Consider the following 103,793-nt stretch of genomic DNA (forward strand, 5'->3'; position numbering starts at 1 on the left):
GGGCTTGCTCGCGAAAGCGGTACATCAGTCGACATCAGCTTTGACTGACACACCGCTTTCGCGAGCAAGCCCGCTCCCACAGTAGTTTTGCGTGATCTGAAGAGTGGATTACAACCCCACCACATCCTCAGCCTGCAACCCCTTCTGCCCTTCCACCACCGCATATTCAACCTGCTGGCCTTCGGTCAGCGAACGGTGGCCTTCACCGCGAATCGCGCGGTAATGCACGAACACATCCACCCCGTCCTCGCGCTGAATGAAGCCGTAGCCCTTGGCGTCGTTGAACCACTTCACGTTGCCGGTTTCGCGTGTTGCCATTTGTTCATACTCCCTTTTTATTATTGGTCGGGCTTTTCGCAGGAAAGCCTCGGGAACGTCAGCCTGCGCATACCGGTCCCATGAGGGCAACGGCGACAGAGCGCCGAGTATATGACAGACGTTAAAACTCTCAACAGGAGTTTACTTCCACGCTTTTTTGCCGATTTTCGACGAATCCGGCACACTATCGACCGCCCGAGCAAACGCTTGGTTTTTTCCACTCACGCAGAAGCCGTATGACCCGCTCCCCGTTCCGCCGTCTTGTGTTTGGCACCCTGCGCCGACTGTTGTACCTCTGGGTTCGCTCCGAGACGATCAACCAGTCGTCGTTCACCCTTGACCTCGACCGCAGTCGTCCGGTGTTCTACGTCCTGCAAAACCCTTCGCTGACCGACCTTGCCGTGGTCGACACCGAATGCAGCAAGGCCGGTCTGCCGCGTCCGGTGCTGCCGGTTTCGGTGGGCAATCTGCTGGAACCTGCCGCGTTCTTCTACCTGACGCCGGACCCGGACTGGCTCGGCCGCCAGGACAAGCGCGGAGCGCCGCCGACACTGACCCGCCTGGTCAGCGCCCTGAGCCAGAACGCCGCCGAAGATGCGCAGATCATTCCGGTCAGCGTGTTCTGGGGGCAGTCGCCGGACAGCGAAAACAGCCCATGGAAGCTCCTGTTCGCCGACAGCTGGGCCGTTACCGGGCGTCTGCGTCGGTTACTGAGCGTCATCGTCCTGGGACGCAAGACCCGCGTGCAGTTCTCCGCGCCGATCCACCTGCGCGAACTGATCGAGCACGACAAGGGTCACGAGCGCACCGTACGCATGGCCCAGCGCATCCTGCGGGTTCACTTTCGCAACCTGAAGGCTGCGGTGATCGGCCCGGACATTTCCCACCGCCGCAACCTGGTCAAAGGCCTGCTGAACCAGCCACAGGTCAAACAAGCGATCCTCGACGAAGCCGAGCGCGAGAACATCTCGCCAGAGAAAGCCAAAGCTCAAGCGTTACGCTACGGCAACGAAATCGCCTCGGACTACACCTACACTGCGATCCGTTTTATGGAAGTGGTGCTGAGCTGGTTCTGGAACAAGATCTACGACGGCATCAAGGTCAACCACATCGAAGGCGTGCAGAAGGTCGCCCAGGGTCACGAAGTGATCTACGTGCCGTGCCATCGCAGCCACATCGACTATCTTCTGCTGTCCTATCTATTGTTCCGCAACGGCCTGACCCCGCCGCACATTGCCGCGGGCATCAACCTGAACATGCCGGTGATCGGCGGCCTGCTGCGTCGCGGCGGTGCGTTCTTCATGCGCCGCACGTTCAAGGGCAACCCGCTGTACACCTCGGTGTTCAACGAATACCTGCACACCCTGTTCACCAAGGGCTTCCCGGTGGAGTATTTCGTCGAGGGTGGCCGCTCGCGCACCGGGCGCATGCTGCAACCAAAAACCGGAATGCTGGCGATCACCCTGCGCAGCTTCCTGCGTTCGTCGCGCATGCCCATCGTCTTCGTGCCGGTGTACATCGGCTATGAGCGTGTGCTGGAAGGCCGGACCTACCTCGGCGAACTGCGCGGTGCGGCCAAGAAAAAAGAGTCGATCTTCGATATTTTCAAAGTCATTGGCGCACTCAAGCAGCGCTTCGGCCAGGTGGCGGTGAACTTCGGTGAGCCGATCAAACTGGCGGAATTCCTCGACAGCGAACAGCCGGACTGGCGCAAACAGGAACTCGGCCCGCAGTTCAGACCGGCCTGGCTCAACGAAACCACCAACCGCCTCGGCGAGAAAGTCGCACAGCATCTCAACGAAGCGGCGGCGATCAACCCGGTCAACCTGGTGGCGCTGGCGCTGCTGTCGACCACCCGACTGGCGCTGGATGACCGGGCCATGGCGCGTGTGCTGGATCTGTACCTGGCGCTGCTACGCAAGGTCCCCTATTCGCCACACACCACCTTGCCGGAAGGCGATGGCCGGGCGTTGATCGAGCATGTGAAGGACATGGACCTGCTGTCCGAGCAAAGCGATGCCCTGGGCAAGATTCTCTATCTGGACGAACAAAACGCCGTCCTGATGACCTACTACCGCAACAACGTACTGCACATCTTCGCGCTGCCGGCGTTGCTGGCGAGCTTCTTCCAGAGCGCCTCGCGCATGAGTCGCGAACAGATCCTGCGCTATACCCGCGCGTTGTATCCCTACCTGCAAGCGGAGCTGTTCATTCGCTGGTCACTGGACGAACTGGATGCGGTGATCGATCAATGGCTGGAGGCGTTCGTCGAGCAAGGCCTGCTGCGCTTCGAGAACGACGTGTACTTGCGCCCGGCGCCAAGCTCGCGGCATTTCGTGCTGCTGACCTTGCTGTCGAAAAGCATCGCCCAGACCTTGCAGCGCTTCTACATGACCGTATCCCTGCTGCTCAACAGCGGCCAGAACAGCATCAGCGCCGAAGAACTGGAAGACCTGTGCACGGTCATGGCCCAACGCCTGTCGATCCTGCATGGCCTGAACGCCCCGGAATTCTTCGACAAGAGCCTGTTTCGCCACTTCATCCAGACCATGCTCGACCTTGAGGTGCTCAAGCGCGATGAAGCGGGCAAGCTGAGTTATCACGAACTGCTCGGTGAACTGGCTGAAGGCGCGGCCAAGCGGGTGTTGCCGGCGGAGATTCGCTTGTCGATCCGGCAGGTGGCGTTGCATCGCAGTGAAGATGCAGCCGACCTTGTCGAGCGGGTATGACCCATTAATATGTCAGAAGCAAGGACGCTTGCTGACACTTCCCGTCATCAATTCGCTTTCATCTAGCGAACGCCTCCTACATAACGCTCGAATACCCGGGAGATATGCTCAGCGCTCGTCATTTCCGACGAGTCCATTGATAAGGAAATCATCATGCCCCAACATACAATCAATACCTTCCTGCACTTTCCTCCAGACTTTGAACTACCGGAGGCCTGCGAAATAAGCATTCGAGTACAAGACATTACCAACAGGGATGCGCCCAGACTTCACAGCCGGTGGGGGAGCAACCAACTTCCATCGACGCGTCCGCTCAGCTTCCCGGTTATGGTCGATTCTGAGTTGAACAAAATCGGAAGCCGCTTCTCCATCAATGTAAAAATCTCCCATCAAGGGACCGCACTGCTCCTGGATCTGGAGCAGAATTTCTGGTGGGCGGGAGGCGATCACGATACGGACATTCACTTGAGCCCTGTGGGCTACATCGCTGTGGAAAAGTCCTGGATGCCCCGAATTGGTTACCCTGCTGACTCAAAGCTGTTTGTTAAATTGATTGAAATGACTACCGATGACCAGGCTGAGATCACTATTAGTGAGGGTGTAGGCCTGACCGCGCAAATCACCCCCATCTACGTGAAATATGACCCGTCCATGATCAAGCCAGGCCAACTTTACGCACTGACCGGCTCATTCGAGAGCCATGGTCAGCACCGACTGTCGCTGGGTCTTAAACCGGCGAAATTGATACTAATGCCTGAAATTGTTCAGCCCCCGGTTTTCGGTGGCTGAATTCAACGTACAGATCGACGCTTAGCGAAAACGCCGCTTACGTCATCCCACAGGCGCCAGTACTCTACTGGCGCTTTCTACACGGAAATACTTTTGAAAAAATTGACTCTGCTCGCCTCGCTTGCCTTGCTGACAGCCTGCCAAACGCCTTCGCCCGCGCCTGAAATATCACTCGATGGTGAAGTTTTTTACTTGCAACGCATTGCGCTGCCACCCACTGCCACGCTGAGTGTCAGCTTGCAGGATGTATCGGTGGCCGACGCGCCAGCCTTGGTCCTTGACGAACAGAAGGGCCAGATCACAGGACAGGTGCCTCTGCCATTCCATCTGAGTTACGATCCCGCCCAGGTCAAGCCGGGTCATCGCTACTCGGTGAGCGCGCGCATCGAAGTTGACGGCAAGTTGCTGTTCATCACCACCGAACACCACGCCGTACAGCTTGATGGCAGTGATCCACAGCCACTGAAAATCCGCGTCGACGCCGTTCGCTAATTCATTTTTTAACAGGGAAGCTGCCATGTTCCGCCCTAACCTTCGCTTTGCCGGCCTGTGCGCAGGCCTGATGATTTCCGCGAGCGCACTCGCACTGTCTTCAGCGACCTGTCGCAGAAAGACGCCACCGGCGATCTCAAGGACGCCCTGACCCAGGGTGCGCAACTGGCCGTAAAACAACTCGGCACCCCGGGCGGCTTCAGCAACAACCCGGACGTGAAAATCGAACTGCCGGGCAAACTGGGCAAAGTCGCGAGCAAGATGAAACAGTTCGGCATGGGTGATCAGGTCGATGAGCTGGAAGCCAGCATGAACAAGGCGGCGGAAACCGCAGTCACCCAAGCCCAGCCAATCCTCGTCGATGCCGTGAAGAAAATGACCGTGGAAGACGCCAGGGGTATCCTTAGCGGCGGCAACGATTCGGCCACCCAATACCTGAACAAGACCAGTCGCGAACAGATCTGCGCCAAATTCCTGCCCATCGTCAAGCAAGCCACCGACAAGGTTGGCCTGGCCCAGCAGTACAACTCGTTCGCCGGACAAGCGGCGACCATGGGCGTAGTGGATGCGAAAAACGCCAACGTCGAAAACTACGTCACCGAGCAAGCGTTGAATGGCTTGTTCGAGATGATCGGCAAACAGGAAGAAACCATCCGCCAGAACCCGGCGGCTGCGACCAGTTTGGCGAAGAAGATATTTGGGACGTTGTAATTTTTAACTGACGGCAACGCCAGAGCCCCCCCTGAACCTGTGAAGGCCAGCGGCTTTTTTTTGCGTTACATCGCAGTGAAGATGCGGCGGAGTTGGTAACGCCACTATGCCCCTCGAGTATTTGGCAGAAGTAAGAAAGTTCCTCCCAGATCAAACCCACTCTTCGTCCCGGATTGCAGGAATTACCCTACATAAAAATTTTGGTATCGACTCTATGGTTAGCACTCGTCAATACCGACGATTCTTTGAAAAGGAAGTCAATATGAATAGCGAAAAAGAAATTACCGGCAACGTGATTTATCTCGAAAAAGTTGGCCTTCTGCCTGGCTCGACCCTCCATGTCAGCTTAGTGGATGTCACTCAGCCAAATGCTCTAAAAACACTGGCTACAGAGATCTATTCCAATGTGAATCAAAATGGCATGGACTACACATTGAGTTGCGAGCTTGCAAAACTGCAGTACGGGCACACCTACTCCATCAGTGCAAGCATCCTCTATGAAGACCAAGTGGTCTTCACCTCCACGGAACATGCCCCGCTGGATTTGAGCGCGGAGTTTTTGTGGGTCAAAGATGTGGTGGTGAGCATCGTTAGTGTTTCGCCAGGCGCATAACCGGCAGTTTTGCTGAAATTGTCGTTGGCGCCTCCAGGTGCCAACGACACCACGTGTCCAACACGGCCTGAGTTGGACACGCCGGTCATTGGACAATTGATGCGGCGAAAACAGCAATAGCACCTGAAACCTGACATTTTCCTTATAATTGACGGAAAGCATGGCTATTTCCGTTTTATTCACACTACAAACCAATTGCCCAAGAAGATACCGACATCTTCTTGAGTCCCGTGGACTGCATTGCAGTCGAAAAAAACTGGATGCCCGGAATTGGTTAACCCGCCAATTCAAAGTTGTCTGTGACGCTGGCTGAAAAGACTATCGACGAAAACGGCCTGGCAACACCCAACATCCGGACTTGAAGTATCGCTGGATGGTAAAGTTTTTATCTGCAAACTGGCGAATGTCGGCGCCGATCTTTTTTAAACGCCAATGACAAGGATCCGCCTCATGAAAAAACTCTCCCTACTCGGACTTGCTGTCTTGCTAAGCGCCTGTCAATCCATGCAATCTGCTCCGAAGGCCAGCCTCGACGGCGAAGTCTTTTACTTGCAACGCAGCGCCCTGCCCCCCACCGCCATCCTGAGCGTGAGCTTGCAGGACGTGTCCCTGGCCGACGCGCCGGCAGTGGTCATCGACGAACAGAAGTCTCAGGTCAAAGGCCAGGTGCCCCTGCCATTCCATCTGAGTTACGATCCGGCCAGGTCAAACCGGGTCATCGCTACTCCGTCAGCGCGCGCATTGAAGTTGACGGCAAGTTGCTGTTCATCACCACTGAACATCATGCCGTGCAACTCGATGGCAAAGACCCGCAGCTCCTGAAAATCCGCGTCGACGCAGTCCGCTAAATTCATTCTTCGAACAAGGAAGCTCTCATGCTCCGCCCTACCCTTCGCTTTGCCGGCCTGTGCGCAGGCCTGATGATTTCCGCGAGCGCACTCGCGCTGTCCCTCAGCGACCTGTCGCAAAAAGACGCCACCGGCGGTCTCAAGGACGCCCTGACCCAAGGCGCGCAACTGGCCGTAAAACAACTTGGCACCCCAGGCGGGTTCAGCAACAACCCTGACGTAAAAATCGAACTGCCGGGCAAACTGGGCAAGGTCGCCAGCAAAATGAAGCAGTTCGGCATGGGTGATCAGGTCGATGAACTGGAAGCCAGCATGAACAAAGCGGCGGAAACCGCCGTGACCCAGGCCCAGCCGATCCTGGTCGATGCCGTTAAGAAAATGACCGTGGAAGATGCCAAGGGCATCCTCAGCGGCGGCAATGACTCGGCCACCCAATACCTGAACAAGACCAGCCGCGAACAGATCCGCGCCAGGTTCCTGCCCATCGTCAAGCAAGCCACCGACAAGGTTGGCCTGGCCCAGCAGTACAACTCCTTCGCCGGGCAAGCGGCGACCATGGGCGTAGTGGATGCGAAAAACGCCAACGTCGAAAACTACGTCACCGAGCAGGCGCTGAATGGCTTGTTCGAGATGATCGGCAAACAGGAAGAAACCATCCGCCAGAACCCGGCGGCTGCAGCGACCAGTTTGGCGAAGAAAGTGTTTGGCACGCTCTGAGCCGCTACACAAAACCTGTGGGAGCAGTCTTGCTCCCACAAAGGTTCAGGCCGCTGATACGGGTCTTAGAAAGAACACCCACTCGCGCCCCATCTTGCGTTTCTCGAACAACTTCAACGCGACCAGCCCATTTAGCGTGGCTGATGCCGTGTTGTAAGAGCAACCGAGATTTTCCTTCACATTGACCGCCGTGAACTCCTTGGCCATTCCGCTCCTGGCTACCTGAAACAATGCCCGCTGTTTCTCGGTGAGCTGGTCGAGAAAACCACTTTCACGCAACCAGCAATCAAATTGCTCAGCATCGTCCAGACTTTTCCGATAAGTCCCGGTAAAACTGCCCACAGCCCGCAACACCACCGAACACTGGAAATCGATGAAGTACGTCAGATCCAGCTCATCCGCTTCGGTATTCAAATACGACCGCCCGTACTTCAACGGCGCATTGCGCAACAAAACACTGATGGCGATGTAGCGAAACGCCGAGTAGTCATTTTTGAACATGAACCAGTAAAACAACGCACGCGCTACCCGACCGTTGCCGTCGCGAAAAGGATGCTCGTAACCCAAGACAAAATGCAGCGCGATGGCTTTGATCAATGGATGAAGGTAGTCCGCTTGATGAGGGTTGTTGTGGGGTTGATTGATCCACTTCGCCAGCCCCTGCAAACGTGACACGAGCCCTGTTGCAGGTGGTGGCGAATGCACGGTGTTGCCCTCGCCATCCTGGACTACGACGTCATCGTTGGTCCTGAATGCTCCAGGCGAGTACTGCGAATCGTCGATACCCTCGACGCCAACTCGATGCATGGCCGCAATCAGCTCAACGCTCAGTGGCTCGTAACGCTGCTCCCAGGCGAAGTTCATCATCTTGAAGTTACCGATGACCATTCGTTCATCCGGTGTGCGCGGCGAACGATGGCGCTTGAGCATGTCCTTGGCCACCCGCGTCGTGGTGGCCGCACCTTCAAGCTGGCTGCTGCTGATGGCCTCGTCTTCGATCAGATCATTGAGCAAATAGCTGAAATGAGCGCGCTCGCCAATCTGGCCGGTCATGTATTCCAGCACTGCGGTTGTCGCCTGACGATCCACTACGGAAATGGCTTTTTGCGCCTGCGGCGTCAGCATGAACTTCAGCCAGCAGGCCGGTTCACCCAAAGGCAAAAGGCTCGAATACTGTGCAGTCCGCGCTTTCTTGACCAAGGCCCAGCACAGGTTCGAATCCAGCCCGGGCGCCCAGCGGTAGCGCAATGAATCGAACGGCAGGTAACGCCCCTGATCGTCCAGGGGCTTGAGCAAGGCGAGGTACTCCGAAAGGCGTTCCTTGTGGGGCGATCGCAACAGCCGATCAAACACCGGATCGGACCGGCCTCTCAATGTGGGTGGATTTTTCATGGCGCTGTCTCAAACATGCGTGAAACTTGGCTCTGAGTACAACACCTGAGCTTTTTAGCCTCAATATCAGACGGGGCCGAGATCAATGTAGGAACAATGAAGGCCCGCTGGTTGGTACAGGTTCAGCGGGCTTTTTCCTTTGACTATTGCTGCGGATCCAGCTGATCGAGGACGCGATTCACTGATAGCTGCGCCAGGACGATCATCTGCTGAATGCCGAGTGCCAGATTGCAGGTGGGGCCGGTCAGGATGGACGACAGTTCGGTCGCCATCACGTTGGCTGAGGCGAGGGTTTCGTAGGCGTGGACCAGCAGGGTTTCGGAATCGACGTCTGGGCGGATGGTGAAAATTGGGCAGGGGCGACTTGAAGCGCCGATATGTTCTGCGGTTTCTGAAGCCGGGGGGTTTGGGCTGGGTTTGATCATTGTGAAGCTCCTAACGAAAGTTGGAGCAGCCAGCATCACTTGCAGATGATGGGTGGCAGCTGTGTGCAGGTCTGCAAGACCGAGTCGTTAGGCAACCTCGGCAGATCCGAAGATCTCCCGCACACAGCCACCATAAATCGGTGGTCGCTAAAAAAGCGCCACGATTATAGGTGCGCCAGTGGGCGCCTAACAAACTATTGGCGGGCTTGCAGTCCCGGTCGCTGAATTGACAGCGACGAGCAAAGGCTAGAGATCGGGCTTCCGACGAGCAAGCTGAAAGTCTTGTGGGAATGGTCTGAATGAATGGCTTGGGCGATAAACAGCGTTGACTGTAAGTCCGTCATCGCGAACAGGCTGGCTCCTACAGTTGGGCTGGGTGACATCTGCAAGGAATGGGTTGGCTGGTAGGCCGCCTTCGCGAGCAAGCCCGCTCCCACAATTGGGCTGGGTACATCTGTGAGGAATTGGTTGGCTGGCGGGCCGTCTTCGCGAGCAAGCCCGCTCCCACAGTTGGGCTGGGTACATCTGTGAGGAATAGGTTGGCTGGCAGGCCGCCTTCGCGAGCAAGCCCGCTCCCACAGTTGGGCCGGGTACATCTGTGAGGAATTGGTTGGCTGGCGGGCCGTCTTCGCGAGCAAGCCCGCTCCCACAATTGGGCTGGGTACATCTGTGAGGAATTGGTTGGCTGGCGGGCCGTCATCGCGAGCAAGCTCGCTCCTACAGTTGGGCTGGGGACATCTTCAAGGAATTGGTTGGCTGGCAGGCCGCCTTCGCGAGCAAGCCCGCTCCCACAATTTGGTCTGCGCACGGACCAGACAACTAGGCCGGCCGGTAGGCCGCCTCGGTTGCTTTTGATCTGCCCGCCCCCTCGGGAGGCTGAGTGGAGGTGTTCATCCGGGGATTGGCGCGCAGCGCCGTTCGACGCAGTCGAACTCATTGCATGTAGGTCGAAGCGAAGCCGACCGGAGGGCAATGCCCCCGGATGAATACCGGAGCGAAGGAACCCCGAGCCTAAGCGAGGGGCCGTACGTAAGGGGCGAGACCTTTTGGTTCCTTTTGGGGCGTTTGCCAAAAGGGACTCGCCGTAAGGGCGAAACCGCCAGTGGCCGTTACCGAAGAAATGGATATGTACCCGGTCAAACGGACTCCTTCCTGACCCGAAACCAGGCCGCATACAACGCCGGCAAAAACAGCAGCGTCAACGCCGTAGCAACAATCAACCCCCCCATGATCGCCACCGCCATCGGCCCGAAAAACACACTGCGCGACAGAGGAATCATCGCCAACACCGCCGCCAGCGCCGTCAGCACGATCGGCCGGAACCGCCGCACCGTCGCCTCGATGATCGCCTGCCAAGGCTTGAGCCCCGCCGCAATATCCTGCTCGATCTGATCCACCAGAATCACCGAGTTACGCATGATCATCCCGGACAAGGCGATAGTCCCCAACATGGCCACGAAACCAAAGGGCTGGCGGAACACCAACAGAAACAGCGTCACCCCGATCAACCCCAGCGGCGCCGTCAGGAACACCATCGCCGTGCGCGAAAAACTTCGCAGCTGCAGCATCAGCAAGGTCAACACCACCACGATGAACAACGGCACACCGGCCTTCACCGAGTTCTGTCCGCGCGCCGAGTCTTCCACCGTGCCGCCGACATCCAACAAGTACCCGTCGGGCAGTTCAGCGCGAATCGGATCGAGGGTCGGCATGATCTGCTGCACCAGCGTCGCCGGTTGCTCCTTGCCATAGATGTCGGCGCGAACCGTCACGTTGGGCAGGCGGTTGCGGTGCCAGATGATGCCCTCCTCGAAGCCGTATTCCAGGGTCGCGATCTGCGACAGCGCGACGCTGCGACCGTTATCGGTCGGCACCGCCAGGCTCGGCAGCAATGACAACTCGGTGCGCTCATGCACGGTGCCGCGCAACAGGATCTCGATCAACTCGTTGTCTTCACGGTACTGGCTGACACTGGAACCGGTCAGGGAGCTTTGCAGGAACCTCGACAGGTTGGCCGTGCTCACGCCCAGCGCCCGCGCACGGTCCTGATCGATGTTCAGGTACACCACCTTGCTCGGTTCTTCCCAATCCAGGTGGACGTTGACCACATGCGGGTTCTCGCGAACCTTGGCCGCGACCTTGCGCGCCAGCGCCCGCACCTCCTCGATGTGCTCCCCGGTCACGCGGAACTGCACCGGATAGCCAACCGGCGGACCGTTTTCCAGGCGCGTGACCCGCGAACGCAGAGCGGGAAATTGCTCGTTAAGGGTTGAGATCAACCAGGTGCGCAGGGCTTCCCGTTCTTCGATGGTTTTTGCCAGGACGACAAACTGGGCGAAGCTCGCAGCCGGCAGTTGCTGATCCAGCGGCAGGTAGAATCGTGGCGAACCGGTGCCGACGTAGGCCACGTAATTGTCGATCCCGGCCTTGTCCTTGAGCAGCGCTTCAAGGCGTTTGACCTCGTCGGCGGTATTGCTCAGCGAAGCGCCTTCGGCCAGTTTCAGATCGACCATCAACTCCAGGCGCCCCGATGCCGGGAAGAACTGCTGCGGCACAAACTTGAACAGCACGATGGAAGCGATGAACAACAGCACGGTCGCCAGGATCACGGTTTTGCGCCAGCGCACGCACCATTCCACCAGACGCCGGACGCGCTGATAAAACGGCGTGGCATAGGGATCGGGCTGGCCGGCACCGTGTTTGGCGGCATGAATCTTCGCCAGGTCCGGCAGGAGTTTTTCCCCGAGGTACGGCACGAAGACCACCGCGGCCACCCACGACGCCAACAGCGCGATGGTGACCACCTCGAAGATCGAGCGGGTGTATTCGCCAGTGCCCGATTGCGCCGTGGCAATCGGCAGGAAGCCGGCCGCGGTGATCAGCGTACCGGTGAGCATCGGGAACGCGGTACTGGTCCAGGCATAACTCGCCGCTTTGACCCGGTCGAAGCCCTGCTCCATTTTGATCGCCATCATTTCCACGGCAATGATCGCGTCGTCCACCAGCAAACCCAGGGCCAGTACCAGCGCGCCGAGGGAGATCTTGTGCAGGCCGATGCCCAGGTAATACATGCACGCGAACGTCATCGCCAGCACCAGCGGAATCGCCAGCGCCACCACCATGCCAGTGCGCACGCCAAGGGAGAAGAAGCTCACCAGCAACACAATGGCCAGCGCCTCGACCAACACTTGCACGAACTCACCAACACCGGTTTTCACCGCCGCCGGTTGGTCGGAGACTTTGCGCAACTCCATGCCGGCCGGGAGGTTTTTCTGTATGCGGGCGAACTCGATTTCCAGCGCCTTGCCCAGTACCAGGATGTCACCGCCGTTCTTCATTGCCACCGCCAGGCCGATGGCGTCTTGCGCCATGAAGCGCATGCGCGGCGCCGGTGGATCGTTGAAACCACGGCGCACGTCAGCCACGTCGGAGATGCGGAAGGTGCGATCACCGACCCGGATCGGGAAGTTCTTGATCTCGTCGACCGTTTGAAAATTCCCCGTCACCCGTAGCTGCAAGCGCTCGCTGCTGGTTTCGAAGAAACCTGCCGTCGACACCGCGTTCTGTTCTTCAAGGGCTTGCTGGACGACCGCCAGCGGCAAGCCGAGGGTGGCGAGCTTGACGTTGGAGAGTTCGATCCAGATTTTCTCGTCCTGCAACCCCAGCAGCTCGACCTTGCCCACATCCTTGACCCGTTGCAGCTGGATCTGGATGCGGTCGGCGTAATCCTTGAGCACGGCGTAGTCGAAGCCCTCGCCGCTCAGGGCGTAAATATTGCCGAAAGTGGTGCCGAATTCATCGTTGAAAAACGGTCCCTGAATCCCCGGCGGCAGGGTATGACGGATGTCGTTGATCTTCTTGCGCACCTGATACCAGAGCTCCGGGATCTCCACCGAGTGCATGGAGTCGCGCGCAATGAAGGTCACCTGGGATTCGCCGGGGCGGGAGAACGACACGATGCGTTCGTATTCGCCGGTTTCCATCAGTTTCTTTTCGATGCGTTCGGTGACCTGGCGCGAGACTTCCTCGGCGGTCGCCCCCGGCCAGTTGGTGCGAATCACCATGGCCTTGAAGGTGAACGGCGGGTCCTCACTCTGGCCGAGCTTGGTGTAGGAAAGTGCGCCGACGATGGCCAGCAACAGCATCAGGAACAGGACGATCTGGCGATTACGCAGCGCCCATTCGGAAACGTTGAAGCGCATCGGGGCTTACTCCTTGTCCGCCAGATTGACCACGCGATTGGAGCGATCCACCGGGCGCACCTGCTGCCCTTCGAGAAGCACATGAACACCGGCGGCCACCACCCAGTCGCTGGCGCTGAGCCCTTCAAGCACCGGTACGGTTTTCTCGCCGAAGGCACCGACCCGCACCGGGGTCCTTTGCAAGGTGTTATTGGCGCGGACGACCCAGACATAGGTCACGCCGTTTTCCGCCGTCAGCGCAGACAGCGGAACGGACAGTGGAACCACGTCGGCGGCCTGCACGAACACTCGGGCGCTCTGGCCCAGTTCGACAGGCACAGTGCCGGTCTTGAAGGCGATACGCGCCGCGAAGGTACGCGACTTGGGATCGGCTGACGGCGACAATTCACGGATGCGCCCGGCGAGACGCTGGTCGGGCTGGGTCCAGAGTTCCACCGACACCGGTTCACCGACCTTGAAGCGGCCGAAGTTCTGCTCCGGCAGGCTGATCAAGACCTCACGCTCGCCATCGGTTGCCAGTGTGAACACCGTTTGCCCGGCTGCCACGACTTGCCCGACTTCCACCAGGCGCTTGGCCACGACGCCGTCCTGCGGCGCACGCAACACGGCGTAGCTGGCCTGGTTATTGGAAACGTTGAATTCGGCTTTGATTTGCTTGAGGCGCGCTTCACCGGAACGGTAGAGGTTTTCGGCGTTGTCGTATTGCGAACGACTGACCAGTTGGCGCTCCATCAGGGTCTTGTAGCGATCACGCTCGGATCGCACCAGGTTCAGATTGGCTTCGGCGGCTGCGACCTGGGCGCGAGTGGCCTCCAGTTGCAGGCGCACGTCCTGGGGATCGAGCTCCGCCAAGGGTTGATCGGCCTTGACCCGCTGCCCCTCCTCGACCAGTCGTCGGCTGACTTTGCCGCCGATGCGGAACGCCAGATCCGGTTCATACCGCGCGCGAACTTCACCGGGATAGCTTTCCATGGCCTGCGCCGAAGGCTCTGGCTGGACCACCATGGCCGGACGCACGCTGACTTGCGGCGCTTCTTCATGACCACACGCAGACAATAAAAAAGCCAGGGTGACTGGCAACGCGAGGGACAAGGCATAGCGGAACATGGTGAAGGACCTTTCGCTAATGGTGCTTTGAATAATTATACTGAGCAGTATGTTATTAATAGCAAACTCACCAGTCCAGTAATAAAAACGAATATGCCAAACAATCTTTCAGCACCCAATGGCCCAGGCAGACCCAAGGACCTGGTCAAGCGCCAGGCAATTCTCGATGCAGCGAAAGTGCTGTTTCTGAGTAAGGGTTATGCCAATACCAGCATGGATGCCGTCGCGGCCGAGGCCGGCGTGTCGAAGCTGACGGTCTATAGCCACTTCAACGACAAGGAGACGCTGTTCTCCTCCGCCGTGATGGCCAAGTGCGAGGAACAGTTGCCACCGCTGTTCTTCGAACTGCCGGAAGGCGTGGCCGTGGAAACCGTGCTGCTGAACATCGCGCGCGGTTTTCATCAACTGATCAACAGTGATGAATCAGTGAACCTGCACCGGCTGATGATGACCCTGGGCAGCCAGGACCCGAAACTCGCGCAAATTTTCTTTGAGGCCGGCCCAGAGCGCATGCTGCATGGCATGGAGCGCCTGCTGAGCAAGATCGATGAAAGTGGTGTGCTGCGCATCGACAAGCCGCACAACGCGGCCGAGCACTTCTTCTGCCTGCTCAAGGGCGCCGGGAATTTCCGTTTGCTGTATGGCTGCGGCGAGCCACCGGTTGGCGAAGAGGCGGAGAGCCATGTGCGGGAGGTGGTGGGGTTGTTTATGCGGGCTTATCGGCCTGATTGAGGCAGATGAACTTGCAGCGTTTATACTGACGCTTTCGCGAGCAAGCCCGCTCCCACAGGTGACCTGGTTCCGTCAGACAGTACGCGGTCGAATGTGGGAGCGGGCTTGCTCGCGAAAGCAGGCGCTGCGGTCTTAAGGCTTGAGCGCCTTCTTCGGATAGATGTCATACCGACTGGACTTGCCATCCAGCGCATGACTCGGCTTCGGCCCTTCAATGCAAGGCGCCTTGCGCGGGCGCTTGACCACCACCCTGTGGCTGGCCAGGGCCAGCGCGGCTTCGAGCAATGCCGGCGCATCCGGATCATCGCCCACCAGCGGCCGGAACAGGCGCATTTCCTTCTTCACCAGCGCGGTTTTCTCGCGGTGCGGGAACATCGGGTCGAGGTAGATCACCTGGGGCGGTTCGCCCTCCCAGTTGCGCATGACCTCGATCGAATTGCCCTTGAGCAAGCGCATGCGCGCCACGATCGGGGCCACGTCGAAATCTTCCGCGCCACGGGCCAGGCCGTCTTCCAGCAAGGCACCGATCAGCGGCTGACGCTCGATCAGGCTCATCTCGCAACCGAGGCTGGCCAGCACGAACGCATCCTTGCCCAGCCCCGCCGTGGCATCCAGCACCCGTGGGCGCACGCCTTGGGCGACGCCAACAGCCTTGGCGATCATCTGCCCGCTGCCGCCGCCGTACAGTCGGCGATGGGCCGCACCACCCTCGACGAAGTCCACCCGCACCGGCCCCGGCGCATCCGGCCCCAGCTGTTGCAGCTGCAAGCCCATGTCACCCACCTGCAAGGCAAATTCGCCGTCCGCTACTTGCATTGGCAAGCCCAGGCGCTCGGCCCATTGCTCGGCTTGTGGCTCGAAAGCCGCGTCGAGGGCCTGAACATGGATGCGGCAGGCCGCAGGTTGATCAATCATCGGAAAACACGCTCAAAAAATTAATGATCGGCAAAAACTGCCGATAACAAAACTATCGAGCATTTTGCCAGAGCTGAGCGTCTACCGAGAGAAATGTCAGACATTCAACCCACAATCACAGGTTTTATCTCGCCCTACGGCGACTACAACCTGCGAAACACCCAGGCACTGAGCGGCGTCAGCCACATCTGGCAGGATTTCTTTGCCCGAGCGCTGGCCGAACAGTCGGGTGAAGTGCTACCTGAGTCTCTGAATTTTCCACCGGTCGATCTCGAAAGCCCAGTCGAACCCACGGTCGGCAGCGACCTGCTGGCCCACATCGTGTCCCAGCGTGAATGCGACGTGAAGGACAACATAATCCGCCCGCCCGAGCCGCTGTTCCTGCCGATTGCCGAATTCGAAATGGACCTGGCGGACAAGCCGTTCCCACCGTTCCCGGCGGACGAAATCGTCGCCCAGCAAAAACAGCAGGACTTCGAAAGCGGCTGGGTTCGCCCGATCGTATTGAACGCCGGTCAACCGCTGCCAGAAGCTGGCCCTGCCCTGCAACCGCGTCCGCTGCACCTGCCCATCGCCGAGTTCGAACTCGAGCTGCTCGACAAGCCGTTCCCGCCGTTCTCGCCAGAAGAACGGGTGGAGCAGCAGAAACAACTCGATTTCGACAATGGCTGGGCGCGCCCGATCATCCTGCAGAACCTGCGCATCGCCGCCTGATCCTCAGCCGCGCCCTCTTCCCTCAACCTTTGAAAAACTGATTCGCCTTCTGATACGGCATCGACCGGGACGTGAAACCGAACGTGCCTGAGGTCTGGATTTCTTCGGCGGCGCGGAAGAATTCGCCATAGGCCGCCAAGGCCAGCGCCGAACCGACGCTGATACGTTTGACGCCCATTTCACCCAACTGCGCGACCGTCAGCTTCAAGCCGCCCGACATCAACACATTCACCGGTTTTGGTGCCACGGCGCGCACCACCGCCAGCACATCCTCGGCACTGCGCAAGCCCGGTGCGTAGAGCACATCGGCACCGGCCTCGGCGAATGCCTGCAAACGGCGGATGGTGTCGGCCAGATCGGGATTGCCGTGCAGAAAGTTTTCCGCCCGGGCAGTCAACGTAAAGTGGAACGGCAGACTGCGAGCGGCAGCCACAGCAGCTTCGATGCGCGCCACGGCGTGTTCAAAACAGTAGATCGGGCCTTCTTCGCGGCCGGTGGCATCTTCGATCGAACCGCCGACCGCTCCGACCTCTGCCGCGCGCAAGATACTTTTGGCGCAATCAGCCGGGTTGTCGGCAAAACCGTTTTCCAGGTCGACGGCAACCGGCAGGTCGGTGGCGGCGACAATCGCCTGAACGTTCATCAGGGTATCGTCGAGGGTCAATCCGCCATCGGCACGCCCCTGGGAAAAGGCATAACCGGCACTGGTAGTCGCCAGCGCCTCGAAGCCGAGGCTGGCAAGCATTTTTGCCGAACCGGCATCCCACGGATTGGGAATCACAAATGCCCCGAGGCGTTCGTGAAGGGCTTTGAACGCCTGGGCTCGAAGGGTTTGCGCATCCATTGGGCAGGCTCCTGAAGAGGGGAAAGAATCCGCCTCAGAGCAGGCCAAGTTGCTCGGCGACGGGTTCTCTGTATAGCTCAGGCAGCGCTGGCAAGCCAGGCAAACGCAGCATCAGCCGGGCGTGAAAACGCTGCGCCAGTTTCGCGGCCAGCAGGTTGTCGGCCGTGTGCAGGAAGATGTACGGCGTACGACCTTCTTCGATCCATAACGCGATTTTCTCGACCCATGGTTCCAGGAACGTATCGTTGGCCTCAAGCGTCGGATGGCCGATAAAACGCACCTGCGGAAATTGCGTGAATGCCGCCGGCCGCGGTGGCACACGGGGTTTCTTCGACTGGGCGTGGAGCACCGAAGGCTCGGTCGAGGTGCAACTGAACAGCGCACGGGGATCGAGACAGATGCGTTCGACACCGCGATCCAGCAACAGCCGGTTGAGCATTCGTTCGCTGTCACCCTTGGCGAAAAACTCGTCATGCCGCACTTCAACGGCCAGTGGTCGCTGCAGGGCATCGATAAACCCGGCCAGCTCAGGCAAACGTTGGGGCGTGAAGCTTTTCGACAACTGCAACCACAACGGCGACACCCGTTCACCCAGAGGGCCGAGCAATTGCAGAAAGGTTTCGGCGGCGGTCAGTTGCTCGCGCAGATCGCCACCGTGGCTGATCTCACCGGGAAACTTGGCAGTGAAACGAAAATGTTCGGGCATGGTTTCGGCCCAACGCTGCACGGTGCTGGCAGCCGGGCTCGCGTAGAAGGTCGTGTTGCCTTCCACGGCATTGAAAACCTGGCAATAGAGATCAAGAAAGTCGGCGGATTTGGCGTCCGGCGGATACAGGTAGTCGCGCCAGGCGTTTTCGCTCCAGGATGGGCAACCGAGGTAATACGGCAGCACCATCAGATGTACAGGTCGAGACCCAGCACATCCGCTTCCCAATCGACGAAACCGGCGGTGCTCAGGTAGCTGGCCAGGGCTGTCGCTACGCTTTTGCTCATGGCACGGTGGTAAATCATGTCTTGCTGACGGGCGGGAAGATTGCTCAGTTTTTGCGCAGAGGCTTTAGCGGCGCGGGCAGCCAATTGCTCTTCAGTCGGGAATTCCAGCTCGCCTTCGATATCAATGGCGTCGTCTTCCACCACGCGGCCTTTGCGGGGTTTGCGCTTGATGGGGTAGGACTGAGAGGAAACGCCGTCTATACGCATAAGTGCATACTCGGAATCAGTGATGGCAGTTTAGTGGCGCAAAATCCACTTCGCAAACCGCCGAGTGATAACTAGAACACATAAAAGGCAAAAGGTTTAAAAGCTGGGGTTAGAAAATGACGATTGGCAGAACTGGTGCAGAACACTAACCCTGTGGGAGCGGGCTTGCTCGCGAAGACGGTGTGCCAGGCAACAGAAATGTTGAATGTTATACCGCCTTCGCGAGCAAGCCCGCTCCCACAGGTACTGCGTGAATCAACGCGCCTTGGGCGTCGCCACTTTATCGCGCAGATACACCGGCTGCGCCTCATCGGCCACGATCGCCTCGCCGCGCGCCCAGGCAAATCGCGCCAGTGTCAGCAAGTCTTGCGCGTGGGGCAACATGCCCGCGTCCTGCCCGCTCAGGCTGACGGCGATACGCTCGCCATAGCCCCAACCGGTGCCTGCGCCGAACCATTCGCCGCCGACATCGGCCGGCAATGCAGCGGACTCCGGCGGCAGTACCGCTTCCGCCCCCACCAGGCGCATCTCCCCGGCCGTTTCGCGGTAGCAACCCCAATACACTTCATCCATACGCGCATCGATGGCGGCGGCGACCTGAGTGGCGCCGTGTTCGCGCAGCGCACGTTGCGCCAGCACGGCCAGGTTCGACACCGGCAGCACCGGGCGATCCAGGGCAAACGCCAGGCCTTGCACCACGCCGATGGCGATGCGCACACCGGTGAAGGCGCCCGGGCCACGGCCGAAGGCAATGGCATCGACCGCTTGCAGCGTGGTGCCCGCATCGGCCAGCAATTGCTTGATCATCGGCAACAGCTTCTGCGCGTGCAGGCGCGGGATCACCTCGTAATGGCTCGTGACCTTGCCGTCATGCAGCAAGGCAACGGAGCAAGCTTCAGTCGCGGTGTCCAGGGCCAGCAAGGTGCTCATCGATGTATCCACAAGAGAGATCAGAAAAAAGTGCGTCAGTATAAACAACTACGGCCCGCAAGCGGGCCGTGGATGATGCAGCGGGTCAGACTTTTCAGCTCAGGGCTGCAAGCACCTTGGCGGTGATCGCTTCAACCGAGCCAACGCCTTCGATGTGGCTGTACTTCGGCTTGCCATTGGCAGCCGACAGCTTCTGGTAGAAGTCCACCAGCGGCTTGGTCTGGGAGTGGTAGACCGACAGGCGATGACGCACGGTTTCTTCGGTGTCGTCCTTGCGCTGTACCAGCTCTTCACCGGTGACGTCGTCAATACCAGCCACTTTCGGCGGGTTGTAGACGATGTGGTACACGCGGCCGCTGGCCTCGTGAACACGGCGACCGGCGATACGCTGGACGATTTCTTCGTCTTCAACGGCGATTTCAACCACGGCATCGAGCTCGACGCCTGCAGTCACCAGGGCTTCAGCCTGGGGAATGGTGCGCGGGAAGCCATCGAACAGGAAACCGTTGGCGCAGTCGGACTGGGCGATGCGGTCCTTGACCAGTGCGATGATCAGGTCATCGGACACCAGGCCACCGGCATCCATGATGCTCTTGGCCTTGATGCCCAGCTCGGTGCCGGCCTTGACCGCTGCACGCAACATGTCGCCGGTGGAGATTTGTGGAATGCCGAATTTTTCGGTGATGAACTGTGCCTGAGTACCTTTACCGGCCCCGGGAGCTCCCAGCAGAATGACGCGCATCGATGTGCTCCTCAATTTTTTATATGGATAACGTCAGATTCGCCTCGTGGGGCCAATCTCAAAAATAGGGTCGTGACCGCCCAAACGGTCAAAGGCTGATCAAGATACACAGCAGGCTGCGCCCACACAAGACGCCAAAAGTCGGAGAAACCGCTGCCTCCTGCGACCATTGCGCACAGTTTCCCAAGTCGCAACCCCGTCATTAACTGTCGCCTGGCAGCACTTTTGCACCCGTCAAACGGCGGCATCCGGCTCACCTGCCGGATGCCTGACCCCATGGCAAAGACCTTAGCCGGTGTTGCGCAAACCGGCGGCAATCCCCGCCACAGACACCAGCAAGGCCTGTTCTACCGGGCTGCCCTGCGCCACGTCCTGCACTCTTGAACGGGCCAGCAACTCGGCCTGCAATAGATGAAGCGGGTCGAGGTAGGTGTTGCGCAAGCGGATGAACTCAAGGGTCGCTGGGCTATGTGCCAGTAGCTGCGACTGCCCGGTCAGGCCGAGAACGATGGTGCACGCCTGCGACAATAGGTCGCGTAAGTGCGCACCCAATGGCAACAGATTCGGCTCTACCAGACGCTCATCGTAGGACTGTGCAATGTCGGCATCGGCCTTGGCCAGGACCATTTCCAGCATGTCGATGCGGGTGCGGAAGAACGGCCACTGCTCGCGCATTTGCCCCAGCAGTTCGCCTTCGCCACGCTCCAGCGCCTTGCTCAGGGCCGCTTCCCAACCCAGCCAGGCCGGCAGCATCAGGCGCGTCTGGGTCCAGCCGAAAATCCATGGGATCGCCCGCAGGCTTTCGATCCCCCCGGCCCGGCGCTTGGCCGGACGACTGCCCAGCGGCAAACGGCCGAGCTCCTGCTCCGGCGTGGACTGGCGGAAATACTCCACGAACTGCGGGTTTTCCCGCACCACGGCACGGTAGGCGCTGACACCATCCGCAGCCAGTTCGTCCATCAAATGGCGCCACTCGGGCGTAGGTGGCGGCGGAGGCAGCAAGGTCGCCTCAAGCACGGCGGCCAGATACAGATTGAGGTTTTGCTCGGCGATGTCCGGCAGGCCGAATTTGAATCGAATCATTTCGCCCTGCTCGGTGGTGCGGAAACGCCCCGCCACCGAACCCGGCGGCTGCGACAGGATCGCCGCGTGGGCCGGGCCGCCGCCACGCCCCACCGTGCCGCCGCGACCGTGGAACAACAGCAGCTCGACTTGTTGCTCGCGGCAGATATCCACCAGTCGCTCCTGCGCCCGGTACTGCGCCCAGGCCGCCGCGGTGGTGCCGGCGTCCTTGGCCGAGTCGGAGTAGCCGATCATCACTTCCTGCGGCCCTTGCAGGCGCGCGCGATAGCCCGGCAACAGCAGCAGCTTCTCGATCACCGGCCCCGCGTTGTCGAGGTCGGCCAGGGTTTCGAACAGCGGCACCACACGCATCGGCCGCAACACGCCGGACTCTTTGAGCAGCAACTGCACGGCGAGTACATCAGAAGCCGCACCGGCCATGGAGATCACATAGGAACCGAGGGATGCAGGCGGCGCAGCGGCGATTTCCCGGCAGGTCGCCAGCACCTCGGCGGTGTCGGCGCAAGGTTTGAAGTAGTTCGGCAACAAGGGCCGACGATTGCTCAATTCGCGCATCAGGAAGGCGATGCGCTCTTCTTCGCTCCAGTCTTCGTAGCGGCCGAGGCCAAGATAGTCGGTGATTTCAGTCATTGCGGCGGTGTGCCGCGACGAGTCCTGGCGTACATCCAGACGAACCAGGAACAGACCGAATGTCACTGCCCGACGCAGGCAATCGAGCAACGGCCCATCGGCGATCACGCCCATGCCGCACTCGTGCAGGGAGCGGTAGCAAAGCTCCAGTGGATCAAGCAGTTCGCGGTTGTCCTGCAGCACATCGATCGGTGCCGGCGCGGACGTCGACAAGGCGGCATGTGCCCAGTTACGCGTTGCCCGCAGGCGTTCGCGCAGGTGTTTGAGCACTGCCCGGTACGGCTCGGCGCTGTCTCCCGCCCTGGCCTTCAACTCATCGCTGGCCTGCTGCATCGACAGCTCAGCGGCCAGGCGATCGACATCGCGCAGGTACAAATCGGCCGCCATCCAGCGCGCCAACAATAAAACCTCTCGGGTCACCGCCGCCGTCACGTTCGGGTTGCCGTCGCGGTCGCCGCCCATCCACGAGGCAAAGCGAATCGGTGCTGCCTCCAGTGGCAGGCGCAGGCCGGTGGCGGCGTACAGGGCCTGATCGGCCTTGCGCAGATAATTGGGAATGGCTTGCCAAAGCGAATGCTCGATCACCGCGAAACCCCACTTGGCTTCGTCCACCGGCGTCGGGCGCGTGCGGCGGATCTCCTCGGTGTGCCAGGCTTCGGCGATCAGGCGTTGCAAGGTGGTCTTGATCTGCTCGCGCTCGGTACTGGTCAGATCACGGTGATCCTGAGCCGCCAGTTGCGCGGCGATGGCGTCGTACTTCTGGATCAGTGTGCGGCGTGCAACTTCGGTAGGGTGCGCAGTGAGTACCAGCTCGATCTCCAGCCGACCCAGTTGCCGGGCCAACGCGTCGGCGCCATGCCCTTCGGCGCGCAGGCGCGCGAGCAACTCCGGCAGCACCCGGGCTTCGAACGGCGCCTCCCGGGATTCCTCGCGACGGTGAATCAACTGATATTGCTCGGCGATGTTGGCCAGGTTGAGGAACTGGTTGAACGCCCGCGCCACCGGCAGCAACTCGTCTTCGGTCAACTGGTTGAGGCTGGCGCTGAGCTCGGCGTCCATGGAGCCGCGCCGGTCAGCCTTGGCGCCTTTGCGGATCTGCTCGATCTTGTCGAGAAAACCGTCGCCATATTGTTCACGAATGGTGTTGCCCAACAGCTCACCCAACAGGTGAACGTCCTCGCGCAAGCGTGCATCAATATCGGTCATCAGCAGGTCTCCAGCAAAAAATCCGGACGGCTAAGAAACAAGAGAGTGCCGCCCCAGACAGGTTCTTACAAGCAAGACGACGAAGGGCCTTTAAACCTTGCCTGTTGAAGCTAGTCTGAAGATTAACCGTACAACGGCTATCGCCGGCCAATGCCGCACACTCACCCTGCCTGCCACGAGCGGGAGCGCAATGAGGTCAATATGAAAATCCGCGAGCTTGCCCACCACTGGGAAGAAAACGCCAAGGGTCGCCTGACCGACACCGGCTACTCGATTCATCTGGACGTGGAGTCTGCCGCACGCCTGGCCGCGCTCGTCGAGATGTATCCCAAGCGGCATCCTGAAGAACTGCTCGGCGATCTGATCGGCGCCGCGCTGGAAGAGCTGGAAAGAAGCTTCCCGTACGTCAAGGGCACAACCGTGGTCGCCACCGATGAAGAAGGCGATCCACTGTATGAAGACATTGGGCCGACCCCGCGCTTTCTGGCGCTGTCCCGTCGGCATTTGCACGATTTGTCGGTGCCTGAGGACAAACAGAAACACTGATTTTCCACAGAACTTGTGGGAGCGGGCTTGCTCGCGAAAGCGGTTTAACATTCGACATCTACGTTGACTGATAGACCGCTTTCGCGAGCAAGCCCGCTCCCACATCAGCCCGTGTGCCAATTCAAAAAATTGCGCTTGTCCTGCCCTATAGGGCGCTGTCGACTCGATCCAGGTTTTTCGATAGCCGGCTAAATTCTCTGAACTTTCAAAAAAAGCCTCGGGTCAACCCAAGTAACCACGCCTGGGACGAGCGTTTCAAAATACCCCGCAATTGATGGTTTCAGCGCCCTGCCCAGGGTGGACTTCGACGTTTTTCAGGAACTGGCCCAATGGAGTTGAAGACCATGAAAACCCGAATCGGAAGTCCCTCATTCACCTGTTCGCGTAGCCTCAAACTGGCGGCGTTGGCTCTGGGCAGCAGCCTGGTCCTGGCCGGCTGCGCTGGTAACCCGCCGACCGAGCAGTACGCTGTCACCCAATCGGCCGTCAACGACGCCGTGAGCGCCGGCGGCACCGAGTTCGCCGCCGTGGAAATGAAGTCGGCCCAGGACAAGCTCAAGCAAGCCGAAATCGCCATGCACGACAAAAAATACGACCAGGCCCGGATGCTCGCCGAACAGGCCGAGTGGGACGCTCGCGTGGCCGAGCGCAAGGCCCAGGCGATGAAGGCCGAACAATCAGTGAAGGACGCGCAGAAAGGCGTTCAGGAATTGCGTCAGGAAAGCCAGCGCACCGTGCAGTAAGCGGCGCGGCACTACGCATTCCCACTCGACTAAAAGGACGAAATCATGAAATCCAGTCAATTGATGATCCCTGCCCTGCTGGCTGTCACCGTAACCCTGGCAGCCTGCTCCACACCACCGAACGCCAACCTCGAACAGGCCCGCACCAACTACACCGGCCTGCAATCCGATCCGCAAGCGTCCAAGATTGCGGCCCTGGAAACCAAGGAAGCCAGCGACTATCTGGACAAGGCCGATAAGGCCTACAGGGACAAGGAGGACGTGGCCACTGTCGACCAGCTTGCCTATTTGACCAACCAGCGCGTCGAAGTGGCCAAGCAGACCATCGCCCTGCGCACCGCCGAGGCCAGCCTGAAAGATGCCTCGGCGCAACGGGCTCAGGCGCGCCTTGACGCCCGTGATCAGCAGATCAAACAGTTGAAGGACAGCCTCAACGCCAGGCAGACCGATCGCGGGACGCTGGTGACCTTCGGTGATGTGCTGTTCGCCACCGACAAGGCCGAGCTGAAATCCAACGGCCTGGCGAACATCAACAAACTGGCGCAGTACCTACAGGAAAACCCCGAGCGCAAAGTGATTGTCGAGGGCTATACCGACAGCACCGGTACGGCGTCGCACAACCAGTCGCTGTCGGAACGTCGCGCGGGTTCCGTGCGTGCGGCACTGGTGAAGATGGGCGTTGATCCTGCGCGTATCGTCGCCCAGGGTTACGGCAAGGAATATCCGGTGGCGGATAACAGCAGCACTTCGGGCCGGGCGATGAACCGTCGGGTGGAGGTGACCATCTCCAATGACAATCAGCCGGTAATGCCGCGTTCGGCGGTGAGTTCATACACCCAGTAATCCACAACACAAACCAATGTGGGAGCGGGCTTGCTCGCGAAGGCGGTGTATCAGTCAACATTATTGTTGAAAGTTAAACCGCTTTCGCGAGCAAGCCCGCTCCCACATTGGATCTGTGTTGTTAGTTAGAACCGGTTTACGGCTCCAGCTTCTGCGGCGTCTCCTGCCCCATGCAGCGCACGGCTTTTTTCTTGCTGTCGACCAGCACGCCGGTCAGGCCTTTCTGTTCGGTGTCGAACAGCACCAGCACGCCATCGATGCACTGGGCCACTTGGGCCGCCGGCGCCAGGGAAACCTTGTAGTCCTCGCCCGGCACGGTCTTGAGCATGGTGAAGTCGCTGAGCAGCAACGCATCCTCGGGCTTGGCGAAGTGCAGGTAGCCGTACCACCACAGGGCACCGACGGTGCCGAGGATGCTGCAGATACCGGTGATGATCAGCGGGATGGCGTTACGTTCTTCACTCATTGCGGACTCTCTGGTGGTTCATCTTCTGAATTCGGGGGCGCCGGGTAGTTGGGGATTTCACCCAGGCGGCGCAGGCCGTTGAAATGTTGCGGGTCATCGAGATAACGCAGCATGACCTTGCGCCAGACCGGGTCGGCGAACGTCTGCACATGACCGCCACGGGTCAGTTGCAGCACCCGCGGCGGCGGCGCAGCTTGATACAGTCGGATGCCGTTGGAAAGAGGCACGATCGGATCGTCGATGCTGTGGTAGATCAGTTTCGGCACGTCCTTGAGTTGCGTCATGGAGTTGATCGCGCTGTCGCCGTCCGGCACCAGCCACGACAGCGGCACCTGGAACGTCCAGAACACCCATGAATTACTCAGCGCATACCGGCCGACACTGCGATAACTGGCGGGCACGCCGTCGAGGACAACAGCCTTGAGTTGTTTCTGCCGCTCGGGGTGTTGAACGAGGTAGTGGACAGCCATCGAACCGCCAAGGCTTTGGCCGAGCAGGATCAGCGGCTTGCCCTTGACCTCGGGGGCCTGGTCGAGCCATTTGAACGCCGCATCGATGTCCTGATAGATCGCCGGCAGGCTCGGTTTGCCTTCGGACAAGCCATAACCGCGATAGTCCACCAGCAGCACTTGATAGCCCTGTTCCGGCAACCACCAACTCCCGCCCAGATGCATTGGCAGATTGCCGCCGTTACCGTGCAGGTGCAGCACCGTGCCTTTGACCTCGACACCCGGCTTCACCGGCAGCCACCACGCGTTCAGCTTGAGACCATCGGCGGTGTTCAAGGTGACGGTGCGGTATTCGAGCCCGGCCTTTTCCGGCGTGAACAACTGGCCGGGTTCGGGATAAAACAGCAAGGAGCTGCAACCGCTCAGGGCCAGGAGAAGGCAGACGATGCCGAGGATTCTCATCCGTTGAAACCTCGCGAAAATGGGATTGGAATACGACCCAATGTGGGAGCGGGCTTGCTCGCGAATGCGGACTGACATTCACCATCTCTGCTATCTGATACACCGCTTTCGCGAGCAAGCCCGCTCCCACATTGAGTCCGCGTGATCCTTAAAGGATGTTCGAGTAATCCGCCTCGATCCGGTCCAGGCTCAGGTGGTTGAGGAAGTTGGAGAAGCACATCCACGCCGACAGCGCGTTCATGTCGCGGAACTGTTCCGGCAGGTACTTGGGCGGAACCACCAGACCTTCATCCACCAACTGGCGCAAGGTACGCATGTCTTCCAGGGTGGTCTTGCCGCAGAACAACAGCGGTATCTGCTCCAGCTTGCCTTTACGCACGGCCAGTTGAATGTAGTTGTAAATCATGATGAAGCCCTTGAGGTAGGACAAGTCTTTGGTAAATGGCAGACCTGTCGGCACCGAGCCGCGGAAAACGCGACTGGCGTTGCTGTAGCTCTCGGGCATTTCGAAGCCTTGCTCGCGGAAGAACTCGAACACCTGCAGGAAGTCGGCACCCTCCTCCACCATATGAATGGCCCGCGTGCGGTTGGTCAGTTTGCGCAGGCGACTGGGGTACGAGGCGAAGGTGATGATTTCCATCAGGATCGCCAGGCCTTCCTGGGTCACCGTCGACGAGGGCGGCCCCTTGGAGAGGAAGGTGCAAATCGGCTGGTTCAGGCCGTTGAGGGTGGTGCCGACATGCACCAGCCCTTCGTGGACCTCCAGGGCGCGCACATCGCGCTGATTGAACATCGCATCGGAGCGGATCTTGATGTAGTCGGCGCCAGCCGCCGCATCGGCGACGATCCCGTCGGACTCGAACACCCGGATGGTTTCCTCGGCTTCGCCAAATACCTTGTTCAAGCGATGCTGCAACAGGTCGACCGCATCCTTGGCCGTCAGCGTCTTCGGCTCATCCTTGAGGTCGCCGCGGCCGTCGATGTTGTTCAGGTATTCGGACAACATCATACCCAGGTCGGACAGCGTCGGGTCGCCGGCGTGGAACGCGTCGGAGGCAGCACCATACAATTCCTGCGAGATCAGGCCGAAATCCTCGGTGCCGCGCGCTTCGAGCATGCGCACCACCATGCGGTATTCCTTGCACATGCGACGCATGATCTGGCCGACCGGGTTGAACTGGCCGAGCTGGCGGGTGATGTCGCGCTCTATGTTCTGGAACTCCAGCTTCACTTTGCTGGAATCGAACGCCAGCGGCCGGTTGAGGTAGTAGTCGCGGTCCACCGCCGGCATTTCCTTGCCTTTGGCCTTGAGGAAGCCCTTACGAATGTTGTCGTCCCACTTGACCGCATCGAGGACGCGGATCGGCGTCTGCGCCAGCACGATGCGATCGGACAAAATGCGTATCGACTGTTGGTAATCGTCCACCCGAAACTCCTGTAGAAACCTGATTGTGCTGCTTATTTGGCTTTGGCCTGACGCTGGTAGCGCACGGCTTCGACGAACACATCGGAATTGGCCGGGTCGTCGAGGTAGGCGGTGACTTGATCCATGGAGCTGTTGATCAGCACGCCTGCGCCGTCGTCAGTCTGAAACGCTTCTCCGCTCAGGGCGTTTTGCTTCAGCGCCTGGTTGACCTGTTCGGGGTCGAGGTTGTACAGCACCAGTTCACGCTGGTCGGTCAGCTCGAAGCCGCCGATGATGAAATACCCGCCGAACTGCGCCGGCACCTTCGCCGACAAGTACCAACGGTTGCCATGGCGCGACACGGTAAAGGGGTAGGCTTCACGCTCCTTGGGTTTGGCCTTGAAGTAGCTGACGGCCTGGTAGCGATTGTCGGCGATGCGGGTCAACTCCAGATTGACGGGCTCGCCCCAGGCGCTGGTGCTGGTCCACTTGCCGAGCAACCCTTTGGGCGCGGGCTCGCTCGTGGGCAGCGGTTCCTTGAAGGTCACCAGACAGCCACTGAGCAGCAGGAACGACAAGGCGATCACAACGACACGCCAGGCTTTCATTCAATACTCCCTTGAAGATCACACGGCTTCACCCTGTGGGAGCGGGCTTGCTCGCGAAGGCGGTACATCAGTCGACATCAACTTTGACTGACACACCGCTTTCGCGAGCAAGCCCGCTCCCACAGGTCATGCACCAGCCGGACTACACCGACGCCAGCACCAGGTGCATGTAGCGCGTCAGGATGCCGAGCATTTCCTCTTCGGCGGCAGGCTCGTCTACGTTGAGCAGGCCCTGATATTCCATCCGGCCGATAATCGCCGTCAACACTTTGGCATCCTGATGCGGCTCGCGCGAGCCCAATACCTGGAACAGCTGGCAAGAGCCCTGCAGCAGGATTTGCTGATGCGAGCGCACCAGTTCGGCCAGGCGCGGGTTGAGCAACGCCTCCTGACGGAACGCCTGCTCGGCCATCAAATGTTCGCGACGATTGACCAATTGCCGGTGAACGTAATCGGTCATCAGCCGTGCAATGTCGTCCGCCAGTTTCGAGCGTGCCTGCGGGCTGCCGTCGCCACTGGCGATCATGTCGCGCAGCAGGCCCTCGTTGTTCACCCACAGCTTGCCCATGTACGCCGCACTGCGTTCCACGTATTGGGCGAAGGTATCGGTGAGCAGGTCATCGATATCCTTGAAATAGTAAGTGGTCGCCGACAACGGCACTTGCGCCTCGGCGGCCACCGCACGGTGCCGGACGGCACGCACGCCATCGCGCACAACAATGCGCATCGCGGCGTCGAGAATGTCCTGTCGTCGCTGTTCACTGCCCTGTCGGCTGGCCTTGCGACCCTGGTACTGAACGCTTTCAGCGACCGCAGTGGCGATACCCGCTGCACCTTCTTGAGCCATTGCACGAATCACGACAGGTATTTCCTCTCAGATGAAACTAACAAGTTGATACGTTTGTACCAGACAGGCAATAAAAAGCCGCCTCAAAGGCGGCTTTTTATTTGAAACACTTACGCTTGCGGCCGCATGTGCGGGAACAGGATCACGTCGCGGATCGACGGGGAGTTGGTCAGCAGCATCACCAGACGGTCGATACCGATGCCTTCACCCGCCGTTGGCGGCATGCCGTACTCCAGCGCACGAACGAAGTCGGCGTCGTAGTGCATGGCTTCGTCGTCGCCGGCGTCCTTGTCGGCCACCTGAGCCATGAAGCGCTCGGCCTGGTCTTCCGCGTCGTTCAACTCGGAGTAGGCGTTGGCGATTTCACGACCACCGATGAACAGCTCAAAACGGTCGGTGACGTTCGGGTTGTCGTCGTTACGACGGGCCAGCGGCGACACTTCGAACGGGTACTGAGTAATGAAATGCGGCTGCTCCAGCTTGTGCTCGACCAGCTCTTCGAAAATCATCACCTGCAGCTTGCCCAGGCCTTCGAAGCCCAGCACCTTGGCGCCGGCCTTCTTGGCGATGGCGCGAGCCTTGTCGATGTCGTTCAGATCATCGGCGGTCAGCTCAGGGTTGTACTTGAGGATCGAGTCGAACACCGACAGACGCACGAACGGCTCGCCGAAGTGGAACACCTTGTCGCCGTACGGCACGTCGGTGCTGCCCAGAACCAGCTGCGCCAGTTCGCGGAACAGTTCTTCGGTCAGGTCCATGTTGTCTTCGTAGTCGGCGTAGGCCTGGTAGAACTCCAACATGGTGAATTCAGGGTTGTGACGAGTCGAAACGCCTTCGTTACGGAAGTTGCGGTTGATCTCGAACACTTTCTCGAACCCGCCAACAACCAGGCGCTTGAGGTACAGTTCCGGCGCGATACGCAGGAACATGCCCATGTCCAGCGCATTGTGATGGGTTTCGAACGGCTTGGCTGCCGCGCCGCCAGGAATGGTCTGCAGCATCGGCGTTTCCACTTCCAGGAAGTCACGCTTCATCAGGAAGCTGCGGATGTGGGCGATGACTTGCGAACGCACGCGGAACGTCTGGCGCACGTCTTCGTTGACGATCAGGTCGACGTAACGCTGGCGGTAGCGCTGTTCGGTGTCGGTCAGGCCGTGGTGCTTGTCCGGCAGCGGGCGCAGGGATTTGGTCAGCAGGCGCACGCTGGTCATTTCGACGTACAGGTCGCCCTTGCCGGAACGGGCCAGGGTGCCTTCGGCAGCAATGATGTCGCCCATGTCCCAGGTTTTCACCGCGGCCAGGGTTTCTTCGGACAGGGTTTTGCGGTTGACGTAGACCTGGATACGACCGGTCATGTCCTGGATCACCATGAACGAGCCACGGTTGAGCATGATACGACCGGCAACCTTGACCGGGATCGCAGCCTCTGCCAGCTCTTCCTTGGTCTTGTCCGCGTACTGTTTCTGCAGTTGTTCGCAGTAGTTTTCGCGGCGGAAGTCGTTCGGGAAGGCATTGCCCTTGGCGCGCTCGGCAGCAAGCTTTTCCTTGCGCAGGGCGATCAGGGAGTTTTCTTCCTGTTGCAGGGCTTGCGGGTCGAGTTCTAGGTCGCTCATGTCTTTAAATATTCCATCACAGGTTCGTTGCCCCCAGGCCTGCGGCCTGGGGATCGCCAGCAAGCTGGCTCCTACAAGGATCGCGCCGGGTCAGCCGATCCTGTATTGCATTGCTTACAGCCCGGACTTCAGGCTCGCTTCCAGGTATTCGTCGATGTCGCCGTCGAGCACCTTGTCGCAGTCGCTGCGTTCGATGTTGGTGCGCAGATCCTTGATGCGCGAGGCATCGAGCACGTACGAACGGATCTGATGACCCCAGCCGATATCGGACTTGGTGTCTTCCAGCGCCTGGGACGCCGCGTTGCGCTTCTGCATTTCCTGCTCGTACAACTTGGCCCGCAGCATTTTCATGGCGGTGTCCTTGTTGGCGTGCTGGGAACGTTCGTTCTGGCAGCTGACCACGGTGTTGGTCGGTACGTGGGTGATACGTACGGCCGAGTCGGTGGTGTTTACGTGCTGACCACCGGCACCGGAGGAACGATAGGTGTCGATTCGCAGGTCTGCCGGATTGATCTCGATTTCCACCTTGTCATCGATCTCTGGCGAGACGAACACCGCCGAGAAAGAGGTGTGGCGACGGTTGCCGGAGTCGAACGGGCTCTTGCGCACCAGACGGTGCACGCCGATTTCGGTCCGCAACCAGCCAAACGCGTATTCGCCCTTGATGTGCACGGTCGCGCCCTTGATCCCGGCGACTTCACCGGCGGACAGTTCCATGATGGTCGCGTCGAAGCCGCGCTTGTCGGCCCAGCGCAGGTACATGCGCAGCAGGATATTGGCCCAGTCCTGGGCTTCGGTGCCGCCGGAACCGGCCTGGATGTCCAGGTAGGCATTGTTCGGGTCCATTTCGTGGCTGAACATGCGGCGGAATTCCAGCTTGGCCAGACTTTCCTCGAGACGGGCCAGCTCGGCGACGACATCGCCCACTGCGCCTTCGTCGTTCTCTTCGACGGCCATGTCCAGCAGGTCGCGGCAATCGGCCAGACCGGTGTTCAGCTCGTCCAGGGTATCGACGATCTGCGCCAGTGCAGCGCGCTCGCGGCCCAGTTCCTGGGCGTATTCAGGTTTGTTCCAGACACTCGGATCTTCAAGCTCGCGATTGACTTCGGTCAGACGCTCATGCTTTTGATCGTAGTCAAAGATACCCCCGAATAGTTTCGGAGCGCTCGGACAGGTCCTTGATGGTGTTCAGGATCGGGTTGATTTCCATGACGGGCAGCACTCGTTGGCGAACTTTTGAAAGCCGGCGAGTATACCGGGAAACAGCCGAAAACGGCAGTCCGCCTGGCCGAAAAGCCAAGCCCTTGTAGGAGCGAGCTCGCTCGCGAAAAACGCTCAGGCACCGCGTTTATTCAGATAGCCATCGTCATCGTTGACGACCATCGCGAGCAGGCTCGCTCCTACAGGGGGGAGGCTGTTCAGCCGATGCCCACCTGATTACGCCCATTGTTCTTCGCCGAATACAGCCCCTTGTCCGCCGCCAGGATCAGGTCGCGGCAGTTGCTGCCCGCTTTCGGGGTAATAGTCGACAGGCCGATGCTGATGGTCAGGCTCGAACCTTCGGCCGGCGAGTTGTGCGGGATCTTCAGGGCTGCCACGGTCTGGCGCAGCTTCTCGGCCACCAACCGTGCACCGCCCTGGGAGGTGTTGGGCAGCACCAGGGCGAACTCTTCGCCGCCGTAGCGGGCCGGCAGGTCCGAAGGCCGGGCACTGGCGTCCTTGATCGCCGCGGCGACCTTGCGCAGGGCTTCATCGCCTTCCAGGTGGCCGAAGCTGTCGTTGTAGGCCTTGAAGTAGTCGACATCGATCATCAGCAATGACAACTGGCTCTGCTCACGCAGCGAACGGCGCCACTCCAGTTCCAGGTATTCATCGAAGTGCCGACGGTTCGACAACCCCGTCAGGCCATCGGAGTTCATCAGGCGTTGCAGCACCAGGTTGGTGTCGAGCAGTTGCTGCTGGCTGACCCGCAACGCGCGGTACGCCGCATCCCGTTGCAGCAGGGTCATATAGGAGCGCGAGTGGTAGCGGATGCGCGCGACCAGTTCGATATTGTCCGGCAGCTTGACCAGATAATCGTTGGCCCCGGCCGCAAAGGCCGCGCTCTTGATCAGCGGGTCTTCCTTGGTCGACAGAACGATGATCGGAATGTCCTTGGTCGCCGGGTGATTGCGGTATTCGCGCACCAGGCTCAGACCGTCAAGACCGGGCATGACCAGATCCTGCAGGATCACTGTCGGCTTGATGCGCACCGCGTGGGCGATGGCCTGGTGCGGGTCGGAGCAGAAGTGGAAATCAATGTTCTCTTCGTTCGACAGGCCGCGACGCACGGCTTCGCCGATCATGGCCTGATCGTCCACCAGCAACACCATGGCGGCGTTTTCGTCGGTCTTGAAGTCGTCGAGCTGTAATTCAGTCATGTGCGGTCACCTGAGTACTACCTGAGCCAGGAATGAGGAAAAAGGTGCTCATTTGGCGAAAATCTCCAGCAATCGTGGCGCTATCTTGTCCAGCGGGCGAATCTCCACGGCAGCGTCGATGGCTGCGGCCGCCTTCGGCATGCCGTACACCGCACTGCTGTTTTGGTCTTGTGCGATGGTCAGGTAGCCCTGTTGGCGCATGAGTTTAAGCCCTTGGGCGCCATCACGCCCCATGCCGGTGAGCAAAACCCCCACGGCGTCACCGCTCCAGTAACTGGCCACGCTCTCGAAGAACACATCGATGGAGGGCCGGTAGATTTCGTTGACCGGTTCGGCGGTGTAGGCCAGCGTGCCGTTTTTCAACAAGCGAATATGGTGATTGGTGCCGGCCAGCAATACCCTGCCGCTTTGCGGCGGCTCGCCCTCCTGGGCCAGGCGCACATCAAGGCCGCTGGCAGTGCCGAGCCATTCAGCCATGCCGGCGGCAAACACCTGGTCAACGTGTTGCACCAGCACAATGGCCGGAGAGAAATCACGCGGCAGCCCCTTGAGCAAGACTTCCAGCGCTGCCGGCCCACCGGCGGATGAGCCAATGGCGATCAGGCCCTGGCGTGAGCCCGAACTGCGCAAGGGTGCCGGCACCGGGCGTGGGCGGTTACCCTTGTCGCCGATCAGCCAGACGATGTTCAAGATCTTGCGCAACAACGGCGCCGCCGCTTCCTGGGCATTGCCGGCGCCGAGGGCCGGGGTGTCGACCACGTCCAGCGCACCGTAGCCCATGGCCTCGAACACCCGGTGCACGTTCTGCTGGCGATCCACGGTGACGATGACGATGGCACACGGGGTCTCGGCCATGATCCGCCGCGTGGCCTCGACGCCATCCATCACCGGCATGATCAGGTCCATCAGAATCAGGTCCGGTGTGTCCAGCGCGCACTGGCGCACCGCCTCGGCACCATTGCCGGCGACCCAGACCACCTCGTGGGCCGGCTCGAAAGCCAGGGCGCGGCGCAGGGCCTCCACCGCCATGGGCATGTCATTGACGATTGCGATCCTCATGCCCGCGCTCCTCCGATGAGCTCGACCACTGCATCGAGCAAGGCGTCGTCATGAAAACTGGCCTTGGCTAGATAATAGTCGGCCCCGGCATCCAGTCCACGGCGCCGGTCCTCTTCACGATCCTTGTAGGACACCACCATCACCGGCAGCGATTGCAGGCGATTGTCCCGACGCAGCAGCGTGACCAGTTCGATGCCGTCCATGCGCGGCATATCAATGTCGGTGATCAGCAGATCGAAATCCTCCGAACGCAGCGCGTTCCAGCCATCCATGCCGTCCACCGCAACCGCCACGTCATAGCCGCGATTGAGCAACAGCTTGCGCTGCAACTCTCGCACGGTCAGGGAATCATCCACCACCAGAATTCGTTTGCGGGCCGCCTCGACCACCTGATTGCTGTGACGGGCAATGCGCTCCAGACGCCCGGTGTTGAGCAGTTTTTCCACCGAACGCAGCATGTCTTCGACATCCACGATCAGCACCACCGAACCGTCGTCGAGCAGGGCCCCGGCGGAAATGTCCTGCACCTTGCCCAGACGCTCGTCCAGCGGCAGCACCACCAACGTCCGCTCACCGATGAACCGCTCCACGGCCACGCCGTAGATGGCATCGCGCTCGCGAATCACCACGACCTTCAGGGTTTGCCCGCTGTTCTGGCTGGCCGGACGTTGCAGCAACTGACTGGCCGCCACCAGGCCGACATGCCGGCCTTCGTGCCAGAAATGCTGGCGGCCTTCGACCTGCACGATATCCGCCGGCTCCAGGTCGCACATGCGCTCAATGTGCGCCAGCGGGAAGGCATAGGCTTCGTCGCCGACTTCCACCACCAGGCTGCGCACCACCGACAGGGTCAGCGGCACCTCAAGGTGGAAACGACTGCCCTCGCCCGCCGTCTGCTCCAGCACCACCGCGCCGCGCAGCTGCCGGACCATGTGCTGCACCGCATCCAGGCCGACGCCGCGACCGGACACCTCGGTGACCTTGTCGCGCAGACTGAAACCGGGCAGGAACAGGAACGTCAGCAATTCCTCTTCGCTCAACTGAGCGGCGGTTTCCGCGAGGGACAAATTTCGTTCAACGATGCTGCGACGGAGCTTTTCCAGGTCCACGCCGTTGCCGTCGTCGCTCAGTTCAAGCACCAGCAGACCGGCCTGATGGGACGCGCGCAGGCGAATCAAACCTTCAGCCGGCTTGCCGGCCAGCAGGCGCTGCTCCGGGGTTTCGATGCCGTGGTCGACCGCGTTGCGCAACAGGTGAGTCAGCGGCGCTTCGAGCTTTTCCAGCACGTCGCGATCGACCTGGGTTTTTTCGCCTTCAATCTCCAGGCGCACTTGTTTGCCCAGATCGCGCCCCAGATCCCGGACCATCCGCACTTGCCCGGTCAGCACATCGGCAAAGGGCCGCATGCGACAGGCCAGCGCCGTGTCGTACAACACCTGCGCCCGTTGGCTGGCATGCCAGGCGAACTCGTCGAGTTCGGCGTTCTTTTCCATGAGCAGTTGCTGGGATTGCGCGAGCAAGCGCCGCGCATCCTCAAGGGCTTCCTGGGCTTCCAGGCTCAAGGCGTGATCCTTGAGATGCACATTGAGGTTCTCCAGTGCGCGCAGGCTGTTGCTCTGCATGCGCTTGAGTCGCTGCATGGTCGCCAGGTGCGGTTTGAGCCGCAGGGTTTCCACCAGGGATTTGCTCGACAGATCGAGCAGGCTGTTCAGGCGCTCGGCGGTGACACGCAGCACACGTTCGCCGTTTTCGGTGGTGCGTTTGGTCTTGTGTGGAGCTGGCGCCGATGGCGGTTCGACGACAGGCGCCGGCGACTCGACCTTCGGCGCGGGTGCTTCGAGCTGAAGTTCGGCCATCACCGGTGCGGCAGGCGCAACCAGCGGGGCCGCCGGGTCCAGCAACCGCGCCATCAACGCCACATAGGCCTCGATGTCCGAGACTTCCGGGTTGTTGCTCGGTGTGGCGATGCGCATCAGCAGATCGGTGCCTTGCAGCAACGCATCGATATGCTCGGGGCGCAGCAACAGGCGGCCTTCCTGGGCGCTGACCAGACAATCTTCCATCACATGGGAGACGCTGACTCCGGCGTCGACACCGACGATCCGCGCCGCACCCTTGAGCGAGTGCGCGGCACGCATGCACGATTCAAGTTGATCGGCCTGGGTCGGGTCGCGCTCAAGCGCCAGCAGGCCGGCGCTCAAGACTTGGGTCTGGGCTTCGGCCTCCAGACTGAACAGCTCAAGCAACGAAGCGTCGCGCATTTGCTCGGGGGTCATGTGAGGCTCCGGGTCACGGCGCACAACAGCTGCTCTTCATCCAGCCAACGCAGGCTGCGACCTTTGAATTGCAACACGCCACGGGTGTATTTGGCGCTGGCCTGAGCACCTGAGCGCGATGCGGTATCGAGGATGTGCTCGTCGATGGCGTGAATCCCGTCGACTTCGTCCACCGGCACCACCACCGGCCCGCCGTCGGCGGCGATGATCAGCATGCGTGGCATGACCCGTGCACCGGTGGCTACGCTGCTGACGCCGTCGAGCCCGAGCAGTTCCACCAGCGACAGGCAGGCAACCAGCGCTCCGCGTACATTCGCCACGCCGAGCAAGGCCCGGGAACGTTGATGCGGCAACGAGTGAATCGCTTGCAACGGCGCCACCTCTACCAGGCTACGGGTCGCAAGTCCCAGCCACTCTTCACCCAGACGGAACATCAACAGCGAGCGGGTTTTCACCTCGCTCTCGACCGCGACAGACACAGTCCCGCGATCTTCCTGCTGCAATGCATAACGATCGAGCAAGCGTGTGGCGGCCGCCGAATACACCGCACAATTGCGGCAATGAATATGGTCGCTGAGCAGCGGGCAGGACTTGTCACCGTGGATACCAATGCGGTTCCAGCAATCGTCGATGGCCTGGGCATCCCGGGTGACGCTGAAGGTATCGGAGGCGATCATCGTTTACGCTCACTGTCGACGGAACGTGCGCTGCGGGCGGCACGCTCCTGCAATCGTCTGGCTCCCATCGCGTCACCCTGGGCCTGCAGCAAGCCGGCCAGGTGCATCAACGCTTCAGGATGTTGCGGTTCCAGGTACAACGCCTTGCGGTAAAAACCCTGTGCTTCAAGGGTATTGCCAGCCACATCGCTGAGCAGCCCCAACCAATAAAAGACCTGAGCCACCGGTTCATGGCTGCGCAAGTAGCTTTCACACGCCGCTCGCGCCTCGGCGCTTTTGCCTTCATCGGCCAGCACGGCGATATTGGCCAGCAGCGCGGCAGTGTCGGAGCCGGAGGTTGCAGGCGCAGGTGCAGGCCGCAGCGGCGCAACCCGGGCAAACGGACGGCTGCGCACTGGCGCAGGTGGTGGATTGCGCAACGGTTGCGGCACCGGCAATGGCGCAGGAACGAACGTCGGCAAGGGATCAGGGTCCGCAGTTCCCTGTCGACTGAACGCGAAGGACTGCGCGATACCAATCGAGCGCATCCCCAAACGCCCCAGCAGACCGCCTTCGGCCGGGCCGATAAACAGCACGCCGTCAACGTGGGTCAGGCACTTGAGCACTTCGAAGACTAGCTTCTGGGTCGGCTGGTCGAAGTAGATCAGCAGGTTGCGACAAAACACGAAATCGAATGGCGGTTCACCGGCCAGCAAGGCCGGATCCAGCAGATTGCCTACCTGCAGGCGCACTTGCTCGAGCACCCGCTGATCGAGGCGATAGCTCTCGCCTTCGGCGATGAAATGACGGTCGCGAAACGCAATGTCGTCACCCCGAAAGGAATTCTTGCCGTACAACGCCCGACGGGCTTTTTCCACTGACAACGGGCTGACGTCCAGGCCGTCGACCTTGAACTGGTGCGGTTTGAGCCCGGCATCGAGCAACGCCATGGCGATCGAGTACGGTTCTTCGCCCGTGGAGCATGGCAGGCTGAGAATTCGCAGGGCGCGCAGGTTGTTGATTTCGGCCAGACGCTTGCTCGCCAGTTTCGCCAGGGTGACGAAGGACTCCGGATAGCGGAAGAACCAGGTTTCCGGAACGATCACCGCCTCGATCAAGGCCTGCTGCTCGTCCCGCGAGCCCTGCAAGGTGTGCCAATACTCATCGGCCGACACTGCTTGCGAAACGATGCTGCGCTGGCGCACCGCTCGCTCGATGATCGCAGGCCCTACCGAGGTCACGTCGAGTCCGATGGTTTCCTTGAGAAAGTCGAAAAAACGCTGATCGCTGTTCATGGCCGCTCCTGCAGCAGTGCCGGATCCATTGGCGGCGAGGGAAACAACAATGCGCGCACCTGATCGTCCAGCAGATCGCCGACCCGCACCCATTGCAGCAACCCCCGCTCGTCCTTGCGCACCGGCCCGAGGTAAGGCGTCTGGCGATTGTCCAGGCCATAGGGCTGAAAATCCGCCGGATCGCAACGCAAGGTGTCAGTCGCCTGTTCCAGAATCAGCCCGAGCAGTTGTGTCTCGGCGGTTTCATCCGGGCGATAGTTGACCAGCACCAGTCGCGTGCTGGTACGGGCCTGTGCAGGCATGCCAAAGGTCAGTGCGCTCAAGTCGATCACCGGCACCACGGTGCCCCGATAGGCGAACACCCCGGCGACCCAGGCGGGGGCATGGGGAATGGGCTTCAACGGCAGGCACGGCAGCACTTCAGCCACTTCGATAGCCTTCAAGGCATAGCGCTCGTTGCCGATGCGAAACACCAGAAACAAGGCATGCAGCGCCTGCTTCACGGCAGAGCGTTTGGCCGTGATTTCGCTCATCAGACTTTGAATCGCGAAACGCCGCTGCGCAGCCCGACGGCCACCTGGCTCAGTTCATCGATGGCGAAACTGGCCTGGCGCAGAGACTCGACCGTCTGGCTGCTGGCATCACCCAACTGCACCAGCGCATGGTTGATCTGCTCGGCGCCGGTAGCCTGGGCCTGCATGCCTTCGTTGACCATCAGCACCCGCGGCGCCAGCGCCTGGACCTGATGGATGATCTGCGACAACTGCTCGCCGACTTGCTGTACCTCGGACATCCCGCGACGCACCTCTTCGGAAAACTTGTCCATGCCCATGACCCCGGCCGACACCGCTGACTGGATCTCGCGCACCATTTGCTCGATGTCGTAGGTGGCCACGGCCGTCTGGTCCGCCAGGCGCCGCACTTCGGTGGCAACCACGGCAAAGCCGCGCCCGTATTCCCCGGCCTTCTCGGCCTCGATGGCGGCGTTGAGCGACAACAGGTTGGTCTGGTCGGCGACCTTGACGATGGTCACCACCACCTGATTGATGTTGCCGGCCTTCTCGTTGAGGATCGCCAGCTTGGCGTTGACCAGATCGGCCGCGCCCATCACCGAGTGCATGGTTTCTTCCATGCGTGCCAGGCCTTGCTGACCGGAACCGGCAGCCACGGAAGCCTGATCGGCGGCGGTGGAGACCTCGGTCATGGTGCGCACCAGATCCCGGGAAGTGGCGGCGATCTCACGGGAGGTCGCGCCGATTTCCGTGGTGGTGGCGGCGGTTTCGGTGGCGGTGGCTTGTTGCTGCTTGGACGTCGCGGCGATCTCGGTCACCGACGTGGTCACCTGCACCGACGAGCGTTGGGCCTGGGACACCAGAGAAGTGAGCTCGGTCATCATGTCGTTGAACCCGGTCTCTACCGCGCCGAATTCGTCCTTGCGCTCCAGGTTCAGGCGGCTGCTGAGGTCGCCGGTGCGCATGATTTCGAGGATTCTCACGATGCGGTTCATCGGCGCCATGATGGCGCGCATCAGCAACAGACCACAGAGAGCGGCCGCCAGCACCGCGATCACCAGGGAAATACCCATGATGACTTTGGCTGTGAGCACTGCATCGTCAATGGCCGCGATGTCTGTGTCCGCCACAGACTTGTTGTGACGCAGGATTTCATTGACCTTCATTCGACCCGCTGTCCAGGTCGGGGTCAGTTCACCCTTGAACATGTTGACGGCCTCGGCGTTCTGGTTGCGTTTATACAACTCGATCACCGCGGCCAGAATCCGGTGGTAGTCCTCATGAAGCTTTTCGAACGCGGCGAACTCGACTCTGTCTTCTTCGTCGGCAATCGTTCCACGGTAGAGCTCCATCTGCTCTTTCAACCGCTCGGCGTAGCCCTTGAAGCTCGCAGCATCCTCGGCAGTGAAGCTCTGCCCTTCCTCCAGGCCGAGCATGGCCTGAATGCGTACATAACTGTCGGACCACGCGCCACGAACCATCGAGCTGTAATACAACCCTGGCAGAGCGTCCTCACGCACGCTGGCCTCGCTTTTTTCGATCTTCAACAGCCGCGAATACGAGACAACCACCATCAGCAACATGATGGCGATAATTACCGCAAAGCTCGCCAAAATGCGTTGGCGTAACGTCCAGTTCTTCACAGTCATTCCTCGGAGCCGATTCGAAATGCGGGGAGTATAGCCGAGGGCGGTGTTTCATTTATAAGACGGTTGCGCGCTACTTCTCATCCCGTCAAAAAAAGGCGGGATGGGTGCCAGGGGTGATTGGGCAGAAAGGGGCCGTGGAATGACCATTCGGAAGGTGGTGTGGCTGAAAACGCCATCGCGAGCAGGCTCGCTCCCACATTGAGTCTCTGGTGTATGCAGAATCTGTGATCACTGAAGACCTGATGTGGGAGCGAGCCTGCTCGCGAATACAGTCTGAAGGATTACAGGGAAGCCTGGCGAACCTGCTTCTCAAGCTCGGCCTTCAACCCCGGCTCCAGCTTGAGCTGGCGCGCCAGCTCATCGAGATAGGCCTTCTCCATGAAGTTTTCCTCGTCCACCATCATCACGCTGGCGATGTACATCTCGGCGGCGATTTCCGGGGAGCGGGCGGCGCGGGCGACATCGCTCGGATCCAGTGGCTTGTTGAGCTCGGCGTGCAGCCAGTGTTGCAGCTCCTGATCGCTGTCGAGCCGGGTGAATTCGCCTTCGATCAAGGCACGCTCACGCTCATCGACATGACCGTCAGCCTTGGCCGCAGCCACCAGCGCCTTGAGAATCGCCTGACTGTGCAGCTCGACTTGCGCGTCCGGTACGCGGTCCAGGGTTTGCGGTTGCGCACCGGCCGCACCGCCCTGCTGCGCCTGCCAGTTACCGTAGGCTTTATAGGCCAGCACGCCCAACGCGGCGAGACCGCCGTAGACCGCGACCTTGCCCCCGACTTTACGGGCCTTTTTGCTGCCGAGCAGCAAGCCCATGGCGCCTGCCGCCAATGCCCCGCCACTCGCCCCGGAGAGCAAACTGCCGAGGCCTCCGTTGCCACCGCTCGCACCCTTTTGCTGCGGGCTGCCGGCCTTGTTCTGCAACAGGTCCTGACCGGACTTGAGTAGTTGATCGAGCAATCCACGGGTATTCATTTACCGCCTCCACAAGACGTTTAACCTGAAACCAAGACCACCAGCCTAAAACGAAAGTGCCCACGCCCCGTGGGCGAGAGTGCTTCCAGATGTTGCACTCCCTCAATGCGCCACTTGCCGCTTGCGCCGGCCTATCAGAAAAAACGATATACACTCTCGCCAATCGATAAAAACAGCCCACCGGGTACTTCCCCATGATGACCTTGCGTCAGATCCGTCACTTCATCGCCGTGGCCGAGACCGGCTCGATCTCGGCCGCCGCACAAACCGCATTCATTTCCCAGTCGACCCTGACCCTGGCGATCCAGCAACTGGAGGAGGAAATCGGCGTCAGCCTGTTCAGCCGCCATGCCAAGGGTATGACCCTGACCCACCAGGGGCATCAATTCCTGCGTCAGGCGCACTTGATCCTGGCCACGGTGGATAACGCCAAGCGCAGCCTGCAACAGAGCACCGACCAGGTCGCCGGGCAACTGATCGTCGGCGTGACCAGCCTGGTGGCCGGTTATTACCTGGCGGATTTGCTCACCCGTTTCCAGCGCGCCTACCCCAACGTGGAAATCCGCGTGATGGAGGATGAGCGCCCGTACATCGAGCATTTGCTGGTCAGCGGCGAGATCGATGTCGGCGTGTTGATCCTGTCCAACCTCGAAGACCGCCACGCATTGCAGACCGAAGTGCTGACCCGCTCGCCGCACCGGCTATGGCTGCCGGCCCAGCACCCGCTGCTGGAACACGACAGCATCAACCTCGCCGACGTGGCCCGCGAGCCATTGATTCAACTGAACGTCGATGAAATGGACCGCAACGCCCAACGCATGTGGTCGGCAGCCTCCTTGCAACCGCGCATCACCCTGCGCACGGCCTCGACCGAAGCGGTGCGAAGCCTTGTGGCCGCTGGCCTGGGCGTATCGATCCAGCCCGACATGACCTATCGCCCGTGGTCACTGGAGGGCGACATCATCGAAGCGCGGCCGATCGCCGACCTCGGCCAGACCCTGGATGTCGGCCTGGCCTGGCGTCGCGGCACCGCTCGTCCGGCATTGGTGGACCCCTTCCTCACGGTCGCGCGCGAACAACCCCATGGCGGGCGCAAGCCATCTATTTAATCGAACGCTACCTTCAGTATTTAGTATTTGTTGTCCTCGGGTCCGCGAACTAGTCTTGTTGCATCTAATAAGACGGCCGGGCCCCAGTCACAGGGAGCGCTGCCATGTCTACACAACAAGCCACACAAAAAACGAGAACCCGAAAAATGGCTGGTGCGCAGACCCCGTTGTTCACCGCCTTGTTGATCGATGGTGAAATAGTCGCAGGGCAAGGCTTTGCCGAACCCATCATCAATCCGGCCACCGGCGAAATCCTGACGCAAATCGCCGAAGCCAGCACCGAACAAGTCGAAGCAGCCATCCTCGCCGCCCACCGCGCCTTTGCCGGTTGGTCGCGGACCACGCCACAACAGCGCTCAAACCTGCTGTTGGACATTGCCAACGCCATCGAAAAAAACGCCGACCATCTCGCCCGCCTCGAAGCCCTGAATTGCGGCAAGCCGTTGCACCTGGCCCGTCAGGATGACCTCAATGCCACGGTCGACGTGTTCCGCTTCTTCGCCGGTGCCGTGCGTTGCCAGACCGGCCAGCTCAGCGGCGAATACCTGCCGGGCTACACCAGCATGGTCCGGCGCGATCCTATCGGGGTCGTGGCGTCGATTGCGCCGTGGAACTACCCGATCATGATGGCCGCGTGGAAAATCGCCCCGGCCCTCGCCGCTGGCAACACCCTGGTGTTCAAGCCGTCGGAACACACGCCGCTGTCGATCCTGGCCCTGGCGCCAGCGCTGGCCGAGATCCTGCCGCGCGGTGTAATCAACATTATTTGCGGTGGCGGCGAAGGCGTCGGCAGCCACCTGGTGAGCCACCCTAAAGTGCGCATGGTGTCGCTGACCGGCGATATCGTCACCGGCCAAAAGATTCTCCAGGCCGCGTCGAAGACACTCAAACGCACCCACCTCGAACTCGGCGGCAAGGCCCCGGTGATCGTCTGCAACGATGCCGACATTCAGGCCGTGGTCGAAGGCGTACGCACCTACGGCTACTACAACGCCGGCCAGGATTGCACCGCCGCTTGCCGCATTTATGCCCAGGCCGGGATTCATGACCGCCTGGTGGCCGAGCTCGGCGCGGCCGTCGGCAGCCTGCGTTTCGCCGGCAAGCGCGATGCCGACAACGAAATCGGCCCGCTGATCAGCACCCGCCAACGCGACCGCGTGGCCAGTTTCGTCGAACGTGCCTTGGGCCAGCCGCACATCGAGCGGGTAACCGGCGCAGCGGTGCACTCCGGCGCCGGCTTCTATTACCAGCCGACCCTGCTCGCCGGTTGCAAGCAAAGTGACGAGATCGTCCAGCGCGAAGTGTTCGGGCCGGTGGTCACCGTGACCCGCTTCGATGAGCTGGAACAAGCGGTGGACTGGGCCAACGACTCGGAATACGGCCTGGCCTCGTCGGTCTGGACCCAGAACCTCGACAAGGCCATGCAGGTCGCGGCGCGCTTGCAGTACGGCTGCACCTGGATCAACAGCCACTTCATGCTGGTCAGCGAAATGCCCCACGGCGGCTTGAAGCGTTCGGGCTACGGCAAGGACCTGTCCAGCGATTCGCTTCAGGACTACAGCGTGGTGCGGCACATCATGGCCCGCCATGGCGAGCATCTCTGACTAAGCTAATAACAAGCCGCCAACGGCATGCTTCACCACGTTCACAACTGCCCCGACCATAATTTAAAGAAGAGGGAATTCCAATGTTCGTGCACAAGACCGCACTGCTCAGTGCAATCACCACCGCGCTGCTGGCCAGCGCCAGTGTCCAGGCCGCCGAGCCGCTCAAAGCTGTCGGGGCGGGCGAAGGCCAACTGGATATTGTGGCCTGGCCCGGCTACATCGAACGTGGCGAGAGCGACAAGGCCTACGACTGGGTGACCGGGTTCGAGAAGGAAACCGGCTGCAAGGTCAACGTCAAGACCGCCGCCACCTCCGATGAAATGGTCAGCCTGATGGCCAAGGGCGGTTACGATCTGGTGACCGCGTCCGGCGACGCCTCCCTGCGCCTGATCGTCGGCAAGCGTGTGCAGCCGATCAACACCGCGTTGATCCCGAACTGGAAAAACCTCGACCCGCGCCTCAAGGATGCACCCTGGTACGTGGTCAACAAGCAGACCTACGGCACCCCGTACCAATGGGGCCCGAACGTGCTGATGTACAACACCAACGTGTTCAAGACCGCGCCCACCAGCTGGGGCGTGTTGTTCAACGCGGAAAACCTGCCGGACGGCAAGCCGAACAAGGGGCGCGTGCAGGCCTATGACGGCCCGATCTACATCGCCGACGCGGCGCTGTACCTGAAGTCCGCCAAGCCGGAACTGGGTATCCAGAGCCCGTACGAACTGACCGAAGCCCAGTACAAGGCCGTGCTCGATCTGCTGCGCGCCCAGCAGCCGTTGATCCACCGCTACTGGCACGACACCACCGTGCAAATGAGCGACTTCAAGAACGAAGGCGTGGTCGCCTCCGGTGCCTGGCCGTATCAGGTCAACGGCCTGATGAACGAGAAGCAGCCAATCGCCTCGACCATCCCGAAAGAAGGCGCCACCGGGTGGGCCGACACCACCATGCTGCATGCCGAAGCCAAGCACCCCAATTGCGCCTACAAGTGGATGGACTGGTCGCTGCAACCGAAAGTCCAGGGTGACGTAGCGGCCTGGTTCGGTTCGTTGCCAGCAGTGCCGGCAGCGTGCAAGGGCAGTGAATTACTCGGTGCCGAAGGCTGCAAGACCAACGGTTTCGACAATTTCGACAAGATCGCCTTCTGGAAAACCCCGCAGGCTGAAGGCGGCAAGTTCGTGCCGTACAGCCGCTGGACCCAGGATTACATCGCGATCATGGGCGGCAGGTAACACACCGTTTCTGTGGCAAAAACGCTTTTGTGGCGAGGGGGCTTGCCCCCGTTGGAGGGCGAAGCCCTCCCCTAGTCCGTCACTGCGGTCTGGCAGACCGCGTCCACCGTTTTCAGGGCTGCTGCGCAGCCCAACGGGGGCAAGCCCCCTCGCCACAGTCAGTATTCCAGCCACACATGCGCGAACACGATTCAGTTTTTTCAGAAGTCCAGGCAGGGCCGCTGCGACGGCCTTCGCCTTTTTGGAGCACCGCACCATGACGCTTGCAGTCCAGTTCACCAACGTTTCCCGTCAATTCGGCGAAGTGAAAGCCGTAGACCGGGTTTCCATCGACATCCAGGACGGCGAGTTTTTCTCCATGCTGGGGCCGTCCGGCTCGGGCAAGACCACCTGTTTGCGCCTGATTGCCGGTTTTGAACAACCGAGCGCGGGCTCCATCCGTATTCATGGCGAGGAGGCCGCCGGCCTGCCACCGTACCAGCGCGACGTGAACACCGTGTTCCAGGATTACGCGTTGTTCCCGCACATGAACGTTCGCGACAACGTCGCCTACGGCTTGAAAGTCAAAGGCGTCGGCAAGGCCGAACGTCTCAAGCGCGCCGAAGAAGCCCTCGACATGGTCGCCCTCGGTGGCTACGGCGAGCGCAAGCCGGTGCAGCTCTCCGGTGGTCAGCGCCAGCGTGTAGCCCTGGCCCGCGCCCTGGTCAATCGTCCACGGGTGCTGCTGCTCGACGAACCCCTCGGCGCCCTCGACCTGAAGTTGCGCGAGCAAATGCAGGGCGAGCTGAAGAAGCTGCAACGTCAGCTCGGCATCACCTTCATTTTCGTCACCCACGACCAGACCGAAGCCTTGTCGATGTCCGACCGCGTGGCCGTATTCAACAAGGGCCGCATCGAACAAGTCGATAGCCCGCGCAACCTGTACATGAAACCGGCCACCACCTTCGTGGCGGAATTCGTTGGCACATCCAACGTGATTCGCGGCGATCTGGCCAAACAGTTGAGTGGCAATCCGCAACCGTTCTCGATTCGCCCGGAACACGTGCGATTCGCCGAAGGTCCGCTGGCCAGCCACGAGATTGAAGTCAGCGGTTTGCTGCATGACATCCAGTACCAGGGCAGTGCGACTCGCTATGAGCTGAAACTGGAAAACGGCCAGACCCTGAACATCAGCAAGGCCAACAACCAGTGGCTGGACACCAGTGCACAGCACCAGACCGGGCAGCGCATCAGCGCACGCTGGGCGCGCGAGGCAATGATTCCGCTGCACGATACCGTTGCAGGCGGGGTGTGAGATGAACACCGTGGCTATCCCTCAATCTCCGGCCAGCGGCTCGCTGCTGCGCAGGTTTTCCAACCTGCTGTATCGCCGGCCGAATTTTTACCTGTCGCTACTGCTGGTGCCGCCGTTGCTGTGGTTCGGCGCGATCTACCTGGGTTCATTGCTGGTCCTGCTGTGGCAAGGTTTCTACACCTTCGATGACTTCACCATGGCGGTCACTCCCGACCTGACCCTGGCGAACTTTACCGCGCTGTTCCAGCCGTCGAACTTCGACATCATCCTGCGCACCCTGGGCATGGCGATTGCCGTATCGATTGCCAGCGCCATCGTCGCGTTCCCGATTGCCTACTACATGGCGCGCTACACCACCGGCAAGACCAAGGCGTTTTTCTACATCGCGGTGATGATGCCGATGTGGGCCAGTTACATCGTCAAGGCCTACGCCTGGACACTGCTGCTGGCCAAGGGCGGCGTGGCGCAGTGGTTCGTGCAGCACCTGGGGCTGGAGCCGGTCCTGCAGTTCGTACTGGGCATTCCGGGAGTTGGCGGCAGCACCTTGTCGACCTCACACCTGGGGCGCTTCATGGTGTTCGTCTACATCTGGCTGCCGTTCATGATCCTGCCGATCCAGGCCTCGCTGGAACGCCTGCCGCCTTCGCTGCTGCAAGCCTCCGCCGACCTCGGCGCCAAGCCGCGCCAGACCTTCATGCAAGTGATTCTGCCGCTGTCGATCCCGGGCATTGCCGCCGGTTCCATCTTCACCTTCTCGCTGACCCTGGGCGACTTCATCGTGCCGCAACTGGTCGGCCCGCCCGGCTACTTCGTCGGCAGCATGGTGTATGCCCAGCAAGGCGCGATCGGCAACATGCCGATGGCCGCTGCTTTCACCCTGGTGCCTATCGTGCTGATCGCCATTTACCTGTCCATCGTCAAACGACTGGGGGCCTTCGATGCACTCTGACAAAGCTTCCCTGGGCCTGCGCCTCGCCGCCTGGGGCGGGTTGGTGTTCCTGCACTTCCCGATCCTGATCATCTTCCTGTACGCCTTCAATACCGAAGACGCGGCGTTCAGCTTTCCACCCAAGGGTTTCACCTGGAAGTGGATCGGCGTGGCGTTCTCGCGGCCGGACGTGCTCGAGGCCATCAAGCTGTCGTTGCAGATCGCCTCGATTGCCACCCTGATCGCCATGGTCCTTGGCACATTGGCTTCGGCCGCGTTGTACCGCCGGGACTTCTTCGGCAAACAAGGCATCTCGCTGATGCTGATCCTGCCGATTGCCCTGCCGGGGATCATCACCGGGATCGCATTGCTGGCGACTTTCAAGACCCTGGGAATCGAGCCGGGGATGTTCACCATCATCGTCGGCCACGCGACCTTCTGTGTGGTGATTGTCTACAACAACGTCATCGCCCGCTTGCGCCGCACCTCACACAGTTTGATCGAGGCCTCGATGGACCTCGGCGCCGACGGCTGGCAGACCTTCCGCTACATCATCCTGCCGAACCTCGGCTCGGCATTGCTGGCCGGCGGCATGCTGGCGTTCGCCCTGTCGTTTGACGAAATCATCGTCACCACCTTCACCGCCGGCCATGAACGCACCCTGCCGCTGTGGCTGCTCAACCAGCTCAGCCGCCCACGGGACGTGCCGGTGACCAACGTCGTGGCGATGCTGGTGATGCTGGTGACCATGCTGCCGATCCTCGGCGCTTATTACCTGACCCGTGGTGGTGAGAGCGTTGCGGGCAGTGGTGGTAAGTAACTGACAACGATTACTCCCGGTAGGAGCCGAATTCAATGTGGGAGCGGGCTTGCTCGCGAAGAGGCCATCACATTCAACAGTGATGGTGCCTGACACACCGCTTTCGCGAGCAAGCCCGCTCCCACAATTAGAGCCGGTTTCCACCGAGAAAAAACAACAGTTCCGAAGAGGACAAAGCCATGCAAACCAAACTCCTGATCAACGGCCAACTGCAAAGCGGCGAAGGCCCCGCCCAACCTGTGTTCAACCCGGCGCTGGGTAGTGTGTTGGTGGAAATCAACGAAGCCAGCGAAGCCCAGGTCGATGCCGCCGTGCGCGCCGCCGACGCTGCGTTCGACAGCTGGTCGCATACCCCGCCGAAAGACCGCTCGCTGCTGCTGCTCAAACTCGCCGATGCCATCGAAGCCCACGGCGAAGAACTGGCCAAACTGGAATCGGACAACTGCGGCAAACCTTACAGCGCTGCGCTGAACGACGAGATCCCGGCAATTGCCGACGTGTTCCGTTTCTTCGCCGGCGCCAGCCGCTGCATGAGTGGTTCAACCGGTGGTGAGTACTTGCCGGGTCACACCTCGATGATCCGCCGAGATCCGGTGGGCGTGATCGCCTCCATTGCGCCGTGGAACTACCCATTGATGATGGTCGCCTGGAAAATCGCCCCGGCCCTCGCCGCCGGTAATACCGTGGTGCTCAAACCGTCGGAACAGACTCCGCTGACAGCCCTGCGCCTGGCTGAGCTGGCGTCGGATATCTTCCCGGCCGGCGTACTCAACCTGGTGTTCGGCCGTGGTCCTACCGTCGGCAGCCCATTGGTCACTCACCCGAAAGTGCGCATGGTGTCGCTGACCGGTTCGATTGCCACCGGCTCGAACATCATCTCCAGCACCGCCGACACCGTCAAACGCATGCACATGGAACTGGGCGGCAAAGCCCCGGTGATCATCTTCGACGACGCCGACATCGATGCCGCCATCGAAGGCATCCGCACCTTCGGTTTCTACAACGCAGGCCAGGACTGCACCGCCGCCTGCCGCATCTATGCCCAGGAAGGCATTTACGACAAGTTCGTGGAGAAGCTCGGCGCCGCCGTCAGCAGCATCAAGTACGGCTTGCAGGATGATCCGTCGACCGAACTCGGCCCGCTGATCACCGCGCAACACCGCGACCGTGTTGCCGGCTTCGTCGAGCGCGCCATCGCCCAGCCACACATTCGTTTGATCACTGGCGGCAAGGCGGTTGAGGGCGATGGTTTCTTCTTCGAACCGACCGTGCTGGCCGACGCACAACAGGACGACGAAATCGTGCGCCGCGAAGTGTTCGGGCCAGTGGTGTCAGTAACCAAATTCACCGATGAAGCCCAAGTGCTGGGCTGGGCCAACGATTCGGACTACGGCCTGGCCTCCTCCGTGTGGACCACCGACGTCGGCCGCGCCCATCGCCTGTCAGCGCGTTTGCAGTACGGCTGCACCTGGGTCAACACGCACTTCATGCTGGTCAGCGAAATGCCCCACGGCGGTCAGAAACTGTCCGGCTATGGCAAGGACATGTCCATGTATGGGCTGGAGGACTACACCGTTGTGCGGCATGTGATGTTCAAGCACTAAAGCATCGCGAGCAGGCTTGCTCCCACATTTGGAACGCATTCCCCTGTAGGAGCGAGCCAGCTCGCGATGGCGCCACCGCCACACTGCAAACAGTAAACTCCTACAGATTCAGCCTGCCTGAAAAACCCTCGATTCCTACAACAAGCGTCGCCAGAGTAGACTTGGCGCCGCGAGCGCCTGACCGATAGGCTTTGTTCCGTCGCTGCCAAATCAGCGGCCCGGAGTCGAAGCCGGAACAAGTCAAAACGGTGCTCGTGTGCCCCCATAGAACTGTGGCTGTTTTATGCCTTCAGTTCTGCATTATGGCGGGCCGTGTGGCGCGGGCCTTTCGGCTTCCGTTTTGACTTGGAAGTGTCCCGACTTCGAACGCCACTCGGTCCGCCACCCAACCTGTCGAAGGGTTGGTGGCGACTTTCCAAGCCAAAACGGAAATCACGCCATGCCAATGCATCCTCAAGGCTCGCCTCTTCCCTATTTCGATCCCACTGTCTTCACCCGCCACAACCGCTTCCTCCACGCTTTCATGCAAGAAAACCAGGCCTGGTTCTGTGTTCAGGACCTTGGGCGCCTGATGGGCAAACCCCTGAATGAACGGCTCACCCTGAAACTCGACGCAGACCAACGTCGCACCGTCTGGCTTCGCAAAGACGGCAAAACGGTCGAAACCCTGATGGTCAGCGAATCAGGCGTGTACGCCTTGCTGGTTCACCACTTCGTCCCGGAAAACCGCAATCTGCGTCAGTGGTTGAGCAACGAAGTCATACCCTCGCTGCGTGATGCGAAATCAGAGCCTGTGGAAAACCTGCCAAGTCTGAGTTCCTTGAATTGGGCCGGAGTTTCGGTGCCCTTGCTGCATTACCAACACCACGCCTGGATCAAGTGGCGAGACATGCCTGAACTGATGCAAGTGCAGCGACCCTTTCCAATCTCGGGCACTTGCCGTTGAAGGGATAAATCGAGCCGATCAAAAAGGGAAACTGTAGGAGCGAGCCTGCTCGCGATGGACTCAAAGACACCGCGTACATCCAGAACGGACGCGTCATCGTTAACGACCATCGCGAGCAGGCTCGCTCCTACATTACGGCTCCAGGTCCACTCAAAACCGCGAAACACTCCTCATCGCGTCCACCAGATACCTCATCGCAATCCTGTCGCTCTCCGACAGCTCCCGATAGCGTTCCACCAGTTTCATTTCCTCGCTGTTGAGCCGGCGTCTTCTTCGCCCCAGGGCCAGACACGGAAAGATTCCCAACATTTCGGTGATGCCTTGTACTTTCGACATGGACGATGTCCTTCTAAACGTCAAAGAAAACTGCAAAAAACCGCATCGCCCTACCCCTTTTCGGCAGCCGCATCGTGCCGACTGAACCGCACCGGTCTTTCGGGCTTAAACCGGTCATGTGCACAGAATAGAAATAATCCGGGCGCTGAAAAGCGGTTTTTAGAGTAATTAGTCGAAAAAAGCAGAAATGCCCTCTAAATCAGAAACCCCTGTCGGAATTGTTTCCCGACATGTCTTGTTTCATTGCAGAGCCAGCGCAGTGCCATCAATCAATTTTGCTCCGCATTCGAACGGTTTAAGCTGTCGGGCATCTGTTTATAAGTCCGTTGCGTTTGGCCGAAGGCATGTCCGAACCGATATTTCTGATCCAGCACGTGCCAGGAACGGCGCGGGATTGCTCACGACAGGTTGTATTTATGCACCGCAGGAACTTGCTCAAAGCCTCCATGGCCATCGCGGCCTACACCGGTTTGTCCGCCACGGGCCTGTTGGCCGCCAAGGCCTGGGCCGCCAGCGGTGGCACCGCTGATGGCGAGGCCACCGCGTTCGATTTCGAGGCGCTGAAGCTCCAGGCCAAACAGCTCGCCAGCAATCGCTACCAGGACACCAAGCAACAGTTGCCGCCGACCCTGGCGACCATGACCCCGCAGAACTTCAATGCGATTCGCTACGACGGCAATCATTCGTTGTGGAAAGAAAACAAGGGGCAGCTGGACGTGCAGTTCTTCCACGTCGGCATGGGGTTCAAGCAGCCGGTGCGCATGTACAGCGTCGATCCGAAAACCCGGATGGCCCGCGAGGTGCATTTCCGCCCGTCGCTGTTCAACTATGAAAACACCACGGTCGACACCGCACAGCTCAAGGGCGACCTGGGTTTCTCCGGCTTCAAGCTGTTCAAGGCCCCGGAACTGGACAAGCACGACGTCGTGTCCTTCCTCGGTGCCAGTTACTTCCGTGCGGTAGACGCCACCGGCCAGTATGGTTTGTCGGCCCGCGGCCTGGCGATCGACACCTACGCCAAGAAACGCGAAGAATTTCCCGACTTCACCAAGTTCTGGTTCGAGACACCGAACAAGGACAGCACCCGCTTCGTGGTCTACGCCCTGCTCGACTCGCCGAGCGCCACCGGTGCCTACCGCTTCGATATCGACTGCCAGGCCGAGCGCGTGGTGATGGAGGTCGATGCCCACGTCAACGCACGCACCGCCATCGACCAGTTGGGCATCGCGCCGATGACCAGCATGTTCAGTTGCGGCACCCACGAGCGCCGGATGTGCGACACCATTCACCCGCAAATCCACGACTCCGACCGCCTGGCCATGTGGCGCGGTAACGGCGAGTGGATCTGCCGCCCGCTGAACAACCCGGCCACCCTGCAATTCAATGCCTTCGCCGATACCGACCCGAAGGGCTTCGGCCTGGTGCAGACCGACCACGAGTTCGCCAGCTATCAGGACACCGTCGACTGGTACAGCCGTCGCCCGAGCCTGTGGGTAGAACCGACCACGGCGTGGGGCGAAGGCTCGGTCGACCTGCTGGAGATCCCGACAACCGGCGAGACCATGGACAACATCGTCGCCTTCTGGACGCCGAAGAAACCGGTGGCGGCCGGCGACTCGCTGAACTACGGCTACAAGCTGTACTGGAGCGCATTGCCGCCGGTCGGAACGCCGCTGGCACGGGTCAATGCGACCCGCTCCGGGATGGGCGGCTTCACTGAGGGCTGGGCGCCGGGCGAACACTATCCGCCAGTCTGGGCCCGTCGTTTTGCCGTGGACTTCACCGGCGGCGGCCTGGACCGCTTGCCTGAAGGCGCGGGCATCGAGCCGGTGGTCACTTGCTCGAACGGCGAGGTCAAGGATTTCAGCGTCCTCAAGCTCGATGACATCAAGGGCTACCGCATCCTGTTTGACTGGTACCCGACCAATGACAGCGTGGAACCCGTCGAACTGCGCCTGTTCATCCGCACCAACGACCGTACGCTGAGTGAGACCTGGTTGTACCAGTACTTCCCGCCGGCGCCGGACAAGCGCAAATACCCCTGATGGCCGGGTAGCACCCCGCCACCATTCGGTTTTCCGAACGCGACCTGACGGTCGGTTCGGTTAACCGGATCACTTCACTGAAATTTCAGCGCACAAAATATTATTTTTCCTTACAAATCAATGATGTAACTAATAATGACTGGTCTGGCACGAGTCATGCTCTACACTTCTTCGACGAATGTCCTTTGCGCCGACTCATCGTAGCGCTCAGGTGTTTTGCAGCACAAAAGGGCCGATGAACTGGCTCCATAAAAAAAACAATGTCGAGGAAAATTTGATGCGCATCGTTCCCCACATCCTGGGCGCAGCCATTGCTGCCGCTCTGATCAGCACGCCAGTTTTCGCCGCCGAACTCACCGGCACCCTGAAGAAGATCAAAGAGTCCGGTGTCATCACCCTGGGCCATCGCGACGCTTCCATTCCGTTCTCCTACATTGCAGACGCTACCGGCAAACCGGTCGGCTACTCCCACGACATCCAGCTGAAAGTCGTCGAAGCGCTGAAAAAAGACCTCGACATGCCGAACCTCCAGGTCAAGTACAACCTGGTGACTTCGCAAACCCGTATCCCTCTGGTGCAAAACGGCACCGTGGACCTCGAGTGCGGCTCCACCACCAACAACGTCGAGCGTCAGCAGCAAGTTGACTTCTCCGTTGGCATCTTCGAAATCGGTACTCGCCTGCTGTCCAAGGCCGACTCCAAGTACAAGGATTTCCCTGACCTGGCCGGCAAGAACGTCGTGACCACCGCTGGCACCACGTCCGAGCGCATCCTCAAGGCGATGAACGCCGACAAGCAGATGGGCATGAACGTCATCTCCGCCAAAGACCACGGCGAGTCCTTCCAGATGCTGGAAACCGGCCGCGCAGTGGCCTTCATGATGGACGACGCCCTGCTGGCCGGTGAAGCAGCCAAGGCCAAGAAGGCAAGTGACTGGGCCGTTACCGGCACTCCACAGTCCTACGAAATCTACGGCTGCATGGTGCGCAAAGGCGACGAGCCGTTCAAAAAGGCTGTGGATGACGCCATCAAGGCCACCTACGCATCGGGCGAGATCAACAAGATCTACGAAAAATGGTTCATGCAACCGATCCCGCCAAAAGGCCTGAACCTGAACTTCCCGATGAGCGACGAACTCAAGGCCCTGATCGCCAAACCGACTGATAAAGCGGCTGACGACAAGAAGTCCTGATTTCTGACTAACCTTATCTCCTGAGAGGGCCCTGGCCCTTTCAGGAGGTGGTCACTTCCTGCTGGCATTTTTTGGAAACACTCGAACCGGTGGCTGTCGAGCCGGGAGCGTGTGCCTGATCGTAAAGGTCGGGCGGGAACGGAGCTTCCCCCAAGCGGGCACTTGTACATCGATTGAACTGAGGGGAGACCCTAATGAATTACAACTGGGACTGGGGCGTGTTCTTCAAGTCCACCGGCGTGGGCAGCGAGACCTATTTCGACTGGTACGTGACCGGTCTGGCCTGGACCATCGGCATCGCCATCGCGGCCTGGATCATCGCCCTGACACTGGGCTCGATCCTGGGCGTCATGCGTACCGTGCCGAACCGCATCGTATCGGGCATCGCCACCTGCTACGTCGAACTCTTCCGTAACGTGCCGCTGCTGGTTCAGCTGTTCATCTGGTACTTCCTGGTACCCGACCTGCTGCCGGCCGACCTGCAAGAGTGGTACAAGCAGGATCTGAACCCGACCACCTCGGCCTTCCTCAGCGTCGTCGTGTGCCTGGGCCTGTTCACTACCGCCCGGGTTTGCGAACAGGTGCGCACCGGTATCCAGGCCCTGCCAAAAGGCCAGGAATCCGCGGCTCGCGCCATGGGTTTCAAGCTGCCGCAGATCTACTGGAACGTGCTGCTGCCCCAGGCCTACCGGATCATCATTCCGCCGCTTACCTCGGAATTCCTGAACGTCTTCAAGAACACCTCCGTGGCCTCGCTGATCGGTTTGATGGAGCTGCTCGCGCAGACCAAGCAGACCGCCGAGTTCTCCGCCAACCTGTTCGAAGCCTTCACCCTGGCAACGCTGATCTACTTCACCCTGAACATGAGCCTGATGTTGCTGATGCGCGTGGTCGAGAAGAAAGTCGCCGTACCGGGCCTGATTTCCGTAGGGGGTAAATGATGGAATTCGACTTCTCGGGCATCATCCCGTCCCTGCCGGGCCTGTGGAACGGCATGATCATGACCCTCAAGCTGATGGCCATGGGCGTGATCGGCGGCATCATCCTCGGCACCATCCTGGCGTTGATGCGTCTGTCCCACAACAAAGTGCTGTCGAACATCGCCGGCGCGTACGTCAACTATTTCCGCTCGATCCCATTGCTGCTGGTGATCACCTGGTTCTACCTGGCGGTACCGTTCGTGCTGCGCTGGATCACCGGCGAAGACACGCCGATCGGCGCGTTCGCTTCGTGCATCGTGGCCTTCATGATGTTCGAAGCGGCGTACTTCTGCGAAATCGTCCGCGCCGGTGTGCAGTCGATTCCCAAGGGCCAGATGGGTGCTGCCCAGGCACTGGGCATGTCTTACGGCCAGATGATGCGCCTGATCATCCTGCCGCAAGCGTTCCGCAAGATGACGCCGCTGTTGCTGCAACAGAGCATCATCCTGTTTCAGGACACCTCGCTGGTCTACGCCGTCGGCCTGGTGGACTTCCTCAATGCTTCGCGCGCCAGTGGCGACATCATTGGCCGCTCCAATGAGTTCCTGATTTTCGCGGGTCTCGTGTACTTCATCATCAGCTTTGCCGCCTCGCAGCTGGTCAAGCGTCTGCAAAAAAGGTTCGCCGTATGATCTCTATCAAAAGCATCAACAAGTGGTATGGGGACTTCCAGGTACTGACTGATTGCAGCACCGAGGTCAAAAAAGGCGAAGTGATCGTGGTGTGCGGGCCATCCGGTTCCGGCAAGTCGACCCTGATCAAGTGCGTCAACGCCCTGGAACCGTTCCAGAAAGGCGACATCGTGGTCGACGGCACCTCCATCGCCGACCCGAAGACCAACCTGCCGAAACTGCGCTCGCGCGTGGGCATGGTGTTCCAGCATTTCGAGCTGTTCCCGCACCTGACCATCACCGAAAACCTGACCATCGCGCAGATCAAGGTGTTGGGCCGCAGCAAGGAAGAGGCCACCAAGAAAGGCCTGCAACTGCTCGAGCGCGTCGGTCTCTCGGCCCACGCCCACAAGCATCCTGGCCAACTGTCCGGCGGTCAGCAGCAGCGTGTGGCGATTGCCCGTGCGCTGGCGATGGACCCGATCGTCATGCTGTTCGACGAACCGACCTCGGCGCTCGACCCGGAAATGGTCAACGAAGTGCTCGACGTGATGGTACAACTGGCCCACGAAGGCATGACCATGATGTGCGTGACCCACGAAATGGGCTTCGCCCGTAAAGTGGCCGACCGCGTGATTTTCATGGACCAGGGCAAGATCATCGAAGACTGCAAGAAAGAAGAGTTCTTCGGTGACATCAATGCCCGCGCGGAGCGTACGCAGCACTTCCTCAACAAGATTCTGCAGCACTAAGAAAAACACCGCTCCCACACTGGTTCAGTGGTGATCTTGAGATTTGCGTTGTGGTTGACCCAAGGCATCTGTGATGAAATGCGACCCCACTCTTTATCGCGCCACGTCGCCATCACTCGCCGTGAAACCCCGTCTGGTTCGTCATTTGTTCCTGCCGCCACTGATCATCGCCATGATGATCGGCCTGGGCTATATCGGCTTCTGGATCAGTGAGCACTACGGCATCCGCAGCCTCAGCGAAAACGGCCAGCGCCAGCTGGAACTGCACGCGCGCGCCGTCGAAAGCGAAATCAGCAAATACACCTACCTGCCCAGCCTGCTGGAACTCGAAACCAGCGTTTCGCAGTTGCTGGCCGACCCGAACCCGGAACACCGACAGACGGTCAACGATTACCTCGAAGGCCTGAACCGGCGCAGCCGCAGTCGGGCCATCTACGTGATGGACACCACCGGTCGCGTCATGGCCACCAGCAACTGGCGCGATGTCGACAGTTACCTGGGTGAAGACCTGTCCTTTCGCGCCTATTTCCAGAACGCCGTGCGCGGTCAGCCGGGGCGTTTCTATGGCATCGGCAGCACCAACGGCGAACCCGGTTACTACCTGGCCCATGGCCTGGAAGAACACGGCAAGATCATCGGCGTAGCCGTGGTCAAGGTTCGCCTGGAAGCCATGGAAGAACGCTGGCAACGGGCCCGCCTGGAAGCCTTCGTCAGCGACGAAAACGGCATCATCATTCTTTCCAGCGATCCGGCGCGGCGCTTGAAATCGGTGGTGCCGCTGAGCGAAGAAACCAAGGAAAAACTCGCCCGCAGCCTGCAGTACTACTGGTTCCCGCTCAATGAACTGCAACCGCTGGCCCGGGAAACCCTGTCCGAAGGCGTGGAAAAACTCACGTTCCCGGCCAACAGCGAACTGGTGTCCGACGATGAAAACATCAGCTATCTGGCGCAAACCCGGCCCTTGAGCGATACGCCGTGGAATTTCACCCTGCTCACGCCACTCCAGGACTTGCGCCGCGAAGCGATCAACCAGGGGATCCTGGTGGCCGTGGCGTTTGCCCTCCTGGCGTTCCTTTTGATCGCCTGGAACGAGCGGCGCAAGGTGATTGCCACCCGCCTCGCAGCCCGGGAAGCCTTGCAGGAAGCCAACAATCAGCTGGAGCGTCGGATTACCGAACGCACCACCGACCTGCGCGCCAGCAACGAACGGCTCAAGGGCCAGATCCGCGAACGCCGGCTCGCCGAAGAGACTTTGCGCCGCGCCCAGGATGAATTGGTGCAGGCCGGAAAGCTCGCGGCCATCGGCCAGATGTCCACCAGCATCGCCCACGAACTGAACCAGCCGCTGGCGGCGCTGCGCACCTTGTCCGGCAATACCGTGCGCTTCCTCGAACGCGGCCAGCTCGACGTGGCCAGCACCAACCTCAAGACCATCAACGAACTGATCGACCGCATGGGCCGGATCACCGCGAGCCTGCGCTCGTTCGCCCGGCGCGGAGACGACAAAGGCCAGGCCTGCCTCGGCAAAGCGGTGGACGCGGCCCTGCAATTGCTAGGCGCCCGGGTGGAAAATATTCAGCTGCAATTACACCGCGACTTCACCGATGTGCAGGTGCAGATCGACCAGACCCGCCTGGAGCAGATTCTGGTCAACCTGATCGGCAACGCCCTCGACGCCATGCAAGCGCAGCCGCAACCCGAGCTGTGGCTCGAAGGCGAAGCGTTCGATGGCAAATACCGCCTGCGGGTGCGTGACAACGGCCACGGCATCGACGCCGAAGCGCGCAAGCACCTGTTCGAACCGTTTTTCACCACCAAACCCGGCGAACAGGGCCTGGGCCTGGGCCTGACCCTTTCCGCCAGCCTCGCCGCCGCCACCGGCGGTCACCTGGGTGTCGAGCACCCGGCCAGCGGTGGCACTGCATTCGTCCTCAGTTTACCGTTGGTAAGCCCCACTCCCGCCGAGCCAATATGAACAACGACCTTAGTGTATTGATCGTCGAAGACGACCCCCATGTGCTGCTCGGCTGCCAACAGGCGCTGACCCTGGAAGACATTCCCTGCATTGGCGTGGGCAGCGCCGAAGAGGCCCTGGAGCGGGTCGGCGACAACTTCGCCGGCATCGTCGTCAGCGACATTCGCCTGCCGGGCATCGATGGCCTGGAACTGCTGACACGACTCAAGGAGCGCGACCGCAGCCTGCCGGTGGTGCTGATCACCGGGCACGGCGACATATCCATGGCCGTCGGCGCGATGCAGAAAGGCGCCTACGACTTCATGGAAAAGCCGTTTTCCCCGGAGCGCCTGGTGGACGTGGCCCGCCGCGCACTGGAGCAACGCAGCCTGGCGCGGGAAGTCTCCTCGTTACGTCGGCAACTGGCCGAGCGCGATTCCCTCGAAGGGCGGATCATCGGCCGTTCGCCAGCCATGCAGAACTTGCGCGAATTGATCGCCAACGTCGCCGACACCTCGGCCAACGTGCTGATCGAGGGCGAAACCGGCACTGGCAAAGAACTGGTCGCTCGTTGCCTGCATGATTTCAGTCGGCGCCACACCAAACAGTTCGTCGCACTGAACTGCGGCGGCCTGCCGGAAAACCTGTTCGAAAGCGAAATTTTCGGCCACGAGGCCAACGCCTTTACCGGCGCGGGCAAACGGCGGATCGGCAAGATCGAACACGCCGACGGCGGCACGCTGTTCCTCGACGAAGTGGAAAGCATGCCCCTGCCCTTGCAGATCAAACTGCTGCGGGTATTACAGGAGCGCACCCTCGAACGCCTCGGTTCTAACCAGAGCGTTGCGGTGGATTGCCGCGTCATCGCTGCGACCAAATCCGACCTCGTCGAGTCGAGCAAGGCCGGCGAGTTCCGCAGCGACCTGTATTACCGCCTCAACGTGGTGACCCTGGAACTGCCGCCGCTGCGCGAGCGCCGCGAAGACATCCTGCAACTGTTCGAACACTTTTTGCAGCAGTCGTCCCTACGCTTCGACCGCACGGTGCCGGAGCTGGACAACCAGACCGTTTCGAACCTGATGAGCCACGATTGGCCGGGTAACGTGCGTGAACTGCGCAACGTTGCCGAGCGCTTTGCCCTGGGCCTGCCGGCGTTCAAGAAAACCGGTGCCGGTGGCGGCAATCAGGGCCTGGCCTTTGCCGAAGCGGTGGAAGCGTTCGAGCGCAATCTGCTCAGCGACGCCTTGCAACGCAGCGGCGGCAACCTGACCCAGGCCAGCCAGGAACTGGGCATGGCCAAGACCACTCTGTTCGACAAAGTGAAAAAGTACGGCCTGAGCCATTAAGCGAGACCTGCCGCCCGAAACTGGCGTGGTTACGCTTTCACGGCTGAATGCATTCCCCTGTGGGAGCGGGCTTGCTCGCGAAGAGGGCATATCAGTTGGCATTTAAGTTGACTGACACACCGCTTTCGCGAGCAAGCCCGCTCCCACATAGGATCGGGGGGGTTACAGGAGGTTGTGATCGACCACAGGCTCGATTTGCGCCCAATGTGAAGTGTCTTCTCGGTGCTCGCGCAAGTACGGCAACACCGCCGCCAGCAACGGCGCCTTGAACGCCTCCTGGAAACGATGGGCCAGGCCCGGAATCAGGATCAACTGACTGCCGCGCAGATGCGCCGCCAGATGCACCCCGTGCATCACCGGCAACAGCGGGTCGGCGGTACCATGCACCACCAGCGCCGGCACCCGCAACTGATTGAGCAGGGTTACCCGGCTCGGCTCGGCGAGAATGGCCACGATCTGGCGTTTCACCCCCTCGGGATTGAACGCCCGGTCATAGGACTGCGCCGCCTGATGCAGCAACGCCTGGCGATCGTCGGTCACTATCGGGCTGCCCAGCGCCGCCAGCAAGTCGGCCTGTTGCTCCAGGGCCACTTCGCGGTTCGGTGCGCCGCGCCTCGCCAACAACTGCACCAGCGCCGCACTCGGTGCCGGTAAGCCTTCGGCGCCGGAGGTGGTCATGATCAGGGTCAGACTCTCGACCCGTTGCGGTGCCATGGCAGCCATGTGCTGGGCAATCATGCCGCCCATGCTGGCGCCCAACACGTGGAATTGATCGATGTGCAAGGCGTCCATCAAGCCCAGGCCATCGTCGGCCATGTCGGTCAGCGAGTACGGTGACGACACCGGCAATCCGAGTTTGTAGCGCAGCACTTCGAAGGTCAGGTTGGCGTCGGCCGGTGCTTGCCGCCAGGTCGACAGGCCGACATCGCGATTGTCATAGCGGATCACCCGGAACCCCTGCTGGCACAGGGCGACAACCACCTCGTCCGGCCAGTGAATCAATTGCCCGCCCAGCCCCATCACCAGCAGCAATGCCGGATCCGACGCACGGCCAATGCTCTGGTACGCCAGGCTTACCTGGGCCAGATCCACCCGTTCGGTCGGAACATTGACATCACAACGCGAAGCCGCCAGGGACGGCAGGCCGAATAAAAAGGCGGCCAAAAAAACAAATCTTGATAAGAAAACACGCATGAAGAAACACCAAAACGCAGAACCCCAGTAGAGCGCGAGTCTGATGAAGTTTGTTCAAGCGCGCTGCCACAGTTACGTGACAGTTTGATGAAGAGTGCCGGACGGTCGTCAGACCAGACAGCGGCACGCGATAACTATGTACCACCATGCCTCTTCTCGAACGAACTTTAATGGCCCCGATTTTTTCACCCATCGGAGTCCTTCTTCATGCACGAATCACCTGCCGCACCGCTGGCCGACTTCGGCCACGTCTCCTCATTGGCCCGAGACACGGATGAAAACCTGTACCTGAGCGCCTCGGCGCGCTGGAACGACTGCCGCGATCAATGGCTGGCCCTCATGGCGCAGAACCCGCAAGTTCCCTTGACCACGAACTGGTGGCAGGCACGCGCACGCGGTACCGACGTTTCACGCAAGGCACAGGCCATCCGCTTGTATCGCCAACATTTCGAAGCGTCGTGCCAATTGGCATTTGCCCAGGGCACCTTGAATGCCGAACAGTTCAATGTGCTGCTGGATCTCGTCAACCCGGCAGCGCAGACAACCTCCCCCGAGATCCTGGTTTACGTCGAGACCCTGTCGCTCGGGGGCAACAGCAGTCTGACTGACGAACTGCCGGGTGCCCTGGTCATTACCCGCAACACCGACCAACCGGTCACCCAGTTGCTGTATCTGCCGTCTCGGCAAGCGCCCTGGATGACCTTTGAAAATCGCAACAGTCTGGAACGCTGGTTAACCCAGCAGCAACCTGAACCCGAGGGCAGCCGCGTCACGGTCGATTACACCGTATTGGACACCCCGCAGCTGACGAAAAGTGCCGAGTCCCTGTTGGCGGGACTGGCCACAGCCCCTGCCGAGCGGCAACGCAACGACCGTGTTTTTGCCTCGCCCACCGACCTGCCCCTGCCGGATTCAAGCAACGACATCGCCCCGTTCGGGCAACTGAGCCCCGACGTTCCCTTCAGCCTGCGCCACAGCGCTTTAGTGCAACAGCAAACGGCACTGCAAAACTTTCTGGGGCTGGACTTTGCAGGCACCACCGACGACCCGCGCATGCAGAGGCTGCAACAGCAATTCGACGCTCTGCGCGCCGCCGAACAGGCCAGCAGCGAGGCCGCAAGTGCCCTGTTAAGCGCCGACGAGGCACCGCAACTGCTGGAACTGCGCCACTCGTCGGGCACACATTACAAGGCCCTGTACCAGGCGCGCCTGAGTGGCCTGCGTGCCGAAGCCGATCTGCAATTGAGCCTGAATCAGATCAGCAGCGATGAATATCAGTGGCTGACGGCCGTGCTCGACGCGCCCGAAAAACCTCGACCGGCCGATGTGGTGGTCGCCCGACTGGTGTTGACCGCGACTGACAGCGAAGACGACGCCCTCCGTACGCAGACCCAGGAGCTCGACGGTGTACTGCTGTATGCCCGGCCATCGGCATTGCTGCCGTCCGCCAGCGACAGCGTGTTGCTCTACTGGCCCGGACATTTCGGCGGCCTGCAACGGTTCGCCTCCCGCCAGGCACTGGAGCAGAAGATGTTCAGGCAGCCGGCCAACGACGACACGCAAGCGCTGCAACTTTTGCCGTTGGCCGGCAACCCGATCGAGTACACCCTGCAAACCCAGCTTCACAGTTGTGAACAGCATGCGACGCGGCTGATGACCGCCAACCCCGTGCCCTCCCATGCCGGCCAGCGGGCGGCGGAACTGGAAAAACTGCGTGAACAGACGCTCGCCCGCCTGACCGTCCCCACTGTCTCCGCGCGGGAGCTGGCCTTCGCACACATCGTCGAGCAAAACCGCGGCGCCACGCTGGCAACACACTTGCCGTCGTCCCTCAGCGCACTGTCCGCGGCCGAACGCGATCGGCTCAAGGCGTTGTTCACCGCCTACATCGCGGCGATGAAGCGCTCCCATCGACTGCTTGAACGGGAACTGCCACTGCGCGAGTCATTCAGCAAAAAGGCTATCGACGCCCGCCTGCGCAAAGACTTCGCCCTGACGCAAAACGTTGAGGTGTTGCTGGACATCCCCGACACCACCACGTGGCGCAAGGTACTTATCGAGGGCGCTGCGCCGGGAACACCGCAAAAGAATGTACTGACTGGCAGCCAGCAGCGCAGCCTGTTGTCCCTCGCCGAACTGGCGCAAGGCAATATCGATCAGTCGATGTGGTATCGGGTGTCGCTGATGCAGGTCGAGATCAGCGGCGCCGACGAGGGGCAACGGCAGAAGCTGAAAACCGGCATCACCCAGGACTATTTGCGCAACATGGTCACCGAGCTGGATCTGGCCGGGAAATACGAAAGGCTGATTCGCGAGACCTTCCTTGGCGCCCCTGGCGCCTCGGCCTTCAGCAATGAATTTCGTCGTGAATGCCTGAGCGAACCGTGGCGGCTGATGCTCCAGTTGCAAGGCGAATTCGCCGTGCTGGCCAAGGACATCGACGTCGCCGGCCAACGCGTGCTGCAGATCGCCATCGACGCCAACAGTCGTGAAGCCTTTGCGGTCGACGGCAAGCGCATCGTGTTGTTGCCCGCGCACCTGACCGTTGGCGGTACGGACACGCCGGGCGAGGGGCCGAGCACCCTGGCCGGGGTGACTTTTATCGTCGAGCAGATCAGCGGCCTGACCCTGCTCTATCGGCCTGACTGCCCCGATGGGGTGTTTGTGCGTCAGTTCGACAGCCTTGAACAGGCGCGGACGTTCCTCTTCAACCAATGCCTGAACAGCACGATGGTCAACTATTTGGCCGGTCGCGCCCTGACCGGGGAATTTGCCTCGCACGTCAGCCGGATCAACCAGGCCCGGGTGAAAAACTTCGATGCCCTGATCGGCGTCGGCACCGCCTGGCCAGCCAGTACATCCCTGGCAGCGCATCTGCTCAATGTGCACATGGGCCGTTTGCTGGAGGCGCATCGGTCGACATCGCGCTCCAACGATGCCTTGTATCTGGAGCACGTCGCGCTGCGCTCCGGGGCCATGTTCAACTACTTGAAAATGGCGCTGGGCGTCGTGCCTTTCATCGGTACCGCCATTGCCCTGTACGACGCCTGGAACAGCGCCAATCAGGCAGCGGCGGCCTTCCTGCGCGGTGATGTCGGCCATGGCCTGGCCGAGGTGGAAGCCGTGTTGCTGTCGTTGATCGACGCAGCCATGGATGTGCTGCCCGTTGCTGGCGCCGCTTCCAGCGCCGCGCGCGCCGCCACTCGCGGGCGACAATTGCGCGCCCTGACCAGACAACCGGGCGCCTTGCAGGTCTCGACCCCGCAGCAGGTCCGACGCACCCTCGAACGCTTCAGGGGCTATGAGTACGAACACGAGATTTCCTTCGCCGGCCTGCAACCGGGCACCGAAGGGATTTATCGCAACGTTTATCGCCACGCCGACGGCGACTTCATGGTCCGCCAGGGTCGTATCTATCGCATCGAATTGACCGACAACCCACCGCAGTGGCGCTTGAGTGCTACCAGCAGCCGAACCTACAAACAACCCATCGCCCTGGATGAAAGCGGCCACTGGAACACCCATTACGCGGTGTACGGCACCGTGACGGCAGGCGGCGGTGCCGGTGGCGGCGCGGTGCTCGGTCATCTGGCTGACGGCCTCGACCCGCTCTGGCCCGCCGCCATTCGCCGTTGGCTGCCGCGCTGGTGGACGGACCGGGCATTGCGACGCCAGTTGACGTTGACCAACACCGCCGACGCCTATACCCGGCGACTCGGGACCCAGACTCGCAGTTCCAACACTGTGCTGGAACATTACTTCAGCCTTGACCGGGAGCAGCGCCAACCGCTTCGAGCCAATGCCGACATTCTTTGCGTGAACGACCTCGAGCTGGCGCAGGCCCAGTACCTGAACCTTGAAGAACTGATGCTGATCAGCCACGGCCGCAGACGCATGCTGGTCGAAGATGCTCAAAGCCGCTGCGCCTGGGTCATCGTCGACCGAGTGGTGCGGCGAATCAGTTTGGTCAAGGAGCGCCTGGTGGAACAGCTCAACCGCATCGATCAGATGATTGCCCGTTCGGAGGCAACGCCGTTCAGCAATACCGACGCACACATTCAACTGATGGCGCAACGCAAGGAATTGCGAATCGAGTTTCTCAAGGACTTGGACCGGCTTCATACACAGGTTGCAGAAGCCAATCGATGGAACGGGCGGATCACCAACCGCATGCAAAAATCAAAGATGGCCGCGGATATGGCCATGCTTAACGAAAAATTCAGCGATGCCAATTACTACTACCTGAAAACGGCGAATGAGCTGGAGATCATCACTCACTACACCGCTGTCTCCGACCAGTCCTGGGTCTACTTTCACGTACAGTTGAAACAGGCCCGCAACAAGGTCGGACGAGCGCTGCTGACCCAACATCAATTGCCTGAAGTACAGGCCACGTTTACCCAGCGAAACAAAGTGCTCGAAGATTGCCTGGCGACCTACGCCGAATTTCGTCGCAATCTCGGGGCCTGGGTGCTGGGCTATCCGCAGCATCTGGATCTGGAGCAGGTCACGGCGTTTCTCGACAATCTGGCAGAAGTCGAAGCGGCGGCTCGCCATGCCATCAAGACACGCCCATCCAACAGTGCAAAAGCGGGAAATGCGTCAAAGCAGCTGTTCGAGACGGAAGACAATCAGTTGCTCATCGGCATCGCCAGCACGGATACCGCAACCCGCCAACAGCGCTTCACCGTCGAGGGTGCAAATGGGTTCAGGGAAACCTGGCTACCCCGTTCCTCCAGCGGCAAATATCATCTCAGTGAGCCCGTGGCGGCAGCGCCAACGGAACTTGTGACCGATATCACGCCATTGCTGGTGGAGGCCAGAAAAAGGCTCGGCACCGTAGATGTTTACAAAAGCAAAGTCGAAGGCTACGCCCGTCAGGACATGTTGCCGGTCGATCTGGAACACATGATGATCAGTGAAGCTGCGGAACTGAACATGCGAGCCCGGGCCATCGAACGCCTGTCGCCCACGGAGACGGTCGCGCTGCAATTGCGCAATCGCGCGAATGACTTGACCCGTGCCGGCCGCACGTTGCGTATTGAGCAGACCCTGAACAGCAAAACCCCCACCGAGGGCTATCTGGACTATCTGCTTGAACAACGCGTGGTGGACATCCGCAAGGAGGGCGGCCTGCGCGACCTGGGCAAACGCACGGATGGACGCAGGGATTTCCTCCAGGAGTACGAGGTGCGCGACCTGCGTAGCGAACCCGCGCAAACCCTGTGGTACGCACACTTCCACTACACCTCGGCCAAGCCCCAGTTCAGCGACTTCGTCAAAGGCCATCTGAAACTGCCGGAACAACGCAACCTGGGCCTGCAATGGCAGAAGGACGTGGCCGCCAGTGGCGGTACGGTCGAGGCGATCTGGCGCGGAGAAATCGGCAAAACGCTGGGCAACAAACACTTTTCCTCGCTGTAAAGCAACAACGGCGGAGCACGCCATGTGCTCCGCCGTGCTTGTGGTCGACAGCGGCATCAACATGAGACAAACTCAACCTTTTCGATTTATCGACAAGTTTTCCTCATGGAGCCTCCGGTGCTTGAAATCCGTCACCTCAAGACCCTGCACGCCTTGCGCGAAGCCGACAGCCTGGTGGATGCGGCCGATCGCCTGCACCTGACCCAGTCAGCCCTGTCCCACCAGTTCAAGGAGCTGGAGGAGCGCATGGGCATGCCGCTGTTCGTGCGCAAGACCAAACCGGTGCGCTTCACCAGCGCCGGTTTGCGCCTGCTGCAACTGGCCGACGCTACCCTGCCGCTGCTGCGCGCCGCCGAGCGCGACATCAGTCGCCTGGCCGGTGGCACCGCCGGTCGTCTGCACATGGCGATCGAGTGCCACAGTTGCTTCCAGTGGCTGATGCCGACCATCGACCAGTTCCGCGACGCCTGGCCGGAAGTCGAACTGGACCTGGCCTCGGGGTTTTCCTTCGCCCCGCTGCCAGCCCTGGCCCGTGGCGACCTGGACCTGGTGGTGACCTCCGATCCGGTGGACCTGGCCGGGATCACCTATGTACCCCTGTTCACTTATGAAGCGATGCTCGCGGTGGCCAACCAGCACCGCCTGGCCAGCAAGGCTTATATCGTCCCCGAAGACCTGCTCCCGGAAACCTTGATCACCTACCCGGTGGAACGGGACCGGCTGGACATCTTCACCCGCTTCCTCGAACCCGCCGACATCGAACCGGCCCAGGTCCGCACCTCGGAACTGACAGTGATGATGATGCAACTGGTGGCCAGCGGTCGCGGCGTATGCGGCATGCCCCATTGGGCACTGCATGAATACAGCTCGCGAGGCTATGTGAAAGCCAAGCGGCTGGGTGAGAAAGGCTTGTTCGCCACGCTGTATGCGGCGATCCGCGCCGACATGCTCGATGCGCCGTACATGCGCGACTTCTTGCTGACGGCCAAGGACACGTCGTTTTCGACGCTGGATGGGGTCAGCGCCGTTCGCTAGAACACCAACCCCCTGTAGGAGCGAGCTCGCTCGCGATGGTCGTCAACGATAACGCTGGAAACCGGGCACCCCGTGTCGCTCTCAGGTTTATCGCGAGCGAGCTCGCTCCTACAGGGGATCTATGTGATGGTTAGATCTCACGCCACATGTGAATCTTGTCGAAGTAATCCTCGCCCACCCGCACGGCCATCGGCTCCAGGCCAAACTGGATGAAGCCGCAGCGCTGGTAGAGGTTGAACGCGGCATCGTTGCCGGCGGTGACGGTCAACTGGATCAGGCGCAAACCCGCATGGTTCTGCGCCTGGGCCAATGCCGCCTGAACCAGTTGATAGCCGAGCCCACGCTGGCGGACCTTGGCGGTCACGTACATGCCAAACAGTGTCACCTTGTGCCGGGCCTTTTCCCGAGGCTCGAACGCGAGGCCGACAATGCCGGCCAACCGGCCCTCTTCGAACGCCCCGAGCACCACGTCCAGCTTGCCGGTCAGGCGCGACTCCCACCAACTCAGCGGCATCGCCGCCCGCTCACGCACGCTCGAGGTAAAGGCCTGCGGGTGCAGGTCGTAGGCTTCGAGCATCAGCGCCCGGTAGTCCAGGGCATGGCTGGCATCAAGTCGTTCGATCCACATCCTCAGGCCATCCGTTTTTGCTCAAGCATCAGCCGCAGCGCCAGCCCCGACAATACAAAGCCCATGAAGTAGCGCTGCATCGCCAGCCAGGTCGGATTGTTGACGAACCACGAGGCGATGCCCGCGGCAAACATGGCGATCAGCAGGTTGACGCAGAAACTGACGCTGATCTGGGTCAGGCCGAGGATGATGCTCTGGGTGAACACCGAACCGTGCTCCGGCGTGATGAATTGCGGAAACACCGACAGATAGAACACCGCGATTTTCGGGTTCAGGGCGCTGGTCAGAAAGCCCATGGTGATCAGTTTGCGTGAAGAGTCCGGGGGCAACTGCTGTGCCTCGAACGGCGAGCGCGCACCGGGTTTGACCGCCTGCCAGGCCAGCCACAACAGGTACAGCGCACCGGCCCACTTCAACACCTCATAAGCCATCGGCACCGCCAGGAACACTGCAGTCAAACCCGCGGCGGCGGCAAACAGGTGCACGAAGAATCCGGCGACCACCCCAAGCAGCGAGATCACCCCGGCCTTGCGCCCCTGGCAGATCGAACGGGAGATCAGGTAGATCATGTTCGGCCCCGGTGTCACTACCATCAGCAACGCGGCAGCAGCAAAAATCAGCAGGTCTTGAAGCGGGATCATGGGCGAGGTCCTTTGCGTAATGATCAGGCGATCGCGGTCAGCGATGCTCGATAAAACGGCAGAATCAGGTCCCGTGTCAATGGCGCCAGGCTGACATCGCCATCGGTGGCCGGGTCGATCCAGAGCACCTCTTCGATCTCCGCCGCCGGGGTGACGTCGCCATGAATATTCAGTTGAAAGAGCTCGGCGTGTACGACAAACCCCGGTTCGTTGGCGGCCGGTGCCGAGAAGTGACCCAGGTAAACGGCCTGCGCCGGGTCGATGTCCAGACCCAGCTCTTCTTCCAGCTCCCGGGCCAGGGCGTGGACCGGCAATTCATGGGGCTCGATCTTGCCACCCGGCTGCATGAACGCCGTGGTGCCGCGCTTGCGCACCAGCAACGTGCGGCCGTCCGGGCCGATCAACAGGGCGGCGGCGATGCGGATGACCCTGGAATGATTGAGTGAAACATTTATCGAAGAAGACATCGCTGACCACAGGTCCATGTTGAGGGATGCACAGAATCCCATGCCTTCAAAACTCGGCCAAGAGTGAATCCAGAACTCTCCGCCAAAAAGCCCGGAAATTTCCCACGAGCGCCTTTGGTAGCGTGCTCTGCCGACCTTCACCGGTCAATCGCCCTGCGCCGCCACTGGAACGACTCGCATGTCTGACATCTCAACGCTGAAAGAAAAAATCAACACCAAGACGTTTCCTCTTCTTCTGCTGGGAACCTTGTCTGCCGGGCTCTATACAAATGTCTGGATGTACAAAACCATCACGGCACTTGAGGAGGTCACTCACATCAAGACAATGAGTCCGGCTTTATTTGCCTTCTACCTGATCATCATTGGTTCTATCGGAACTCTAGTCTCGGTACCTCACTACTATGCATTCGCCCTTATAGGTGTTCTGTTCGTACTGTATTTACTGCTGACCCTGCTCTGGTGTTTCCGTGTACGAAGGGTGTTAAGGGCATATGCCTTGGCTGAACACAACTTCGAACTGCGCATGAATCTGGTCTATACCGGACTTTTCACCTTCTATTACATCAACTACTGCATCAATGCCCTTCCCCGTGACAAGCAAAAACACGAGGAAAAAACCGGCTAATACAACAAGCCACTCATGCTTGAGACAAAAAAGGCGAACATCCTTGAGGATGTTCGCCTTTTTTGCAGTGTGACCAGCTCATAAGCTGTTCGCTTGCACCGCTTCCTGGAAATCCATCTTCGCTGGCTGCCAACGGAAACCACCGGTCAACCCTGCCAGCTACACCACACCCATCTGTAAGCCGTGTCGTTGTCACGGCCGGCCAATTGGGCGAGTTCGACCTTCATGGGTATTCCTTGTTATGCGCCGGGCGGCAGAAAGATTGCCCGGTCGGTGTCTGTGCGCCAGTATGCGCAGCAAGCAACCGGGCGGGGAATTACGCCGCCGAGGTAATACGATAGGGGTAGATGCATGACACTCTCGTTGGACGACATCGCCTGGCACCGCTCGGTGGGGCAACTGATCGACGCCCTGGACAAGCCCAATTTCTGGACCCAGCTTGTACGCCTGCTGGACCAGTACGTGCCCTTCGACAGCTGGGTGGCGCTGCTTTTCAGTGCCGATCAGCGCCCCCAGGTGTTCGCCGAATGCCCCGGCGAAGACGGCAGCCCTGACCAGTTGTTCCAGGATTACCTGCGCGGCCTGTACCTGCTCGACCCCTTCTACATCGCCTGTCGCGAGCAATCGCGCACCGGGCTGTATCGCCTGTCGGAAGTGGCCCCGGAGCACTTTGAGCTGACTGAGTATTACCAGCGCTACTTTCGTCTGAATGTGGTGGCCGACGAAATCCAGTTCAATTGCCAGCTCGAAGGCGACCGCACGCTGTGCCTGTCCCTGGGCAGCACCCAGCGTTTCAGCGGCCAGCAGATCGCCTTGCTGTCGTTGATCCAGCCGTGGGTGCTCGGCCTGTTGCGCCAGCGTCTACCCTATGAAATCAACGAAGTCGTGGCCCTGTCCCCCTCACCGCCGCAAGCTGATTGGCGGGTACAACTGGAAGCCTCGGTGCAGCAACTCAAAGGCGCGCAGTTGACGGCCCGGGAGCTGGATGTCGGGCGATTGATGCTCAGCGGTTGCTCCAGTAAAGAAATCGCCCGCAAGCTGGAAATCTCGGTCGAAACCGTGAAAGTCCACAAGAAACATATGTACAGCAAGCTGGGGATCAAATCCCAGTCCGAGCTGTTTTCGATTTTTCTCCAGGCACAAAATGCCTGAATGCCCTGTGGAACGCTCTGCTTCTCTGTGGGAGCGGGCTTGCTCGCGAAAGCGGTATTTCATTCAGCATTCATGTTGGCTGACACACCGCTTTCGCGAGCAAGCCCGCTCCCACATTGATCTGTGCATAGCCAAATTCATTGAGTCCGAACCCAAGGAAACCGTATGAGCCTGTCACTCCTGAGCCGCTACGCCTTCTTTGCCGTCTGCGTGATCTTCACCCTCGCCAGCCTGCCGTTTCTTGAATACGACTGGCTCTGGCCAATTACCGCTGTCACTGCCGTCCTCAGCCTGATCGGCCTGTTCGACTTGCTGCAAAGTCCGCACGCAGTGCGCCGCAATTACCCGATCCTGGGCAATATCCGCTACCTGGTCGAAGGCATCCGCCCGGAAATCCGCCAGTACCTGCTCGAATCCGACAGCGACGCCCTGCCCTTCTCCCGGGCCCAGCGCTCGCTGGTCTACTCCCGGGCCAAGAATGAAACCGCCGACAAACCCTTCGGCACGCTGATTGATGTGTATCAGTCGGGTTTCGAATTCATCGGCCACTCCATGCGCCCCGCGCCCTTGAGCGACCCGAGCAGTTTCCGGGTGACGGTCGGCGGCCCGCAATGCACCCAGCCGTATTCGGCGTCGGTATTCAACATCTCGGCCATGAGTTTCGGCTCCCTCAGCGCCAACGCCATCCGTGCCTTGAACCAGGGTGCCAAGCTCGGCAATTTCGCCCATGACACCGGCGAAGGCAGCATCAGCCCCTATCACCGGGAAAACGGCGGCGACCTGACCTGGGAACTGGGCAGCGGTTACTTCGGCTGCCGCACCAGCGACGGCCGCTTCGACCCGGAACGCTTCGCGGCGCAAGCCCGGACGCCACAGGTACGGATGATCGAAATCAAGATGAGCCAGGGCGCCAAGCCCGGCCACGGCGGCATCCTGCCCAAACACAAGGTCACCAAAGAAATCGCCGAAACCCGCGGTATCCTGATGGGCGAGGACTGCGTGTCACCGTCGCGCCACACCGCGTTTTCCACGCCGATCGAAATGATGCATTTCATTGCGCAACTGCGTGAGTTATCCGGCGGGAAACCGGTGGGTTTCAAGTTCTGCCTTGGCCATCCGTGGGAGTTCATGGGCATCGCCAAGGCCATGCTGGAAACCGGCATCCTCCCGGACTTCATCGTGGTGGACGGCAAGGAAGGCGGCACTGGCGCCGCGCCCGTGGAGTTCACCGACCACATCGGCGTGCCGATGCGCGAGGGCCTGTTGTTCGTGCACAACACCCTCGTTGGGCTGAACCTGCGGGACAAGATCAAACTCGGCGCCAGCGGCAAGATCGTCAGCGCCTTCGACATCGCCAGTGTGCTGGCCATCGGCGCCGACTGGGCCAACTCGGCGCGCGGCTTCATGTTCGCCATCGGCTGCATCCAGTCGCAGAGCTGCCACACCAACAAATGCCCGACTGGCGTCGCCACCCAGGACACCCTGCGCCAGCGCGCGCTGGTGGTACCGGACAAAGCCCAACGCGTGTTCAACTTCCACCGCAACACCCTCAAGGCCCTGGCGGAAATGCTCGCCGCCGCCGGCCTCGAACATCCATCGCAGTTGTCCGCCAAGCATCTGGTGCGACGTATGTCGGCAACCGAGATCAAGCTGTTCTCGCAGTTGCACGTGTTCCTCAAACCGGGTGAGTTGCTGACCGGCGAAGTGAACGGCGAGTTCTACTCGCGGATGTGGCAGATGGCCCGGGCCGATAGTTTCGAGCCCAGTGAAATAGCGGCGGCATAACCTCGCCACCCCGATCAGAATCGCGCGTCACCAGCGCAGTGTTTTGCTCGGGGCCGGTTCCTTCATCACGATAAAACCGTAATCGCCGATCAGGTAAATCCGGTAGAACCGGCTTTCGACCAACGCCGGATAGCCCTGATAGCCGACCCGCGTTGCATTACGCCGCTCCTGCTCCGCCACCACGTTGGTGATGCCCGCCTTCGGCAGATTTTCGGCCAGCATGTAAAAGTCGGTATTGAGCAAGTAGTGCAGCACCGGGCGCTGTTTGAATGAGCCTGCCGCCGCCACCAACCAATAGTCGGAATAACTCACCGAGAGGTAGATCCGTCTGGCCTCGCGCAGCGACTGATGGCTGGCGATGTCGTACGCAAGACCGGCCAGTGCCGTGGACGCAAAGGTTTTCTGCACCGTCAGCACCCGGCCATAAGCGAACGACAACGACAACATGGCCAGCAGGGGAATCATCAACAGCAGCGGCAACCGCTCATGGATCGACGCCAGCGCCAGATGCCCCAGGTAAAACAGCAATACCAGCAGCACGGCGAAGCCCATCAAGGTGCGGGCACCTTCGTTGAAGTCGCGGAAAAACAACGCGACACCGGACACCAGCAGCATCACGACGGGCAAAGTCAGCAAACACATCAGGCCGATCAACAGCTTCTTCGGCCCGCTGTCCTGGCGCGCCGCTACGTTCAATCCCAACCGCACCGCCCCGGCTATCGCGAGCAACAGCAACCCGCCGGACACCCAGAGCCATCCGCCATGGAACAGCAGCACGACTTTTTCCAGGACCCGGCCAATGTTGATCTGGATCTGCAATGAGGGATGCGCCGTCCAATCGAGCAGCAATGTGCGGTTGGAGCCCATGAACGGATAAGCACTGACGCTGTAGATCAATCCGCCGAGGATGACCTGAGCGGCTTTCCAGCCCAGCAGGTCGCGCCATGGTACCGGGGTGGTTTTATCGTTGGCGGCCCTGAGCAACTCCAGGCAACACAGACCCAGGAACACGTTCAGGCTGACTTGATACAGCCCAAGCGCCAAGGCAATCAGGAACGACGGCACCAGCCACTGCACGCCGCGCCAAGGGTGGCGAAAGGTGATCGCGTAGATCACCGCCACCAGGCTCAGGGTCGTGGCGGGACCGTCGTATTGATAAGACAGGTTCTGCAGGAAGAACGGGTTGTACCAGAGCGGCAACAGCACCAGGCAGCAAGCAACGGTGGGCTGACGGAAGTAATGGAGCGTCAGGCTTGTCAACGCCGACGCCATGGACAGCGTGGCGATCAACAAGGGCAAGGGAAAGATGTTCGGCGCGGCATGGCTGAAGGTCAGCGCGTTGTAGAAAAACTGGGTGAAGAGTCGGCCCTGTTCGGCCCAGGCCATGCCCGCCGCCAGCGAGCGCCAGTTGTCATCGATGTAGGGATAATCGGCGAGGATCAACGGCAGGACATACACCAGGGTGGCGGCCAGAAAAAACCGCCAGACCTGATGCCGGCTGAGCTCGCGAACGAAGACGTCGCTGAACCGCCCCATTCTAACGCCCGCCCCGGTCTTTACCGCCGACGATGTCCTTGATCACATAACGCGGCCGGTGCTTGGCCTCGATATAGATGCGACCGATGTACTCGCCGAGGATGCCGATGCCGATCAGTTGCACGCCGCCCAGAAACAGGATCGCAGTCATCAGCGACGGATAACCGGGAACGCTGTTGCCGAAGAAAATCTTGTCCAGCACCATGTACACCGCATAGAGCACCGCGAAAATCGAAATGCCGCCACCAACGTAAGTCCACAAGCGCAGCGGCACGGTACTGAACGAGGTCACGCCTTCCAGGGCCAGGTTCCACAGTTTCCAGACATTGAACTTGCTGCTCCCCACCACCCTTCCCGGCCGCTCGAACTCCACCACCACCGTGTTGAACCCGGCCCACGACAGCACGCCTTTCATGAATAACTGGTGCTCCGGCAAGGAACGGATCACATCGACCACCTTGCGATCCATCAGCCGGAAGTCCCCGACGTTTTCCTCGATGCGGGTGTAGGCGATGCGATTGAGCACATGGTAGAAAATAGACGCGCTGTGGCGCCTGAGGTAGCCGTCGGCGGCCCGGCTGCGGCGCTTGGCGAGTACCACGTCGGCACCCTTTTGCCATTGCTCGATCAACAACGGAATGACGTTGATCGGGTCCTGCAGGTCGACATCCATGGGAATCACGGCATCGCCGCTGGCATGCTCCAGGCCGGCAAACAGTGCCGGTTCCTTGCCGAAGTTGCGCGAGAAATTGATCAGCATGACCTGATCATCCGCCTGGGCAAGTGCCATAGCCTGTTCGGCCGTGTTGTCGGAACTGCCGTCGTTGATGAACACGATCTCGACTTCGGTGTCGCCTAATCTCAACTCCCTTCGCACCGCCCGATAAAACAGGTTGATGGACTGCTCTTCGTTGAACACCGGGACAATGAGCGAGATTTTCATTGATCACGTCCGCGAAACACCACGTATTTGGAATATAGAAAACCGAACACCAGGCTCAACGCCGAAAACAGGACCACCGTGAGCAAGCCGTGCAATCGCCAGAGGTCACCCAGATGGCCGATACCCAGGCTCAGTGCCCCCATGCCCAAAAGAAACAGCAGATAACCCGCGACCGTGGCACTGGCGGCGAAGGTAAATTGCGCGTTCATGTAGAAGGAAAATGACGCGGCCACGCAGAAGGCGGCCAGGTTGCTGATCGCCTGACTGAGGCCGGCTGCCACGCTCAACAGGAAAAAGATCTGCCAGTGAATCAGGGTGTTGGCGACCCCGATCACCGTGTAACTGGACAGCCCTTTCCACAACAGTCTCATGTGAGGCTCCCGTTTCAAGAACGTTGCACTTATTGATATTTGAGCCTGTTTACTGTCATAAATCGCAGGTCAAGCGGTCTTTCAGACCAGCGGTTGAGCCTTGGGGCAATGCCCGAGACATCCGGTAATATCCCGGTTTTGCAATTGCCCGCGAATCAGTCCACCCTGCGCGCCGCCGATTGGGCGCGTGGCCTTTGCGCCAGCGGCCAATCCCATTTTTACCCGCTGTTACGAGCCTGCTGTCATGACCTTAGCGCGCGATCACCGGATCGACTTTTTTCGTGGTCTGGCACTGATCTTCATCTTTTGGGATCACGTGCCCCACAACCCTTTGGGGCAAATCACCCTGCGTAACTTCGGTTTCAGCGATGCAGCCGAGGTCTTCGTGTTTCTGGCAGGTTTCGCATCCGTATTGGCGTACGGCAAAGTCCTGGCGCGCGAAGGCTTTCTGATCGCCTGCGTAAAAATCCTGCGCCGGGCGTGGGTGCTCTACGTGGTGCATATCTTCCTGCTGGCGATGCTGATGGGCATTGTGTTTTTCGCCAACAGCCATGTGGAAACACGGGATCTGGTGGAAGAAATGGGCATGCATCACTTCATCAGCAACCCGCAGCAGGCCCTGATCGATGAACTGCTGTTGCGCTTCAAGCCGAACCTGATGGACCCGTTGCCGCTGTACATCGTGCTGTTGGCGGGCTTGCCCCTGGTGCTGCCGCTGCTGGTGCGCAAGGCCTGGGTGGTGGTCTCGATGTCATTGGCGCTGTACCTGATGGTGCCGCTGGCTGGCTGGAACCTGGCGGCCATCAAGGACGGCGTGTGGTATTTCAACCCGGTCGCCTGGCAGCTGCTGTTCGTACTCGGCGGTGCCGCTGCGATTCACAGCCAGCGCCCGCGCCCGCCCCAGACCCGCCCATTGGTTCGCCAGCCGTTGTTTGTCGGTGCGGCGCTGTATGTCGTGGTCGCGGGTGTGTTGACCGTGCTGTGGCGTTGGCCGGACCTACACGATGCCGTGGTGCCGGCGAGCCTGCAAAACATCCTGTACCCCATCAGCAAGACCGACCTTTCCCCCGTGCGCCTGCTGCATTTTCTCGCACTGGCCTACGTCACGGCGAAACTGATTCCCGACAGCGGATGGACACAAAACTGGCTCGCGCAGCAAAGTTGCCGCATGGGCCGTTTCTCGCTGGAGATTTTCTGTCTGGGCGTTCTGCTGGCGCCATTGGCGGACATGGTCAATGCGCTGACCGACGATGCTTTTGCCATGCAGATTTTCACGGCGTTGGTGGGTGCCGGGTTGATGGCGTTGCTGGCGACCTGGCTTGAGTTCAACAAGCGCTTGACTGGTCCAAAGCAGGTGGTAGTCGCTTGACTGATACCTGTGGCGAGGGGGCTTGCCCCCGTTCGGCTGCGAAGCAGTCGCAAATCCGATATTTGCGGTGTGTCTGGCACAACTTTAGGGCCTGATCTAGGGACTGCTTTGCAGTCCAACGGGGGCAAGCCCCCTCGCCACAAAAGCCCCGGTTCGCAGATAAATGACTTTCAACAAAAAGCCCCGGCCAATCGACCGGGGCTTTGGCTTTTCAAGCGTTACAACTTACGAAACCGAACGCACCGCACCTTGCGAAACATTGGTCGGTTGCAGCTTGAACACGTAGAACAGCACCGTCAGCAGCACCAGGAACGCAGGCCCCACATACAGCGCCACGCGGGTGTCCGGGAAGTACGCCATCAGGCCGACCACCAGCACCAGGAACGCCAGCGCCAGGTACGAACTGACCGGGTACAGCCACATGCGATATTTCAGGCCGGCCGCTTCGCTGGCGCTCAGGCCTTTGCGGAATTTCAGCTGGGCCAGCAGGATCATCACCCAGGTCCAGATCGCGCCGAAGGTGGCAATTGCCGTCACCCAGACAAATACCTTTTCCGGCACCAGATAGTTCAGCAGTACGCCCAACAGCAACGCGCCAATCGACAGCAGCAATGCACGACGCGGCACGCCGTTGTTCGAGGTCTTGGCAAAGCCCGCCGGAGCCTGGCCGTTCTGCGCCAGGCTGTAGAGCATGCGCCCGGTGCTGAAGATGCCACCGTTGCAGGACGACAACGCCGCGGTGATCACCACGAAGTTGATGATGCCGGCGGCGGTCTTGATGCCCAGCCGCTCGAACGTCATCACGAACGGGCTGCCCTGGGTGCCGATTTCGTTCCAAGGGTAGATCGACAGGATCACGAACAGCGCACCGACGTAGAACAGCAGGATGCGCCAGAACACCGAGCCGATCGCGTTCGGAATGGTCTTCTGCGGGTTCTTCGCTTCACCGGCGGTCAGGCCGATCATCTCCACGCCCAGGTAGGCGAACATCACCATTTGCAGCGACATCAACACACCCTGTACACCGTTGGGCATGAAGCCGCCGTGGGTCCACAGGTTGGAAATACCCAGGGCCACGCCGTCGTTGCCGAAACCGAAGGCGATGATGCCGATGCCGCCGAGCACCATCGCAATGATGGTGACGATCTTGATCAAGGCAAACCAGAACTCGAACTCACCGAAGGCCTTGACCGCGATCAGGTTGATCGAGCCCATGCTGATCAACGCAGCAAGCGCCCAGATCCAGCGTGGTACATCGGGGAACCAGATACCCATGTACACCGCCACGGCAGTGATTTCCGCGACGCAGGTCACCAGCCACAGGAACCAGTAGTTCCAGCCGGTCAGGAAGCCCGCCAGCGGGCCGAGGTAGTCTTGGGCGTAACGGCTGAACGAGCCGGCGACCGGATTGTGCACGGCCATCTCACCGAGAGCGCGCATGATCACCAGGATCGCCAGACCGCCAATGATGTAAGACAGCATGATGGCCGGACCGGCCATTTCGATGGCCTTGGCCGAGCCCAGGAACAGGCCGACGCCGATACAGGCACCGAGTGCCATCAGTCGAATATGCCGCTCGCCGAGTTCACGTTTGAGCGGACCGCCCTGAGCGGTCTCGCCTTGGGGCAGGTGATTGCCTACGGGCATGGGGGACAACCTCGTCTTGTTATTGGATATGACCACCGAGTGGCGAAGCGCTGACCGATAAGCCATCGCGTCCCGAACCGGTTCTGCTTCGTGGGCAGAGTCGTCTTGTAGGAAAAACCCGCAAGATCAGTGGGAAAAACGGCGCCGAGTATTGCACAACAATGGTGCATCGTCATGCCCCTGCCAAAGTCGTACTTACCCTCGAAAAGGCTCTACTTCAGCCATTACAGACCGCCCCCACGCCTCAGCCACAGCAGCACCTGTGGCGAGGGGGCTTGCCCCCGTTCGGCTGCGAAGCAGTCGCAAAACAGGTGAACACGGTGTTTCAGACAATCACCAGTCGCAAGTTTTAGCGCTGCTTCGCAGCGCAACGGGGGCAAGCCCCCTCGTCACAAAAACAACAACAGCTTTCTCGCGCCGTCATTCCTTCACAGGTATCAGAGCTTTCACTCAACACATGCAGATCTACCCTGGACAACCGGGTACTAGCCTTGAATGTGCAATTGATATCCTCAAGGGAAGCAATGGAATGCCAACTCAACCCAACTCCCACCGCTTGCGTCTGGGCCGATATTCCGAGAGCGGTCGGGCATATCTCATCACCGCCGTTGTTCATGGTCGCCAACCGATCTTTTCGGATTGGCATTTGGGACGCTTACTTGTTTCAGAACTACGTCGAGCTCATGAAACCAACGTAGTGAACTCCATCGCATGGGTGGTCATGCCCGATCACTTTCATTGGCTGATGCAGTTGGAGGAAGGCAATCTTGGGCGTGTCATCGGTGCCATCAAGTCACGTTGCACCCGTGAAGTGAACGAAATCACTGGCCGCCGTGGCCCACTCTGGCAAACCGGCTACCACGACCGGGCCATTCGCGATGGAGAAGATCTTCTGCCGTTCGCTCGCTACATCGTTGCCAATCCACTCAGGGCGGGACTTGTGGATAAAATTGGCGACTACCCTCTCTGGGATGCGTGCTGGCTGTAAACGGACGCCCCTGCACCAAACACTTTGTGGCGAGGGGGCTTGCCCCCGTTGGACTGCGAAGCAGGCCCCTCAATCAGGCAACCACTGTTGTATCAGACACACCGCAAATACCGGATTTACGACTGCTTTGCAGCCGAACGGGGGCAAGCCCCCTCGCCACAAGTGCTTCAATCAGCCTGATTATCGGTGCGTCCGTGCATCATTTTGCCCTTCACATTTTCTTCACCCTCGCCAACCACCGTCTAAGCTTGAGTCAAGTCCGATCAATCTGCGTGAATGGATCAGTCGACTATGGGCGCTTTGTGGCAAACCGATTCGAGTAAAACCGTGGTTCCGAATGAAAGTGAGGATGAAGCGCCGTTACCTGAAAAACCCCGTCGTTCCAGACACGGATGGGGGGCGTTCTGGCTATTGCTGTTGATTATCGCGATTGTCGTGGGGCTGGCCGCCATGAGGGAGATGCGCACCTCGAAGTTCCAGGCCCGGGAAGTCAGCAAATACGCCGCGTCACTGAGCTATGAGCTCAAACCCGGCCCCAGCGATGCGATTCGCTATCCGGGGGAAGGTCCATTCGATCGGCGCCTGGGCTACAGCTCATTGGGTGAGTTCCTGCCGCGCCTGATCAAGCGCAATTTCATCGTTGAGGCGCAAACCCGCTTTTCTCCGGCGTTGCTGAAGTACAGCGACAAGGGCCTGTTCGTGCCTTATGCCGAGAAAATCCAGGCCGGGCTGTCGATCACCGACTGCCGCGCAGCGCCGCTGTACCAGTACCACTATCCGCAGCAGCTTTATTCAACCTTTGACTCGATCCCGCCGGTGGTGGTCAACAGCCTGCTGTTCATCGAAAACCGCTTCCTGCTCGACCCCAGGCAACCGCTGGCCAACCCGGCGGTGGACTGGCCGCGGTTCGGCATGGCGGCCTGGTCCCAGTTGGCGAAGATGTTGCACGTGCCCGGCCAATCCGCCGGTGGCAGTACCCTGGCCACGCAGTTGGAGAAGTATCGGCATTCCCCCGATGGCTTGACGGTCAATGGCGCGGAAAAGATTCGCCAGATGGTTTCCGCCACCGTACGCGCCTATCAGGCCGGGCCACAAACCCTCGAAATCCGGCAGAACGTGGTTCGTGACTACCTCAACAGCGTGCCGTTGTCAGCTGTACCGGGCCACGGTGAAGTGCACGGCATGGCTGAAGGGTTGCGCGTGTGGTACGGCTCCGACTTCAAACAGGCCAACGAAGCGTTGTCCAGCACCGCTACGGATCCAAAAACCATGGCGGAAAAAGGCCTGGCCCTGCGTGAAATGCTGTCGTTGATGATTGCCCAGCGCCGCCCGTCGCACTACCTGACCAAGGGTCACGATGAACTGGCCGACCTCACCGACAGCCATATACGCCTGCTGGCGCAAAACCATGTGATCGACGCCGAGTTCGCCGCCGCCGCCCTGGCCAGCAAAGTGATCTACCGCGACTGGGCCACCCAGCCGACCATTCAACCGATTGAAACCAACAAGGGCATCAGTGTCGCGCGCAGCCGTCTGGCCGGCATGCTCAATCGTCCGCTGTATGACCTCGACCGCCTTGACCTCTCCGCCACCAGCACCCTGCAAGGCCAGTTGCAAAGCGAGGCCACCGAGTACCTGAAAAAACTGGCCGACCCTGAGTTTGCCACGCAAATCGGCCTGATCGGCGAACGCCTCCTGACCACCACCAGCACCACCCAGGTACGCTACAGCTTCACTTTGTTCGAACTGACCCCGGACGGCTCGCGGGTGCGGGTGCAGACCGACAGCACCGACCAGCCATTCGACATCAACGAAGGCAGCAAACTGGAACTGGGCTCCACCGCGAAAATGCGTGTGCTGACCACCTACCTGCAAATCATCGCCGAGTTGCACGACAAATACGCCGGCATGGCCGTTCCGGAGCTGAAGAAAGTCGACGTGCCGGACCAGGATCGCCTGAGCCGCTGGGCGGTCGACTACCTGATCGAGAACAAGGACCGCGATCTGCAAAAAATGCTTGGCGCCGCCCTGGACCGCAAATACTCCGCCGGCCCCGGCGAGGCGTTTTTCACCGGGGGTGGCCTGCACACGTTCCACAACTTCCGCAAGGAAGACAACGGCCGGATACCGCCCCTGCGCGACGCCCTGCGCGAATCGATCAACCTGCCGTTCATTCGCCTGATGCGTGACCTGGTGCGCTACACCACCTACTCCGGCCCGAACAGCAGTGCCGAACTGCTCAAGGATGACCGCAACCCGCGGCGTCAGGAGTACCTGGCCGAATTCGCCGACCGCGAGGGCACTTCGTTCCTGCTCAAGTTCTGGAAGAAATACAAGAACAAGGACACCCAGGACCGCCTCGACACCTTCCTCGACAGCATGCGCCCGACCCCGATCCGCATGGCCGCCGTGCACCGCTACCTGCTGCCGCAGGCCAGCCAGGAAAGCTTCAACGCCTTTGTGCGCTCGCACCTCAAGGGCGCCAAGCTCACGGAAAAGCTCACCGACGAACGTCTTGTGCGGCTCTACGAGGCCTACGGTCCAGGCTCCTACGACTTGCCGGACCAGGGTTTCATCGCCAAGGTCCACCCCCTGGACCTGTGGCTGATGGGCTACCTGCTCAATCACCCCGACGCCAAGTGGGGCGACATCGTCAAAGCCAGCCAGTTCGAGCGCCAGGAGGTCTATAGCTGGCTGTTCAAAAGCCGGCACAAGGGCGCCCGCGACAGTCGCATCCGCACCATGCTGGAGATCGAAGCGTTCCTCGACATCCACCAGCGCTGGCAGAAAGTCGGCTATCCGTTCGACCACCTGGTACCGTCGCTGGCCACCGCTATCGGCAGCTCCGGCGACCGTCCCGCAGCCCTGGCCGAATTGATCGGCACCATCCTCAACGATGGCGTGCGCATGCCGACCCTGCGCATTGACAGCCTGCATTTTGCCGCGAACACCCCCTTTGAAACCCAACTGATCAATGACCCGGACGTCGGCAAACGGGTGATGCCGTCCGAAGTAGCCACCGCCATGCGCGAGGCCCTGTCGCAAGTCGTCGATGCCGGTACCGCCAAACGCGTGGCCGGCAGTTTCAAGCTGCCCGACGGCAGCCCGCTGGCGATGGGAGGCAAGACCGGTACCGGTGACAACCGCATCGAGGCCATCGGGTCCGGTGGGCGAATCTTGAGTTCCAAATCGCTCAACCGCACGGCGACCTTCGTGTTTTACATAGGCGATCACCATTTCGGCACCCTGACGGCGTTCGTGCCAGGCCGCTCGGCGGAAAGCTTTACCTTCACCTCGGCGTTACCCGTGCAGGTGCTCAAGGGCATGGCGCCGATCCTGACGCCGTACCTGCAACCGGGCACCCATACGATGTGCCAGCCAACCGAGGTGACGGCGGGCCGCTGAGCGAGCTCAACGAATTGGAACGATGGCGGTAGATATGTATTTTTCACTCTTGAATTTTGCGAGGCGGGAGGTGGCAACAACTCCGATTCAAACCAATTTTTGCGCTTTTATTGGGCAACATGCTTACCTAGTCTGGTCGTCCCCGGTACTGATCAAAGGACGATCAAACAATGCCCATTACCCCCTCGGCGATTCAAGGATCAGACCCGATCGCCATCGCCCCATTCGATAAAAGCGTCCACTACCAACAGGTCAGGAAGGCGATTCCTTCCTGGTTGCTGAACACCTCTCCATCCCGTGTCGATGCGCTGAAATCCAGCAGGCTGACGCTGCCCGACTGGCACAGGACCGCGTCGACAACCGCTCACCGCAAGTTGAAACAAGCCGTCCAGCTCAGCTGGACCTCGCAGAACACCTTGGATCAGGCTCTACGCGATCTTCTGGATATTTCCGCCTTTGCCAAACCCCTGCTGCAACAAGCGCTGAGGGACCGCTTCGGCGTCGAAGACGATGTCGAGGAAACCTGGCTGCGCCTGTATGCCCCGGCGAAGACGGCCTGGTGGGTGCATGACTTTTCCGCAGGAACCACCAGCCGTACCATCTCGCTGCTGGATGCCGCCCTGCACAACTTTTCCCGGGACGAAGCGTTCACCCAGGACTCCGAGTTCATCACCCGCCCCGACGCACGCGGGCATTTCAACGTCAAACACCTCAAGCACAAACTGAGCATCGAGCAGTTCAAGTCCGTGTGTCGCGAACTGGACATCGGCACCCGCTATCAACAGCACCTGCAAGACACTTTAAAGCCGAGCGACAAAGCGGCGAGCAATGTCCTGCGCCACAAAGTCATTCTCAGCCAGAAAAGCGCACTGAATGTCGCCGCGCAAATGGCCCTGATGAAGCACGACATCGACCAGGAAGCCTTCGACGTAGTGCAAGGCATGCTCGAGGATCGTTCGCGGCTGAAGTGGAACGGCAAACCTGTCGACTATCACAACCTGGCAATGATGGACACGCGCCTGAACGGCATCATCCTGATCACCACCGATACCACCAGCGCCACCGCCCCGACCCCGGTGATTGCCTATGTTCCCCATGATCCGCTGCACCCGCTCAAGCAATACACCTCCTCACTGGAATTCATGGCTGAACTGACGCGCCAGTTGCGCGATGGCGCATCCGCCAACAGCTATCAACAGTTCTTCAGCCAGTTCGTGCCCCATGAGCAACGCGGGCATTTTTTCGCCGGGTTGAACGCGCGTCTGAGCACGGTGAAATGGCAACCGGCGCCAGCAGGTTCCAACTTGCCGAGCTGGCGTGAAACGCCTGTGGATAAACCCGATCTGCAATTCAGTGTGTCGAGCATCAAGACCGACCGAGAGACGATCTTCAATAACGATCTGTGGGGCTACCGCTACCGGCAGACCCTCAACAAGGTTTTCAACGACGCCCGGGAAATCGCCATCTCCACCGAATACGCCGACCGCATGGCCCGCTGGGCCTGGTGGGACAACCTGGAAAAAATACTCTCGGACATCCTCAACATTGCCTTGCAGGTGGCGACACAGTTGGTGCCTGGACTGGGCCAACTGATGCTGGCGTACACGGCCTATCAAATGACCGAAGGCGTGGTCGAGGGCCTTGTCGACCTGGCCGAGGGACGCCTGGCCGAGGCCGCTGAGCAGATCCTCGGCGTGCTGGAAAGCGTCGTCCAGTTGGGCGCGTTCGCGGCGGGAGGCGCCGTCGGCAATGTTGCACAGACGAAGCTTTCGCCGTTTTTCGAAGGCTTGAAACCGGTACAATTGGCCAACGGTGAAGCGCGTTTGTGGAACCCTGACCTCAGCCCCTATGAACGCGCCGATGTGGCGTTGCCCGCGGACGCCCAGCCTGATGACCAAGGCATTCACCAGTATCAGGGCCGGCGCATAGTGCGCCTGAACGATCAACACTTCGAAGTGCTGCAAGACCCGGTCACAGGGCAACAACGCATCCGCCATCCGCAGCGTTTCGACGCTTACGCACCGACCCTGCGCCACAATGGCCGTGGGGCATGGGTCTGCGAAACGGAAAACCCGCGGGAGTGGGAAGGTTCGACCCTGATGCGCCGACTCGGCCACAGCACCGATGGTTTCAACGATGAACAACTGGAGCAGATTCGCCAGATCAGCGGCACCGATGAGGCCGAGCTGCGCAGGGTGCATGTTGAAAGCGCCCCGCCGCCACCGCTGCTGACCGACACCCTGCAACGCCTGGCTTCACCGGCCATTGCACCCGCTGTGTTGTCCCCTGAGATTGCGCCGCTGTTCAGCGAATTCCCGGAGCTGCCCGCGACCGTTGCGGAACACATCGTCGAAGGGGCCAGTGCCACGGAAGACCAGCACATCACCCAGAAAAAACGCCTGCCCCTGCGCCTGAAAACCCAGGCCCGTGAGCTGCAATTCGAGACCCGGGCGGTGCGGGCGGCCCAGGGTTTGTACCCGAGCGCGTCAATCACGCCCGAGACCGAGCGCCTGGTGCTGGGCACTTTGCGCTTTAACACCGATACCTTCGGCGACCTGCGCCTCGAAATTCGTCAGGGCACATTCGATGGCGAGTTGCGTTACAGCGTCGGCCCCGATGACGCCACGCGGGTGCGGGTGTTGATTCGCGATGATGCCGGGCAATATCAGGTGCGTGATGGCGAGGATCAGCCGATCCACGAAGCCGATGACTTTTTCGAAGCTGTCCTGCAGGCCACGCAGGAGAATGGAAAAAACAGCCTGGGCTACAAACCGGGGGATGCTGAACTGCTCAGGGAATGGGTCATGGTCAAATCGGCATCACCGAGCGAACGCCGCACCGTACTCGCCGACCCGCCCGTTCGCCCGGTGGCCGAGCATGAAACGATGCTGCTGGTGCGTGGAGGCGGACTCAGCAAGGAAGGCAAAACACTGCACGAACGCATTCGGGATCTGCATCCGCATTTCAGCGAGGCTGAAGTCGACAACTTCGCCACTGCCCTGACCGCAGAGGGCGAGCCGCTGAAGCTACTGGAGGAACAGGAAAACGATCTCAACCAGTTGCGCAATCTCATCGATTTGTGGGAGGCGCAGTCCGCCGGGCTGGATGCCGATAATCCGATTCCTTTGCGCAGTGTTAAACGACACATTGCCGAGCGTTTACTCGCCTGTTTCGAACGAAAAAATACCGAGCTCGGCAGCCGCACCGAACTTCATGGCTATGCGCTGGATTTATCAAGGGAACTGCTTCCGATAGATCTGGAGTCCGAATGGCCGAAACGACCGCAACTGAAAAGGTTTCTGGACAAGGTCACCATCCTGAAACTCGATAACACACTGTTTTCCGCCAAGGCGAATGGCTTACTGAAAGATTTCCCCCACCTGCGCGAACTCAGCGCCAATCGCTGCTACCTGACGCAACTGCCGGAAAACATCGGCGCCATGCATCGGCTCGAACGCCTGCGTTTGAGTAACAATCAAATCGCGCTGGACGCCGCCGCCGTCGAGCAACTCAAACCCCTGACCTTTCTGGAAATTCTGCGTCTGGACAAAAATCCTCTGGGCAGGCCTGCCGACATCTCGCGAATGCCTCGGCTGAAGGTCGTCGGGCTGCGCAACACGGGCATTACTACCTGGCCCGAAGGTACGCTGAGCAAACCCAGGCCCCGCGGTTTTCTGCTGGATCTGCGGGACAATCCGATCAGCCTGATCCCCGAGGTGGTACCCGGCTCACCGCAGGCCTGGGTTGTGGCGCGCACCCGGCTGGACGTCGGCAACCTGTCGGATATCAACCAGGTTCACTATCAGGAGATTCGCCGCTCGGTGGCGCTGCCTCCGGAGCCCATCGTGCCCTACAACAGCCAGGCGGACTGGGTGGTCAATTCCAACTACAGCGCGGACCACTGGAACGACGTACCCGGCTGGGGTGTCGACCGGGCCAATCTCTGGTCAGAGCTGGTCGATGAACCCCAGGCCGAGCGCTTCCTGACCGTGTTGCTCGATACCCGCCTGAGCCGCGACTTCCAGGCCGGCGGCCCGGCCCGGGATCAACTGGTGCGACGTGTCTGGCGCATGCTCGATGCCGTCTACGTCGACACGCCTCTGCGGGAGAGGCTGTTCACCATGGCCGTCGCGCCGGTGGATTGCGCCGACGCCGGTGCGCAGTTGTTCAATCACATGGGCATTGATGTGCTCGCCTATGAGGCCCACGCGTATTCCACTGACCCGGTGCAGCTGGAGCAGAAGCTGGTGACCCTGGCCAAAGGCGCCGCACGGCTGGAACAGGTTAACGACATTGCCCGTGCCGATGTCGCCAGTCGTGGCGGCAACCCGGACGAAGTCGAGGTCTACCTGGCCTATCAGACCGGTTTGGCACAACGCCTCGACTTGCCCTGGCAATCGAAGGGCATGCTGTTCCGGGCGGTGTCCGGCGTCACGGATGCAATGATCGATCAAGCCTATGACACGGTGCTGGCCCTGGGTGAAGGCGATGGTCTGGTCGACCGAATGCTCGAACAGGATTTTTGGCAAAACCATTTGAATGAACGCCATGCGACCGAAATGCAAGCCAACAAACGTCGCTATCAGGGCCTGTCGGATCAACTGGACACCTTGCGCGATACACAGCGCGAATGGGTCGAGTCGAAGTCGGAGGATCAGCGCGCCGCATTGCGCAGCCGACTCAGGGAACTGATGAACGACCTGCCGGCGCCGGACACGGTGGTCTTTGCCGATGAGCCGTTCAGCGATGCAATTTTTGATCGCCTGCTGGTCGACCTGGGTGACGACGAGAAAGAACTGTCCAGGCACTTGACCCGTCAAGCCATGAAGCGCGCCGGCCAGTAAAAAGCCTAAACATGAGTGTCAGGCGGCATTGATGCTGGATGTGCCTGCCTCATCGTCGGATCGCCGCCCGGACCAAGCTCGCTCCCACAGGGGATCGGTGGTCGCCACAAGATCTGTGTACGACACCCATCCATTGTGGGGGCTGGCCTGCCAGCGATGGCGGCAGTCCCGGGCATCAGACTTCGGAATCCCAGATCACGGTGACGCCGCCGAAATACTGTTTTGGCGCCCCAGGCAAAAAAAAGTGATCGGGCTTCTCAAGTTCGAAGTGCAACGTGCCCGGCTTACGATCCACATAGTGGCCGGGCTGAAAAGTCACGGCCCCGCTTTCAGTCACCAGTTCCTGACGCTGGACCGGTCTTCCGGCGCTATCGGTCAAGCCACCAGGCAAGCTCACACTGACTTTCAATGGAGCGCTGAGCATCGAATCCCGATCAGCCATAAAGCAGACCCGTCCATCGCTGATTGAGCACTGCAAAAACATTTTAAAACGAGAACTGGCCGAGATATTGAAGGTCTGGTCGCGGAACAACCGCACCGGTTTACGCCCCGCCTGCAACCAGCCCTGCCAGCCACCGGCTGGTACCAACTGGACTTTCTCGCCACCGGGCGGGATGTCGACCTTGAGGGTGTGCTGAACGTCGAGGTTGAAGTTCATGGTCAACACCGAACTGCTCGGCAGCATGACATCGCCGAAATCGAAGTCGCCGTTGGGACCGACCGTATAGGTCAGCGAACCAGTGTAGTTGCCTGCCAGCATGCCCAACGGATTGGGCGTGACCAGTTCATAGGAAAAATCCAGATGCTCGTAGCGCAACCATGGAACATCGAACCTGGCCTGTTTATTACACGCGGCATGGACCGGTGTTTTCCAGAAAAAACCATAGGAGGTGGGGTAGTAGTAACCCACGCCACTGTCAAGGCACGGCGACGGAGCGTTCACCCAACTCGTCCCCCACAACCGGTAGTGAGCATTCCGGGAGTCAGCGTTGGTGTCCCCTGTCAACGTCCGAACATCCTCGGTGACATACTTGGAGCCCACCCCGGTAATCCGCATTCTTACCTGCTCCACCGCTCCGGATTCATGACGTACTGACAGCTCACGCCATTGTGCTGGCACCGTGATTGTTGCGCCCTGGCGCGGTGATGCATGGTTGGCCGGGATCGCTTGGGTGGACTCGAATCGAATCGGGACTTGCAGGCTGAACGTCTTGTGTTCTTCACATTGCCCCGGATACAGCTGACAGTAGCCACTGGGCGGCGTGGTGTTCTTGAATTGATTGATGTGCGGATAGGCCGAGTCGGGCTTGAACAAGGCAGTGATTGAAACGTCTTGCGCCAACGCCTGGGGCATCAGCCACCACACAATTAAAAGACTCCATAACCATAAAAGCCTCGTTGAAAACAAAACACCTGTAACACTCATCTGTACCCATCTCCGAAAAGCCGCCCTGTTCCCTGGGAGGCGATATCCACTCGACATTCAAACGCTGCAACACCCGTTAGCACCGAGAATCACTGTGGGAGCGAGCTTGCTCGCGATGAGGCCGGCACCTTCAGCATCCATGGCGCCTGACACTCCGCCATCGCGAGCAGGCTCGCTCCCACATTTTTGATCCCTGCCAAAAACAGATCAGGGTGCCGCGGCACTGAAAATCAACTGAACCGTGCCGTAATAAGTGCCCGGTTTATAACCACCGGCCGGCTCTTTCGGCTGGATTTCCAAAGCAAAGCGCCCGCCTGCCATGGCCTGCGCCGCCGACACCACTTCGCGCGGGGTCGCATCGTGGCTCAGCTCCTGGCCATTGAAGGTGACCCGCAAGTAGATGTTCTGGTCCTCCCGCCCGTTGAACAGATAGGGCTCGGCGTCCAGCCGCGCTTCGATCGCACTGGTGTCGTGCTTGACGTCGAAATTCTTGCGCAACCCTTCGAGCTTCGACGTGTTGCGATTCCACGGCAGGGTCTGTTCCAGATGAATCCAGTTCGTCTCGGCCGGTAGCACGTAAAAGCCCAGGGTCGGAATATCCGCCCACACTTCGAACGTGCGCTCTTCCCGTGCCGCGAAAGCCTGGGCACACGCCATCACGCCCACACAGAGGGCGAAGGCCGATTGCTTGATCATGTCAGTTACCTGTTGCGTAAAAGAAAGCGGCGAGTCGACCCGCCTTTGGCGGTGTTACTGGCTGGCAACGCGCAACGCTTTTTTGTCGGCGCCTTCGATCAGGTTGAAGCGGTATTCCCGACCGGGTTTCTTCTCGAACTCGAACGACTTGCCCGCCAGCACGTGATGCTTGGTGGTCGGCTCGCACTCGGTTTCATTCTTCAGCGAGCAATTGCGAAACTCATCGATCACCACCACGGTGTTGCCGTTGTTGCGCAGTCGGTAAACACCGGCGCTGTCATCGATCACACTGTCGAAACGGCTGTTCCTGGGACGGACAAAAAACACTGTGCCAAACCCGGTCATCACGTTGACCCCCGCCGACAGGTTCTCCTTGTAGGTTTCGCGCTCTTCACTGGACACCGCAAAGTCGTCTTCCTTTTCCGGTACCACCGGCACGAAGCGCACGCGGAAATAACGTTCGGTGTCACGGGCGCCCAAGTGCAGCAAACGCGTGCCCTGCATGCCATTGGCCGGCACGATCAGCCGTGCGGGGCTGGCCATCAAGCCATCCCGACCGCTGCCATCCGCTTGCGTTGCGACCGGTATCTCGCGGTGTGTGCCATCGGCGTCGTAGATGATTTCCAGGATGTTGACCTTGACGAACGCGGTGCTGTCGCCGCTGTTGAACACGCGTTTGAGGTAGGTGCTCTTGTCGCCGTCCAGATAGTCATACACCGTTCCGACGTTGATCTGCGGACCGGCCTGAACCGCCAGAGAAAAACCGCTCAAACCCAACAGCAACCACAGACGTTTCATACCCTTGAACCTCATGACATTGAACACAACACAGGCGCGGTCCATCGATTGGCGGCCCATCAGATTTCCGAATCCCAGATCACGGTGACTTTGCCCTTGTAGAAAGGGCCCGCACCGGGCGACAGCATGAATTCCATCTGTCTCTGCGGTACCTCGAAGTGCAGGACACCCGGCGCCCTGTCGACGTAGAAGCCCGGCTGGAAATACAACGCATTGGCGGCACCCGATCGCATTCGCATCCGCTTGACGGGCTGCCCGCTCATGTCGATCAGGCCATTGGGCAGGGTGACAAAGACCTGCAGCTCTACCCCACGCTTGGAGACACGGTCATCGAGCATGCAGTCGTAGGCAGTGCTCCACTCACACTCCATGTACATCTTGAAACGCGAGGAGGCCGAGATATTGAAGGTCTGGTCGCGGAACAGCCGCACAGGCTTGCGCCCCGCCTGCAGCCAGCTCTGCCAGCCACCGGCCGGCGTCAACTGGACTTTCTCGCCACCAGGCGGGATGTCGACCTTGAGGGTGTGCTGAACGTCGAGGTTGAAGTTCAGGGTCAACACCGAGTCGTTCGGAATCATCAGGTCGCCGAAATCGAAATCGCCCATGGGGCCGACGCTGTAACTCAGCGAGCCGGTGTAGTGCCCTGCTGACATCTTCAACGGATCAGGGGTCTCCAGCTCGTAGGCGAAATCCAGGTAATCGAAACGCAACCACGGGACGTTGTACTTCGCCTGTTTTGCACAAGCGCCCGCCCAGGGAGTTTTCCAGAAAAACTCATAGAAATTGGTGTTGTAAAAACCACTGCCTGTGTACTCACACGGCGGTGGCGCGTACACCCAACTCGAGCCCCACAAGCGATTGTGGGCAATCTGATAGTTTTCGGCGCCCCCCACGAGCTCCTTCACGTCATCGGTCACGACACGAGTGCCAATGCCGGCGATGCGTATCCGCACCCTTTGAGGGTCGCCGGTGGCTTCGTGTATTACCGTAAGGTCACGCCATTGCGCCGGTGCCCTCAACATCGCCCCTTGTCGTTGGGAGGCATGATTGGCCATGATCGGCGCCCGTGAATTGAGTTGAATCGGCACCTGCAAACTGAATAAATCGTCGCCTTCGCACTGCTGCGCATGACTTTGGCAGTAGCCGCTGGGCGGCGTGGTATTCATGAACTTGTTGAGGTGCGGATGCGATGAGTCCGGCTTGAACAACGCCGTGATCGTTGCCTCATGGGCCTCGACCTGGCTGGCGACTGCACACGCAAGCAAGGCCCCCAGCCACCAATGGTCGTTGCGTGAAATGAAAGAACGCGAGACGTTCATGTAGACCTGACCTCCGATAACCAGATTCAACTACGGGCCGCTCAGCCAGCCGTTTCGGCGTTGTGGGTGGCGTCCGCCAGGGTGTCCGGCGAACAGCGCAAATCACCGATCATCAGCACGTTGTTTTCACTGCGGTGTTTGTCGGTATCGAGGCGGAACTGGCACAACAACTGGTCGGCATAACGCACTTCCAGGGTCGGCGAGCCGGCGTTCATTTCCATCGAGAAGAAGCCATCCACCTCGCTGACCCCACGGCTGGCGTGGTTGATCACGTGGTGGCCCTTGAGCGGCCGCCCCTGCGGATCGAGCAGACGTCCGAGCACGGTCAGGGTTTTCATCACCCGCACCTTGCGGTACTCCACGCCCCCCTTGTTCAGGTGGTAGCGGGTACGCGAAGGTTCGATGCTGGCCGCCGGCACGTGATTGCCTTCGAAGTCGAAGCTCACCGAACTGTTTTTGTAGGCCGTGAGCGGAATGAAATTGCGCCCCGGCCGCAGGGCTGCGCTGCCACCACTGAGGTCGTCTGCGCGCAAGGCGATATCGTCGATGTCGGACTCGACGTCGACAATCATCCCGGCGCCGCGCCCTTGATGCTGGCTGGTCAACGCCATGCGCTGCGCGCCGACCACCAGCGTGCTGTCGAGGTTCACGCCACCGGTGAAGTTGTCGTTGAACGAAGAGCGTTGAATGAAACCGTCGCCATTGATGGCGTCGGTGCGAAAGTTCGCCAGGCTCGACAAACCGACGCCATAAGTGTCGGTCAGCGCCGTCACCGAGACGCTCTGCAACACGTGGTCTTGCAGGTCCTTGCGGTAACCGAGCGAGGCGTTGTTGTCGCGACCGCCCTCACGGGCGGTGCGGCTGCCGATGCTGCCGGAAATCTGCTGGCCCGGACCGCCGAGCGCCATGTTGATGCTCAGGTCGACCCCGCGATTGCGCGCATCGCCGCTGCTGTAGCTGCCCGGACGGTCGAACAACGACAGGCGCCAATTGGCATCGCTGCCAAACAGCTGGGTCCGTTGGGTCCAGCCGAGGTCGACGCCGACGCCCTCGACATTGCCCTCACTGTGGGACACCCGCGCGTTGAGCGAACTCTTGCGACTGATGCGGTGGTTCAACGCCAGCGACGAGTTGCTGGTCTGGCCGGTGAACACGTTGCGTTGTCGTACGCGGGTGCCGTCGGGCAGGGTGTCATAAGTGTTGGTGGTGTCGAGCCAGCTACGGTTGTGGCTGATCACCAGACTGCCAGAGCCGTAGTTGTACAGGCCTTGCAGATCGGCGCCGGTGCCGTGGTCTTCGGTCTGGTAAAGATTGGCGTAGACGCTGGTGCTGTTGCCCAGGGTCCAGTCGATGGAGCTGCCGTACTGGAGTTTTTCGCGCACCTGGCGTGCCGACAGTCCGAGAATCACCCGCGGGTGCAGCAGATAGTTGATCGAGGCGCCCGCCGTGGCATCGCCACTGCTCTGTTGATCCCAGTTGCTCAGCAGTTTGCTTTCCTGCCCGGCAAACAGGTTGTAGCGCCAGCGCTCATCGTGGTTGCGCCAGTTGCTCGGCTTGTAGATCAGCTCCTGGGTGGTCGAGGTGATTTGACCGTCTTCGATCAACCGCACTTCCACCTCGTAAATACCGCCCGGCAATGGACGGGTGTCGAGGGTCTGCAACCCGGCTGGCACTGACTGCGTGTTGATCAGCAGGCCATCGCGATAGATTTCCACGGAACCCTGACGGTTGGCCGTGACGTAAACCGGGTACACGCTGGGTTTCGGGCTGTCGATCGCCAGACTGTCTGAGCTGCCATACATCACACCCACGGCGGTATCCGGGCTGCTGCCGAATGAGCGTGGCTGACGTGTCAGGCCTTCGGAGTTCGGGGTGAAGTACCCCAGCCGGAAAAAACTGCCCTCCAGTTCGCGCTGGGTGAAGAGCTCATGCACGGCGTGATAGGTCTTGTCGTCCGGTCCACCCAGACGCGCCAGTTGCATGTTGAAGGTCTGGCTCCAGTTGCCCAGGCTGCCGCTGGCTTCCAGACCGAAACGGCCGCCAAGGTCTTGATCCTGGCCACCGTTGAGATTGAGTTGGTTACGCACCATCAGGCCGCTGCTGCCGCCTTCCGGTTGCACGTAAAAACGCTTGGCTTCGCTGTCGCGCTCGGCATTTTCAGTGACGATCGACAGCAACGAGTTTTCCAGGCTGTAGTGAACCGCCAGCATTTGTTCCGGGCACTTCCCCGTACACGCACCCAGGGCCACGCCGGGCTTGAGGATGTCTGCCCAGGTCTGGCGCTCGCTGGCGCCGAAGCGGCTCTCACTGGTGTCGGTGAAATCGAGCAACGTCACCCGGTCATCACGAGACAACACAATCATCGCCTCGCCAAGCGGAAGCTGATCGAGTTCGACCCGAACCGCCAACGGAACGTCGAAGAAATGCTCCTCAAACTCTGCCGGCAAGCCTTTGGCCTGGGCCAGCAAACTTCGCGGCGTATTATCAACAGCAGTGGAGGCCGCAAATGCGCTGCTACATAACAGCAACGCAAGCGCTGCCGCGATGGGCGTCATCGGGAACATGAACGAGTACTCTATTTACGAAAATTTGAATCCCGGCCGACAACTTTGCGCAGTGCCGGCCGGTCACGTTACTTAAGTAAGTAAGCGCTTATAACTCTTGATCAATTTCAAGGAGTCGTTACAGGAGGAACAGCGTCAAACATCATGGTCACCGCGCCTGTGTAATCACCTGGCGCAAAAGTGGTGCCCACTGCCTTGATGTTGAGTGGTGCACGGTAGTTGACGTTGGATTCCGTTTCGCCAACCACCATCTGTGGCGTAGTGGTGAGAACTACGTTGTTGAGCGCTACTTGCAGGCCGATCTCGGTTGCACCGGAGATCAGCTTCGGCACACTTTCAAGGCTGGCGTGAACCGAACCGTTGTTGTTGCGTACGTCGAAGAAACCGTTGACCTCATCCATGGTGCCCTTGCTTGGCTGGTAGTCCATTCTCTGATCCTTGTTGACCAGATCCGGATCGACCGGTACCACGTAGAAACCGTTGGTCGGTACATGCGCGACAAGGTTAATGGAGTGACGGGCTTCACCCGCGGCAAATACGGCGGAAGAACTCAGAGCCAGAACAGCCAGAGGAGCAGCGAACGCGATTTTCTTGAACATCTTTCAGTACCTGTCTTTTAAAAGGATAAGCGCAGAAAGTTCAAGTTGAGCAAAACCGTCACGAGCAGCTATTTGCTCAGCTGAACTTTCAACGCCGAAAGATGATCGATCAATTTATCTGGAAAGTAAGCAGGAACGTTCCTGCAAGTGCGTAGCCAAAGCGCTATCACCCTGGAAAGAAAAAACCTGAAATAACTTAAAAACCAATGTCTGACTGTAAGATAAATACTACAAGCCGCACACTAACGGCAATGATAAGCAGAAACTAAAAAAGTTACTTCTGTAAGACCAATACCACAAGCCCCGCATTTAATAGGCCAAAACCCAACATTAGAGAGTTAACACTAATTTCAGGTTTTTCACCCGCACTGATTACCACTATTTTTACGGTTTTGGCGGGGTCATCGGCTCGACGCTCGGGACGGCCACCGGTCAGGGGGGGTTGCTTTCTCGTTAAGATATATCTTAAGTTGTATCTAAATACGACGAGAGAAAGCAGAAATGAGAGACCATCATTCCCCCCACCGCGAACACGGCGACGGCCGCGACGGCTTCGAGAAACGCCCCGGACGTGAGCGCGGTGGTCGCGGCCCCCGAGTCTTTGCCCCCGGTGACTTGAAATTGCTGTTGCTGGCGCTGATCGCCGAACAGCCTTGCCACGGCTACGACCTGATCCGCCAGATCGAAGGCATGTTCGACGGCACCTACAGCCCCAGCCCGGGTGTGATCTACCCGACCCTGACGTTTCTGGAAGAGAGCGAAATGATCCTGGGAGACGCCGAAGGCGGAAAAAAACGCTACAGCGTGACCGACGCCGGACGTCTGTCCTTGAAAGAGCAAGCCATCGCCCTTGAAGGTGTGCGGGTGCGCATCGATGTCAGCAAACGCTCGCTGCGCGGCCATGATCGCCCGCCCGAAATTCACGAAGCCGTGCATAACCTGCGCCACGCGCTGCAACTGCACCACGGCCGCTGGAGCAAGGAAGAAATCCAGCGCGTTGCTGTCCTGCTCAACGACACCGCTAAAGCCATCGTCGACGGCCCCGCCGTTCAACCCGTTCAGGAGAACGCCGAATGACTGAAGTCATCGCCTCAACCATTCACCGTGTCATGCACGAAATCAAACGCCGTCGCCTGGAAGTGTTGCGCGTGGTCGACCTGACTCCACGCATGCGCCGGATTACCTTGGGTGGCCCTGAATTGGCAGGTTTTGTCAGCCTCGGCACGGACGACCACGTCAAACTGTTGTTCCCGCAAAATGCCGAACAGGCCGCGGCACTGGAAACCTTGGTGCTGGGCGCCGGCAAGGACAATGGTCCGCTGCCTGAGATGCGCGACTACACCCCGCGTCGCTACGATCTGGACGCCCTGGAACTGGACATCGACTTCGTACTGCACGGCGACGGCCCTGCCTCGACCTGGGCGGCGCAGGCCCAACCGGGCCAGTTCCTGCACATCGGCGGGCCACGGGGTTCGATGATCGTGCCTGACATGTTCGACAGCTATCTGCTGATCGGCGACGAAACCGCCCTGCCCGCCATTGCCCGACGCCTCGAAGGCTTGGCAGCCAATCGCCGCGCGTTGGTGATTGTCGAAGTGGAAAACGGCAAGGAGCAGCAAGTGCTGGAGAGCGCTGCCGAGGTCAATGTGATCTGGGTACTGCGCGAAGGCGGCAAAGATCATTTGTTGAGCACCGTGCGCCAGATCCAGGTGCCAACCGGCAGCCTGTACACATGGGTGGCGACCGAGAGCAAAGTGTCGCGGCAGATTCGTCGGGTGCTGCTGGATGAGCACGGGCTGGACGAGCAGTTCGTCAAGGCGGTGGGTTACTGGAAACTGGGGGACAGTGTCGAGGAGTGATCTGCTCGCTCAATCGCTGGTTGAAGACTTTGTGGCGAGGGGGCTTGCCCCCGTTCGGCTGCGAAGCAGTCGTAAAATCTGCTGATGCGGTGTTTCAGATAAATACTCATTGCAGCTTTTAGCACTGCTTCGCAGCGCAACGGGGGCAAGCCCCCTCGCCACAATCAGCGTTCACTTCCGGGCGGCACGCCACCGATCCAGCCCAATCACCAGCAAGGCAATCACCACAAACCCCACCAACAATCCCCCGGCATTAATGAACACCTGTGGATAACCCAATTTCTCGACATCAATGAACGGGTAGGGATAAACCGCCAGCAAATGCCCGCGCAGCAGCGAATAGGCGAAGTAGACCAGCGGATAGATCACCCACAACCCGATGTGTCCCACCCGCAGCCTGCCCTTGGGCACGCAACTCCACCAATACACCAGAAACAGCAGCGGCATGACGTCGTGCAACAGTTCGTCGGCCAGCCATTGCCAGCCTTCTGGATGCCACAAGTGGCGCAGCAGCAGGTTGTAAGCGAGGCTCACCACGGCGATGCTCACGGCAATGCCACTACTGACCCACGGCTGCAAGAACCAGCGACGCGCCGCCGACTCGCGGGATGTCACTGCACAGGTCAGCACGGTCGCCACCAGGGTGTTGCTCAGCACGGTGAAATAGCTGAAAAAACTCACCAGCCCGCCGATCAGGCTGGCGCCCAGCGTCCAGCGCGAATGGAAAATCAGGTACATCTGGATGCTCAACCCCGCCCAGCCGAGCATGGCAGCCACGACCACAAAACGACGGTGTAACGCAGAAGGGTTGACCATGTTCAAAGCGGTCGTTTGGTGCGCATCAACTTCACATACAGGCGCTCGACCTTCTCCCGCGCCCACGGGGTTTTGCGCAGGAATGTCAGGCTCGACTTGATGCTCGGGTCGCTCTTGAAGCAGCGGATATCGATGCGCTCGGCCAGCCCCGACCACTCGTAGTGTTCAACCAGCGCGTTGAGGATCTGTTCCAGCGTTACGCCATGCAGCGCATCAGTGTTGTGTTCGGTCATGCCGGGCCTTCAGCGATATTGGAATGGTAAAGCCGCGCACCTTAGCCGAGGGCTTCTTCAGGTGGAAGCGATCTATCAAATGTAGGTGATCTTGGGATCCTGTAGGAGCGAGCTTGCTCGCGAAAAACGCAACGACGCCGCTGGGTATCTGGTTTGACGCGTTATCGTTCACGACCATCGCGAGCGAGCTCGTTCCTACAGGAGAACACTGTTACCAAAATTGAAAGGATGCATGTCAGCAAAAGCCCTTTCTCTATCTGTAACAGAACATTATCCTTGCGCACGCTTTAGCTGAAACGCTTCTGCCAGTCACTTCTTCCGCTCATCCCCCAGAAAAAGATCAAGAATTTCTTCCCTATGCCTGATTTGCGATTTTCGAAAGACAGCGCTGTCTTTAAGACTGTCTCTTGCCACAACGCCCTCAAACTGATCGGCGGGTTCACCGCGTTCGGCCTCGCCACGTGTGTCCAGGCTGCTCCGGCATTCGATAGCGACTCACCGTGGATGCTCGGCGACTGGAACGGCACACGTACGGAGCTGGCGGAAAAAGGCTATGACTTCAAACTGGATTACACCGGCGAAATGGGCAGCAACCTTCACGGCGGCTACGACCACGGCCGCACCGCGCGCTACAGCGACCAGTTCGGCCTGGGCACCCACCTGGACTTGCAGAAGATCCTCGGCTGGGACGATGCTGAATTTCAGCTGACCATCACCGAACGCAGCGGCAACAACATCAGCAATGACCGCATCAACGACCCGCGTGTCGGTGGCTTCACCTCGGCCCAGGAAGTCTGGGGCCGCGGCCAGACCTGGCGCCTGACGCAGATGTGGTATCAGCAGAAGTTCTTCGATCAGAGCCTCGACATCAAGGTCGGCCGTTTCGGTGAGGGCGAAGACTTCAACAGCTTCCCCTGCGACTTCCAGAACCTGGCGTTCTGCGGCTCCCAGGTCGGCAACTGGGCGGGCGACATCTGGTACAACTGGCCGGTCAGCCAGTGGGCGCTGCGGGTCAAATATCACCTGACGCCAGAGTTGTACGCGCAGATCGGCGCGTATGAGCAGAACCCGTCGAACCTTGACCGCGACAACGGTTTCAAGCTCAGCGGCAGCGGCACCCAGGGCGCAGTCCTGCCGGTGGAGCTGGTGTGGACGCCGAAACTCAACGGCCTGCCGGGTGAATACCGCACCGGTTACTACTACAGCAGCGCCAACGCTACCGACGTCTACAAGGACAGCAATGGCCAGCCTGCCGCCCTGAGTGGCGAAGCCTATCGCAGCGCGTCGAGCAAACACGGTGTGTGGCTGGGCCTTCAGCAGCAAGTCACCAGCCTCGCCAGCGACCACTCCCGCGGCCTGAGCCTGTTCGCCAACGGCACGATGCACGACAAGAAAACCAACGCCATCGACAACTACGTCCAGGCCGGCCTCGTCTACAAAGGCCTGCTCGATGCGCGCGCCAGGGACGACATCGGCTTTGCCATGGCCCGCGTCCACGTCAACCCGGCCTATCGCAAGAATGCCGAGGCGACCAACCAGGCCAATGTCGTTTTCGACTACGACAATCCGTCCTACCTGCCGCCCCAGGACACCGAATACAGCGCTGAACTCTATTACGGCGTGCACGTGACCAACTGGCTGACCGTGCGCCCGAACCTGCAATACATCCGCCATCCCGGTGGCGTGGACGAGGTCGATGACGCGCTGATCGGCGGGATCAAGGTCCAGTCCTCGTTCTAACCAACCACACAAAACCTTTGTAGGAGCGAGCCTGCTCGCGATGGTCGTCAACGATAACGCTGCGAGCCTGACACCACACGGCGCTCTCAGGTTCTTCGCGAGCAGGCTCGCTCCTACAAGGGACTAACCCGTTTTATCTGAACCCTGCCCGCACAAGATCGTCATCTACAGTGAACTTGCGCGGGACTACTTGAAACGTCACGGAGAATCACACTATGAGCACTGATGGTGCCTTGAGCCGAAGCCGTTTATTGCCGACCCTGCTCGGCATATTGCTTCTGCTGATGGGCCTGGCCATGCTGGCCGGGGGGATCAAGCTGAGCATGCTTGGCGGCTCGCTGTATTACCTGCTGGCCGGTATCGGCATCGCGCTGAGCGGCGTCCTGCTGATCGCTGCCCGCCGCGCGGCGCTGGGCCTGTACGCGCTGGTGCTGTTCGCCAGCACCGTTTGGGCACTGTGGGAAGTTGGCCTCGACTGGTGGCAACTGGTGCCGCGCCTGGCGCTGTGGTTCGCCCTCGGTGTGGTGATGCTGCTGCCGTGGTTCCGTCGTCCATTGCTGATCAACGGCCCTGCCCCTATGGGTACTGGCGCCTTGAGCGTGGCCGTGGTCCTGGCCGGCGCCACCGCCGTGGCCAGCCAGTTCACCCATCCGGGCGAAACCTTCGGCGAACTGGGCCGCGACAACGCGGACATGACCAGCACCGCGCCGCAGATGCCCGAAGGCGACTGGCAGGCCTATGGCCGCAGCGAATTCGGTGACCGCTACTCGCCGCTCAAGCAGATCACCCCGGCCAACGTCGGCAAGCTGCAAGAAGCCTGGCGTATCCAGACCGGCGATCTGCCAACCGCCGATGACCCGGTGGAACTGACCAACGAAAACACCCCGCTCAAGGCCAACGGCATGCTCTATGCCTGCACCGCCCATAGCAAAGTGCTGGCGCTGGACCCGGACACCGGCAAGGAACTGTGGCGTTTCGACCCGCAGATCAAGAGCCCGGTGGGCTTCAAGGGCTTCGCCCACATGACCTGCCGTGGCGTGTCGTACTACGACGAAGCCGCTTACGCCAAGTCTGAAAGCGCTGCGTCCGCCGTCATCTCCGAGGCCGGCAAAGCCGTTGCCCAGGCTTGCCCGCGTCGCCTGTACCTGCCAACCGCCGATGCACGCCTGATCGCACTCAACGCCGACACCGGCAAGATCTGCGAAGACTTCGGCACCAACGGTGTGGTTGACCTGACTCAAGGCATCGGCCCGTTCACCGCCGGCGGCTACTACTCCACCTCGCCAGCTGCGATCACCCGTGATCTGGTGATCATGGGCGGCCACGTCACCGACAACGAATCGACCAACGAGCCGTCCGGCGTGATCCGTGCCTTTGACGTACACGACGGTCATCTGGTGTGGAACTGGGACAGCAACAATCCCGACGCGACCGAACCGCTACCAGAGGGCGAACACTACAGCCGCAACTCGGCCAACATGTGGTCGCTGGCCAGCGTCGACGAAAAACTCGGCATGGTCTACCTGCCACTGGGCAACCAGACCCCTGACCAGTGGGGCGCGGACCGCACCCCGGGCGCCGAGAAATTCAGCGCCGGCTTGGTCGCGCTGGATCTGGCCACCGGCAAGGTGCGCTGGAACTACCAGTTCACTCACCACGATTTGTGGGACATGGACGTCGGCAGCCAGCCAACCCTGCTGGACATGAAAACCGCAGACGGCGTGAAACCTGCGCTGATCGCCCCGACCAAACAGGGCAGCCTGTACGTCCTCGACCGTCGTGACGGCACGCCGATCATCCCGATCCACGAAATTCCTGTGCCGCAAGGCGCGGTGAAAGGCGACCACACTGCTGCGACCCAGGCCCGTTCGGACCTGAACCTGCTGGCCCCGGAACTGACCGAAAAAGCCATGTGGGGCGCCAGCCCGTTCGATCAGATGCTGTGCCGCATCCAGTTCAAGGAACTGCGTTACGAAGGCCAGTACACCCCGCCGTCGGAACAGGGCAGCCTGATCTATCCGGGTAACGTCGGCGTCTTCAACTGGGGCGGCGTTTCGGTCGACCCGGTTCGCCAGATGCTCTTCACCAGCCCGAACTACATGGCCTTCGTCTCGAAGATGGTACCTCGCGCCGAAGTCGCGGCCGACAGCAAGCGCGAGAGCGAAACCGCGGGTGTGCAACCGAACACGGGCGCACCTTACGCGGTGATCATGCACCCGTTCATGTCGCCGTTAGGCGTACCGTGCCAGGCGCCGGCCTGGGGCTACGTGGCCGGCATCGACCTGACCACAAGCAAAGTCGTGTGGAAACGCAAGAACGGCACCAGCCGCGACAGCTCGCCATTGCCTATCGGCCTGCCACTCGGCGTGCCAAGCATGGGCGGCTCGATGGTCACCGCCGGCGGCGTCGGCTTCCTCAGTGGCACGCTGGATCAATACCTGCGCGCCTATGACGTCAACACCGGCAACGAGCTGTGGAAATCGCGCCTGCCGGCTGGCGGTCAGGCTACGCCGATGACCTACACCGGCAAGGACGGCAAACAGTACGTGCTGTTGGTCGTCGGTGGTCACGGCTCACTGGGCACCAAAATGGGTGACTATGTGATTGCTTACAAACTGTCCGAGTAAGTTTTAGCGGCAGTCAAAACAAAGGCGACGCCCGTGAGGACGTCGCCTTTTTTGTGCCACATCGCCCCCCCCCCTGTGGGAGCGGGCTTGCTCGCGAAAGCGGTGTGTCAGGCAATGCAAATGTTGTCTGGCACACCGCTTTCG

Annotated in this window: 82 protein-coding genes and 3 pseudogenes; 41 read left to right on the plus strand and 44 right to left on the minus strand. The window is 60.2% G+C overall.

The window, feature by feature from the left end; translation table 11 throughout:
• Positions 1 to 108 precede the first annotated feature (108 nt).
• On the minus strand, positions 109 to 318 hold the full coding sequence (locus tag KGB29_RS10080; protein ID WP_007954750.1) for a cold shock domain-containing protein: 210 nt from the start codon (positions 316 to 318) through the stop codon (positions 109 to 111).
• Positions 319 to 554: 236 nt separating this feature from the next.
• On the opposite strand from KGB29_RS10080, the gene plsB reads away from it, so the two are divergent.
• The 7 genes and pseudogenes from plsB to KGB29_RS10115 all read left to right on the plus strand — a co-directional run bounded on the left by plsB (position 555) and on the right by KGB29_RS10115 (position 7,217).
• On the plus strand, positions 555 to 3,047 hold the full coding sequence (plsB, locus tag KGB29_RS10085; protein ID WP_150812893.1) for a glycerol-3-phosphate 1-O-acyltransferase PlsB: 2,493 nt from the start codon (positions 555 to 557) through the stop codon (positions 3,045 to 3,047).
• Positions 3,048 to 3,200: 153 nt separating this feature from the next.
• Positions 3,201 to 3,836, plus strand: coding sequence for a hypothetical protein (locus KGB29_RS10090; protein WP_150812892.1), 636 nt, complete (start codon positions 3,201 to 3,203; stop codon positions 3,834 to 3,836).
• Between the two features lie 93 nt (positions 3,837 to 3,929).
• Positions 3,930 to 4,328, plus strand: a complete 399-nt coding sequence (locus tag KGB29_RS10095) for a YbaY family lipoprotein (protein WP_150812891.1) — start codon at positions 3,930 to 3,932, stop codon at positions 4,326 to 4,328.
• A 25-nt stretch (positions 4,329 to 4,353) separates the two neighbouring features.
• Positions 4,354 to 5,039, plus strand: a pseudogene (locus KGB29_RS10100) (DUF4197 domain-containing protein).
• Positions 5,040 to 5,301: 262 nt separating this feature from the next.
• Positions 5,302 to 5,652: a YbaY family lipoprotein gene (locus KGB29_RS10105; protein WP_159389528.1), complete on the plus strand. Its 351-nt coding sequence runs from the start codon at positions 5,302 to 5,304 to the stop codon at positions 5,650 to 5,652.
• Positions 5,653 to 6,102: 450 nt separating this feature from the next.
• Positions 6,103 to 6,500 (plus strand): annotated as a pseudogene (locus KGB29_RS10110) (YbaY family lipoprotein).
• Between the two features lie 27 nt (positions 6,501 to 6,527).
• Positions 6,528 to 7,217 (plus strand): DUF4197 domain-containing protein, encoded by a 690-nt coding sequence (locus tag KGB29_RS10115; RefSeq protein WP_150812889.1) that lies wholly within the window; start codon positions 6,528 to 6,530, stop codon positions 7,215 to 7,217.
• Positions 7,218 to 7,262: 45 nt separating this feature from the next.
• On the opposite strand, the gene KGB29_RS10120 is transcribed toward KGB29_RS10115, so the two are convergent.
• From KGB29_RS10120 to KGB29_RS10135, 4 genes are all read right to left on the minus strand, one after another.
• Positions 7,263 to 8,609, minus strand: a complete 1,347-nt coding sequence (locus tag KGB29_RS10120; RefSeq protein ID WP_154861819.1) for a Fic family protein — start codon at positions 8,607 to 8,609, stop codon at positions 7,263 to 7,265.
• 143 nt (positions 8,610 to 8,752) lie between these two features.
• Positions 8,753 to 9,034, minus strand: a complete 282-nt coding sequence (locus tag KGB29_RS10125; RefSeq protein ID WP_154861820.1) for a DUF6124 family protein — start codon at positions 9,032 to 9,034, stop codon at positions 8,753 to 8,755.
• A 1,136-nt stretch (positions 9,035 to 10,170) separates the two neighbouring features.
• Complete coding sequence (locus KGB29_RS10130) at positions 10,171 to 13,236, minus strand: efflux RND transporter permease subunit (protein ID WP_057716189.1); 3,066 nt, start codon at positions 13,234 to 13,236, stop codon at positions 10,171 to 10,173.
• Positions 13,237 to 13,242: 6 nt separating this feature from the next.
• The gene (locus KGB29_RS10135) at positions 13,243 to 14,343 is read right to left on the minus strand and encodes an efflux RND transporter periplasmic adaptor subunit (protein ID WP_057716190.1); all 1,101 of its coding nucleotides are present in this window, start codon (positions 14,341 to 14,343) and stop codon (positions 13,243 to 13,245) included.
• Between the two features lie 93 nt (positions 14,344 to 14,436).
• Between KGB29_RS10135 and KGB29_RS10140 the strand changes: the two genes are divergently transcribed.
• Complete coding sequence (locus KGB29_RS10140) at positions 14,437 to 15,075, plus strand: TetR/AcrR family transcriptional regulator (RefSeq protein ID WP_154861822.1); 639 nt, start codon at positions 14,437 to 14,439, stop codon at positions 15,073 to 15,075.
• A gap of 132 nt (positions 15,076 to 15,207) precedes the next feature.
• Here the strand turns inward: KGB29_RS10140 and KGB29_RS10145 are convergent, their stop codons facing one another.
• A complete protein-coding gene (locus KGB29_RS10145) occupies positions 15,208 to 15,990 on the minus strand; it encodes a class I SAM-dependent methyltransferase (protein ID WP_057716192.1) in 783 nt (260 codons plus the stop codon).
• Positions 15,991 to 16,083: 93 nt separating this feature from the next.
• Between KGB29_RS10145 and KGB29_RS10150 the strand changes: the two genes are divergently transcribed.
• On the plus strand, positions 16,084 to 16,704 hold the full coding sequence (locus KGB29_RS10150; RefSeq protein WP_154861823.1) for an energy transducer TonB: 621 nt from the start codon (positions 16,084 to 16,086) through the stop codon (positions 16,702 to 16,704).
• Positions 16,705 to 16,726: 22 nt separating this feature from the next.
• Here KGB29_RS10150 and KGB29_RS10155 read toward each other — a convergent pair whose 3' ends face one another.
• The 6 genes from KGB29_RS10155 to ppc all read right to left on the minus strand — a co-directional run bounded on the left by KGB29_RS10155 (position 16,727) and on the right by ppc (position 23,339).
• Positions 16,727 to 17,548, minus strand: a complete 822-nt coding sequence (locus tag KGB29_RS10155) for an isocitrate lyase/phosphoenolpyruvate mutase family protein (RefSeq protein WP_154947629.1) — start codon at positions 17,546 to 17,548, stop codon at positions 16,727 to 16,729.
• Positions 17,549 to 17,582: 34 nt separating this feature from the next.
• A complete protein-coding gene (locus KGB29_RS10160) occupies positions 17,583 to 18,443 on the minus strand; it encodes a DUF72 domain-containing protein (RefSeq protein WP_150812881.1) in 861 nt (286 codons plus the stop codon).
• On the minus strand, positions 18,443 to 18,748 hold the full coding sequence (locus KGB29_RS10165) for a hypothetical protein (protein WP_057716196.1): 306 nt from the start codon (positions 18,746 to 18,748) through the stop codon (positions 18,443 to 18,445). The genes KGB29_RS10160 and KGB29_RS10165 overlap by 1 nt, the downstream gene beginning before the upstream one ends.
• Positions 18,749 to 19,003: 255 nt before the next feature.
• Positions 19,004 to 19,678, minus strand: coding sequence for a tRNA (adenosine(37)-N6)-threonylcarbamoyltransferase complex dimerization subunit type 1 TsaB (gene tsaB / locus KGB29_RS10170; protein WP_150812880.1), 675 nt, complete (start codon positions 19,676 to 19,678; stop codon positions 19,004 to 19,006).
• A gap of 94 nt (positions 19,679 to 19,772) precedes the next feature.
• A complete protein-coding gene (gene adk / locus KGB29_RS10175) occupies positions 19,773 to 20,420 on the minus strand; it encodes an adenylate kinase (RefSeq protein ID WP_057716198.1) in 648 nt (215 codons plus the stop codon).
• Between the two features lie 288 nt (positions 20,421 to 20,708).
• Positions 20,709 to 23,339, minus strand: coding sequence for a phosphoenolpyruvate carboxylase (gene ppc / locus KGB29_RS10180; protein WP_150812879.1), 2,631 nt, complete (start codon positions 23,337 to 23,339; stop codon positions 20,709 to 20,711).
• 201 nt (positions 23,340 to 23,540) lie between these two features.
• On the opposite strand from ppc, the gene KGB29_RS10185 reads away from it, so the two are divergent.
• From KGB29_RS10185 to KGB29_RS10195, 3 genes are all read left to right on the plus strand, one after another.
• A complete protein-coding gene (locus tag KGB29_RS10185) occupies positions 23,541 to 23,885 on the plus strand; it encodes a hypothetical protein (RefSeq protein ID WP_056721034.1) in 345 nt (114 codons plus the stop codon).
• A 329-nt stretch (positions 23,886 to 24,214) separates the two neighbouring features.
• Positions 24,215 to 24,628, plus strand: coding sequence for a DUF4398 domain-containing protein (locus KGB29_RS10190; RefSeq protein WP_057716200.1), 414 nt, complete (start codon positions 24,215 to 24,217; stop codon positions 24,626 to 24,628).
• Between the two features lie 45 nt (positions 24,629 to 24,673).
• Positions 24,674 to 25,471, plus strand: a complete 798-nt coding sequence (locus tag KGB29_RS10195; protein WP_150812878.1) for an OmpA family protein — start codon at positions 24,674 to 24,676, stop codon at positions 25,469 to 25,471.
• Between the two features lie 136 nt (positions 25,472 to 25,607).
• Here KGB29_RS10195 and KGB29_RS10200 read toward each other — a convergent pair whose 3' ends face one another.
• The 15 genes from KGB29_RS10200 to KGB29_RS10270 all read right to left on the minus strand — a co-directional run bounded on the left by KGB29_RS10200 (position 25,608) and on the right by KGB29_RS10270 (position 42,162).
• Positions 25,608 to 25,937 (minus strand): hypothetical protein, encoded by a 330-nt coding sequence (locus KGB29_RS10200; protein WP_102669805.1) that lies wholly within the window; start codon positions 25,935 to 25,937, stop codon positions 25,608 to 25,610.
• Positions 25,934 to 26,848 carry an alpha/beta hydrolase gene (locus tag KGB29_RS10205; RefSeq protein WP_154861826.1) on the minus strand — a complete coding sequence of 305 codons (915 nt, stop codon included), beginning with the start codon at positions 26,846 to 26,848 and terminating at the stop codon, positions 25,934 to 25,936. Before KGB29_RS10205 ends, KGB29_RS10200 begins: the two co-directional genes overlap by 4 nt.
• A gap of 148 nt (positions 26,849 to 26,996) precedes the next feature.
• Entirely contained in the window at positions 26,997 to 28,274 is a 1,278-nt protein-coding gene (locus tag KGB29_RS10210; RefSeq protein WP_057716204.1) for a flavohemoglobin expression-modulating QEGLA motif protein, read from the minus strand.
• Between the two features lie 32 nt (positions 28,275 to 28,306).
• A complete protein-coding gene (locus tag KGB29_RS10215; protein ID WP_154861827.1) occupies positions 28,307 to 28,861 on the minus strand; it encodes a hypothetical protein in 555 nt (184 codons plus the stop codon).
• Between the two features lie 142 nt (positions 28,862 to 29,003).
• Positions 29,004 to 29,720 (minus strand): TetR/AcrR family transcriptional regulator, encoded by a 717-nt coding sequence (locus KGB29_RS10220; protein ID WP_174245502.1) that lies wholly within the window; start codon positions 29,718 to 29,720, stop codon positions 29,004 to 29,006.
• 98 nt (positions 29,721 to 29,818) lie between these two features.
• A complete protein-coding gene (gene lysS, locus KGB29_RS10225; protein ID WP_057716207.1) occupies positions 29,819 to 31,321 on the minus strand; it encodes a lysine--tRNA ligase in 1,503 nt (500 codons plus the stop codon).
• A 114-nt stretch (positions 31,322 to 31,435) separates the two neighbouring features.
• Positions 31,436 to 32,531 (minus strand): peptide chain release factor 2 gene (gene prfB, locus KGB29_RS10230; protein WP_109790603.1). Its coding sequence is split into 2 segments (ribosomal slippage): positions 31,436 to 32,458 and positions 32,460 to 32,531, totalling 1,095 coding nucleotides; the frame shifts between segments, so codons are not numbered across the junction.
• A 208-nt stretch (positions 32,532 to 32,739) separates the two neighbouring features.
• A complete protein-coding gene (locus KGB29_RS10235; RefSeq protein ID WP_057716208.1) occupies positions 32,740 to 33,741 on the minus strand; it encodes a PleD family two-component system response regulator in 1,002 nt (333 codons plus the stop codon).
• Positions 33,742 to 33,789: 48 nt separating this feature from the next.
• Positions 33,790 to 34,800, minus strand: coding sequence for a chemotaxis response regulator protein-glutamate methylesterase (locus tag KGB29_RS10240; protein ID WP_150812875.1), 1,011 nt, complete (start codon positions 34,798 to 34,800; stop codon positions 33,790 to 33,792).
• Positions 34,797 to 37,076, minus strand: coding sequence for a hybrid sensor histidine kinase/response regulator (locus KGB29_RS10245; RefSeq protein ID WP_154947630.1), 2,280 nt, complete (start codon positions 37,074 to 37,076; stop codon positions 34,797 to 34,799). The genes KGB29_RS10240 and KGB29_RS10245 overlap by 4 nt, the downstream gene beginning before the upstream one ends.
• Positions 37,073 to 37,753, minus strand: a complete 681-nt coding sequence (locus tag KGB29_RS10250; RefSeq protein ID WP_154947631.1) for a chemotaxis protein CheW — start codon at positions 37,751 to 37,753, stop codon at positions 37,073 to 37,075. The genes KGB29_RS10245 and KGB29_RS10250 overlap by 4 nt, the downstream gene beginning before the upstream one ends.
• On the minus strand, positions 37,750 to 39,027 hold the full coding sequence (locus tag KGB29_RS10255) for a CheR family methyltransferase (protein ID WP_154947632.1): 1,278 nt from the start codon (positions 39,025 to 39,027) through the stop codon (positions 37,750 to 37,752). Before KGB29_RS10255 ends, KGB29_RS10250 begins: the two co-directional genes overlap by 4 nt.
• Complete coding sequence (locus tag KGB29_RS10260; protein WP_150812872.1) at positions 39,024 to 39,560, minus strand: chemotaxis protein CheW; 537 nt, start codon at positions 39,558 to 39,560, stop codon at positions 39,024 to 39,026. Before KGB29_RS10260 ends, KGB29_RS10255 begins: the two co-directional genes overlap by 4 nt.
• Entirely contained in the window at positions 39,560 to 41,182 is a 1,623-nt protein-coding gene (locus KGB29_RS10265; RefSeq protein ID WP_150812974.1) for a methyl-accepting chemotaxis protein, read from the minus strand. The genes KGB29_RS10260 and KGB29_RS10265 overlap by 1 nt, the downstream gene beginning before the upstream one ends.
• 287 nt (positions 41,183 to 41,469) lie before the next feature.
• The gene (locus KGB29_RS10270; RefSeq protein WP_057716215.1) at positions 41,470 to 42,162 is read right to left on the minus strand and encodes a tellurite resistance TerB family protein; all 693 of its coding nucleotides are present in this window, start codon (positions 42,160 to 42,162) and stop codon (positions 41,470 to 41,472) included.
• A gap of 194 nt (positions 42,163 to 42,356) precedes the next feature.
• On the opposite strand from KGB29_RS10270, the gene KGB29_RS10275 reads away from it, so the two are divergent.
• The 8 genes from KGB29_RS10275 to KGB29_RS10310 all read left to right on the plus strand — a co-directional run bounded on the left by KGB29_RS10275 (position 42,357) and on the right by KGB29_RS10310 (position 51,702).
• Positions 42,357 to 43,271 (plus strand): LysR family transcriptional regulator, encoded by a 915-nt coding sequence (locus KGB29_RS10275; protein WP_154947633.1) that lies wholly within the window; start codon positions 42,357 to 42,359, stop codon positions 43,269 to 43,271.
• Positions 43,272 to 43,417: 146 nt separating this feature from the next.
• The gene (locus KGB29_RS10280; protein WP_223473733.1) at positions 43,418 to 44,875 is read left to right on the plus strand and encodes a gamma-aminobutyraldehyde dehydrogenase; all 1,458 of its coding nucleotides are present in this window, start codon (positions 43,418 to 43,420) and stop codon (positions 44,873 to 44,875) included.
• Positions 44,876 to 44,958: 83 nt separating this feature from the next.
• Positions 44,959 to 46,110 carry a putative ABC transporter substrate-binding protein YdcS gene (gene ydcS / locus KGB29_RS10285; protein WP_057716218.1) on the plus strand — a complete coding sequence of 384 codons (1,152 nt, stop codon included), beginning with the start codon at positions 44,959 to 44,961 and terminating at the stop codon, positions 46,108 to 46,110.
• Between the two features lie 256 nt (positions 46,111 to 46,366).
• Positions 46,367 to 47,404, plus strand: coding sequence for an ABC transporter ATP-binding protein (locus KGB29_RS10290; RefSeq protein ID WP_102670121.1), 1,038 nt, complete (start codon positions 46,367 to 46,369; stop codon positions 47,402 to 47,404).
• A 1-nt stretch (position 47,405) separates the two neighbouring features.
• Positions 47,406 to 48,353 carry an ABC transporter permease gene (locus KGB29_RS10295; protein WP_015093713.1) on the plus strand — a complete coding sequence of 316 codons (948 nt, stop codon included), beginning with the start codon at positions 47,406 to 47,408 and terminating at the stop codon, positions 48,351 to 48,353.
• Positions 48,343 to 49,152: an ABC transporter permease gene (locus tag KGB29_RS10300; RefSeq protein ID WP_057716221.1), complete on the plus strand. Its 810-nt coding sequence runs from the start codon at positions 48,343 to 48,345 to the stop codon at positions 49,150 to 49,152. The genes KGB29_RS10295 and KGB29_RS10300 overlap by 11 nt, the downstream gene beginning before the upstream one ends.
• Before the next feature lie 179 nt (positions 49,153 to 49,331).
• Positions 49,332 to 50,756 (plus strand): gamma-aminobutyraldehyde dehydrogenase, encoded by a 1,425-nt coding sequence (locus tag KGB29_RS10305; RefSeq protein ID WP_154947634.1) that lies wholly within the window; start codon positions 49,332 to 49,334, stop codon positions 50,754 to 50,756.
• Between the two features lie 439 nt (positions 50,757 to 51,195).
• The gene (locus KGB29_RS10310; RefSeq protein WP_154947635.1) at positions 51,196 to 51,702 is read left to right on the plus strand and encodes a Bro-N domain-containing protein; all 507 of its coding nucleotides are present in this window, start codon (positions 51,196 to 51,198) and stop codon (positions 51,700 to 51,702) included.
• 150 nt (positions 51,703 to 51,852) lie between these two features.
• Here KGB29_RS10310 and KGB29_RS10315 read toward each other — a convergent pair whose 3' ends face one another.
• Entirely contained in the window at positions 51,853 to 52,038 is a 186-nt protein-coding gene (locus KGB29_RS10315) for a hypothetical protein (protein ID WP_046041279.1), read from the minus strand.
• Positions 52,039 to 52,454: 416 nt separating this feature from the next.
• On the opposite strand from KGB29_RS10315, the gene KGB29_RS10320 reads away from it, so the two are divergent.
• The 7 genes from KGB29_RS10320 to KGB29_RS10350 all read left to right on the plus strand — a co-directional run bounded on the left by KGB29_RS10320 (position 52,455) and on the right by KGB29_RS10350 (position 60,918).
• The gene (locus tag KGB29_RS10320) at positions 52,455 to 54,083 is read left to right on the plus strand and encodes a glucan biosynthesis protein D (RefSeq protein ID WP_150815323.1); all 1,629 of its coding nucleotides are present in this window, start codon (positions 52,455 to 52,457) and stop codon (positions 54,081 to 54,083) included.
• A gap of 277 nt (positions 54,084 to 54,360) precedes the next feature.
• The gene (locus tag KGB29_RS10325) at positions 54,361 to 55,275 is read left to right on the plus strand and encodes a glutamate/aspartate ABC transporter substrate-binding protein (RefSeq protein WP_150815324.1); all 915 of its coding nucleotides are present in this window, start codon (positions 54,361 to 54,363) and stop codon (positions 55,273 to 55,275) included.
• A 194-nt stretch (positions 55,276 to 55,469) separates the two neighbouring features.
• A complete protein-coding gene (locus KGB29_RS10330) occupies positions 55,470 to 56,216 on the plus strand; it encodes an amino acid ABC transporter permease (protein WP_057716225.1) in 747 nt (248 codons plus the stop codon).
• Positions 56,216 to 56,887, plus strand: coding sequence for an amino acid ABC transporter permease (locus KGB29_RS10335; RefSeq protein WP_057716226.1), 672 nt, complete (start codon positions 56,216 to 56,218; stop codon positions 56,885 to 56,887). The genes KGB29_RS10330 and KGB29_RS10335 overlap by 1 nt, the downstream gene beginning before the upstream one ends.
• Positions 56,884 to 57,618, plus strand: a complete 735-nt coding sequence (locus KGB29_RS10340) for an amino acid ABC transporter ATP-binding protein (protein ID WP_057716227.1) — start codon at positions 56,884 to 56,886, stop codon at positions 57,616 to 57,618. The genes KGB29_RS10335 and KGB29_RS10340 overlap by 4 nt, the downstream gene beginning before the upstream one ends.
• A gap of 73 nt (positions 57,619 to 57,691) precedes the next feature.
• Positions 57,692 to 59,593 carry a sensor histidine kinase gene (locus KGB29_RS10345; RefSeq protein ID WP_150815088.1) on the plus strand — a complete coding sequence of 634 codons (1,902 nt, stop codon included), beginning with the start codon at positions 57,692 to 57,694 and terminating at the stop codon, positions 59,591 to 59,593.
• A complete protein-coding gene (locus KGB29_RS10350; RefSeq protein WP_150815089.1) occupies positions 59,590 to 60,918 on the plus strand; it encodes a sigma-54-dependent transcriptional regulator in 1,329 nt (442 codons plus the stop codon). The genes KGB29_RS10345 and KGB29_RS10350 overlap by 4 nt, the downstream gene beginning before the upstream one ends.
• A gap of 162 nt (positions 60,919 to 61,080) precedes the next feature.
• On the opposite strand, the gene KGB29_RS10355 is transcribed toward KGB29_RS10350, so the two are convergent.
• Positions 61,081 to 62,112: an alpha/beta fold hydrolase gene (locus KGB29_RS10355; RefSeq protein WP_150815090.1), complete on the minus strand. Its 1,032-nt coding sequence runs from the start codon at positions 62,110 to 62,112 to the stop codon at positions 61,081 to 61,083.
• A gap of 207 nt (positions 62,113 to 62,319) precedes the next feature.
• Between KGB29_RS10355 and KGB29_RS10360 the strand changes: the two genes are divergently transcribed.
• The gene (locus KGB29_RS10360) at positions 62,320 to 67,536 is read left to right on the plus strand and encodes a dermonecrotic toxin domain-containing protein (RefSeq protein ID WP_154947063.1); all 5,217 of its coding nucleotides are present in this window, start codon (positions 62,320 to 62,322) and stop codon (positions 67,534 to 67,536) included.
• Positions 67,537 to 67,653: 117 nt separating this feature from the next.
• Positions 67,654 to 68,571 carry a transcriptional regulator MetR gene (metR, locus tag KGB29_RS10365; protein ID WP_007985733.1) on the plus strand — a complete coding sequence of 306 codons (918 nt, stop codon included), beginning with the start codon at positions 67,654 to 67,656 and terminating at the stop codon, positions 68,569 to 68,571.
• Between the two features lie 130 nt (positions 68,572 to 68,701).
• On the opposite strand, the gene KGB29_RS10370 is transcribed toward metR, so the two are convergent.
• From KGB29_RS10370 to KGB29_RS10380, 3 genes are read right to left on the minus strand one after another with little or no spacing between them, the layout of a single operon-like run.
• Positions 68,702 to 69,199 (minus strand): GNAT family N-acetyltransferase, encoded by a 498-nt coding sequence (locus tag KGB29_RS10370; protein WP_150815092.1) that lies wholly within the window; start codon positions 69,197 to 69,199, stop codon positions 68,702 to 68,704.
• A 2-nt stretch (positions 69,200 to 69,201) separates the two neighbouring features.
• Positions 69,202 to 69,840: a LysE family translocator gene (locus KGB29_RS10375; RefSeq protein WP_057716232.1), complete on the minus strand. Its 639-nt coding sequence runs from the start codon at positions 69,838 to 69,840 to the stop codon at positions 69,202 to 69,204.
• Positions 69,841 to 69,863: 23 nt separating this feature from the next.
• The gene (locus tag KGB29_RS10380; protein ID WP_150815093.1) at positions 69,864 to 70,307 is read right to left on the minus strand and encodes an NUDIX hydrolase; all 444 of its coding nucleotides are present in this window, start codon (positions 70,305 to 70,307) and stop codon (positions 69,864 to 69,866) included.
• Between the two features lie 178 nt (positions 70,308 to 70,485).
• Between KGB29_RS10380 and KGB29_RS10385 the strand changes: the two genes are divergently transcribed.
• The 3 genes from KGB29_RS10385 (at position 70,486) to KGB29_RS10395 (ending at position 73,869) form a co-directional block, all read left to right on the plus strand.
• A complete protein-coding gene (locus KGB29_RS10385; RefSeq protein ID WP_150815094.1) occupies positions 70,486 to 70,932 on the plus strand; it encodes a hypothetical protein in 447 nt (148 codons plus the stop codon).
• Between the two features lie 351 nt (positions 70,933 to 71,283).
• The gene (locus tag KGB29_RS10390) at positions 71,284 to 72,084 is read left to right on the plus strand and encodes a helix-turn-helix transcriptional regulator (RefSeq protein ID WP_150815095.1); all 801 of its coding nucleotides are present in this window, start codon (positions 71,284 to 71,286) and stop codon (positions 72,082 to 72,084) included.
• 165 nt (positions 72,085 to 72,249) lie between these two features.
• Positions 72,250 to 73,869: an FMN-binding glutamate synthase family protein gene (locus KGB29_RS10395; RefSeq protein ID WP_090453300.1), complete on the plus strand. Its 1,620-nt coding sequence runs from the start codon at positions 72,250 to 72,252 to the stop codon at positions 73,867 to 73,869.
• 27 nt (positions 73,870 to 73,896) lie between these two features.
• Here KGB29_RS10395 and KGB29_RS10400 read toward each other — a convergent pair whose 3' ends face one another.
• From KGB29_RS10400 to KGB29_RS10410, 3 genes are read right to left on the minus strand one after another with little or no spacing between them, the layout of a single operon-like run.
• Positions 73,897 to 75,405: a glucosyltransferase domain-containing protein gene (locus KGB29_RS10400; protein WP_150815096.1), complete on the minus strand. Its 1,509-nt coding sequence runs from the start codon at positions 75,403 to 75,405 to the stop codon at positions 73,897 to 73,899.
• 1 nt (position 75,406) lies between these two features.
• Positions 75,407 to 76,348 carry a glycosyltransferase family 2 protein gene (locus KGB29_RS10405; protein WP_150815097.1) on the minus strand — a complete coding sequence of 314 codons (942 nt, stop codon included), beginning with the start codon at positions 76,346 to 76,348 and terminating at the stop codon, positions 75,407 to 75,409.
• Positions 76,345 to 76,719 (minus strand): GtrA family protein, encoded by a 375-nt coding sequence (locus tag KGB29_RS10410; protein WP_057716240.1) that lies wholly within the window; start codon positions 76,717 to 76,719, stop codon positions 76,345 to 76,347. The genes KGB29_RS10405 and KGB29_RS10410 overlap by 4 nt, the downstream gene beginning before the upstream one ends.
• Positions 76,720 to 76,963: 244 nt before the next feature.
• On the opposite strand from KGB29_RS10410, the gene KGB29_RS10415 reads away from it, so the two are divergent.
• Complete coding sequence (locus tag KGB29_RS10415; protein WP_150815098.1) at positions 76,964 to 78,088, plus strand: OpgC family protein; 1,125 nt, start codon at positions 76,964 to 76,966, stop codon at positions 78,086 to 78,088.
• A 225-nt stretch (positions 78,089 to 78,313) separates the two neighbouring features.
• On the opposite strand, the gene KGB29_RS10420 is transcribed toward KGB29_RS10415, so the two are convergent.
• Positions 78,314 to 79,735, minus strand: a complete 1,422-nt coding sequence (locus KGB29_RS10420; RefSeq protein WP_150815099.1) for an amino acid permease — start codon at positions 79,733 to 79,735, stop codon at positions 78,314 to 78,316.
• 529 nt (positions 79,736 to 80,264) lie between these two features.
• Here KGB29_RS10420 and KGB29_RS10425 point away from each other — a divergent pair.
• From KGB29_RS10425 to KGB29_RS10435, 3 genes are all read left to right on the plus strand, one after another.
• On the plus strand, positions 80,265 to 80,723 hold the full coding sequence (locus KGB29_RS10425; protein ID WP_150813662.1) for an REP-associated tyrosine transposase: 459 nt from the start codon (positions 80,265 to 80,267) through the stop codon (positions 80,721 to 80,723).
• A 291-nt stretch (positions 80,724 to 81,014) separates the two neighbouring features.
• Entirely contained in the window at positions 81,015 to 84,128 is a 3,114-nt protein-coding gene (locus tag KGB29_RS10430) for a transglycosylase domain-containing protein (protein ID WP_150813660.1), read from the plus strand.
• A gap of 170 nt (positions 84,129 to 84,298) precedes the next feature.
• On the plus strand, positions 84,299 to 88,972 hold the full coding sequence (locus KGB29_RS10435; RefSeq protein WP_154947061.1) for an NEL-type E3 ubiquitin ligase domain-containing protein: 4,674 nt from the start codon (positions 84,299 to 84,301) through the stop codon (positions 88,970 to 88,972).
• Positions 88,973 to 89,147: 175 nt separating this feature from the next.
• Here KGB29_RS10435 and KGB29_RS10440 read toward each other — a convergent pair whose 3' ends face one another.
• From KGB29_RS10440 to KGB29_RS10465, 6 genes are all read right to left on the minus strand, one after another.
• On the minus strand, positions 89,148 to 90,398 hold the full coding sequence (locus KGB29_RS10440) for a hypothetical protein (protein WP_154947060.1): 1,251 nt from the start codon (positions 90,396 to 90,398) through the stop codon (positions 89,148 to 89,150).
• A 207-nt stretch (positions 90,399 to 90,605) separates the two neighbouring features.
• Entirely contained in the window at positions 90,606 to 91,094 is a 489-nt protein-coding gene (locus KGB29_RS10445; protein WP_154861722.1) for a CS1 type fimbrial major subunit, read from the minus strand.
• Positions 91,095 to 91,148: 54 nt separating this feature from the next.
• Positions 91,149 to 91,892 (minus strand): molecular chaperone, encoded by a 744-nt coding sequence (locus KGB29_RS10450; protein ID WP_154947059.1) that lies wholly within the window; start codon positions 91,890 to 91,892, stop codon positions 91,149 to 91,151.
• Between the two features lie 59 nt (positions 91,893 to 91,951).
• Positions 91,952 to 93,211, minus strand: coding sequence for a hypothetical protein (locus tag KGB29_RS10455; RefSeq protein ID WP_191629292.1), 1,260 nt, complete (start codon positions 93,209 to 93,211; stop codon positions 91,952 to 91,954).
• Between the two features lie 41 nt (positions 93,212 to 93,252).
• Complete coding sequence (locus KGB29_RS10460) at positions 93,253 to 95,775, minus strand: TcfC E-set like domain-containing protein (protein ID WP_223473806.1); 2,523 nt, start codon at positions 95,773 to 95,775, stop codon at positions 93,253 to 93,255.
• Between the two features lie 107 nt (positions 95,776 to 95,882).
• Positions 95,883 to 96,374: a CS1 type fimbrial major subunit gene (locus KGB29_RS10465; RefSeq protein ID WP_150813653.1), complete on the minus strand. Its 492-nt coding sequence runs from the start codon at positions 96,372 to 96,374 to the stop codon at positions 95,883 to 95,885.
• Positions 96,375 to 96,875: 501 nt separating this feature from the next.
• On the opposite strand from KGB29_RS10465, the gene KGB29_RS10470 reads away from it, so the two are divergent.
• Both KGB29_RS10470 and KGB29_RS10475 read left to right on the plus strand, forming a co-directional pair.
• Positions 96,876 to 97,451 carry a PadR family transcriptional regulator gene (locus tag KGB29_RS10470; protein WP_154947057.1) on the plus strand — a complete coding sequence of 192 codons (576 nt, stop codon included), beginning with the start codon at positions 96,876 to 96,878 and terminating at the stop codon, positions 97,449 to 97,451.
• Positions 97,448 to 98,233 carry a siderophore-interacting protein gene (locus tag KGB29_RS10475; protein ID WP_154947056.1) on the plus strand — a complete coding sequence of 262 codons (786 nt, stop codon included), beginning with the start codon at positions 97,448 to 97,450 and terminating at the stop codon, positions 98,231 to 98,233. The genes KGB29_RS10470 and KGB29_RS10475 overlap by 4 nt, the downstream gene beginning before the upstream one ends.
• A gap of 171 nt (positions 98,234 to 98,404) precedes the next feature.
• On the opposite strand, the gene KGB29_RS10480 is transcribed toward KGB29_RS10475, so the two are convergent.
• Together KGB29_RS10480 and KGB29_RS10485 are read right to left on the minus strand one after the other, a co-directional pair.
• On the minus strand, positions 98,405 to 99,049 hold the full coding sequence (locus KGB29_RS10480) for a Pr6Pr family membrane protein (RefSeq protein ID WP_150813650.1): 645 nt from the start codon (positions 99,047 to 99,049) through the stop codon (positions 98,405 to 98,407).
• A gap of 2 nt (positions 99,050 to 99,051) precedes the next feature.
• Positions 99,052 to 99,282: a VF530 family DNA-binding protein gene (locus KGB29_RS10485; protein WP_150813649.1), complete on the minus strand. Its 231-nt coding sequence runs from the start codon at positions 99,280 to 99,282 to the stop codon at positions 99,052 to 99,054.
• 357 nt (positions 99,283 to 99,639) lie between these two features.
• Here KGB29_RS10485 and KGB29_RS10490 point away from each other — a divergent pair, with 357 nt between their 5' ends.
• The 3 genes and pseudogenes from KGB29_RS10490 to KGB29_RS10500 all read left to right on the plus strand — a co-directional run bounded on the left by KGB29_RS10490 (position 99,640) and on the right by KGB29_RS10500 (position 103,649).
• A complete protein-coding gene (locus KGB29_RS10490; RefSeq protein ID WP_223616400.1) occupies positions 99,640 to 101,022 on the plus strand; it encodes a carbohydrate porin in 1,383 nt (460 codons plus the stop codon).
• Between the two features lie 40 nt (positions 101,023 to 101,062).
• Positions 101,063 to 101,140, plus strand: a pseudogene (locus KGB29_RS10495) (outer membrane lipoprotein carrier protein LolA); the annotation flags it as partial.
• A 97-nt stretch (positions 101,141 to 101,237) separates the two neighbouring features.
• Positions 101,238 to 103,649: a glucose/quinate/shikimate family membrane-bound PQQ-dependent dehydrogenase gene (locus KGB29_RS10500; RefSeq protein WP_150813646.1), complete on the plus strand. Its 2,412-nt coding sequence runs from the start codon at positions 101,238 to 101,240 to the stop codon at positions 103,647 to 103,649.
• The last annotated feature ends 144 nt before the right edge of the window (positions 103,650 to 103,793 follow it).

Source organism: Pseudomonas sp. BF-B-30 (assembly GCF_019956305.1).
Classification (GTDB): Bacteria; Pseudomonadota; Gammaproteobacteria; order Pseudomonadales; family Pseudomonadaceae; genus Aquipseudomonas; species Aquipseudomonas jessenii.

Bases quoted from the DNA above. Each gene is read 5' to 3' on its own strand.
- KGB29_RS10080 (WP_007954750.1), bottom strand. From the start codon at position 318: ATGGCAACACGCGAAACCGGCAACGTGAAGTGGTTCAACGACGCCAAG.
- plsB (WP_150812893.1), top strand. From the start codon at position 555: ATGACCCGCTCCCCGTTCCGCCGTCTTGTGTTTGGCACCCTGCGCCGA.
- KGB29_RS10090 (WP_150812892.1), top strand. From the start codon at position 3,201: ATGCCCCAACATACAATCAATACCTTCCTGCACTTTCCTCCAGACTTT.
- KGB29_RS10105 (WP_159389528.1), top strand. From the start codon at position 5,302: ATGAATAGCGAAAAAGAAATTACCGGCAACGTGATTTATCTCGAAAAA.
- KGB29_RS10115 (WP_150812889.1), top strand. From the start codon at position 6,528: ATGCTCCGCCCTACCCTTCGCTTTGCCGGCCTGTGCGCAGGCCTGATG.
- KGB29_RS10120 (WP_154861819.1), bottom strand. From the start codon at position 8,609: ATGAAAAATCCACCCACATTGAGAGGCCGGTCCGATCCGGTGTTTGAT.
- KGB29_RS10125 (WP_154861820.1), bottom strand. From the start codon at position 9,034: ATGATCAAACCCAGCCCAAACCCCCCGGCTTCAGAAACCGCAGAACAT.
- KGB29_RS10130 (WP_057716189.1), bottom strand. From the start codon at position 13,236: ATGCGCTTCAACGTTTCCGAATGGGCGCTGCGTAATCGCCAGATCGTC.
- KGB29_RS10135 (WP_057716190.1), bottom strand. From the start codon at position 14,343: ATGTTCCGCTATGCCTTGTCCCTCGCGTTGCCAGTCACCCTGGCTTTT.
- KGB29_RS10140 (WP_154861822.1), top strand. From the start codon at position 14,437: ATGCCAAACAATCTTTCAGCACCCAATGGCCCAGGCAGACCCAAGGAC.
- KGB29_RS10145 (WP_057716192.1), bottom strand. From the start codon at position 15,990: ATGATTGATCAACCTGCGGCCTGCCGCATCCATGTTCAGGCCCTCGAC.
- KGB29_RS10150 (WP_154861823.1), top strand. From the start codon at position 16,084: ATGTCAGACATTCAACCCACAATCACAGGTTTTATCTCGCCCTACGGC.
- KGB29_RS10155 (WP_154947629.1), bottom strand. From the start codon at position 17,548: ATGGATGCGCAAACCCTTCGAGCCCAGGCGTTCAAAGCCCTTCACGAA.
- KGB29_RS10160 (WP_150812881.1), bottom strand. From the start codon at position 18,443: ATGGTGCTGCCGTATTACCTCGGTTGCCCATCCTGGAGCGAAAACGCC.
- KGB29_RS10165 (WP_057716196.1), bottom strand. From the start codon at position 18,748: ATGCGTATAGACGGCGTTTCCTCTCAGTCCTACCCCATCAAGCGCAAA.
- tsaB (WP_150812880.1), bottom strand. From the start codon at position 19,678: ATGAGCACCTTGCTGGCCCTGGACACCGCGACTGAAGCTTGCTCCGTT.
- adk (WP_057716198.1), bottom strand. From the start codon at position 20,420: ATGCGCGTCATTCTGCTGGGAGCTCCCGGGGCCGGTAAAGGTACTCAG.
- ppc (WP_150812879.1), bottom strand. From the start codon at position 23,339: ATGACCGATATTGATGCACGCTTGCGCGAGGACGTTCACCTGTTGGGT.
- KGB29_RS10185 (WP_056721034.1), top strand. From the start codon at position 23,541: ATGAAAATCCGCGAGCTTGCCCACCACTGGGAAGAAAACGCCAAGGGT.
- KGB29_RS10190 (WP_057716200.1), top strand. From the start codon at position 24,215: ATGGAGTTGAAGACCATGAAAACCCGAATCGGAAGTCCCTCATTCACC.
- KGB29_RS10195 (WP_150812878.1), top strand. From the start codon at position 24,674: ATGAAATCCAGTCAATTGATGATCCCTGCCCTGCTGGCTGTCACCGTA.
- KGB29_RS10200 (WP_102669805.1), bottom strand. From the start codon at position 25,937: ATGAGTGAAGAACGTAACGCCATCCCGCTGATCATCACCGGTATCTGC.
- KGB29_RS10205 (WP_154861826.1), bottom strand. From the start codon at position 26,848: ATGAGAATCCTCGGCATCGTCTGCCTTCTCCTGGCCCTGAGCGGTTGC.
- KGB29_RS10215 (WP_154861827.1), bottom strand. From the start codon at position 28,861: ATGAAAGCCTGGCGTGTCGTTGTGATCGCCTTGTCGTTCCTGCTGCTC.
- lysS (WP_057716207.1), bottom strand. From the start codon at position 31,321: ATGAGCGACCTAGAACTCGACCCGCAAGCCCTGCAACAGGAAGAAAAC.
- KGB29_RS10235 (WP_057716208.1), bottom strand. From the start codon at position 33,741: ATGACTGAATTACAGCTCGACGACTTCAAGACCGACGAAAACGCCGCC.
- KGB29_RS10240 (WP_150812875.1), bottom strand. From the start codon at position 34,800: ATGAGGATCGCAATCGTCAATGACATGCCCATGGCGGTGGAGGCCCTG.
- KGB29_RS10245 (WP_154947630.1), bottom strand. From the start codon at position 37,076: ATGACCCCCGAGCAAATGCGCGACGCTTCGTTGCTTGAGCTGTTCAGT.
- KGB29_RS10250 (WP_154947631.1), bottom strand. From the start codon at position 37,753: ATGATCGCCTCCGATACCTTCAGCGTCACCCGGGATGCCCAGGCCATC.
- KGB29_RS10255 (WP_154947632.1), bottom strand. From the start codon at position 39,027: ATGAACAGCGATCAGCGTTTTTTCGACTTTCTCAAGGAAACCATCGGA.
- KGB29_RS10260 (WP_150812872.1), bottom strand. From the start codon at position 39,560: ATGAGCGAAATCACGGCCAAACGCTCTGCCGTGAAGCAGGCGCTGCAT.
- KGB29_RS10270 (WP_057716215.1), bottom strand. From the start codon at position 42,162: ATGAATACCCGTGGATTGCTCGATCAACTACTCAAGTCCGGTCAGGAC.
- KGB29_RS10275 (WP_154947633.1), top strand. From the start codon at position 42,357: ATGATGACCTTGCGTCAGATCCGTCACTTCATCGCCGTGGCCGAGACC.
- KGB29_RS10280 (WP_223473733.1), top strand. From the start codon at position 43,418: ATGGCTGGTGCGCAGACCCCGTTGTTCACCGCCTTGTTGATCGATGGT.
- ydcS (WP_057716218.1), top strand. From the start codon at position 44,959: ATGTTCGTGCACAAGACCGCACTGCTCAGTGCAATCACCACCGCGCTG.
- KGB29_RS10290 (WP_102670121.1), top strand. From the start codon at position 46,367: ATGACGCTTGCAGTCCAGTTCACCAACGTTTCCCGTCAATTCGGCGAA.
- KGB29_RS10295 (WP_015093713.1), top strand. From the start codon at position 47,406: ATGAACACCGTGGCTATCCCTCAATCTCCGGCCAGCGGCTCGCTGCTG.
- KGB29_RS10300 (WP_057716221.1), top strand. From the start codon at position 48,343: ATGCACTCTGACAAAGCTTCCCTGGGCCTGCGCCTCGCCGCCTGGGGC.
- KGB29_RS10305 (WP_154947634.1), top strand. From the start codon at position 49,332: ATGCAAACCAAACTCCTGATCAACGGCCAACTGCAAAGCGGCGAAGGC.
- KGB29_RS10310 (WP_154947635.1), top strand. From the start codon at position 51,196: ATGCCAATGCATCCTCAAGGCTCGCCTCTTCCCTATTTCGATCCCACT.
- KGB29_RS10315 (WP_046041279.1), bottom strand. From the start codon at position 52,038: ATGTCGAAAGTACAAGGCATCACCGAAATGTTGGGAATCTTTCCGTGT.
- KGB29_RS10320 (WP_150815323.1), top strand. From the start codon at position 52,455: ATGCACCGCAGGAACTTGCTCAAAGCCTCCATGGCCATCGCGGCCTAC.
- KGB29_RS10325 (WP_150815324.1), top strand. From the start codon at position 54,361: ATGCGCATCGTTCCCCACATCCTGGGCGCAGCCATTGCTGCCGCTCTG.
- KGB29_RS10330 (WP_057716225.1), top strand. From the start codon at position 55,470: ATGAATTACAACTGGGACTGGGGCGTGTTCTTCAAGTCCACCGGCGTG.
- KGB29_RS10335 (WP_057716226.1), top strand. From the start codon at position 56,216: ATGGAATTCGACTTCTCGGGCATCATCCCGTCCCTGCCGGGCCTGTGG.
- KGB29_RS10340 (WP_057716227.1), top strand. From the start codon at position 56,884: ATGATCTCTATCAAAAGCATCAACAAGTGGTATGGGGACTTCCAGGTA.
- KGB29_RS10345 (WP_150815088.1), top strand. From the start codon at position 57,692: ATGAAATGCGACCCCACTCTTTATCGCGCCACGTCGCCATCACTCGCC.
- KGB29_RS10350 (WP_150815089.1), top strand. From the start codon at position 59,590: ATGAACAACGACCTTAGTGTATTGATCGTCGAAGACGACCCCCATGTG.
- KGB29_RS10355 (WP_150815090.1), bottom strand. From the start codon at position 62,112: ATGCGTGTTTTCTTATCAAGATTTGTTTTTTTGGCCGCCTTTTTATTC.
- KGB29_RS10360 (WP_154947063.1), top strand. From the start codon at position 62,320: ATGCACGAATCACCTGCCGCACCGCTGGCCGACTTCGGCCACGTCTCC.
- KGB29_RS10370 (WP_150815092.1), bottom strand. From the start codon at position 69,199: ATGTGGATCGAACGACTTGATGCCAGCCATGCCCTGGACTACCGGGCG.
- KGB29_RS10375 (WP_057716232.1), bottom strand. From the start codon at position 69,840: ATGATCCCGCTTCAAGACCTGCTGATTTTTGCTGCTGCCGCGTTGCTG.
- KGB29_RS10380 (WP_150815093.1), bottom strand. From the start codon at position 70,307: ATGTCTTCTTCGATAAATGTTTCACTCAATCATTCCAGGGTCATCCGC.
- KGB29_RS10385 (WP_150815094.1), top strand. From the start codon at position 70,486: ATGTCTGACATCTCAACGCTGAAAGAAAAAATCAACACCAAGACGTTT.
- KGB29_RS10390 (WP_150815095.1), top strand. From the start codon at position 71,284: ATGACACTCTCGTTGGACGACATCGCCTGGCACCGCTCGGTGGGGCAA.
- KGB29_RS10395 (WP_090453300.1), top strand. From the start codon at position 72,250: ATGAGCCTGTCACTCCTGAGCCGCTACGCCTTCTTTGCCGTCTGCGTG.
- KGB29_RS10400 (WP_150815096.1), bottom strand. From the start codon at position 75,405: ATGGGGCGGTTCAGCGACGTCTTCGTTCGCGAGCTCAGCCGGCATCAG.
- KGB29_RS10405 (WP_150815097.1), bottom strand. From the start codon at position 76,348: ATGAAAATCTCGCTCATTGTCCCGGTGTTCAACGAAGAGCAGTCCATC.
- KGB29_RS10410 (WP_057716240.1), bottom strand. From the start codon at position 76,719: ATGAGACTGTTGTGGAAAGGGCTGTCCAGTTACACGGTGATCGGGGTC.
- KGB29_RS10415 (WP_150815098.1), top strand. From the start codon at position 76,964: ATGACCTTAGCGCGCGATCACCGGATCGACTTTTTTCGTGGTCTGGCA.
- KGB29_RS10420 (WP_150815099.1), bottom strand. From the start codon at position 79,735: ATGCCCGTAGGCAATCACCTGCCCCAAGGCGAGACCGCTCAGGGCGGT.
- KGB29_RS10425 (WP_150813662.1), top strand. From the start codon at position 80,265: ATGCCAACTCAACCCAACTCCCACCGCTTGCGTCTGGGCCGATATTCC.
- KGB29_RS10430 (WP_150813660.1), top strand. From the start codon at position 81,015: ATGGGCGCTTTGTGGCAAACCGATTCGAGTAAAACCGTGGTTCCGAAT.
- KGB29_RS10435 (WP_154947061.1), top strand. From the start codon at position 84,299: ATGCCCATTACCCCCTCGGCGATTCAAGGATCAGACCCGATCGCCATC.
- KGB29_RS10440 (WP_154947060.1), bottom strand. From the start codon at position 90,398: ATGAGTGTTACAGGTGTTTTGTTTTCAACGAGGCTTTTATGGTTATGG.
- KGB29_RS10445 (WP_154861722.1), bottom strand. From the start codon at position 91,094: ATGATCAAGCAATCGGCCTTCGCCCTCTGTGTGGGCGTGATGGCGTGT.
- KGB29_RS10450 (WP_154947059.1), bottom strand. From the start codon at position 91,892: ATGAAACGTCTGTGGTTGCTGTTGGGTTTGAGCGGTTTTTCTCTGGCG.
- KGB29_RS10455 (WP_191629292.1), bottom strand. From the start codon at position 93,211: ATGAACGTCTCGCGTTCTTTCATTTCACGCAACGACCATTGGTGGCTG.
- KGB29_RS10460 (WP_223473806.1), bottom strand. From the start codon at position 95,775: ATGTTCCCGATGACGCCCATCGCGGCAGCGCTTGCGTTGCTGTTATGT.
- KGB29_RS10465 (WP_150813653.1), bottom strand. From the start codon at position 96,374: ATGTTCAAGAAAATCGCGTTCGCTGCTCCTCTGGCTGTTCTGGCTCTG.
- KGB29_RS10470 (WP_154947057.1), top strand. From the start codon at position 96,876: ATGAGAGACCATCATTCCCCCCACCGCGAACACGGCGACGGCCGCGAC.
- KGB29_RS10475 (WP_154947056.1), top strand. From the start codon at position 97,448: ATGACTGAAGTCATCGCCTCAACCATTCACCGTGTCATGCACGAAATC.
- KGB29_RS10480 (WP_150813650.1), bottom strand. From the start codon at position 99,049: ATGGTCAACCCTTCTGCGTTACACCGTCGTTTTGTGGTCGTGGCTGCC.
- KGB29_RS10485 (WP_150813649.1), bottom strand. From the start codon at position 99,282: ATGACCGAACACAACACTGATGCGCTGCATGGCGTAACGCTGGAACAG.
- KGB29_RS10490 (WP_223616400.1), top strand. From the start codon at position 99,640: ATGCCTGATTTGCGATTTTCGAAAGACAGCGCTGTCTTTAAGACTGTC.
- KGB29_RS10500 (WP_150813646.1), top strand. From the start codon at position 101,238: ATGAGCACTGATGGTGCCTTGAGCCGAAGCCGTTTATTGCCGACCCTG.